Source organism: Spirosoma koreense (genome assembly GCF_054777875.1).
In genome coordinates, this window is sequence record NZ_BAAHAC010000022.1 from 1 (window position 1) to 115,343 (window position 115,343).

93 protein-coding genes (1 of these 93 running past the window's edge) are annotated in these 115,343 nt (G+C 52.5%); 47 read left to right on the plus strand and 46 right to left on the minus strand.

The genetic code is table 11. The features are described 5' to 3' along the window. Window positions 1–1,991 (minus strand): fibronectin type III domain-containing protein (locus ACYVC2_RS13615; RefSeq protein ID WP_461102982.1); only part of this gene is annotated, 1,991 nt, incomplete at its 3' end. Between the two features lie 156 nt (window positions 1,992–2,147). Further along, the gene (locus tag ACYVC2_RS13620; protein WP_461102983.1) at window positions 2,148–3,605 is read right to left on the minus strand and encodes a circularly permuted type 2 ATP-grasp protein; all 1,458 of its coding nucleotides are present in this window, start codon (window positions 3,603–3,605) and stop codon (window positions 2,148–2,150) included. Window positions 3,606–4,027: 422 nt separating this feature from the next. Here ACYVC2_RS13620 and ACYVC2_RS13625 point away from each other — a divergent pair, with 422 nt between their 5' ends. After that, a complete protein-coding gene (locus tag ACYVC2_RS13625; protein ID WP_461102984.1) occupies window positions 4,028–4,729 on the plus strand; it encodes a PepSY-like domain-containing protein in 702 nt (233 codons plus the stop codon). Between the two features lie 54 nt (window positions 4,730–4,783). Here the strand turns inward: ACYVC2_RS13625 and ACYVC2_RS13630 are convergent, their stop codons facing one another. Both ACYVC2_RS13630 and ACYVC2_RS13635 read right to left on the minus strand, forming a co-directional pair. After that, window positions 4,784–5,770, minus strand: a complete 987-nt coding sequence (locus tag ACYVC2_RS13630) for an aldo/keto reductase (protein WP_461102985.1) — start codon at window positions 5,768–5,770, stop codon at window positions 4,784–4,786. 48 nt (window positions 5,771–5,818) lie between these two features. Continuing rightward, complete coding sequence (locus ACYVC2_RS13635) at window positions 5,819–6,886, minus strand: Ldh family oxidoreductase (protein ID WP_461107125.1); 1,068 nt, start codon at window positions 6,884–6,886, stop codon at window positions 5,819–5,821. Window positions 6,887–7,144: 258 nt separating this feature from the next. Between ACYVC2_RS13635 and ACYVC2_RS13640 the strand changes: the two genes are divergently transcribed. From ACYVC2_RS13640 to ACYVC2_RS13655, 4 genes are all read left to right on the plus strand, one after another. Then, window positions 7,145–7,717 (plus strand): hypothetical protein, encoded by a 573-nt coding sequence (locus tag ACYVC2_RS13640; RefSeq protein WP_461102986.1) that lies wholly within the window; start codon window positions 7,145–7,147, stop codon window positions 7,715–7,717. A 148-nt stretch (window positions 7,718–7,865) separates the two neighbouring features. Continuing rightward, entirely contained in the window at window positions 7,866–9,842 is a 1,977-nt protein-coding gene (locus tag ACYVC2_RS13645; RefSeq protein WP_461102987.1) for an alpha-amylase family protein, read from the plus strand. Window positions 9,843–10,054: 212 nt separating this feature from the next. Next, window positions 10,055–10,216, plus strand: a complete 162-nt coding sequence (locus tag ACYVC2_RS13650) for a hypothetical protein (RefSeq protein ID WP_461102988.1) — start codon at window positions 10,055–10,057, stop codon at window positions 10,214–10,216. Window positions 10,217–10,343: 127 nt separating this feature from the next. Further along, window positions 10,344–11,366, plus strand: a complete 1,023-nt coding sequence (locus tag ACYVC2_RS13655) for an SPASM domain-containing protein (protein WP_461102989.1) — start codon at window positions 10,344–10,346, stop codon at window positions 11,364–11,366. A gap of 52 nt (window positions 11,367–11,418) precedes the next feature. On the opposite strand, the gene ACYVC2_RS13660 is transcribed toward ACYVC2_RS13655, so the two are convergent. From ACYVC2_RS13660 to ACYVC2_RS13675, 4 genes are all read right to left on the minus strand, one after another. After that, window positions 11,419–14,316 (minus strand): PQQ-dependent sugar dehydrogenase, encoded by a 2,898-nt coding sequence (locus ACYVC2_RS13660; protein WP_461102990.1) that lies wholly within the window; start codon window positions 14,314–14,316, stop codon window positions 11,419–11,421. A gap of 21 nt (window positions 14,317–14,337) precedes the next feature. Continuing rightward, window positions 14,338–15,333: a sugar phosphate isomerase/epimerase family protein gene (locus ACYVC2_RS13665; protein ID WP_461102991.1), complete on the minus strand. Its 996-nt coding sequence runs from the start codon at window positions 15,331–15,333 to the stop codon at window positions 14,338–14,340. 54 nt (window positions 15,334–15,387) lie between these two features. Next, window positions 15,388–15,984 carry a YceI family protein gene (locus tag ACYVC2_RS13670; RefSeq protein ID WP_461102992.1) on the minus strand — a complete coding sequence of 199 codons (597 nt, stop codon included), beginning with the start codon at window positions 15,982–15,984 and terminating at the stop codon, window positions 15,388–15,390. A gap of 176 nt (window positions 15,985–16,160) precedes the next feature. Beyond that, complete coding sequence (locus tag ACYVC2_RS13675; RefSeq protein WP_461102993.1) at window positions 16,161–18,782, minus strand: TonB-dependent receptor; 2,622 nt, start codon at window positions 18,780–18,782, stop codon at window positions 16,161–16,163. Window positions 18,783–19,036: 254 nt separating this feature from the next. Here ACYVC2_RS13675 and ACYVC2_RS13680 point away from each other — a divergent pair, with 254 nt between their 5' ends. The 5 genes from ACYVC2_RS13680 to kdpA all read left to right on the plus strand — a co-directional run bounded on the left by ACYVC2_RS13680 (window position 19,037) and on the right by kdpA (window position 24,623). After that, window positions 19,037–20,104, plus strand: a complete 1,068-nt coding sequence (locus ACYVC2_RS13680) for a sensor histidine kinase (RefSeq protein ID WP_461102994.1) — start codon at window positions 19,037–19,039, stop codon at window positions 20,102–20,104. Continuing rightward, window positions 20,101–20,862, plus strand: a complete 762-nt coding sequence (locus ACYVC2_RS13685; RefSeq protein WP_461102995.1) for a LytR/AlgR family response regulator transcription factor — start codon at window positions 20,101–20,103, stop codon at window positions 20,860–20,862. Before ACYVC2_RS13680 ends, ACYVC2_RS13685 begins: the two co-directional genes overlap by 4 nt. Before the next feature lie 306 nt (window positions 20,863–21,168). Then, window positions 21,169–22,515, plus strand: coding sequence for a sigma-54-dependent transcriptional regulator (locus ACYVC2_RS13690; protein WP_461102996.1), 1,347 nt, complete (start codon window positions 21,169–21,171; stop codon window positions 22,513–22,515). A gap of 301 nt (window positions 22,516–22,816) precedes the next feature. Continuing rightward, a complete protein-coding gene (locus ACYVC2_RS13695; protein WP_461107127.1) occupies window positions 22,817–22,897 on the plus strand; it encodes a potassium-transporting ATPase subunit F in 81 nt (26 codons plus the stop codon). A gap of 13 nt (window positions 22,898–22,910) precedes the next feature. Further along, window positions 22,911–24,623 carry a potassium-transporting ATPase subunit KdpA gene (gene kdpA, locus ACYVC2_RS13700; RefSeq protein WP_461102997.1) on the plus strand — a complete coding sequence of 571 codons (1,713 nt, stop codon included), beginning with the start codon at window positions 22,911–22,913 and terminating at the stop codon, window positions 24,621–24,623. Window positions 24,624–24,651: 28 nt separating this feature from the next. On the opposite strand, the gene ACYVC2_RS13705 is transcribed toward kdpA, so the two are convergent. Then, the gene (locus tag ACYVC2_RS13705; protein WP_461102998.1) at window positions 24,652–24,948 is read right to left on the minus strand and encodes a hypothetical protein; all 297 of its coding nucleotides are present in this window, start codon (window positions 24,946–24,948) and stop codon (window positions 24,652–24,654) included. 33 nt (window positions 24,949–24,981) lie between these two features. Here ACYVC2_RS13705 and kdpB point away from each other — a divergent pair, with 33 nt between their 5' ends. The 10 genes from kdpB to lepB all read left to right on the plus strand — a co-directional run bounded on the left by kdpB (window position 24,982) and on the right by lepB (window position 37,048). Beyond that, entirely contained in the window at window positions 24,982–27,117 is a 2,136-nt protein-coding gene (kdpB, locus tag ACYVC2_RS13710) for a potassium-transporting ATPase subunit KdpB (protein ID WP_461102999.1), read from the plus strand. A gap of 83 nt (window positions 27,118–27,200) precedes the next feature. After that, window positions 27,201–27,761: a K(+)-transporting ATPase subunit C gene (locus tag ACYVC2_RS13715; RefSeq protein WP_461103000.1), complete on the plus strand. Its 561-nt coding sequence runs from the start codon at window positions 27,201–27,203 to the stop codon at window positions 27,759–27,761. Window positions 27,762–27,857: 96 nt separating this feature from the next. Continuing rightward, window positions 27,858–29,000 carry a porin gene (locus tag ACYVC2_RS13720; protein ID WP_461103001.1) on the plus strand — a complete coding sequence of 381 codons (1,143 nt, stop codon included), beginning with the start codon at window positions 27,858–27,860 and terminating at the stop codon, window positions 28,998–29,000. Window positions 29,001–29,012: 12 nt separating this feature from the next. After that, entirely contained in the window at window positions 29,013–30,143 is a 1,131-nt protein-coding gene (locus tag ACYVC2_RS13725) for a sensor protein KdpD (RefSeq protein WP_461103002.1), read from the plus strand. A gap of 2 nt (window positions 30,144–30,145) precedes the next feature. Beyond that, window positions 30,146–31,951 (plus strand): sensor histidine kinase, encoded by a 1,806-nt coding sequence (locus ACYVC2_RS13730; RefSeq protein ID WP_461103003.1) that lies wholly within the window; start codon window positions 30,146–30,148, stop codon window positions 31,949–31,951. A 336-nt stretch (window positions 31,952–32,287) separates the two neighbouring features. Next, on the plus strand, window positions 32,288–33,070 hold the full coding sequence (locus ACYVC2_RS13735; RefSeq protein ID WP_461103004.1) for a ParA family protein: 783 nt from the start codon (window positions 32,288–32,290) through the stop codon (window positions 33,068–33,070). A 62-nt stretch (window positions 33,071–33,132) separates the two neighbouring features. Then, a complete protein-coding gene (locus ACYVC2_RS13740) occupies window positions 33,133–34,053 on the plus strand; it encodes a ParB/RepB/Spo0J family partition protein (protein WP_461103005.1) in 921 nt (306 codons plus the stop codon). 68 nt (window positions 34,054–34,121) lie between these two features. Further along, complete coding sequence (locus ACYVC2_RS13745; RefSeq protein ID WP_461107129.1) at window positions 34,122–34,934, plus strand: DUF5683 domain-containing protein; 813 nt, start codon at window positions 34,122–34,124, stop codon at window positions 34,932–34,934. Window positions 34,935–35,011: 77 nt separating this feature from the next. Next, on the plus strand, window positions 35,012–35,752 hold the full coding sequence (gene dapB, locus ACYVC2_RS13750; RefSeq protein ID WP_461103006.1) for a 4-hydroxy-tetrahydrodipicolinate reductase: 741 nt from the start codon (window positions 35,012–35,014) through the stop codon (window positions 35,750–35,752). Window positions 35,753–35,875: 123 nt separating this feature from the next. After that, on the plus strand, window positions 35,876–37,048 hold the full coding sequence (lepB, locus tag ACYVC2_RS13755; protein ID WP_461103008.1) for a signal peptidase I: 1,173 nt from the start codon (window positions 35,876–35,878) through the stop codon (window positions 37,046–37,048). Between the two features lie 81 nt (window positions 37,049–37,129). Here the strand turns inward: lepB and ung are convergent, their stop codons facing one another. After that, complete coding sequence (ung, locus tag ACYVC2_RS13760; RefSeq protein WP_461103009.1) at window positions 37,130–37,795, minus strand: uracil-DNA glycosylase; 666 nt, start codon at window positions 37,793–37,795, stop codon at window positions 37,130–37,132. 145 nt (window positions 37,796–37,940) lie between these two features. Between ung and apaG the strand changes: the two genes are divergently transcribed. From apaG to ACYVC2_RS13775, 3 genes are all read left to right on the plus strand, one after another. Beyond that, on the plus strand, window positions 37,941–38,327 hold the full coding sequence (apaG, locus tag ACYVC2_RS13765) for a Co2+/Mg2+ efflux protein ApaG (RefSeq protein WP_461103010.1): 387 nt from the start codon (window positions 37,941–37,943) through the stop codon (window positions 38,325–38,327). 80 nt (window positions 38,328–38,407) lie between these two features. After that, window positions 38,408–39,187 carry an O-methyltransferase gene (locus tag ACYVC2_RS13770; RefSeq protein WP_461103011.1) on the plus strand — a complete coding sequence of 260 codons (780 nt, stop codon included), beginning with the start codon at window positions 38,408–38,410 and terminating at the stop codon, window positions 39,185–39,187. A 57-nt stretch (window positions 39,188–39,244) separates the two neighbouring features. Then, window positions 39,245–40,612 carry a monooxygenase gene (locus tag ACYVC2_RS13775; RefSeq protein ID WP_461103012.1) on the plus strand — a complete coding sequence of 456 codons (1,368 nt, stop codon included), beginning with the start codon at window positions 39,245–39,247 and terminating at the stop codon, window positions 40,610–40,612. Between the two features lie 32 nt (window positions 40,613–40,644). Here the strand turns inward: ACYVC2_RS13775 and ACYVC2_RS13780 are convergent, their stop codons facing one another. From ACYVC2_RS13780 to ACYVC2_RS13795, 4 genes are all read right to left on the minus strand, one after another. Then, the gene (locus ACYVC2_RS13780; RefSeq protein ID WP_461103013.1) at window positions 40,645–41,436 is read right to left on the minus strand and encodes an MBL fold metallo-hydrolase; all 792 of its coding nucleotides are present in this window, start codon (window positions 41,434–41,436) and stop codon (window positions 40,645–40,647) included. A 137-nt stretch (window positions 41,437–41,573) separates the two neighbouring features. Continuing rightward, window positions 41,574–43,943, minus strand: coding sequence for an ABC transporter permease (locus ACYVC2_RS13785; RefSeq protein ID WP_461103014.1), 2,370 nt, complete (start codon window positions 43,941–43,943; stop codon window positions 41,574–41,576). 68 nt (window positions 43,944–44,011) lie between these two features. After that, complete coding sequence (locus ACYVC2_RS13790; RefSeq protein WP_461103015.1) at window positions 44,012–46,393, minus strand: ABC transporter permease; 2,382 nt, start codon at window positions 46,391–46,393, stop codon at window positions 44,012–44,014. A gap of 212 nt (window positions 46,394–46,605) precedes the next feature. Next, window positions 46,606–48,774 carry a DEAD/DEAH box helicase gene (locus ACYVC2_RS13795; protein WP_461103016.1) on the minus strand — a complete coding sequence of 723 codons (2,169 nt, stop codon included), beginning with the start codon at window positions 48,772–48,774 and terminating at the stop codon, window positions 46,606–46,608. Between the two features lie 470 nt (window positions 48,775–49,244). Between ACYVC2_RS13795 and ACYVC2_RS13800 the strand changes: the two genes are divergently transcribed. Continuing rightward, on the plus strand, window positions 49,245–49,472 hold the full coding sequence (locus tag ACYVC2_RS13800) for a DUF2905 domain-containing protein (protein WP_461103017.1): 228 nt from the start codon (window positions 49,245–49,247) through the stop codon (window positions 49,470–49,472). Here ACYVC2_RS13800 and ACYVC2_RS13805 read toward each other — a convergent pair. The 3 genes from ACYVC2_RS13805 to ACYVC2_RS13815 all read right to left on the minus strand — a co-directional run bounded on the left by ACYVC2_RS13805 (window position 49,444) and on the right by ACYVC2_RS13815 (window position 52,593). Beyond that, window positions 49,444–51,012: a hypothetical protein gene (locus tag ACYVC2_RS13805; RefSeq protein WP_461103018.1), complete on the minus strand. Its 1,569-nt coding sequence runs from the start codon at window positions 51,010–51,012 to the stop codon at window positions 49,444–49,446. The two genes, ACYVC2_RS13800 and ACYVC2_RS13805, sit on opposite strands and share 29 nt — an antisense overlap. A gap of 85 nt (window positions 51,013–51,097) precedes the next feature. After that, the gene (locus ACYVC2_RS13810; protein WP_461103019.1) at window positions 51,098–51,904 is read right to left on the minus strand and encodes a sugar phosphate isomerase/epimerase family protein; all 807 of its coding nucleotides are present in this window, start codon (window positions 51,902–51,904) and stop codon (window positions 51,098–51,100) included. Window positions 51,905–51,978: 74 nt separating this feature from the next. Beyond that, window positions 51,979–52,593, minus strand: a complete 615-nt coding sequence (locus ACYVC2_RS13815) for a hypothetical protein (RefSeq protein WP_461103020.1) — start codon at window positions 52,591–52,593, stop codon at window positions 51,979–51,981. A gap of 166 nt (window positions 52,594–52,759) precedes the next feature. On the opposite strand from ACYVC2_RS13815, the gene fbaA reads away from it, so the two are divergent. The 3 genes from fbaA (at window position 52,760) to ACYVC2_RS13830 (ending at window position 58,820) form a co-directional block, all read left to right on the plus strand. Continuing rightward, complete coding sequence (fbaA, locus tag ACYVC2_RS13820; protein WP_461103021.1) at window positions 52,760–53,839, plus strand: class II fructose-bisphosphate aldolase; 1,080 nt, start codon at window positions 52,760–52,762, stop codon at window positions 53,837–53,839. 564 nt (window positions 53,840–54,403) lie between these two features. After that, window positions 54,404–57,718 carry an efflux RND transporter permease subunit gene (locus tag ACYVC2_RS13825; protein ID WP_461103022.1) on the plus strand — a complete coding sequence of 1,105 codons (3,315 nt, stop codon included), beginning with the start codon at window positions 54,404–54,406 and terminating at the stop codon, window positions 57,716–57,718. Then, complete coding sequence (locus ACYVC2_RS13830) at window positions 57,699–58,820, plus strand: efflux RND transporter periplasmic adaptor subunit (RefSeq protein WP_461103023.1); 1,122 nt, start codon at window positions 57,699–57,701, stop codon at window positions 58,818–58,820. Before ACYVC2_RS13825 ends, ACYVC2_RS13830 begins: the two co-directional genes overlap by 20 nt. A gap of 25 nt (window positions 58,821–58,845) precedes the next feature. Here the strand turns inward: ACYVC2_RS13830 and ACYVC2_RS13835 are convergent, their stop codons facing one another. Next, window positions 58,846–60,243 carry a M24 family metallopeptidase gene (locus ACYVC2_RS13835; RefSeq protein WP_461103024.1) on the minus strand — a complete coding sequence of 466 codons (1,398 nt, stop codon included), beginning with the start codon at window positions 60,241–60,243 and terminating at the stop codon, window positions 58,846–58,848. 313 nt (window positions 60,244–60,556) lie between these two features. On the opposite strand from ACYVC2_RS13835, the gene ACYVC2_RS13840 reads away from it, so the two are divergent. Continuing rightward, entirely contained in the window at window positions 60,557–62,284 is a 1,728-nt protein-coding gene (locus ACYVC2_RS13840; protein WP_461103025.1) for a S41 family peptidase, read from the plus strand. Between the two features lie 54 nt (window positions 62,285–62,338). On the opposite strand, the gene ACYVC2_RS13845 is transcribed toward ACYVC2_RS13840, so the two are convergent. Further along, window positions 62,339–62,788 (minus strand): hypothetical protein, encoded by a 450-nt coding sequence (locus ACYVC2_RS13845; RefSeq protein WP_461103026.1) that lies wholly within the window; start codon window positions 62,786–62,788, stop codon window positions 62,339–62,341. Between the two features lie 189 nt (window positions 62,789–62,977). On the opposite strand from ACYVC2_RS13845, the gene accD reads away from it, so the two are divergent. Both accD and ACYVC2_RS13855 read left to right on the plus strand, forming a co-directional pair. After that, a complete protein-coding gene (accD, locus tag ACYVC2_RS13850) occupies window positions 62,978–63,820 on the plus strand; it encodes an acetyl-CoA carboxylase, carboxyltransferase subunit beta (RefSeq protein ID WP_461103027.1) in 843 nt (280 codons plus the stop codon). A 77-nt stretch (window positions 63,821–63,897) separates the two neighbouring features. Further along, on the plus strand, window positions 63,898–64,875 hold the full coding sequence (locus ACYVC2_RS13855) for a radical SAM protein (RefSeq protein ID WP_461103028.1): 978 nt from the start codon (window positions 63,898–63,900) through the stop codon (window positions 64,873–64,875). Here ACYVC2_RS13855 and ACYVC2_RS13860 read toward each other — a convergent pair whose 3' ends face one another. Continuing rightward, a complete protein-coding gene (locus ACYVC2_RS13860; protein ID WP_461103029.1) occupies window positions 64,876–65,991 on the minus strand; it encodes a T9SS type A sorting domain-containing protein in 1,116 nt (371 codons plus the stop codon). A 110-nt stretch (window positions 65,992–66,101) separates the two neighbouring features. On the opposite strand from ACYVC2_RS13860, the gene ACYVC2_RS13865 reads away from it, so the two are divergent. After that, on the plus strand, window positions 66,102–66,920 hold the full coding sequence (locus ACYVC2_RS13865; protein WP_461103031.1) for an enoyl-CoA hydratase/isomerase family protein: 819 nt from the start codon (window positions 66,102–66,104) through the stop codon (window positions 66,918–66,920). On the opposite strand, the gene ACYVC2_RS13870 is transcribed toward ACYVC2_RS13865, so the two are convergent. From ACYVC2_RS13870 to ACYVC2_RS13905, 8 genes are all read right to left on the minus strand, one after another. Beyond that, window positions 66,921–67,385, minus strand: coding sequence for a nuclear transport factor 2 family protein (locus ACYVC2_RS13870; protein ID WP_461103032.1), 465 nt, complete (start codon window positions 67,383–67,385; stop codon window positions 66,921–66,923). It abuts the gene before it with no gap. Further along, window positions 67,382–67,600 (minus strand): PLDc N-terminal domain-containing protein, encoded by a 219-nt coding sequence (locus ACYVC2_RS13875; protein WP_461103033.1) that lies wholly within the window; start codon window positions 67,598–67,600, stop codon window positions 67,382–67,384. Before ACYVC2_RS13875 ends, ACYVC2_RS13870 begins: the two co-directional genes overlap by 4 nt. A gap of 69 nt (window positions 67,601–67,669) precedes the next feature. Further along, window positions 67,670–69,010: a xylose isomerase gene (gene xylA, locus ACYVC2_RS13880; protein WP_461103034.1), complete on the minus strand. Its 1,341-nt coding sequence runs from the start codon at window positions 69,008–69,010 to the stop codon at window positions 67,670–67,672. A gap of 69 nt (window positions 69,011–69,079) precedes the next feature. Further along, window positions 69,080–69,550: a hypothetical protein gene (locus tag ACYVC2_RS13885; protein ID WP_461103035.1), complete on the minus strand. Its 471-nt coding sequence runs from the start codon at window positions 69,548–69,550 to the stop codon at window positions 69,080–69,082. 12 nt (window positions 69,551–69,562) lie between these two features. Continuing rightward, complete coding sequence (locus ACYVC2_RS13890; RefSeq protein ID WP_461103037.1) at window positions 69,563–70,303, minus strand: hypothetical protein; 741 nt, start codon at window positions 70,301–70,303, stop codon at window positions 69,563–69,565. A gap of 47 nt (window positions 70,304–70,350) precedes the next feature. Then, window positions 70,351–70,719, minus strand: a complete 369-nt coding sequence (locus ACYVC2_RS13895; RefSeq protein ID WP_461103038.1) for a DUF5615 family PIN-like protein — start codon at window positions 70,717–70,719, stop codon at window positions 70,351–70,353. 3 nt (window positions 70,720–70,722) lie between these two features. Beyond that, on the minus strand, window positions 70,723–70,968 hold the full coding sequence (locus ACYVC2_RS13900) for a DUF433 domain-containing protein (protein ID WP_461103039.1): 246 nt from the start codon (window positions 70,966–70,968) through the stop codon (window positions 70,723–70,725). A 19-nt stretch (window positions 70,969–70,987) separates the two neighbouring features. Beyond that, a complete protein-coding gene (locus ACYVC2_RS13905) occupies window positions 70,988–72,481 on the minus strand; it encodes a xylulokinase (RefSeq protein WP_461103040.1) in 1,494 nt (497 codons plus the stop codon). Window positions 72,482–72,594: 113 nt separating this feature from the next. Here ACYVC2_RS13905 and ACYVC2_RS13910 point away from each other — a divergent pair, with 113 nt between their 5' ends. The 5 genes from ACYVC2_RS13910 (at window position 72,595) to ACYVC2_RS13930 (ending at window position 81,359) form a co-directional block, all read left to right on the plus strand. Then, on the plus strand, window positions 72,595–74,976 hold the full coding sequence (locus ACYVC2_RS13910; protein WP_461103041.1) for an alpha-L-rhamnosidase-related protein: 2,382 nt from the start codon (window positions 72,595–72,597) through the stop codon (window positions 74,974–74,976). A gap of 252 nt (window positions 74,977–75,228) precedes the next feature. Next, window positions 75,229–77,934 carry a DUF5686 and carboxypeptidase regulatory-like domain-containing protein gene (locus tag ACYVC2_RS13915; protein ID WP_461103042.1) on the plus strand — a complete coding sequence of 902 codons (2,706 nt, stop codon included), beginning with the start codon at window positions 75,229–75,231 and terminating at the stop codon, window positions 77,932–77,934. Window positions 77,935–78,029: 95 nt separating this feature from the next. Continuing rightward, window positions 78,030–78,533, plus strand: a complete 504-nt coding sequence (locus tag ACYVC2_RS13920; RefSeq protein ID WP_461103043.1) for an MOSC domain-containing protein — start codon at window positions 78,030–78,032, stop codon at window positions 78,531–78,533. Between the two features lie 253 nt (window positions 78,534–78,786). After that, window positions 78,787–80,520, plus strand: coding sequence for a sensor histidine kinase (locus ACYVC2_RS13925; protein WP_461103044.1), 1,734 nt, complete (start codon window positions 78,787–78,789; stop codon window positions 80,518–80,520). A gap of 95 nt (window positions 80,521–80,615) precedes the next feature. Then, window positions 80,616–81,359, plus strand: coding sequence for a LytR/AlgR family response regulator transcription factor (locus tag ACYVC2_RS13930; protein WP_461103045.1), 744 nt, complete (start codon window positions 80,616–80,618; stop codon window positions 81,357–81,359). A gap of 60 nt (window positions 81,360–81,419) precedes the next feature. Here ACYVC2_RS13930 and ACYVC2_RS13935 read toward each other — a convergent pair whose 3' ends face one another. The 8 genes from ACYVC2_RS13935 to ACYVC2_RS13970 form a co-directional block, all read right to left on the minus strand. After that, the gene (locus ACYVC2_RS13935) at window positions 81,420–82,202 is read right to left on the minus strand and encodes a peptidase associated/transthyretin-like domain-containing protein (RefSeq protein ID WP_461103046.1); all 783 of its coding nucleotides are present in this window, start codon (window positions 82,200–82,202) and stop codon (window positions 81,420–81,422) included. A gap of 52 nt (window positions 82,203–82,254) precedes the next feature. Next, window positions 82,255–82,917: an HAD family hydrolase gene (locus tag ACYVC2_RS13940; protein ID WP_461103048.1), complete on the minus strand. Its 663-nt coding sequence runs from the start codon at window positions 82,915–82,917 to the stop codon at window positions 82,255–82,257. 108 nt (window positions 82,918–83,025) lie between these two features. Further along, complete coding sequence (locus ACYVC2_RS13945) at window positions 83,026–85,458, minus strand: endonuclease MutS2 (RefSeq protein ID WP_461103049.1); 2,433 nt, start codon at window positions 85,456–85,458, stop codon at window positions 83,026–83,028. A 170-nt stretch (window positions 85,459–85,628) separates the two neighbouring features. Continuing rightward, window positions 85,629–86,168: a hypothetical protein gene (locus ACYVC2_RS13950; protein WP_461103050.1), complete on the minus strand. Its 540-nt coding sequence runs from the start codon at window positions 86,166–86,168 to the stop codon at window positions 85,629–85,631. A 21-nt stretch (window positions 86,169–86,189) separates the two neighbouring features. Continuing rightward, window positions 86,190–87,395: an AGE family epimerase/isomerase gene (locus ACYVC2_RS13955; RefSeq protein WP_461103052.1), complete on the minus strand. Its 1,206-nt coding sequence runs from the start codon at window positions 87,393–87,395 to the stop codon at window positions 86,190–86,192. 91 nt (window positions 87,396–87,486) lie between these two features. After that, window positions 87,487–87,747, minus strand: coding sequence for a hypothetical protein (locus ACYVC2_RS13960; RefSeq protein WP_461103053.1), 261 nt, complete (start codon window positions 87,745–87,747; stop codon window positions 87,487–87,489). Window positions 87,748–87,867: 120 nt separating this feature from the next. Then, window positions 87,868–89,628 (minus strand): RagB/SusD family nutrient uptake outer membrane protein, encoded by a 1,761-nt coding sequence (locus ACYVC2_RS13965; protein WP_461103054.1) that lies wholly within the window; start codon window positions 89,626–89,628, stop codon window positions 87,868–87,870. Between the two features lie 93 nt (window positions 89,629–89,721). Then, the gene (locus ACYVC2_RS13970) at window positions 89,722–93,015 is read right to left on the minus strand and encodes a SusC/RagA family TonB-linked outer membrane protein (RefSeq protein WP_461103055.1); all 3,294 of its coding nucleotides are present in this window, start codon (window positions 93,013–93,015) and stop codon (window positions 89,722–89,724) included. Window positions 93,016–93,305: 290 nt separating this feature from the next. Here ACYVC2_RS13970 and ACYVC2_RS13975 point away from each other — a divergent pair, with 290 nt between their 5' ends. Beyond that, on the plus strand, window positions 93,306–94,964 hold the full coding sequence (locus ACYVC2_RS13975) for an NFACT RNA binding domain-containing protein (RefSeq protein ID WP_461103056.1): 1,659 nt from the start codon (window positions 93,306–93,308) through the stop codon (window positions 94,962–94,964). Window positions 94,965–94,977: 13 nt separating this feature from the next. Here ACYVC2_RS13975 and ACYVC2_RS13980 read toward each other — a convergent pair whose 3' ends face one another. From ACYVC2_RS13980 to ACYVC2_RS14010, 7 genes are all read right to left on the minus strand, one after another. Then, a complete protein-coding gene (locus tag ACYVC2_RS13980; protein ID WP_461103057.1) occupies window positions 94,978–96,966 on the minus strand; it encodes a M1 family aminopeptidase in 1,989 nt (662 codons plus the stop codon). A gap of 69 nt (window positions 96,967–97,035) precedes the next feature. Further along, a complete protein-coding gene (locus ACYVC2_RS13985; RefSeq protein ID WP_461103059.1) occupies window positions 97,036–97,689 on the minus strand; it encodes a DUF4230 domain-containing protein in 654 nt (217 codons plus the stop codon). A gap of 236 nt (window positions 97,690–97,925) precedes the next feature. Continuing rightward, on the minus strand, window positions 97,926–99,536 hold the full coding sequence (gene rny, locus ACYVC2_RS13990; RefSeq protein ID WP_461103060.1) for a ribonuclease Y: 1,611 nt from the start codon (window positions 99,534–99,536) through the stop codon (window positions 97,926–97,928). A 101-nt stretch (window positions 99,537–99,637) separates the two neighbouring features. Continuing rightward, complete coding sequence (locus ACYVC2_RS13995; protein WP_461103061.1) at window positions 99,638–99,925, minus strand: cell division protein ZapA; 288 nt, start codon at window positions 99,923–99,925, stop codon at window positions 99,638–99,640. A 48-nt stretch (window positions 99,926–99,973) separates the two neighbouring features. After that, the gene (locus ACYVC2_RS14000) at window positions 99,974–100,312 is read right to left on the minus strand and encodes a hypothetical protein (RefSeq protein ID WP_461103063.1); all 339 of its coding nucleotides are present in this window, start codon (window positions 100,310–100,312) and stop codon (window positions 99,974–99,976) included. Window positions 100,313–100,360: 48 nt separating this feature from the next. Next, on the minus strand, window positions 100,361–102,793 hold the full coding sequence (pheT, locus tag ACYVC2_RS14005; RefSeq protein ID WP_461103064.1) for a phenylalanine--tRNA ligase subunit beta: 2,433 nt from the start codon (window positions 102,791–102,793) through the stop codon (window positions 100,361–100,363). A 93-nt stretch (window positions 102,794–102,886) separates the two neighbouring features. Further along, the gene (locus tag ACYVC2_RS14010) at window positions 102,887–103,522 is read right to left on the minus strand and encodes a DUF1684 domain-containing protein (RefSeq protein WP_461103065.1); all 636 of its coding nucleotides are present in this window, start codon (window positions 103,520–103,522) and stop codon (window positions 102,887–102,889) included. A gap of 270 nt (window positions 103,523–103,792) precedes the next feature. Between ACYVC2_RS14010 and ACYVC2_RS14015 the strand changes: the two genes are divergently transcribed. From ACYVC2_RS14015 to ACYVC2_RS14050, 8 genes are all read left to right on the plus strand, one after another. Next, entirely contained in the window at window positions 103,793–104,197 is a 405-nt protein-coding gene (locus tag ACYVC2_RS14015; protein ID WP_461103067.1) for a sugar 3,4-ketoisomerase, read from the plus strand. Continuing rightward, window positions 104,194–105,285 (plus strand): DegT/DnrJ/EryC1/StrS family aminotransferase, encoded by a 1,092-nt coding sequence (locus tag ACYVC2_RS14020; RefSeq protein WP_461103068.1) that lies wholly within the window; start codon window positions 104,194–104,196, stop codon window positions 105,283–105,285. Before ACYVC2_RS14015 ends, ACYVC2_RS14020 begins: the two co-directional genes overlap by 4 nt. A gap of 56 nt (window positions 105,286–105,341) precedes the next feature. Next, a complete protein-coding gene (locus ACYVC2_RS14025) occupies window positions 105,342–106,262 on the plus strand; it encodes a glycosyltransferase family 2 protein (RefSeq protein ID WP_461103069.1) in 921 nt (306 codons plus the stop codon). 53 nt (window positions 106,263–106,315) lie between these two features. Next, window positions 106,316–107,080 carry a class I SAM-dependent DNA methyltransferase gene (locus ACYVC2_RS14030; RefSeq protein WP_461103071.1) on the plus strand — a complete coding sequence of 255 codons (765 nt, stop codon included), beginning with the start codon at window positions 106,316–106,318 and terminating at the stop codon, window positions 107,078–107,080. Between the two features lie 38 nt (window positions 107,081–107,118). After that, window positions 107,119–107,727, plus strand: coding sequence for a riboflavin synthase (locus tag ACYVC2_RS14035; RefSeq protein ID WP_461103072.1), 609 nt, complete (start codon window positions 107,119–107,121; stop codon window positions 107,725–107,727). Window positions 107,728–107,837: 110 nt separating this feature from the next. Next, the gene (locus ACYVC2_RS14040; RefSeq protein WP_461103073.1) at window positions 107,838–108,611 is read left to right on the plus strand and encodes a PASTA domain-containing protein; all 774 of its coding nucleotides are present in this window, start codon (window positions 107,838–107,840) and stop codon (window positions 108,609–108,611) included. Between the two features lie 21 nt (window positions 108,612–108,632). Further along, window positions 108,633–110,489 carry a T9SS type A sorting domain-containing protein gene (locus tag ACYVC2_RS14045; RefSeq protein WP_461103074.1) on the plus strand — a complete coding sequence of 619 codons (1,857 nt, stop codon included), beginning with the start codon at window positions 108,633–108,635 and terminating at the stop codon, window positions 110,487–110,489. Window positions 110,490–110,561: 72 nt separating this feature from the next. After that, window positions 110,562–110,855 carry a rhodanese-like domain-containing protein gene (locus ACYVC2_RS14050; RefSeq protein ID WP_461103076.1) on the plus strand — a complete coding sequence of 98 codons (294 nt, stop codon included), beginning with the start codon at window positions 110,562–110,564 and terminating at the stop codon, window positions 110,853–110,855. 45 nt (window positions 110,856–110,900) lie between these two features. Here ACYVC2_RS14050 and miaA read toward each other — a convergent pair whose 3' ends face one another. After that, window positions 110,901–111,809 carry a tRNA (adenosine(37)-N6)-dimethylallyltransferase MiaA gene (gene miaA, locus ACYVC2_RS14055; RefSeq protein WP_461103077.1) on the minus strand — a complete coding sequence of 303 codons (909 nt, stop codon included), beginning with the start codon at window positions 111,807–111,809 and terminating at the stop codon, window positions 110,901–110,903. Between the two features lie 321 nt (window positions 111,810–112,130). Between miaA and ACYVC2_RS14060 the strand changes: the two genes are divergently transcribed. Next, the gene (locus ACYVC2_RS14060; RefSeq protein WP_461103078.1) at window positions 112,131–112,496 is read left to right on the plus strand and encodes a winged helix-turn-helix transcriptional regulator; all 366 of its coding nucleotides are present in this window, start codon (window positions 112,131–112,133) and stop codon (window positions 112,494–112,496) included. A 26-nt stretch (window positions 112,497–112,522) separates the two neighbouring features. Here ACYVC2_RS14060 and ACYVC2_RS14065 read toward each other — a convergent pair whose 3' ends face one another. Both ACYVC2_RS14065 and ACYVC2_RS14070 read right to left on the minus strand, forming a co-directional pair. Continuing rightward, a complete protein-coding gene (locus ACYVC2_RS14065; RefSeq protein ID WP_461103079.1) occupies window positions 112,523–113,341 on the minus strand; it encodes an outer membrane beta-barrel protein in 819 nt (272 codons plus the stop codon). 9 nt (window positions 113,342–113,350) lie between these two features. Beyond that, the gene (locus ACYVC2_RS14070; protein WP_461103080.1) at window positions 113,351–114,709 is read right to left on the minus strand and encodes an SGNH/GDSL hydrolase family protein; all 1,359 of its coding nucleotides are present in this window, start codon (window positions 114,707–114,709) and stop codon (window positions 113,351–113,353) included. Between the two features lie 222 nt (window positions 114,710–114,931). Between ACYVC2_RS14070 and lysM the strand changes: the two genes are divergently transcribed. Further along, a protein-coding gene (lysM, locus tag ACYVC2_RS14075) for a peptidoglycan-binding protein LysM (RefSeq protein ID WP_461103081.1) crosses the window boundary here: on the plus strand, window positions 114,932–115,343 show its 5' portion. The gene runs 53 nt beyond the window's last position; 412 of the gene's 465 nt are visible here — the first part of the coding sequence; it begins with the start codon at window positions 114,932–114,934; its stop codon lies off the right edge, out of view.

The window sequence follows — 115,343 nt, forward strand, 5'->3', positions numbered from 1 at the left end:
TAGATGTCGTGGGTCTGGTTGTCGTTGGACCAGGGGGTGTTGGCCTGCCAGCTCAGGGTGATCTGTCGGTTGGCGGGGCTGGCCGACAGCCGCACCGAGCTGGCTGGATCAGTCACATCGGATCGGGTGAGCTGGCCGTTGCTGGCCGTGTAATAGAACTCCAGTCGATAGCGGTAAGCGCTGTCCTGGGTGTTGAGCCGTCGGTCAATGTAAACCGTGTCGGCCACGCCGGGCTGAATGTTGGTATTGATCGTAGCGATCGGCACGTAGTTAGTGCCGGCCAAGCCACTGGCCCGTTGCAGTCGGTACTGGTAAGGTCCGCCCAGGTCGGCGGGGTTGAGGCCGATGGGCCGGGTCCAGCGGACGGTGATGCGGCCGTTGGTGGAGCTGGTGGAGTCGACCGTAACCTGAGTCATGACCGGAGCCAGCAGCGGCAGTTCCAGACAAGCCTGGTCGGAGGAAACACTTTCCCCGCCATTGAAGCCACCGTTAATATCCGGGTAAACGGCAACCATCACGTACGAATAGCTCACTCCCCGCCGTAAGCTGCTGGTATCGGTATAAGTCGTGGCTGTGATGGGTACCTGAGCAATTTTGGTATAGCCTGCCGGTGCACCCGTGACACACTTATCAATTGTAAAAGGCTGGCAACCTTCTTTCCGATAGATGTCTAACCGGGTGGTATTACTACCCAAGGTTGGTCCGCAGGTATAGGGTGTCCAGGTCAGCTGAATAGCCCGACCGTTGGCGGTTACGGTTGGACGTGCGGTCAATCCTTTAACCGACGGTCCAACCAGGCGGATGCGGAATGTCTGGAAGGAGACAAGCGAAGGGGTTGGTTTGGGCGGTACATCGGTGACCTTGAAGGTGACATCATAGGGGGCCTCCCGCAACTGATTGCAGTTGGTCTGCCACCGGAACGTCGCCGTCGCCGGCTGGGCCTGGGTCACCCCACCGTTCACCAGCTGCGCATACGCCGGCTGGATCAACTCCCCCGGTGCCAGGGCCGTGCCGTCGGGCCCCACGTTGAACACACCCCCGTAGCCACTGATGATCACCCGGTTGCCATCGGGGTCGGTGGCCGTCACAGGCTGGTTGATCAGGGTGCCCGCTTCCACGCACAGGTCAGGAATGGGGTTGATCAGCGGCCGCTTGTTGGGACTGTCAGTGACGATGATCTGCATGTCTCGGGTGATCTCGCCGATGAGTACGCCATTACGCCACTCTTCAACGATGAAAGCGAAGTTGTACTGGCCTTCCTGACCGGGGGCATCCCAGCAGAGCTCACCAGTGATGGGGTTGATCGAGAAGGAGGGTGCGCCCCCCGCTTCGCTGGCGGTGCTGAAGCGAGTCGGGTCCTGATAGGCTGGAATCGCCCGCCCGGTACAGCCTGCATCCGTCAGGCTGGTAGCGGGCACGCTAAGGCGGAAAGCCAGGCTGTCGCCGTCGGCGTCGAAGGCGGCCGGGTTGTGGCAGAACTTCTGGCCCACGCGCCCCGAGTCCAGGGGTGGGTTGAGCATCACTGGGGTGGAGTTCAGCCCCAGGTTGGGACTAATCAGGATCGTTGACGAGACGAAGAACCGAATCTGATCGGAATTAGCGGCTGGTGGCAGGTTCTGCGTATCCTTATTCCGGTTCGGAACGGTTATTCCGATCGTGTAGGTAGCCGGTCCGGGATAGGTATGAGTAATCTTGTAAATATTGATGGAAGAAGTTCGGCCATTAATGTACGTACGAGGCTCCTGGCGTTTCACCACGGCGGTCGTCCCATCGCCGAAACACATGGTGTATTCGGTTGCCTGGTCGGCGGCCTGTTTACCTTTTACTTCGTCGAAGTAAGCCGTAAAGGTTATTTCATAGGTAAGTGATGTCTGGGAGATTCGTTTGGTGGTGATTTCCCCGGCCCGTACGTGGGTAGCCTGGCTCAGCTGAGGCCACAGCACGGCCCCTAAAAAAAGGCACCATAGCCCAATTATGTAAACCAACCGCATAGAAATTTCGTCTTTACATTTACAACGATTTCCGGGGGAAAAAGTGTATTCAGAAAGTAGATAGTCTGTTCGTAGATAGTCGTTGGCGACTAATGCAAAGTAATTACATTAAATCCGCAACTAACAACTATTTACGAACAGACTACCTACTTTTAGTTAGTATAAGACCCAGGTATCTTTGCCGCCCCCGCCCTGCGAGGAATTGACCACGAGCGAACCCTTCCGTAGGGCCACACGCGTCAAACCACCGGGAATGACATTCACCCCATCCCCATAGAGGATATACGGCCGCAGATCGACGTGACGTCCTTCCGCATGATCGCCCACAAGGCAGGGTACCCGGGAAAGCGAAATCGTTGGCTGCGCAATGTAATTCCGGGGGTTTTCCAGAATTTTCCGGCGGAATAGTTCGTGGTCTTCCGCCGTAGCTTTCGGGCCGATCAGCATGCCGTAGCCCCCCGCTTCGTTGGCTTCTTTCACGACAAGTTGCTCGATATTTTCCAGTACGTACCGACAATCTTCTTCCTCGCGGCAGATATACGTCCGCACGTTGGGGATAATGGCTTCTTCGTTGAGGTAATATTGAATGATGCGCGGAACGTAGGCGTAAATGACTTTATCATCGGCGACGCCGGTACCGGGTGCGTTGGCCAGTGCCACACGGCCTTTTTTGTATACGTCGAAAATGCCCGGTACACCGATCAGCGAGTCCGGATTAAAAGCCTGCGGGTCGAGGAAGGTGTCGTCGATACGCCGGTAAATTACATCCACGATCTGAAACCCTTTGGTGGTGCGCATCTTGACGTACCCCCCTGAAACAACCAGGTCGCGCGCTTCGACCAGCTCGACGCCCATTTGCTGCGCCAGGTACGAATGCTCGAAATACGCGGAGTTGTAAATGCCCGGTGTCAATACAACGACCGTTGGGTTAGGGCGGTCGGCAATAAACTGGAGCATCTGAAGCAGCCTCGTCGGATAGTCCGACACGGGCCGAACGCCTGTTTGCGCCAGCACTTCCGGAAATGTCTGCTTGATCAGTTCGCGGTTTTCGAGCATGTACGATACGCCCGAAGGACAGCGGAGGTTGTCTTCCAGCACCATAAACTGCCCATCTTCGCCCCGAATCAGGTCGGTTCCGGTAATGTGGCACCAGATGCCTTTCGGCGGACGAACCCCCAGGCAGGGCGTCAGAAACGATTTACTGGATTCGATCAGGTCCCGTGGTACGACTCCGTCGTTCAGAATGTTCTGTTCGTTGTAAACATCGTCGAGGAACATATTCAGGGCTCTGATCCGCTGAATCAGGCCCAGTTCAAGCCGGTTCCATTCCGCCGATTCGATCACCCGCGGAATGATGTCGATGGGCATAATGCGCTCAGTGCCTTCACCTTCCGAATAAACGTTGAAGGTGATTCCCATGCTCATCAGCGCTCGTTCGACAGCATGTTGCCGCCCTACAAGTTCCTCGCGGGTAAGCTGCTCGACCCGTTGCCGGAATGGCGAGTAACCCGCTCTGACCTGGGTTCCATCGGCGAACATCTCATCGAAAAAATTGTCAGTTTGATAACCCTCAAATGAGAAATTAACTGGAGGCTGACCCTGTGACTGAGTCATTCCGTTGAGCGTTTGAGACTGAAATTTTCTGGAACTCTGTTTTTTCATGCAACAATGTATTTACACTAAAGAAGATAACCAAATATAATATTGATCAGGAAGTTATTGCACAAATAAAGCACTGTAAAATTATATTATATACGGCTGCGGTTGACTGATTGATCGAAGTCACCAAATGTAGTATAAAAATACCATGTGGCACAGGCGTACGTGAACATTGGCCGTGGCGCGGCAGTCATTCATTTTAATGTGACGTAGCACTGACAGGGCTCTATTCGTCGGTTTGGCCGTTTTCATTTCTTTTTTCGGCGGGTTGCAACGGTATTTATACTCATCACGTACGGTGGATTAGACTGGCGGAACGCGGCTGGTCGGTACTTATTTTCTTGTTTTATATTTTTAACAAACCACTGATGCGCTTTATGAAACCATTGCTTGTGTTCAGTTGCATGGCCGCCTTGTTGGTAGGCCTGAATGCCTGTAACAAAAATGCGGTCGATCCAGCATCGACCGATGGGTCGGCCCGGAACAGCTCGGTGACGAGCCAGACAGCCACTGGACCGAAAAGCCTGACGACGGTAGATGTATCGAGTCTGCCAGCTACCGTAACCACCTACATCAGCACGAACTATGCCGGTGCTACGATCAAGGAAGCGAAGAAAGATATGGCGGGGAATTTTGTTGTCGTCATTAGCCTGAACCACGCCGTTAAACTGCTGCTGTTTAAAGTCGACGGAACCTTCCTCAAAGAAGCTGATGGAAGACCCAAACATGGCCCCGGCGATTCGACCCACCATGCCCCTGGCGACACGGCTCACCATCACCGACCCATGCCCGGCGATACGGCTCACCATCCCCGACCTGCGCCCGGCGATACGACGCATCGGCCAAAACCTGGTCAGGGTGGCCCCGGCCTGGGACTGACTGATGTAGCGGTGTCGAGTCTGCCCGCTACCATCACGTCATACATCAGCACCAATTACGCTGGCGCTACAATCGAGCGGGCTGGTCAGGAGAAGAAAACCAGCGACTACGTCGTCGTGATCAAGACCTCGGATAGTAAGCATGTCCTGCTGCTGTTCGGTTCAGACGGTACATTTAAGAAGGCACTAACGGGCAAATAAGGCTTCTGCCGTATTGATTCAACGAAAAGACCCGACATCCGTCGGGTCTTTTCGTTACCATAAATAATGAACTGGGTTTTTGATCCGCTCGTCATAGATGCGCCTGACGGTAGCCAGCTGGTCAGGCGAAGGGGCGGGCCGATCCAGCGCCTGTAAGTTCGAGGCAAGGTGAGCCGGTTTCGATGCGCCGGGAATGATGCAACTGACAGCGTCGAATGTCAGAATCCAGCGTAAAGCATCGGGGGCCAGGTTGGTATCACCCGGATAAACGGCTTTTAACTCATCGACGGCCGCTAAACCCGTTGCATAATCGACGCCCGAGAAGGTTTCACCTTTATCGAAGGCTGCGCCCTCCCGATTAAAGTTCCGGTGATCATTAGCCGAAAAAGATGTATCTGCGGTATACGTACCGGTCAGCAAGCCACTGGCCAGCGGTACCCGGACAATGACCCCAATGTTGCGCCGACGGGCTTCCGCGAAAAACAACTCGGCCGGGCGTTGCCGGAACATGTTGAAAATGATCTGTACGGTAGTCACGTTCGGAAATTCGATGGCTTTCAGCCCTTCTTCCACTTTCTCGACACTGACGCCCAAATGCTGAATCTTTCCTTCGTCTTTCAGCCGGTCGAAGAGCTCAAATATTTCCGGACGATAATACACGTCTGTCGGCGGGCAGTGCAACTGAATCAGATCGAGGGTTTCGAGCCCCATATTCTGTAAGCTATCTTCCACGAACCGGCGCAGCACGTCGGGCTGATAGGCTTCGTTAGTATGCGGGCTGAGCCGTCGGCCGCACTTGGTGGCCACATAAATCCGTTCCGAGCGCGAGCGGACCAGTCGCCCAACGGCTTTTTCGCTCGCGCCATCACCGTACACATCAGCGGTATCGATGAAGTTAATACCGGCGTCTACGGCTTCGTTCAGAATACGGTCGGCATTGTCGTGGCTGAACGGCTCGCCCCACTTGCCGCCCACCTGCCAGGTGCCTAAGCTGATTTCTGAGATGGTAAAGCCGGTTTTACCCAATTGTCGGTAGTTCATTTGTGTTGATTAGTAGCGTTTTTGAAAAGTTTTTCCAGGTACTCCGGATCACAAGGGTATGTTGAAGCGCGCTCCCAATTCCTCCAGGCTTTTGATGACCGGTTCAACCACCGGAATGCCATTGGCGAGCCGGTCGGCTTCCATCATGCGCTCCGGATCGCCCGGAATCAGCACCTGCTTCCCGTCGACGGCTTTTGCCTGCCGGAACCGCTGAATCCAGGTGTCCATATGGGTTTTGAACTCCTCGGCGGGCCGGAAGGCATCGATGCGCATCGCCCCGAAGAAGTGCCCCGTGCCGATCCCCACGCCTTCGTTGGCCTGCATAAAACCGGCCGTTGCAAACGGCGGAACCCAGGGCCCATAATTAGCGCCGGACAAAACCCCCGAAAAGATATCGACAACGGCACCCAGCCCGTAGCCTTTGTGCGAACCGTGCTCGCGGTCGGTACCAAGCGGAAGCAGAGCACCCCCGTTGCGGATGGCGTTGGCATCGGTGGTGGGTTGTCCATCGGCATCCTGCGCCCAGCCAACCGGAATGTCCTGGCCTTTTCGTTGCAAAATTTCAAGTTTTCCGTAGGCAACGGCGGTTGAGGCAAAATCGGCCAGAAACGTTGGCTCCGTAGCGGCCGGAATGGCCACGGCAATGGGGTTGGTTCCGAGTAGTTTGTCGAGCGAAAAAGTGGGGGCCACGAGCGGAGCTGCATGCGTCATGGCCTGCCCAATCATGTCCTGTTCGGCCGCCAGCAGCGCATGGTATCCTGCAATGCCGAAGTGATTGGAATTGCGCACCGCTACCCAGCCCGTACCGGCCAGCCGGGCTTTCTCGATGGCTACCTGCATCGCCCAGGGCCCGACGACCAGCCCCAAACCCCGGTCGCCATCGATGACGGCCGTCGATGGGGTTTCGTGAACAACCCGGATGTGCGGCTGTGGATTGAGTCGGCCTACGTCGTACAAACGAACATAACCCGGCAGCCGGGCTACCCCGTGCGAATCGATGCCCCGCAGGTCGGCGCTGACGAGCACATCGGCGGCTAAACGAGCATCGGTGTCAGAGCAGCCGATGGCAATAAATAGTTGTTCGGTGAAGGTCCGGAGTCGGTTGGCAGTAATCATAAGGGCAAAGGTAGCCAGGGCGCTCGGAAATAAGTACCAACCAGACCGCTGCGTTTGGGGTCCTGTTCTGGTGAAAAGCGCCTGGCCGTTGGCTTTGTACTTAACCACAATTTTTTGACGCGTCATCCAAAACCGTGGTCAGGCACGAAGCCAACGGTTTATTCTGTTAAAAGTTCGATAAAAGTTGATGTTGGCCGATACGTGTTCGAACAAAGACCACCGTTTCGGATTTATAGCAACAATTAACCCACCACCCGTATGTTTCTATTTCGTCTGTTGTTGCCCTGCGTATTATTGACTTCCATTGCCTGTGCGCAACCGCAGGATACCCTCACCACCGAACAACTGCTACAGCGCAAAGGCACCGCTTATGCTGCCCTGTTACGACCGTCCCGTTATCTGGCCCTCGACGTAAACCACGCACTGGGGGGCTTCCGACGCTATCGATTTTTTGTCGGGGATGAGATGCATTTCAAAGCCCGCGGGGAAAAATATCGTGAAGAGTTATACGACGTGACCGACAGTACGTTTAGCGTACTGATGGCTAACGAAGTGATGAATCGTGACGAACCCGTTACCTTTCGGCTCGACGAAATCCAGAAAGTTTACCTGCACCGACGTATTCCGTTCATAACGGCCGCCGGTACTTTGTTTCCCATTGCCGGTGGGGTTTATCTACTGGCCGATGTCGTAAACAACAAAGGATTTTACAGCAACACATTACCCGTGGTAGGAACCCTCATCGGCAGCGGGGCTTTATTCCACGTGCTAAGTAATCCACACATACGGATCAATGGCAATCACCGGCTAAAAGTATTACGGACCTATTGAGGCCAACCTAACTGACCTGAACAAATGCGTTTGTTACCTGGTTTTCTCACCCCACCGAAAAAGGGTATTCGATGAACGTGCGCCATGGCCACTGGGTGGCCACCGCGTAGCATGTTTGATTGCGTAAAAATGGATTTACATTTGTCTTATGTCGAATTCTATCGCCGATCTGCAAGCCAGCTGGTATCAACAGCACAAGACGTATACAGATGTCTATCAGGCTGGCAGGCAGTCCTTTATTTCTACTCTGCTTCCGCAGACGGCCGTCAATCTCACGGTGTATCAAACCCTGGAAATACTGCATAAGCGGCTCGGAAACGAGACACTTCGGCGAGCCCTGAATCCAGCCGATACCGTCGAGAGTCCGGCCCGAATTTACCCGGATGGTTCATGGCTGAAGCGGAGTAAAATGGTTGGGGTAAATGTCCGGACCATCGGTTCTTTCTGGAATGTGGTCAATTACGCGCTCACTTTACCGGCGCTGCACGACAGCATCCACATCCTGCCTATCTGGGAGCCGGGTGTGGTCGGTAGTCTGTACGGAATGGTCAGCTGGCAGATCAATCCCGAATTTTTCGACGTTGACCTGGCCCGCTACGTGCCTGACCTCAATTCGGTTGAAAAACAGCTGAAGGTTGTTATCAACCTGCTCCACGCTATGGGCCGCACGGTTGGCATGGATGTAATTCCGCATACGGATCGTTTTTCGGAAATGGTATTAGCCTGCCCCAGTTTGTTCGAATGGGTGCAGCGTGATGAAAAAACAGGAAATCCGACGAAGCTGGCTCACCACTCGAGCTTTGTATACCGGTATGTGGAAGAGGCTATCTGGCAGTTTTTAAAATTCCGCGGTGCGGCCGACGGCACGCCGTTGACCTTCGCTAAAGATGTGTTCTTCTCGACCGAACTGTCGATTCTGACCGATGATCAGCGGTTGCGGATTTTGTTCGGCTACCCGCACGACTATGGTGGACGGCTCAACCGGCGGATCGCGCTCATTCGGCATCTGACTGCTCAGGGGTTCGAAACCCTGCCTATGACCATGGGTCCGCCCTACCGGGGGTTGCATATCGACCCGACCGATTATACGATCGACGATTTTGGGCAGATCTGGTATCAGTATGCATTCGACCAGCCCGAGCAGATGTCGCGGGTATTTGGACCGTTGGCCCGGTATCGGTTTTACGAATCGAAGCTGAACAATAAGAACTGGGAACTGGACTTTAACCGACCCAATCGACCCGCCTGGGAGTACATCTGCCATAAGGTCGGCGAGAGCCAGCGGACGTATAATTTCGATTTTATGCGGGGCGATATGGCTCACGTACAGATGCGTCCGCAGGGCGTGCCGAGTCAGATCGATGCGTTTTATGATCCCCTTCGGGCGATAAAAAAATACGTACAGACTAACGGAGTACCCCATTATGGGTTTTTCGCCGAAACGTTTCTGGCCCCACCCGATACCATGGGCTATGGCAATGAACCCGATCACCTGGAAGCCATAGAAGCCGATTCGACCCTGGGTGATTTACAGTCGCTGGTGGTTGGGTCGGACGAATTCAGGCGTCAGTTCTCGGCGTATTACACTTATCTTAAAACCCGTCGGTTTGCGCCCAATTTCACTGTGATGACGGCCGATAAGGATGATCCACGCTTCGACGAATTCTACCGCACGGGCAATCTGTTCCGCTACTTTACCGCGCTGTTTCTGACGGATATGCCCAGTTATGTTGGACTCGGGTTCGAAGTCCGTAATCTTCATGAAGCGCGCGGGCAGAATGAAGAATATACCAAGCTGTATGTGTTCCGGATCGAAGATGACCGTCAGCCCGACAAGGTAACGCACGGGCCGTTTGTCTGGGGCCAGAACGCGGTGCAGTTTGCCGCTATTAACCGGATGCGATCCTTTGCCGATGACATCTGGCCGGACATTGCCGGGAAGCCAACTGAGTGGCTAGCCGGCCCGGATGCCGCTAAGGACTACCTGGTTTGGACACACGTTGAGCCGACAGGTTATGTGTTTGCGGCTTCGATGAATGGCGCTTTACCCAAAACGTTGCCGGAAGTAAAAGCCGGAGAGGTAGTTTTTGAGGAGGAAGGCTGCCGGGTATATAAACAGCAATGACTGGCTTGCGGACTCTTCTGACAAAGATCAATCGCTAATTTATTTCGAAACGGCTCTGACATTGCGGAAAAGCCTGACTATCAGTGTGGAAATTGCTGCGATATTTTGTCTTTCCACAAAAAACAAAGAACTTACATCTGTAATTATGGCAGACCGATGCGTGCTGCTATCCTATCTAAAATAATTTTCCAAACCATTTAAATCGTTATTTTATGGCAACGAATCCTCTTTATAAAGGACAGCAGGCCGTTGAGGTCAAGCTTCCATCAGAAGAATCAATCGGCGAACACCCCTCCGAAGCGGACCAGCTGATAGACATCAATGAGCAGCCCAGCTCCGCTGGAGAAAGCAACGAGGGGCGGGCAACTGAGTAACTGACCGTTCAGCGAATGACAAATACCGCCCGGCGTCGGGCGGTATTTGTGTTTGTCGTCAGTATAGTTTCGGGCTTTGTGCGAGCAGAGTGCAGGTAGTCAGGCCCTAAGTTGTACCTTTGCGCTCATGAATCGCAACCTCGTCGATGGCCTTAATTTTGCTTCGAAACTGACGCCCAAACGCGTTGCCAATGCGTTGAAGGTTTTGTCGAGTTATTACGTGGCGAAGCAGACGGGCCGCCCGGCGCAGCGGGGCCTGCCGATGTCGATCTCCTTCGAACCCACCACCTCCTGCAATCTGCGCTGTCCTGAATGTCCGAGCGGGCTGCGCTCCTTTACCCGCCCGACTGGCATGCTCGGCGAAGATCTTTACAAACGCACCATCGACGAGCTGCACGAAACGCTGCTGTACCTGATCTTTTATTTTCAGGGTGAGCCGTATCTGCATCCACAGTTTCTGGATCTGGTGCGGTACGCTACCGACCGAAATATCTACACCGCTACCAGCACCAACGCGCATTACCTGACCGATGCCAACGCCCGCAAAACCGTCGAGTCGGGTCTCGATCGGCTGATTATTTCCATCGACGGGACCACGCAGGAAGTGTATCAGCAGTATCGGGTGGGAGGGAAGCTGGAAAAAGTACTGGAAGGAACCAAAAACATTCTTCGCTGGAAAAAAGAACTGAAATCGCGGACGCCCCACGTGGTGTTTCAGTTTCTGGTCGTGAAACCCAATGAGCACCAGATTGCGGAGGTCAGAAAATTGGCGCATGAATTAGGCGTCGATGAAGTGGGCCTGAAAACCGCGCAGATCTACGACTACGAAAACGGCTCCGACCTGATTCCCACGCTGGATCAGTACAGCCGCTATGCCCCCCAGACGGACGGGACTTACCGCATCAAAAATGGCTTTGGTGATCATTGCTGGAAGATGTGGCATTCCTGCGTCATTACCTGGGATGGGCTCGTCGTGCCGTGCTGCTTCGACAAAGATGCACACCACCGGCTTGGCGATTTACAGACCCAGTCGTTCGCCGATCTCTGGCACGGAACCGCTTATCAGGATTTCCGACAGACGCTGCTGCGCTCCCGTTCTGAAATAGAGATGTGCCGCAACTGCACGGAAGGCACGAAAGTGTGGGCCTGATTAAATCTGCCGCCAGCAACCGAAACGGTTACCAGCGGCAGAGGCCTGATCGTTACTCCTTTTCTTTTTCCTTGACCTTGTCCATAAACTTGATGCCCGACAGGGTCATCAGGGGCTGGATGGCCTGCGCTTTATCGTTTTTGAAGACGAAATAAACATCATGGACGCCTTCTGTCGGTTTCAGATTCATGTAGACCGGCGGGCGGGCGAATGGATTCCGGGGCGCTGCCGGTTTAGCACCAGCTGCTGCGGCACCGCCAGCCGCCTGGGCGCCCGTAGCGGTGGTTGAGGTCGGCTTCGAGCCCGATTCCATCTGTGCCATGAGTTTGGCCATATCCACTTCGGGAGCCAGCTCGACTACGGTCTCGCCAATGACGGGACCAGTCGGTGACCCAAGATGCATCTCGATGGTTCCGCCCGAACTGCCTTCCCGACGCTGGGCCGAGGCCGTGAGTTCGAGCTGTTTGATGCCCGTCAGGTCCAGTTGCCGGAAACCGATGTAGGCTTTGTTGTATGGAATTACGTTCTCGCCTTTGCCCATCCCTTTCGCTTTGATGTCAGCGCCCTGCACAAACTGAGCCGACGAAGCATCCAGATTCGGACTGCGCAGAACCAGCAACTGCTCGGACGTTTGGGCCGGTACCGGCTTGGCTCCAACGGTGGCACCCCGGTCGGTATAAGCGGCCCGGATCAGTACTGCTCCTTTGCCGTTATCGCCCTGGGGCACGTTGACCGTGTGCGTTCCTTCCAGCGGCAGGCTGCTCAGGGTCTTATCGTTGATGTGCAGGATGTACTGCACCAGCGTGCCGGCATCGGCCACGGACATTGCCGGGTGGCCGGGCATCGCTACGTCGCCCCAGACGCCCACGCCCCCCTGCCGAATTTTAGCCACGAGTCGATCGGGTGCCCCGGCGTCACCGTTGTACTTAGTCGCAATAGCTGTGAAGGCCGGACCGACGGATTTAGTATTAAGCTGGTGACAGACTTTGCAGTCGCTCTGGTTGATAATGGCCTGCGCTACCGCGTATTGGGTCGAGGCATCGACACTCCGCTGAGCTTGTATGACTTCGGCGTAATCGAACCCTTCCGACGTATAGTCGATGCTCATGGCTACCCGCGCCGGACTGATTTTCTTACTGGCTAAACTGCCATCTTCCTGATCCTCTACCTGAACTGCATAGCGAATGGGCTGATCCGGGAAAAAGAACGTCCGGTTGCTGGCCAGATCGACTTTCACGACCGGCGGAGCGTTACCTGCTATAATTTTCACCGATTGCGCGTTCGAAGCTCCGTGCGAGTCCGTAACGGTCAACGTGGCGGTATATACGCCTGCTTTATCGAACGTAACGGCTGGGTTTGCCGTCGAGAAAACCCGTGGGGTAGCGCCAGGTGCTGTTACTTTCCATTGGTAAGTCAGTTTATCGCCGTCGTTGTCCTTGCTGCCATCCGAGAGCAGCGTAAGTTGCAGTGGAACCGTCCCGCCCTGCTTGCTGGCCGCAGCCTGCACGATCGGTTTGCGGTTGCCCCCGTTGTACTCGATCCGAACCAATTTGGCGTTATCGCTCTTGCGAAACCAGTTGCTACCGTATTCAAGCACGTACAAATCACCGTCGGGGCCGAATTTCATGTCGATCGGTTCGACAGGATGATAACCCGGTAGTACCCGCTCCATCGACTTATAATTTCCCTCGGCGTCCATGCTGATGGCCATGATCCAGCCGCGTGAGAAATCGGTAGCCAGCCATTTGCCCTCGTAATAAGCTGGCCAGGGGCGTTTGGCATTTTTGAAGTCAGCCTGGCGATAAACCGGGCCACCCGTTGCCGATCGGGAGCCGGTTCCGACCAGCGGGAACTCCTCCGAAACGGCATACGGATAGTATATGAACGGAGCTGCGACGGGTGGTAATTCGGTCAGGCCCGTGTTATTCGGCGAGTTGTTGACCGGATGCGCCGGATCTTTCTTGTCCAGCGGCTTCTGACTGGCGTAGTCATAGACCGGAAAAGGCTGGTTGTTGCCAACGAACCACGGCCAGCCAAAATTCCCCGGTTTGCGTCCCTGATTTAGTTCGTCATAGCCGCGTGGGCCAATCTCCGAATCCTTCGTAGCGTCCGGGCCTACCTCTCCCCAGTACAGGTAACCGGTCTGGCTATCGATGGAAATGCGCCAGGCATTCCGGTGGCCCATCGAATAGATTTCAGGCCGGGTTTTTGCGCGGTCCGACGGGTCGGTTCCTTTCGGAAATAAATTTCCCTCCGGAATGGTGTAGGTGCCGTTGGCTTCGGGATGGATGCGCAGAATCTTACCACGCAGATCGTTGGTGTTGCCCGCATGACCCTGATCGTCCCAACTGCTGCGTCCGGGCCGTTCGTCGGTTTGGGCCGCCTGCTGGTTTCCGGTATTGTTGCCAACCGTCAGATATAAGTTTCCGGTCCGGTCCCAGGTCATGCCACCGCCGGTGTGGCAGCAGACTTCGCGTTGCGTGGGTATCTCCAGCATTACTTTTTCCGACTGAAGCTTATTATCGCGCAGTTCCCAGCGCGTCAGCATGTGCTTTTTCTCGGTGGGGTGTGCGTAGTATAGATACAGCCAGTGGTTCTGATCGAACTTGGGGTCGAGCGACAGGCCCATCAGCCCTTCTTCGGCTTCCGAAACCCGGCCTTCCGCTGATGTGTACTTCGTATTGACCGGGATGGTGGCCACCAGATCGACAGTTTTGGTCTGGGGATCGTATTTTTTCAGCGTCCCTTTCCGCTCGATAATGAAAGCAGTTCCGTCTTTCAGGACCTCGAACACCATCGGCTCGTCGAGATCTTCAGCCACCACGACGGGCGTGAAGCGGGTTTCGTCCGGCTTAGTCGGGCCATCCTGCGTAATAAAGGACGCCAGGCCAAGCAAAAGAATAGCGTTCAGACCCAGCGAAAGCGGTCTGGTTAAAGACGGATACCACATAAGAGGGGCGGGGTTATGGCCTTAGGCGATGATTTTCTTCAGGTTGTTGTAACTCGTCGTGATACTCTCTACCGGATTGGCCGCCATATCCTGCTCGACGAAAAAGTATTTTAAACCAGCCGTTTTGGCCGCGGCAAAGATTCGTTTGAAATCAACCATCCCGTTGCCAACTTCGGTGATGGTGGTCTTGTCGGACTTAATGTCTTTGATGTGCCAGAGTGGAAACCGGCCCGGCTGCTCGTTGAATAGAGCCACCGGATCTTTACCGGCTTTGGTCGCCCAGGCCAGGTCCAGCTCCATCTTGACCAGGTCTTTATCGGTCTGTGACAGGATCAGTTCATAGGGTGTTTTGCCGCCTTCCACCGGGTCGAATTCGGTGGCGTGGTTGTGGTAAGCGAACCCGATTTTGGCTTTTTTGCAGGCTTCCCCCGTTTTCTGAAACACCTCGATCGATTTTTTGATTTCATCGATCGTACTGACGGGCGTGCTGGCACAAACCAGATACGAGAGATTCGCTTCGGCAGCCTCATCGACCAACTGCTGGTAATTGTCGCGCAGGCTCAGCATGGGCGGCATCTTCGAAAAATCCATCGCTGGTCGCTGAGCGCCCCCTGCCGGTGTCTGCCCCCCTGCTGGAGGAGCACCCGCACCGGGGCTGGGGGTACCCGTCGGCGGATTTGCCGGACGCGGCCGAAACGGAGCGCCCATGGCGTGGTGTGCCCGCCAGGTCATGCCCAGACCCGTAACCAGCGATTTGAAGTCTTTTGCCGAGTAGCCGTAGTAGCCACCACGGGTGCTGAAGGCCGACTCTACCTCGTTATACCCTGCGGCCGCCACTTTCTCCAGCGTGCCTTTTGGGTCTTCGTTCATCGATCGGAAGAGTGTAAATAGCTGAAGGCCAATTGGGTAGCCCGGTGCGCTCGTGAATAAGTGCTGAGCATTACTGAAGTGGGGTAGGGCCAGCCCACTGAGGGCGATAGCACCTGCATCGCGGATAAAGCGTCTTCTTGACGTCATGTTGGTAAGGAATAAAAAAGCCGTAGACCGGAATTGGCCTACGGCGCTGAGATACTATTTCTTTTCGGCTGTCGCTTCGGCCTGCTTGGTAAACTCGCCCATGGCCTTGAGTTCGACATCTTCGCTGACGACGGCTACTGGTATCGTGCCAACGCCAAAATCAGACCGTTTCAGGCTACCGGTCATTTTGAAGCCAACTTTTTCCTGCTTTCCGCGTGGACTGTCACTCGTGATGGGACCATTCATCACCACGTCCAGCGTAATGGGCTTCGTAACCCCGTGCATGGTCAGGTCGCCGGTGAGCTTGTATTTCTTGTCGGCCGCTTTCTGAAACGACTTGCTTTTGAACGTCAGCGTCGGGTACTTGGCGGCATCGAAAAACTTTTCGCTCTTCAGGTCGCCGTCGCGCCGTTCGTTGCCGGTTTCGATGCTGTTGACGTCCGTCGAAAACTCAAACACGGCATCCGACAGGTCAGGTTTGGCGGCTGTAATTTTGGCGTCGAAGGCTTTGAAATAGCCGTCTACTTCCGACAGCATCATATGGGTAACGGTAAAGCCGACTTTGGAGTGTGCTTTGTCGACGGCCCAGGTCTGGGCGTAGCCTGTCGAAAACGTAAGTAGCGAGGCAACAAGGAATACAATTGATTTCATGGGATTAGGAAAGTTAATTGACTGAATGATTAAACCAGACTAACACAATGCGTGCTTGTAGATTACGAATATATGAATTTGCGAACAAATAATTGATGGTTAATCGATTGGCAAATTCACTACCCGCAATCGACAGCACGGCGCAATTTATAGAGTGGGTAATCCAATTCGTTAGGTTAGCGCGGGCGTCCACCGCCTGGAGCGCTCTGTTGCTGCTGACCGCCCCCTTCGCCACCCCCTTCACCGCCTTTCACATCGTCGTTGTTGACCGAGCGCCCTTTCCGGCGGTTCTCCTCGAAGGTCATTTTCCCGATGCGGTAGGTAAAGGTCACTTTCACGTTGGCGTTGTAAAGATTAGTTACGCTCACCTGCGACAGCAGTGGAGAGTTCAGGTTGGTTCGCATTTTAACGCCATTGGTCGCGAAGTTTTCGGCGGCCAGACCGATGCTGCCCCGTTTGTTGGCCAGGTCTTTCCGAAGGCCCAGCGAGTACATGTAGAAACTGCCCATCGTGCCCTGCAATTGCGGGTTTGGTCCGCGCCAGAAGCTGAAGACCTGTGCGCTCCAGCCTTTATTGAGCTGCAACTGGCTCATCAGACGACCGCCGATGCTAACCCCCGAATTGCTGATGGTAATCGATTTGCCATCGGCCCCCGGTGTTTCGCCCTGCATGTACATGTAGTAACCGTCGATGCCGCCGTTGACGCTCCACTTAGGCGTCAGGTTCGTGTTGAAGAAAATATTGGTACCGTAGGTGCGCTGAATACCGATGTTCTGGTAAGTGGTAATCAATCCGCCCGCCAGCGTATCAGACGGAATCCGAATCTGCGTGATCGCGTTGTTGGTCAGCCTTCCGAAGACGGAAGCGTTCAGGTAGGTTTTACTGATGGTCGAACTCAGGCTCAGTTCGAAGTTATCCGTCAGTTCGGGGCTCAGGGTCGGGTTTCCGATCTGAATCATCTGCGGGTTGGCCGCGTTGGGGTTCGGGTTCAGTTGTTGCAGCCCCGGTCGCTGAATCCGGCGGTTGTAAGCGGCTTTCACGGTCGATCCACCTTTCAGGCTTTTCGATACGTTGATGCTGGGCACCAGGTTGCTGTAGCTCGGGATGTTAAGGGGCGTACTCGCTTTTTCATCCGTCGACTGCTTCGCCATAATACTCGTGTATTCGTAGCGCGTACCCACTTTGAAGGTAAACTTGCTGGGCGTCACGTAGGTGTATGAGATATAGCCCGCACCGATGTTCTGATCGTAGGCCAGCGTACCCGACGGATTAGTCGGATCGACTCTCAACTCACCCGAATTGCCACCGACCAGGTACTGATAGCGGCTGTCGACGGTCCGCATGATGGCTTTCCCACCGAATTCCAGCAATTGGTTCTTTTTGAGCGGGGTCTGATAATCCGACTGAATCGTAAACTCCTGGTTGGTGTTGTTATTGATGTTCTGCTGTCGAGCTGTTAAGTTACCTCCGCTGTTGAGAATATCGGCGAAGAAGTTGTTGGTGAGGCCCGTTCGGCTGTACTGAGTTGAAATGGACCATTCCTGCTGCGGCTTGAATGTCCGGATGTAATCCAGATTCATGTCTACTGAGTTCGACAGGTCTTTCCGGTTTACGTCGCGGTTGGTCATGCTGAGTAGCGAGTCGCCGATCGAAGCGCTGGTCAGCTGGGTCTGTTGCTGCACAAAATTGCGCGTGCCGAAGCGTACGTTGGCCGACAGCGACTGGTTTTTGGCCAGATCGTAGTCGAAGCCCAGCGTGTATTGACCAAACACGGGTTTGTCGAAGGCCGTGCCTTGTTGATGCGTCTGCTGGTACTGCGAACCAACCAGCGTAGTTTGATCCAGTGTCGAGGAAGCCCGGTTGTACATGGCACGGCCGAACCCACCGAGCGTGATGCCCAGTTTACCCTGCCGGTACGAGCCATTCAGCCCCAGGTTCGACGCCCTCAGGCCAACCCCCGCGTCGACGTTCAGGGTAAGCCCGTGCAGGGTATTCTTTTTCGTGACAATATTGATGATCCCGGCGGCTCCTTCGGCATCGTATTTGGCCGATGGACTGGTAATCACCTCTACCGACTTGATCATGTCGGCGGGCAACTGCTTCAGGGCGTCGGCCACGCTGGCAGCCACAATCGTGGAGGGCTTGTTATTGATCAGCACCCGGATGTTCTGGCTACCGCGCAGGCTTACGTTGCCGTCCAGATCGACCGAAAGCATCGGCACCCGCTTCAGCACATCCGACGCATCGCCCCCTTTGGCGGTCATGTCTTTATCAGCGTTGAAAACCAGCCGGTCTACTTTCTCTTCGATGACGGCGGCCTGACCGGTGACGACGACTTCGCCCAACGTACGCACATCGGGGGCCAGCCGGACCGAGCCCATATTAATTTCGGTGCCTTTCGCAATCGTGAACGCCTTGGAATCCAGATTTTTGTAGCCGATGAATGAATACTGAAGTCGGTAATCGCCCGGAGCCAGCTTGGCCATCGAGAAATTTCCCTTCGCATCCGACGTTGTACCGTCGATAGGTTTGTTGGTTTTGGTATTGATCAGCGCTACCGTTGCAAATTCGACCGGCTTCCCCGACAGCGAATCGAGCAGCAAACCGGTTATTTTACCGTTGCCCTTTGGGGTATCGTCGGCCACCCCGGTAAACTCTTCTTTTTTGCGTCGGGTATCCTGGCCAAACCCACCCGGTCCGCCACCCGGCGGGCCAAATTGAGCAAAGGTTGACTGGATTTCGGAAAACCCACTCCAGCATCCAAGGGTTAATAACAACAGTAAAAAGTGCTTGCGCATCGTCAGGCTGATTATGAATTAATGAGACAAAACAATCATTCATTTATTACGCGTAAAAATCCAATAGACCGAAACGCCAGAAACGTCGGCAGATCGCCGGTTTCAACCGATGAACAGGTTATCAACTGTGAAATATGCAAACCTAGACCGTTCGTCGGCTGAAACGGTCCAACCATCGGGAAAGGCTGGTTATCTGACGATTAAGCGGGCTGTGCTTGCCTTTTTACGCTAAACTTGTAGCTTTCCAGACGATCATGGCTTCTACTTTTCTTCCCCGTCGCTACGTTCCCCTGCTCATTCATGTGCTGGGCTGGTTTTTGCTGGGTTACCTGCTCTTTTTCTACCAGCCCATCAATTCGGAGATCGTGCTTCCGCGCGTGTTCTGGATTCGGCAGGTGCTCTTCTTCGGGCTAATGGTGGGTGTTTTCTACCTGAATTCGCTGTGGCTGGTGCCCCGGTTGTTGCTGCGCGACCAGGTAAGCCAGTATGTGATGGCTATAGTAGGTGTCATCTGTGCGGTACTGGCGGTAGTGTGGGCCATCGAGTTCAGTTTTGACTTACCTACTCTGATGCACCGGGCTTTTCATCCCGACGGCAGCGGAAAGCCTAAATTTTACGGTTGGGTTCAGCCGACGTTATTTACAATCATGCTGGTGCTGGCCATCAGCACCAGCATCTCGATGTTACAACGATGGCAGGATGAGGCTACCTTTCGGACGGCGCTGGAGCAGGCCAAAACAACTTCTGAGCTTTCGTTTCTGAAGGCCCAGATCAATCCGCACTTTTTCTTCAATACCCTGAATAACATTTACGCCCTGACGCTCATCGATGTCGAAACGGCCCGCGAAGCCCTGCATCGGCTCTCGCGCATGATGCGGTATGTGCTCTACGAAACCCAGTCCGGTACAACACTGCTGAGCAAGGAAATGGCGTTTTTAAGTGATTACATTCAACTGATGCAACTCCGGCTAACCGATAAAGTGACCGTTACGCTCGATACACCCGCGCCCCTGAGCGACCAGCCCATTGCGCCGATGCTTTTCCTGCCGTTTGTCGAAAATGCCTTCAAACACGGCGTCAGCACACTCGACCCGAGCTGGATTCAGGTTAGCGTTCAGCAGCAGGGCCACCGGTTGCAGCTGGACGTTCGCAATACCCTGTTCAGCCAGAAATCGACTTCGCTCGAAGCGGGAAATGGGATCGGCCTGACCAACACGCGCCGACGGCTGGATCTGCTGTATCCGGGTCAGTATACCCTGCACATCGACGAGCACAATCCGGCGGGCCAGTACCACGTGCAATTAATCCTGACCATGCCATGACCCTAAACTGTATCGCTGTTGATGACGAACCGCTGGCGCTGGGGCTGGTTTGCGCATTTATTGAAAAAACGCCTTTTCTGCGGTTGGCGGGCCGATTCAGCAGTGCGGTCGAAGCCCTGCAATTTCTCTTGCACGAGCCAGTCGATGTCGTATTTCTGGATATCCAGATGCCCGATCTGACTGGTCTTGAACTGGCGCGGGTGCTGGAGCGGAGTAACCGGGGAGCCACCCAGATCCGGATTATATTCACGACGGCGTTTGATCAGTTTGCGCTCGATGGCTTTCGGGTCGATGCGCTGGATTACCTGCTAAAGCCGTTCAACTACGAAGAATTTCTGCGTGCGGCTAGCAAGGCCCGCCATTATTTTGAGCTGGTCCAGCGGCCGGAAACCGCGCCGGTTGCGCTTCCTGCGGCCGCTTCTGTCGAAACGGCAGATAACTATCTGTTTCTGAAGGTCGAATATCAGCTTGTGCGGGTTGCCTATAGCGACATTCTGTACATCGAAGGCCTGAAAGACTACGTGAAAGTATACCGGCAGAGCGAACCGGCCAGGCCATTACTGTCTCTGACAAGTCTGAAAACACTCGAAGAAAAGTTGCCACCCCGGCAGTTTATGCGGGTGCATCGATCTTTTATCATCGCCCTCGACCGAATCAATGCTATTACCCGAAATACGGTACAAATCGGCGATACGACCATTCCGGTCAGCGATCAGTATAAAGATGTGTTTAGTGAGTTTATCAGCCGCTGGCTCTGACCTGAGCATTAATTCTGCCACTGGCATGGGCTCAGACGACAGACCGTTCTATTTTCTAATCAACTTCTAATTTAATCTTCTTTTAATCTTAACTAGCTTTGCTTTCGAGTTCGGTTAGGAGTCGCAATGTGCATATCGGTACGGTCTTATTATACCGTACCGATATCCTTACCTCGGCCGTCGGTTCTTGACCCGCTAATAGGACTGGCGCATCCTGAAAATTACAGTCAGTCTTCTCCGCACAAAACCTTGTTCAGGTGTTTCCAGTATGTTTGTTTTACCAAACCAATACTGCTCGCCTGCCTCATGCCTGCTTCAATCCTGATTATCGATGATGAGCCCAAACTGCGTCAGTTGCTGGCCCGGATTCTTGAGCTGGAAGGATATACCGTTTTACAGGCCGAAAATGCCCGCACCGGCCTGAAGGTGCTCGAACGCGAAGAAGTCCATCTGGTCATCAGCGATGTAAAACTGCCCGACAAAAATGGCATCGACCTCTCGGCCCAGATCAAACAACTATATCCATCGACTGAAATAATTGTGCTGACGGCTTACGGTACGATTTCGGACGGTGTAATGGCCATTAAAAACGGTGCGTTCGACTACATCACCAAAGGCGACGATAACGACCGGATCATTCCGCTGGTCAGTCGGGCAATCGAGAAAGCAACGCTTCAGTTCAGAATCAAACAGCTGGAGCAGCAGGTTAGCCGCCGGTACGGATTCGACAGCATTATCGGTCATTCGAAAGCCATTCGGCAGGCTATTGATCTGGCCCGCAAAGTAGCCGTAACCGACACCACCGTTCTGCTGACGGGCGAAACTGGAACTGGTAAGGAAGTCTTTGCGCAGGCGATTCACCAGGCCAGTTCGCGCCGGAGCGCTCCATTTGTGGCGATAAACTGCGGAGCGCTGGGGAAAGATATTCTGGAAAGCGAACTGTTCGGGCATCGGGCGGGCGCATTCACCGGCGCCAGCCGCGATCAGAAAGGGTTGTTTGCCGAAGCCGACAAAGGCACCATTTTTCTGGACGAAATTGGCGAGATGCCGCTCGATTTGCAGGCAAAACTCCTGCGGGTGCTCGAAACGCACGAGTTTCTGCGCGTGGGCGATACCAAACCCACAAAAACCGATGTTCGGGTCATTGCCGCCACGAATCGTAACCTAAAGGAAGAAACCGAAGCTGGGCCCACCGGCCCGGCCCGCTTCCGGCTGGATCTGTACTACCGCCTGTCGGTATTTCAGATCGAACTGCCGCCCCTCCGCGACCGGCGGGACGACATCCCCCACTTTGCCGAACAGTTTGCCCGGCAGGAAGCCGCCCGGGTCGGAAAGCGGTCGGTACAACTCAGTCCGGACTTTATTCAAAAACTTCAGCAGCATCCGTGGAAAGGAAACATCCGTGAGTTGAAGAACGTGATCGAGCGGGCGGTTATCCTGGCGGACAGCGAAGAGCTGACGCCCGACTTATTGCCCTACGAAATGCAGGAAGGATTGGGATCATCGGATGCGCTGGATTTAGCCAGCGTCGAGCGGCAGCACATCCGGCGAATGCTGCGGCATACCAACGGGAATAAAACTGAAGCGGCCCGGCTGTTGGACATTGGCTTGACAACCTTGTACCGCAAACTGGCCGAATATGAACTGGAATAATTCCGGACGCTGAACTTGCCAATTTGAAAAACCGACCCTACCATTTTGGTAGGGTCGGTTTTTTGTTATAGGTGCCGAAAGTCGACCATGCGAAGATAGGCTTCTGATTGTCAATAGTTTACTTTGGTAGTTTGAGTTTAAGGCTCTTGCTGGAACAATTGTTGGCATTATACTGCCAGCTAACCTATTTAATCAACTTGTCTCATGAGTACCATCTTATTTCTCTTCGTTTCGGCCCTGCTCTGCTTCGCTATTTTTTACAAAGCCATCGAATGGTTCGAGAAAATCTAACGCCTGAATCATGATCACTCTCGTTTTTATCATCGCCTTGCTGGTCTTCGCCTACATGCTGTATGTGCTGATTAGACCCGAAAAATTTTAATCCACTGATTCTTATGACTACTGAATGGATGGGCGTAATAGCCACGTATGTACTGACGGTGCTGCTGGCTATTCCGCTGGGCAAATACATCGCCCGTGTCTTCAAAGGTGAACCCAACGCCTTTGACTTTATGAAGCCTCTGGAGCGGCTCATCTACCGGCTTGGGGGTGTTTCGGAAACGGAAGATCTCAACTGGAAATCGAACCTGGTGGCTTTGCTGACGATAAACCTGATCTGGTTTATCCTGGCGTTTGGGCTGCTGCTGTTCCAGGGAAGCTTACCGCTTAACCCCGACGGCAACCCATCGCAAACGCCCGACCTGGCGTTCAACTCGGCCATTTCGTTTCTGGTCAACTGCGATTTGCAACACTACTCCGGCGAGTCGGGCGCTACGTACCTGACGCAGCTAGCCGTCATGATGTTCCTGATGTTCGTATCGGCCGCCACCGGTATGGCGGCTGCGGTGCTTCTGTTCCGCTCGTTTTTGCCACAAAGCAGCGAAACGGTCGGGAATTTTTACGTGCTCTTCACCCGCTCCATCACACGGATACTACTGCCGGGTTCGCTGGTGCTGGCGCTGATTCTGGCGTTTAACGGAACGCCCGCTTCGTTCGACGGAAAAGATACGATCGTTACCCTGCAGGGCGATACCGTAGGGGTTTCGCGCGGACCGGCAGCCGCTATGATTGCTATCAAACACCTGGGTACCAACGGGGGTGGCTGGTTCGGTGCCAATTCGGCGCACCCGCTCGAAAACCCCAGTTACCTGACCAACATGCTTGAAATGATAGCCCAGGTCGTTCTGCCGATTGCCATGATTTTTGCCCTAGGCTATTTTATTAACCGCAAACGATTTGCCTGGATGATCTACACCGTCATGACGGTGGGCGTGCTGCTTCTGCTCATTCCGACCGTCACCAGCGAATTGCACGGTAGTCCGGCCATTGCACACATGGGCATCGCTCAGCCGACCGGTGCGATGGAGGGGAAGGAGGTGCGCTTCGGGTCCTTAGCATCGGCCTACTGGAGCATTATCACGACGGTTATTTCGACCGGCTCAGTCAACTCCATGCACGACTCGTCGATGGCTCTGTCCGGCGCGATGGAACTGCTGGGCATGATGGTCAATGCATTTTACGGTGGTGTCGGCGCGGGTCTGCTCAATTTCTACTACTTCCTGATCATTGCCGTATTCATTTCCGGACTGATGGTTGGGCGTACACCGGAACTGTTCGGGCGGAAAGTCGAGGCCCGCGAGATCAAAATTGCTTCGCTGGTCGCGCTGCTGAGTGCCTTGCTGGTCAAAGGAGGAACGGCGCTGGCGGCCTGGGTTTTTATTCACTACGGCAACGCCGACTGGGCGGTCAAGCCGTCGGCCTGGCTCAACAATCCGGCTTTCCACGGCTTTTCGGAGATGCTTTACGAAATGACGTCCGCCAATGCCAACAACGGATCGGGTTTCGAGGGACTGGGCGACAACAACCTGTTCTGGAACATTTCGACAGGCTTCGTGCTGATTTTTGGCCGGTTCATTCCCATCATTGGCCCGGTGGCCATCGCGGGTTTGCTGGCTCGTAAGAAATACGTGCCTGAATCGTCTGGTACCCTGCCCGTCGATACGCCAACGTTTGGTCTCATGATCTTCGCGGTCATCCTCATTCTAACGGCCTTATCCTTTTTCCCGGCTCTGGCCCTGGGACCCTTTGCGGAATATTTCAGTCAGTAGGGACTACCAAATTCAGAAAAGCTGTGCATCATGAAATTAATCGCGCCAGGCGTTTCTCAACGGCCCGGACTACTTCGAGTTCTGCGCGCCAGTCCATGATATCATCTTCTCGTTCAAAAAGCCCAAACTGCGTTAAGGTATGAAATTGCTTATCAAAATCCGTGTACGAAAGTCCGTACTTCGCTTCGAGCCGCTCAATCACGTTTAGACTGGTTTTAAGCTCCTGCAATAATTCTTCCCGCGCTTTTCGAACAGCGTAATCGGCCATTGAAGCATAGCCCATTTCCTGAAAAGTGCTTTCTAAGGATGCCTGTTCAACCGTCATAATCCAATTACTTTTTTATCAAAGATACCAAAAATGGCAAAGCAATCATCAACCTCTCTGTTTCAGCGTGACTTGGTTGGGGCCGCGGTTCGGGAGTCGTTTACAAAACTGAATCCAGCCATTCTGATCAAAAATCCGGTCATGTTTACCGTTGAAGTCGGTACGCTGATCATGGTCCTGGTAACCGGATATATCGCTTTCACGGGCGATACAACCCAGGGGTCCCTGGGGTACAATATCGTTGTCACCCTGATTCTGCTGCTCACCGTCCTGTTCGCCAACTTTGCCGAAGCCATTGCCGAAGCGCGGGGTAAGGCGCAGGCCGAGTCGCTCCGGAAAACCCGGCAGGAGACACCCGCCAAGGTCATTCGTCCGGTCGGGAATTATAAACTCGACGAAATTCAAACCATTTCGTCGGCGCAACTGAAAAAAGGCGACGTGTTCGTCTGCGAGCCGGGCGATATCATTCCGTCCGACGGCGAGATTATTGAAGGGTTAGCGACCATCGACGAGTCGGCCATTACGGGCGAATCGGCACCGGTCATTCGCGAAGCGGGCGGAGATAAATCGTCGGTAACGGGTGGAACGAAGGTTCTGTCGGACCGCATCAAAGTGGTCGTTACGACGCAACCCGGCGAGTCGTTTCTGGACAAAATGATTGCGCTGGTTGAGGGAGCATCCCGACAGAAAACTCCGAATGAAATCGCTCTGACAATCCTGCTGGCGGGTTTTACGCTCATTTTCATCATCGTCTGCGTAGCACTCAAACCCTTCGCCGACTATGCCAACACGCCGATCACCATCGCAGCCCTGATCTCGTTGTTCGTCTGCCTGATTCCCACAACCATTGGGGGGTTGCTCTCCGCAATCGGTATCGCCGGGATGGACCGGGCGCTTCGGGCCAACGTCATTGCCAAGTCGGGCCGGGCGGTCGAAACCGCGGGCGACGTCGATACATTGCTGCTGGATAAAACCGGTACGATCACTATTGGAAACCGGAAAGCGACCAATTTCTATGCCGCGCCGGGAATTAAATCGGCCGACATGATCCGGGCGTCGGCTCTGAGTTCGCTGGCCGACGAAACCCCGGAGGGTAAGTCGATTGTCGAACTGGCAACTAAAATGAATAATGTACAATGGACAATGCATAATGACCAGTTTCATTTTCAACTGGAAGGCAGTCAGCCCACCCTTCATTATCCATTATCCACTATTCATTTTGTAAAGTTTACCGCCGAAACGCGCTCGTCGGGCATCGACCTGCCGCTGAATGGGCAAGTTAAACCGGGGGAATCGCTACGGATTCGGAAGGGCGCTGTCGATTCGATCCGGGCGATCGTCGAACAGGCGGGCAATCCGTTTCCAACCGAGACGGATGCGAAAGCGAAAGAGATTGCGGCCAATGGCGGAACACCGCTGGTCGTGACCGAAAACGAGCAGGTGCGGGGGGTGATCGAGCTACAGGATATCATTAAACCCGGTATTTCGGAGCGCTTCGACCGGCTGCGGAAAATGGGCGTGAAAACCGTGATGGTAACGGGCGATAACCCGTTGACGGCTAAGTTTATTGCGGGCAAAGCGGGCGTCGATGATTTCATTGCCGAAGCCAAACCCGAAGACAAGATGAATTACATCCGGCGTGAGCAGACGGGCGGTAAACTGGTTGCCATGATGGGCGACGGTACGAACGATGCGCCTGCGCTGGCGCAGGCCGATGTAGGGGTCGCCATGAACTCAGGTACACAGGCCGCCAAGGAAGCCGGTAACATGGTCGATCTGGACAACGACCCGACCAAGCTGATTGAGGTGGTGGAAATCGGGAAGCAATTGCTCATCACCCGCGGTACCCTGACCACCTTCAGCATTGCCAACGACGTTGCTAAATATTTCGCTATCGTACCGGCCCTGTTTGTCGTCAGTATTCCGGCTCTGCAAAGCCTCAACCTGATGCGGCTGCACAGTCCGGAGTCGGCTATTCTATCCGCCGTGATTTTCAATGCAATCATTATCCCGCTCCTAATTCCGCTGGCGCTGCGGGGCGTCGAATATAAGCCGATTGGCGCCAGTGCCTTGCTCCGCCGGAATCTGTTCATCTACGGCTTTGGTGGGCTCGTCGCACCCTTTGTCGGCATTAAACTGATCGACCTCCTGGTTGGCTTATTCGTGTAATACCGGGCTTCCAACCCGGCTGCATCGCCCCAGTTCACAAGAATAATTTAAAACAGCCGAGCATGAGGCTCGGCGCTACAATCATGAAAACACACATTGGCCCCGCTATTCGACTGACTATCGTCATGCTGGTTTTATTAGTCATTATGTATCCGCTCGTTGTGGCTGGCATTGCCCGGCTGGCACCCGGCGGGGGCAAAGGCGAAACCGTTATCGTAAACGGAAAAGTGGTCGGGTACAAACTGATTGGCCAGGCATTCACCCAAGATCGTTATTTTAACGGTCGGCCATCGGCCGTCGATTATAATGCGGCCGGGTCGGCGGGCTCGAACAAAGGACCGACGAACACCGATTATCTGAAAACCGTACAGGCGCGGATCGATACGTTTCTGGTGCACAACCCTAGGGTTCGGAAAGAAGACATTCCGGTTGAGTTGGTAACGGCCTCGGGCTCGGGTTTAGACCCCGATCTGTCGCCAGCGGGGGCTAAAATTCAGATTGGTCGTATTGCCAAAGCCCGAAACCAAAGCGCCGATCGCCTGAACCAGTTGGTCGATGCGCACACCCAGGGCCCCTGGCTGGGTCTGTTCGGTCCAGCAAAAGTGAATGTTCTGGAATTGAATATGGCCCTGGATAAGCTGTAGTGCTCACGACAACGAGCAGGTTTGGCAGCGCGCTTTTAGCAAAGCTTCGTGCTAAAAAGCAAAGCGGGAGAAGTAAATAAGTACAACAAAATAGTCATGAAAATTAACCTTCCTATAAAACTAACTGCCCTGTGGCTGGCTACTTCCGTTCCATTAATAGCTCAAACGGTAGATTCACTTAGTACCAGGCCAACGATTGCTCCGACGGGCCTGGTACTATCCGGTTACGTAGAAGCGTATTATGCCCTCGATTTTACGGCCCCGAAAACGACGCAGGAGCGGCCGGGATTTCTCTATAATCACAAACGAAACCGGGAAGTAAACATCAATCTGGCTTTTCTGAAAGCTGCTTATGCCGGTGAACGTGTCCGGGCCAATCTGGCAATTCAGGCGGGTACGTATGCCCAGTACAACTACGCAGCCGAGCAGGAACTGCTGAAGCACGTGCTCGAAGCGAATGTGGGAGTCAGGCTCAGTAAAACCCATGATCTGTGGCTCGACGCGGGAATTTTCTCGTCGCACATTGGTTTCGAAAGTGCGGTTTCGAAAGATTGCTGGACACTCACCCGGAGTATACTGGCCGAAAATTCGCCCTATTATCTGGCGGGTGCCAAGCTGACTTACAACACTCCGAATGGCAAATGGACGCTGCTGGGGTCGGCGCTGAACGGCTGGCAGCGCATCGCCAAACTGCCGGGCTACAGCGGGCCATCGCTGAGTACGCAGGTGCAATTTAAACCGACGCCGAATCTAATCCTGAACTGGAGTACGTTCCTTGGCTCCGACCGGCCCGATTCGCTGAAGCAGGGGCGTTTCTTCAATAACCTGTACGCGATCATCAATCCGGCCGGTAAAGTGGGCGTAATTCTGGGTTTCGATATCGGTGCCGACCGCAAACCCGTCGTGAACAGCCACAGCGATCAGCGGGTGGGTAGTGGTTCTTATGTCTGGTACTCGCCCGTGGTCATTGCCCGGCTGGCCACGAGCGACAAGAGTTTCGTGGCTGCCCGTGTCGAATACTACGATGATAAAAACGGGGTGATCATTGGAACGGGAACCACAAACGGGTTTCAAACCGTCGGGTATTCGTTGAATTACGATTATGCAATCGTGACCAATGCGCTCTTTCGGATTGAAGGGAAACTATACGACAGCAAGGACGCTATTTTTGTGGCTGGCAATGGAGCCTCTTCCCGAACCAACGTTTCCCTGACGACCAGTTTAGCCATCAGTTTCTGACCGTTCTGACCGATGCAACCTGAGGACCGCGACCAATCTGCCGAACAGTTTCTGCGACTTATCCAGGAGTCGCGCCGGGGGAAGTTTAAGATCTATATTGGCATGAGCGCGGGCGTGGGGAAATCGTACCGGATGTTGCAGGAAGCTCACCGGCTGTTGCAGAATGGCATCGATGTGACGATCGGATTCATTGAAACCCATAATCGCGCCGAAACTCAGGCCCTCGTAGATGGACTGCCCGTGCTGCCGCGCCGGAAGCTGTTTTACAAAGGACGGGAGCTGGAGGAAATGGACGTGCAACGGATCATCAACCGACACCCCGAACTGGTAATCGTCGATGAGTTGGCGCATACGAACATTCCGGGTTCGAAAAACGAGAAGCGCTGGCAGGATGTGCTGGAGATTCTGGACGCGGGCGTCAACGTCATCAGTGCCGTCAATATCCAGCATATTGAAAGCCTGTACGACGAAGTACACGAGATTACGGGAGTCGATGTGACTGAGCGCGTGCCAGACCGGGTGCTACACCTGGCCGATGAGGTCGTCAATATCGATTTGACCGCCGACGAACTGATAACCCGGCTGAAAGAAGGGAAAATCTACGAGCAGGCGAAAGTGGCGATGGCGCTGCAGAATTTTTTTCAGTCCGAAAAAATTCTGCAGCTACGTGAGCTGGCCCTGCGCGAAGTAGCGACGGCCGTCGAGCGGAAAATTGAAACGACCGTTCCGGTAACAGTGCAGATGAAGCCAGAGCGGTTTCTGGCCAGTATCAGTGCCAACGCCGAAACGGCCCGCCGGGTTATCCGCAAGACGGCCCGCCTGGCTGCGTATTACAAATCGCGCTGGTATGTGCTTTATGTGCAAACGCCCGCCGAAGCGCCCGACCGCATTCGGCTCGATGTGCAGCGGCACCTGATCAACAACCTGAAACTAGCCACCGAACTGGGTGCCGAAGTGATTCAGGTAAAAGGAACCAGTATTTTTAAGAGCATCGTGGACGAAGCCGAGAAACGAAACATCACGACCATCTGTATCGGAAAGCCGCACTTTACGCTGCTGGAAGTGATTTTGCGGACCAACGCGTTCAATCAATTACTGACCAAACTGTCTGAATCGGACACCGACCTGATTATCCTTTCGTAGTCATGACGCTCAAAACCAAAATCACCCTATCCCTGGTTTTTCTGTTCAGTATTCTGCTGCTGCTGGGCGGAATGAGCGCTTATTACCTCAACCGTCTGTCGGACGATTCGCAGGCGATCCTGAAGGATAACTACATTTCTCTGGAGATGGCCAGCAACATGCAGAAAGCGCTGGCCTCGATAAATTATCGGAGCAGACCCGACCACGACGCGCTGACCGACTTCGACGAAAACCTGCGGAAAGAAGAACACAACCTTACCGAAGTAGGGGAGCGGGAAGCCGTAACGGCTCTGCGCCGGGAGTTTAACCGGTTGCGGAGCGGAACCGCCGACTCACTGACAATCAGCCGGATTCGGCAGCACCTGTTGACGGTCGATGATCTGAACCGGCAGGCAATTATGCGGAAAAGCGACACGGCAAAAGATACGGCAAAAGATGCGCTGCTTTGGCTGGCTTTCGTCGGGACCTTCTGCTTCCTGATCGTGTTTTCGTTCGTAGTCAATATTCCCAGCTACATTGCCAATCCGGTTCGCGAGCTAACCCTGGGTATCAAACAGATTGCCAGCCGGAATTTCGAAGAACGGCTGCATGTCCGATCAAGCGATGAGTTTGGCGAACTGGCCCGCTCCTTCAACTCGATGGCGCAAAAGCTGGATGAGTACGAACACTCGAATCTGGCGCGGGTGCTGTTTGCCAAAAAACGGATCGATACGCTGATCCAGATCATGAACGACGCGATTATCGGTCTGGACGAAAAGCGGTTCATTCTGTTCGTTAACCCGGTTGCCAGCCGCCTGCTGGGGGTCGAAGCTGCGCAGCTGGTGGGTAAATATGCCCCCGACATTGCATCCACCAATGACCTGATGCGTACGCTGATTCAGGAAATCATGCTCGAGACCGTCGAGGACGCCAATTTGGCTTCGGTGCATACGAACGGTAAGGAAACTACGGGGACGTTACTCAAGATTTACGACCCGGCTCCGCTGGGAGTGGGGTCGAAAGGGAAAGAAAGTTATTTTACCAAGCAGATTCAGTCCGTAGACGTAACACCCACCGGCGAACAACAGGCCGTTCAGGCCGGGTACGTAATTGTTCTGCAGAACGTGACCTCCTATAAAGAACTGGATCTGGCAAAAACCAATTTTATTGCGACCGTCTCGCACGAATTGAAAACGCCCATATCGGCCATTAAAATGAGCCTGACGCTGCTGCTCGACAAGCGGGTTGGCGCGTTGAATGAAGAACAGCAGCAACTCGTCGGCAGCGTGCGCGACAATGCCGAGCGACTGCTGAAAATTACGGGCGAACTAACCAACATGGCTCAGGTCGAATCGGGGCAAATTCAACTGCAGGTTCACGCTGTTTCGGCCAATGAGCTTATTCAGATCGCTACCAGTGCTTTGCGTACGCCGGCTGGGCAGAAGCAGATTCGCTTCCAGGTAAGCTTGCCGGAAGTAGTACCGCTCGTCAAAGCCGATCTGGACAAAGCGTCCTGGGTGCTGATCAATTTTTTGTCCAACGCCGTCCGGCACAGCCCCGACAATACCTCCATCGATATAAGCGTTCAGCCAGTCGGCACTCAAGTCGAATTTACCGTTCGGGATTACGGCCCCGGTCTGCAGCCTGAACACCGGGAGCGCGTTTTCGATCGGTATTTTCGGGCTCCTGGCCCAACTGGTCAACCCAGCGGTACAGGTCTGGGACTGGCTATCTCCAAGGAATTCATTCAGTCGATGGGGGGCGAAATCGGTACGCACGATGATGTAGCGCCGGGTGCCGCTTTTTATTTCAGGCTGGCAATTGCCTGACCTGTGCCGCCGATTTTAGTTTGCTTTGGGAGCGTGTCATAACAAACCGATTATACGGACCCATCTGCATACCTGACAAAACATGGCGGCCAGCGCTTCCGCATTAGGTGAAAACGCTGGCCGCCATGTTTACTGTTTCCTGAAGGCTAGGGGGTGAGACTCACCTACTTTCGAGCACACCTGGCCAGTCATAAACGAAAAACTAATGATTCTTTTATCATTCGGGTAAATCCTCCATTATGGTTCGGTGACTATTTTTTTGTGAAACATTCCGTGGAACATTACTTGGATTCGTGAAAACTATCCGGCATATTTGAGACTGCAACGCACAGACCCATGGGTAAAGTCATTGCTATCGCCAACCAAAAGGGGGGCGTCGGTAAAACTACGACAACGATTAATCTGGCCGCCAGTCTGGCCGCCCTTGAATTTCAGACGCTCATTGTTGACGCTGATCCGCAGGCGAATTCCACGTCAGGGTTAGGCTACAATCCGAAAGAAATTGAGAACAGCATTTACGAATGTATGGTGGAGGGCGTACGTCCGCACGATGCAATTATCCAGACGGATTTTCCGAACCTGGATTTACTGCCTTCGCATATCGATCTGGTAGGGGCTGAAATTGAGATGATCAACCTCCAGAATCGGGAGGACAAAATGAAGGACACACTCGACAGCCTGCGCGACGAGTACGACTTCATTATCATCGACTGCTCGCCCTCGCTTGGCCTGATTACCATCAACAGCCTGACCGCTGCCGATTCGGTGATTATTCCGGTACAGTGCGAATATTTTGCGCTGGAAGGGCTCGGTAAGCTGCTCAATACCATCAAGATCATTCAGTCGCGGCTCAACACGCACCTGGCTATCGAGGGTATTTTACTAACCATGTATGACCTTCGGGTTCGCCTGTCGAACCAGGTCGTTGGGGAAGTGACCAGTCATTTTCAGCAGATGGTCTTTAACACGATCATTCCGCGCAACATCCGATTAAGCGAATCGCCCAGCTTTGGTGTGCCCGCGCTGGCGCAGGACGCTGATAGCAAAGGGGCCGTCAGCTACCTGAATCTGGCCCGCGAAATTCTGATTAAGAATGGCATGATGCCGCATGAAGTTTAAGTAATGCGGGTGGAAACCCGTAATTTCTACCAACATAGCGGGTTTCCACCCGCATTACAGGTATGGACAACGCAAACACCAAAGCACCGAATAAGAAGATGATAGGATTGGGCCGCGGCTTAGGTGCCTTGTTGCATGATAGCGAATCGGTCAATCGCCAGTCAAAACCATCGCCTTTCGAGTCTATCAGCACGATGACCGAAATTGGCCTGGCCCTGATTGAAACCAACCCGTTTCAGCCACGGACCCGCTTCGACGAAGAAGCGCTTCAGGAACTGGCGGATTCCATTCGGACGCAGGGAATCATCCAGCCTATTACGGTTCGTCAGCTCGGCAAAGATCGCTATCAGCTTATTGCTGGTGAACGTCGTTTGCAGGCGTCGAAAATAGCGGGGTTGACGCACATCCCGGCGTATGTCCGTACGGCCAACGACCAGCAGATGCTGGAAATGGCCCTGATCGAGAACATTCAGCGCGAAAACCTGAATGCCATCGAAATTGCCCTTAGCTACCAGCGGCTCATCACCGAATGCAGCCTGAAGCAGGAAGAACTGGGCGAACGTGTCGGCAAAAACCGTACGACGGTCAATAACTACATCCGACTTTTGAAGCTGCCACCGGTCATTCAGGCTTCGCTGCGCGACAACAAAATTTCGATGGGACATGCCCGGGCTATCATCAACATCGAAAACCCGGATACGCAAATCCGGTTGTTCACGAAAGCTGTCGACGAAGAGTGGTCGGTACGCAAAGTTGAAGAAGCCGTTCGGAACCTGTCCGACGAAACGCACGAATCGGCCACCACCCGGCGGGTAACCTTACCCAAGCAGGAAATGCGCAGCCTGCAGTTTAAGCTGTCGTCGTTATTCGGAACACGCGTTTCGATAAAAGCTGACGAAAAGCACAAGGGTGAAATTAAAATACCGTTTACCTCGCAGGAAGAGTTGACCAAGATTCTGGAGGTGCTGAACTCCCAGGCATAACCGTGTTAAATTACCTTAAAAAGGTGAACGAACGGGCGAAATGGGCGCATCTCGGACGTTGTCTGTGCATGCAACCGCTTTCTGTCTTAGTCATCGCTGCCCTGCTGTTTCTGGCCCCTGTCCGATTGCTCTTTGCCCAGCGCCCGGCCATTGTGCCCGCCCCAACGCCCGCAGCCATCGATTCGACCAGGCAGCGAAGTGCGGCTGCCGATACTATTCCTCCAGCCGTACAGCGAAACGGCATTCGGGTAGGTACGTCTGTACTGACGCCCGATACCGAAACCACGCTGGACCAACCAGATACCGTTCGGGTGACGGCCCGGCAGGAAACCCAGATTCATAAAATAATCCCCCGGCAGGCGACCCTGCGATCGCTGATGGTGCCCGGTATGGGTCAGGCCTACAACCGGCAGTATTATAAAATTCCGTTTATTTATGCCGGTTTTGGTGTGATGGGCTACTTGTTCGTCAAATACCGGGGCCTCGCCAGTCAGGCAGAAGAAGGGTATCGTCGGTTGCTGTACGGCGATAAAATTGCTGGCACAAATACAGTTAGTTTAGATGACAGTTATCCTGGTAACCTGACCGGCTATATCATAACCCCATCGGTAAAACCCGATTATGTTCTCATCGATGGGTATCAGGTGTATCAGGTGGCGACGGCGAAAAATGCGTACGATACCTACCGGCGCTATCGAGATCTGAATATTTTGCTATCGGCGGCCTTGTGGGCACTGAATATTGTCGAGGCCAACGTAGCAGCCCACCTGAAGACCTTTGATTTAACGGACGACATTTCAATGCGCGTCGAGCCCAGCGTTCTGCCCATGCCAGGAACGGGTATGGCGCCGGGCGTCCGGGTAGCCTTTACGTTTAAATGAATAATGTAAAGTGGAAAATGTAAAATGGCGCTGATACTGTTATTCATTTTACATTATTCATTATCCATTAATGACTTATGAATATTCTTCTTTTTGGCTACGGTAAAATGGGGAAGACCATCGAGCAAATTGCGCTCGACCGGGGCCATCAGATTGCGGGGCGCATCGACGCCGACAATTACGCCGATGTAACCAACCTCGAAACGGGTGACGTCGATGTGGTCATCGAATTCAGCTCTCCTGAGTCCGCTGTACAAAACATCACATACTGCTTAGAACGCGGCTGGCCAGTTATCTGCGGGACTACAGGATGGCTCAGCCACCGGGGTGAAATTGAAACCTTATGCCGCGATCGGAAAGGCGCTTTTTTCTACGCGTCGAATTACAGCATTGGGGTCAATCTGTTTTTTCGATTAAACAAAGTACTGGCCAGATTCATGCGGGACTATCCATCGTATCAGGTGTCGATGACTGAAATTCATCATACTGAAAAGAAGGATGCGCCCAGTGGCACCGCCATAACACTCGCCGAAGGGGTTATGCAACACCTGCCAATGAAGCATCGCTGGGTAAGCCGGGAGGCCGATTCTGCCCGTATCGACTCGACCGACGCGGTCGAAATCGAATCGTTGCGGGAAGGGACCGTGCCAGGAACACATACCGTTCGCTACGACTCGGAAGTAGACCGAATCGAGATTAAACACGTAGCACACAGCCGCCAGGGATTTGCGCTGGGAGCCGTAGTCGCTGCCGAATGGATCGTAGGGCGGGAAGGGGTATTCGGCATGGACGACCTGCTGGGAAATGATAAATTATAACCGATGCATGATAAGCGTTTGCGCAAACCAGCGTATTTTCGTTTCATATTTATTATCTCTACCGGTACTGAACCCTAATTTATACCGCACGGGCGGCTCCGTCATAATTCATCACTAGTAAACATGTCTGAAGTAAAAATCAGGACTGAAGCCAAACCGGCTAAAGCAAAAAAATCGGCTCTCCGCGAGTGGTTCGATTCGGTATTATTCGCGGTCGTGGCCGCTACGCTCATCCGGTGGCTGTTTATGGAAGCGTTTACGATTCCAACCCCGTCGATGGAAAACAGCCTGATGGTCGGCGATTTTCTGTTCGTCAGCAAGCTGCATTACGGAACCCGGACACCCCGGACGCCCTTGCAGGTTCCGTTGACACACCAGAAAATCTGGGGTACCAATATTCCTTCCTACAGCACCGCCATTCAACTGCCATCGTATCGGCTACCGGGATTTACGCACGTTAAAAACGGCGACGTCGTCGTTTTTAACGTGCCGCCCAAATACCTGAACGACAACATCGATTACCCGGTCGATCTGAAGACCAATTACATCAAGCGGTGCATTGGCATTCCGGGCGATGTGCTGGAGGTTCGGCAGCGGGAGGTGATCGTCAATGGCAAGCCGTTTCCCAAGCCGCCCCGCTCCGAGCAGAAGTATTTCATCAAAACAAGCGAGGTGCTGGATGCCAGTTTCTTCCGTCGATACGACATTGTCAACGACTACCGCGATCCCAGCCAGCCCACCGAAAACTGGAAACCGCTGGAGCAGTACAACGACTCGACCAAAGCGTCGGCGATGGTTGGCTATATGGTGAACACGACGGAAGAAGTCATTGCCAAATTCAAAACGTTTGACTGGGTGAAAAGCATCGAGCCTATGGCCGACAAACCGGGCGAAGCTGATCCACGCGTTTATGGTGCGCCGACTCTCAAGTGGAACCACGATAATTTCGGTCCGCTTACCGTTCCGAAGAAAGGAGCCACTATTCAACTGAATCCGCAAACGATCGCGCTGTACGGACCCGTCATCGAGCTTTACGAAGGCAACGAGAAGGTAGAAGTAACGCCGGCAACGATCAAAATAGGCGGGCAGCCCATTACCTCGTACACCTTCAAACAGGATTACTATTTTATGATGGGCGACAACCGCGATAACTCGCTCGACTCGCGCTTCTGGGGGTTTGTTCCGGAAGATCACATCGTTGGGAAAGCCGTGTTCGTCTGGATGTCGCTCGACCCCAATCCAGCCAACGCCTGGAATAAAATTCGCTGGAACCGCCTGTTTCGGACGATCGACTAAGTGATAAAGGCCATGGGGGTAAGGGTAGAGGGTTCGTTCCATAATCGAGCCTCTATCCTTACCCCCATGGCCTTTGCCATGTTACCACTCAATCGGGGGTAACCCTTTACTTTCCAGATAGGCATTGGCCTGGCTGAAATGCTTATTGCCAAACCAGCCGCCCCACTGTGCGGCCATGGGCGAAGGGTGTTTGGCTTTCAGAATCAAATGCTTTTTGCCGTCGATTATGGCTCCCTTTTTTTGGGCATAAGCGCCCCAGAGCATAAAGACGATATGCTTTTTCTCCTCTGATATCAGCTTAACGACTGCATCCGTAAAGGTTTCCCACCCTTTGCCCTGATGCGACCCCGCCTGACCAGCCCGAACCGTCAGGGTTGCGTTCAGGAGCATCACCCCCTGGCGCGCCCAGCGTTCGAGGTTTCCGGATTTAGGAACGGGTTTGCCTAAGTCGTCCTGAATCTCTTTGAAGATATTGACCAGCGAAGGCGGCTTTGTGATTCCGTCGGCTACCGAGAAAGCCAGTCCATTTGCCTGACCTTCGCCATGATAAGGATCCTGCCCAAGAATAACGACCCGCGTGTCGTCGAAAGCACATTGATTAAAGGCGTTGAAAATCAGGCGCCCGGGCGGAAAAACTCGCTGTGTGCTGTATTCCTGGCGTAGAAACTGGGCCAGTTCTTTAAAATAAGGTTTGTCAAATTCAGATTGCAGGCGGGTTTGCCACGATTCGGCAATAGATACATTCATGGATAAGGAACTGATAAAGATGATTCGGGATTATAGGCCTACAAACGCCGGAAACCGCTCCTTGAAAATTTTTTAGAAGCGGGTCTTGCGTAACAAAACTAATCAACTTAATTTTCGTTGTAAGGTTGCAAACGGTACTAAATTTATGGTTTCGTCAGTCACAGAAGGCGTGAAAGTTAGCGTAAAAACGGAGTATCAGTCGGATTACTCCAGCCCGCTGCAAGCACATTATGTGTTTACCTACCGCATCACGATCGAGAATGCCAGCGACTATACCATTCAGTTGCTCCGGCGCCATTGGTTGATCTACGACTCGAACGGCACCGTGCGTGAGGTTGAGGGCGAAGGCGTCGTCGGGCTTCAGCCCGTACTCGAACCGGGCGAAGTGCATGAATACGTTTCGGGTTGCAACCTGCGGTCCAGCATCGGAAAAATGGCCGGTACCTACCTTGTCGAGCGGATTATCGATGGCAAGCAGGTTCGGGTGACGATTCCGGAGTTTACCATGATCGTACCGTATAAATTGAATTAATGAATAATGAAAAATGTATAATGGCGAATGATTGACCTGTCTGACATTCGGTATACATTTCTCGGGAACCAGCCTGCATTTTGATTGCCGCTTATTTTCGGTATTTAAGTCGCGCCCGCGACGAGCATTCGCTTCACTCTCCTTTTCTTTTTTCGTTATACACCCAGGTTATCCGGGTAAAAAACGGTTCCGGGGGTCAGTTCAGAGCTGTTCAGACCTTGCGAAAAGAACTCCGACGAAGCCAACAGGCGGTTCAGGTAACGGATCTGGGCGCTGGCTCTAAAATCAATGCTTCCCGACAGCGTACGGTCGGCGATATTGCGCGCCATTCTCAGAAGCCCGCCCGTTTCGGCCGGTTATTGTTCCGGCTTATTCAACGCTTTCAGGCCAAAACAGTCGTCGATTTAGGCACGTCGCTGGGTATGACGACGGCTTATCTGGCCGAAGCGACCAAATCCCACCATGGGCAGGTCCTGACATTCGAAGGCTGCCCGGAAACCGCAGCCATTGCCCGGCAGAACTTCGACCGGCTGCAACTGGAAAACATCCGGATCGTTACCGGAAATCTCGATGAAACGCTGGCTCCCTCGATTGCGTCGTATGACTCGCTGGATTTTGTTTTTTTCGATGCAAACCATCGCTATGAGCCAACCGTACGCTATTTCGAGACCTGCCTGACCAGGGTTCATAACGATACGGTCTTCGTCTTCGACGATATCCACTGGTCGGAGGAGATGGAACAGGCGTGGGCCTATATCCAGGCGCATCCTGCGGTTACTGTTACGATCGACCTGTTTTGGGTCGGGCTGGTCTTCTTCCGTCAGGAGCAGCCTGAGCAGCACTTCATTCTCCGATTCTGACGAAAAGATGGGGAAATAACGTTATCTTTCGTACGCTTTTTTTTCAAACAGCCGCGCATGAACGTCCTGATATTTACCCGGTTAGTGCTGAGTTTTGCGATTTTTGCCTTACTGATGAACCTGGTTTCCTGCATGGGCTCGAATAACGAATCCCCCTCGCCCACCGGAACCGCTACGTTTGATCTGATTCAGCAAAAAATATTTACGCCCTCCTGCGCGGTATCGGGTTGTCATGCGTCGGAAAAAGACGCGACGTTTGCGCAGCACGGTCTGGTGCTGGCTGCGGGTGTGGCGTATCAGAACCTGGTGAACGTCACCCCCAGAAATAGTGCGGCTATATCTGACGGCATCAAACGAGTTACGCCGTATTCCTATCTGGAAAGTCTGCTTTATTACAAGCTGAACAATTCGGTTAGCCACCATACCGGACAGTCGTACGGAAACCCGATGCCGTTAGGCGGTCAATTGCTGCCCGCCGGCCAGATCGAGTTCGTCCGGCGGTGGATTGAGGCTGGCGCGCAGCAAACAGGCAAGACTGTACCGGACACAACCCTGATCAACGACAAGACCACCACGACGATAGCCTACGAACCACTGCCTACTCCAGCGGCTGGTACAGGGTATCAGATGGAAGTGCCTGTGTTCGATATCCAGCCCAACTTCGAGCGGGAGCTGTTTACCCGGAAACTGGTCGGAAACTCGCAGGACGTGTACGTGAACCGGTACGAAACCAAGATGCGGAGCGGGAGCCACCATTTTGTGGCCTACGATTTCAGGAGCCAGTCGTTATTGCCGAACCTGAACGATATTCGCGATCTGCGCAACTCAGACAATTCCCTTAACCTGGCAACGGCGGTTACCATGTCTAACCACGTCTATCTGGCTGGTTCCCAGGCGCCCTACCAGGATTATACGTTTCCCGAAGGAGCCGCATTGTTGATTCCGGCGGGGGCCTCGCTGGATTTGAACTCACACTTCGTTAACAAAACCACGTCGGTCATGAAGGGCGAAGCACAGATCAACCTGTATACCATCGATAAGTCGAAGGTGAAGATTGTAGTGCAGACGCTGGATTTGAGTAACACGAGCTTAACCATTCCGGCCGGTCAGCGGGTGACCCTGACCAAGTCGTTTACCTTTGCCAGGCCCCGTACGATCCTGACATTGACCTCCCACATGCATAAGCTGGGGGAGAAATTCGTCATTAAAATCAGTGGAGGGAGCCGCAATGGCGAAGTGGTCTATACGTCTACGGATTGGGAGCACCCTGACATCATTACCCTAAAAACGCCACTGGTGCTTCAGAAAGGAGAGGGGCTTATCTCCGAAATAACCTACAACAATACCACCGGCAAAACAGTCAACTTTGGCCTGACGAGCGACGACGAGATGGGAATTATTTTCGGCTACTACTACGAGCAGTAGGCTCAGGGGCAAAACGTGAGCAGAAACCAGCGTTATATGGCTTGCAGCTGTTCGTTTGTGGCACGGATCATAAAAACAGGCGTTTCGGCAAAGCGGGAGGCTACAATAACTTTCGTATTGCCCATGTGCGGCCTAAATAAATCGTGGGCTACTACCGGCGAATTATTGTCTTTCGATAAGTGCGACAGCAGCACGTGACTCATGAACGAAGGCTTATGCGTCCGGAAGAGTTCCAGCGCCTGTTGGTTCGAGAGGTGACCCTTACCACCACGAATTCGTCGCTTCAGCACGTACGGATACCGGCCATTCTCCAGCATATCCTCGTCGTAATTGGCTTCCAGAAAGGCCGCGTGGCATTGCCGAAAATGATGAATGACGTGCTCGCAGGGGGCTCCGATGTCAGTAAATACGCCCACGTTGGTATCGCCGTAGGTAATCAGAAAGCTATGCGGATCGGAAGCGTCGTGCAGCTTCGGAAAAGCTGTAACGCTAAGATCGCCAATCAATACGGGTTCGTAGCCTCGCAGCGGACGAAGGGGGAAGTCGCGCAACGGTAGTCTTGTATTTTGTAAGGTTCCTGGGGTGATAAAGACGGGCAACTGATATTTTTTGGCCAGCTGTGGAATCCCGACGATATGGTCGGAATGCTCATGGGAGACGAAAATGGCTTTTACATTCCGGAGCGAGAGACCCAGCCGCAGCATACGCGTTTCGGTCTGGCGGCAGGAAAGACCCGCGTCGATCAATACTGCTTCGTGCTCATTGCCCACGTAATAGCAGTTGCCGTTGCTGCCCGAATTCAGGGAGGTAATAAACAAAGACATAGTATACAAAGAAACGGCTTTTTCCGGGATATATTGGCATAGGGGGAAGGGTAAAGGGGTAAGGGGTAAGGGCAGAGGGATGATTTCCTTACCCCTTTACCCTTCCCCCTATGCCCCATGCCCTTCCCCCTCTGCCACTACTCCGTTCGGAGGCTTTTCACGGGATTCATCAGCGCGGCTTTGATACTCTGGAAACTAACCGTGAACAGGGCGATCAGCACGGCCACGATCAGCGCTACACAAAAATGCCACCAGGCCAGATCGATGCGGTAAGCGTATTTTTCGAGCCAGCCACTCAGAAAATACCAGCCCAGCGGAAAGGCGATGAGAGCTGCCAGCAACACCAGTTGAATAAACTCTTTCGAAAGCATACCCACCAGATTGGTAACGCTGGCCCCCAGCACCTTCCGGATACCGATCTCTTTGGTGCGCTGTTCGGCGGTAAAGGCGGCTAAGCCAAACAAGCCCAGACAGCTGATGAAAATGGCCAGAAAGGCGAAGTAGCTGGATAATTTGCTGACCGTATTTTCGGCTTTGTACAGGTTTGCGAATTCCTGATCGGTAAAATTATACTTGAACGGGAAGCGGGGATTAAACTTTTTAAAGACCTCTTCCATACTCGCTACGGCCTGTTTGGTCTGCCCGGCCTGCGTTCGTACCAGAATCGACCCCCAGTTGTTGGTCGTATCGCTGATGCCACGCTGCAAATGCAGAATCAGGGGTTCGATGGCGTTGTGAAGCGAGTTATAGTGGAAGTCTTTCATCAGGCCGATGATCTTCCCTTTTTTGTTCCACATGGTCATTTCCTTGCCGACCGGATCTTTATAGCCCATTTTCCGGGCTGAGGCTTCGTTGATCAGATAATTGCTCGTATCGGTACTGAATTCGGGCGAAAAATCGCGACCGTCGAGCAGCCTGATTCCCATCGTTTTGATATAATCGTATGAGATGGCGTTCTGGCTGAAAAGCATGAGCTGGGTCGTGTCCTTGCCAGGCCACTTTACTCCCTGAGTCGAGCTGCCCACTTCGAGTGGGTCGGACTGGGCGCAGGTGACCGACCTGATGCCCGGCTTCTTTTCCAGTTCCTGCCGGAATGCCTGAAAGTTTTTCTGTAAATCGCCTTCCAGGGGCAGATAAAGCAAATTCTCACGCTGATAACCGAGATTTTTGGTTTGAATAAACTGAATCTGTCGGTATACGACAATCGTGCCCAGAATCAGCATGATCGATAAACCGAACTGTAATACCACCAATCCTTTGCGAAAAAAGGTAGCGCTTGCTTTAAACCGTAGCCCCCCTTTGAGAATAACAATCGGGTCGAGCGACGACATGAACAGCGCCGGATAACTTCCCGACACCAGTCCGGTGAGAGTGGCCAGAGCCACCAATAAAAGCAGGAAGGTAGGATTGGAAAAGTCGAGGGAAAGGTGCTTGTCGGTCAGCGAATTGAAGACCGGCAGAATGAGTAGAACAATCAGCACCGAAAACACCAGCGATAATAGCGTAATCAGCATCGACTCACCGAGAAACTGCCCCATCAGGCTGTTTCGGTAAGCGCCCACCACTTTGCGGACCCCTACTTCCCTGGCCCGTTTGACGGAACGGGCCGTGGCCAGATTCATGAAGTTGATGCAGGCAATGGCCAGAATAAAAATGGCGACGATGGAGAAAATCCGCACGTACTCGATCCGGCCGCCGTTCTGTTTGCCCGCATCCCAGTTCGAGTAGAGGTACGATTCGCCGTAGTTCTGCAGAAAAAGCTCGACGTTGCTGTCTTTGTTCTTGGTTTTGACGTAATTTTTGATTTTGGCATTGACCTTATCGACGGACACGTTCGGAGCCAGCAGCACATAGCAGCGCGGTCCATTGTTACTCCATTCTTTTGCCCACTTATTGGCTTTTTGCCAGCGGTCGTAGTTCATCAGGAAGTCGAACTTCAGCGAAGAAGCCTCCGGAATGTCGGCCAGAATACCTGTAACCATCACGTCGTCTTTATTGTCGATCCGGACGGTTTTGCCGATTGGATTCTGCCCCTTGAAGTACTTATCGGCCAGTTTCTGCGAAATAACCAGCCCGTCGGGTCGTTTGAGCGCCGTGCGAGGATCGCCTTCCCTGAGCGGAAACGAGAACATCGTCAGAAAATCGCCCTGCACGTACCGACCCTTCTCTTTCTCAAAGGTGTTGCCGACCGTAAACAGCGGCCGCTCCTCCCACAGCATCTGGCTGGCCATCTGAATCTCAGGAAAATCTTTAACGATATTTTCGGCCAAAACACCCGGCGTCGAGGCAAACGTGTTGACAACGCCTGTGTAGTGCTGGTTTTCCATCACCCGATACAGGCGACTGTCGTTCGAATGGAACCGGTCCATCCGCAGCTCGTCCTGAACCCAGACCATGATCGAAAGACTACAGGCCATGCCCAGCGCCAGGCCCAGGATGTTGATGAAGGAGAACGTTTTGTTTTTCCAGATGTTTCTCCAGGCAATTTTGAAGTAGTTGCGTAGCATAAGTGGGTAGGGGTAAGGGCAGAGGGCATGGGGGGGGAGTTTGCCATTTGCCCCACGCCCTCTGCTGGTTATTCTGAACGAAGGGATTTGACTGGGTTGGTTAAAGCGGCCCGAATGGCCTGGTAGCTCACGGTCAGTAAGGTAATCGTCGTAGCGCCCAGGCCGGACAGGATGAAAATAGTCCAGGAAATGCTGGTTCGGTATTCGTATTGCTGAAGCCAGTCGTCCAGGAAGTACCAGGCGATGGGTGCCGCGATTAAAAAAGAAATCAAAACCAGCCGTACGAAGTCTTTAGAGAGCAGGCCCCATAAACTCAGCACCGATGCACCTAATACTTTCCGAACCCCGATTTCTTTGATCCGCTGTTCGGCGATAAACGAGGCTAATCCAAACAAACCCAGGCAACTAATGAAAATGGCGAGTACCGCAAAAATCCGGGCCAGTTTGCCGACACGCTCTTCGGTCCTGAATTTCGCATCGTATTCCTCGTCGGTGAATTTAAAATCGAACGGATTGTCGGGGTCAAATTTTTTAAAGACCGCTCCTACTTTTTTGAGTGCATCTTCGACCGGTACGTTGGGCGTTAGCTTGACGTTGATCACGTTGGCCCAGCCGTTTCGTACCAGAAAAATGGTCGGTTTAACTGGCGTATACGGTGACTCCATCACCATGTTTTTCACGACACCGACCACCTGCATGGGTTTGCCATTGTAGTGAATGGTTTTACCGACAATATTTTTCAGCCCCGTCAGCGTAACAGCCGCTTCGTTGAGAATAAATGAGGACGTATCGGTCGAATACTCCCGGGAGAAATCGCGGCCTTCCTGGATTTTCCAGCCGATGGTTTTGCCGAACTCGCGGGTGCAGGCCACGATGCCAAACAGGGGCAACGACTTGGGGTCTTTGCCTTCCCACTCGAACCCGATCTGATTCGACCAGACGCCCGTTGTGGGGCTGGATGACTCGCTCATTTCGTAGACCACGCCTGTTTTTAACAATTCTTCCCGCAACGGCTCGTATTTGCCTGTATCGGACAAAGCCGGTCCCATCGAGACTTGCAGTAAGCCCGACCGGTCATAGCCGACCGGTCGGTTTTTGGCGTGCTGAATTTGCTGGAAAACAATGATGGTGCCAATGATGAGCGTAATGGAAACCGTAAACTGGACCACGACCAGTACTTTCCGCGGAACGGCGGCCCAACGGCCCAGCTTGAACGTACCCTTCAATACGCTCAACGGATTGAACGAAGACAGATACAAGGCGGGATAACTACCCGACAAAAAGCCCGTCAGTAGCGAAAAACTCAGCAGCATAAGCCAGAAAACCGGATTGCCGAACGGAATACTGACCTGCTTACCCGACAAGTCGTTGAAGGAAGATAAAGCAATCAGGACTATCAGAAACGCAATGATCAGCGCAAAGAAAACCACCAGCATCGACTCGCTCAGAAACTGGGTAATCAGTTGCTGACGGAGCGAACCGACGGCTTTGCGGATGCCTACTTCTTTAGCGCGTTTTTCGGAGCGAGCCGTACTGAGGTTCATGAAATTGATGCAGGCCAGCAATAGCACAAACACACCGATCAGACCGAACAGCCAGACGAACTGAATGCCGCCACCGACGTTTTTGCCGTTCTTAAAGTCGGAGTATAAATGCCATTGACTCATCGGGTGCAGGAAATACTCTGGCTTTTCGCTCACAGCCGCGTGCTTTTTCTCGACATCCCGGATTTTGGTCGAAACTGTGTTCATATCCGACCGGTCGGCGATCTGGGCAAAGCACTGAAATGAGTGATTCCCCCATTGTTGTAGTGATTCTTTTACCCACGGCTGGTCGGCCAGGTAGGCGCTCCAGGGCAGGTAGAAATTCACCTGATAGAATTCAGAATTAAAAGGGAGATCTTCAAATACACCCGTCACCTTTATACTATGTTTCCCATCCAGCTTAATGATTTTGTTGAGGGGATCGCTTTCGCCGAACAGCGCTTTGGCCGTCGAAGCCGACATCAGAATGGACGCAGGTTCTTTAAGCACCTGGGCGTAGTTGCCTTTCAACAGGTTGAGCGAAAGCATCTGAGGCAGTTCGGCTTCGGCATACATGCCCTCCTTATTGATTTTCTTATCGCCATTGACCAGTAAATGGCCGTAATTCCACGAAGCCAGTGCTACCGCTTTAAAGTCGGTCGTGTAGTTGTTTTTTATTTCAGTAGCCGAGGGCAGCGAAACCGCCCGGCTGCTACCCGGCGTACCGTTGAAGGTTTGATTGATGTACAACTGTGCCAGCCGGTCGTAATTCCGGTGGAATTTGTTGTACGACACCTCGTCGTATATCCAGAGGCCAATCAGCATAGCCACAGCCATGCCGACAGCCAGTCCGAAAATGTTGATGAAGGAGTATACCTTGTTTTTCGACAGATTACGCAGGGCGATGGTGAAGTAGTTTCGTAGCATAAGGGGGTATGGGCTTCGGGTAGGGGGTAAGGGCATGGGGCGAAGGGTAGACTACCTCATGCCCTTACCCCCTCTGCGATTCACCCCGCAAAGACACGATACTGGCTAAGATGTTGCATCTGTGGGAGACCAATCGGTAAAAACAAAACCGCCGGAGCGTTTTGGCGCTCCGGCGGTTTATAAATTGGATATTTTATATCGAGGCTCAGCGATTACCGGGCTACTTCGACATTGACCCGGCGACCTTTGATGGTGTTGCCTTCCATGACATCGACAACCCGGTTGGCGACATCTTTCGGTACATCGACGTAGGAGAACTTGTCGAAGATATCGATGCTACCGATGCTGCTGCCCGGAATGTTCGCTTCACCGGCAATCGCACCTACAATATCGCCCGGACGCACGTAGTCCCGACGACCAATGCTAACCATCAGACGGGTCATATTGGCTTCGCGTTCACGGGGTGCCCGCTTATCGTCGCGATCGAAATAGCCGTTACGGCCTCCTCCTTCGCGTGGTCCCGACGACCGGTCGTTGCGGTCAAAGCGGGGTCGATCGCCGTAGCCACCCCGATCACCTGCGTCGTTGCGGGCGAAGCGGGAATTGCCCCGGTCGGGTCCGTCATTACGGCCAAAGCGGCTTTCGCCCCGTCCGTCACGGTCGGCAAAACGGCCACCCCGACGGTCATCGCGGTCGCCAAAGCGGGAGTTGCCCCGGTCACGATCACCCAAGCGGCTTTCGCGCCGACGGTCGTCTTCCAGCCCCAGGTTCTGATCGGCAAATTCGTTTTTCTCGATACCCATGCTGCGTTTCACCAGTGCAGCCACAATCTGCTCGGTCGAGAAACCGGCATGATGCAGTTGGGTCAGCAGATCTTCGTACAGATTCAGATCCTGGCTTTCCTTGATCGTTTGCTGCAGTTGCTCGATGAAACGGGCTTTGCGAAGGCCTACGATGTCTTCAAACGACGGAATGACGCCTTTCTCAACCCGAACTTTCGTATAATTCTGGATTTCGCGGAAGCGGTACTTCTCATCGCGACCGACCAGCGAGAACGCCCGGCCCGACTTACCCGCGCGGCCTGTCCGGCCAATACGGTGTACGTAATATTCTTCGTCGAGGGGAATGTCGAAGTTGATCACCGCGTCGACATCGTCGACGTCGATACCCCGAGCGGCTACGTCGGTAGCTACCAGAATGCTGGTGGTGCCCGCCCGGAACTTGCTCATCACGTTGTTGCGTTGTGCCTGCCGCAGATCGCCGTGCAACCCTTCAGCCTGATAGCCCCGGATTTGCAGGTCCTCAACGATTTCGTCTACTTTCCGCTTCGTATTACAGAACACCAGCAGCAGTTTCAGGTCGTAGGTGTCGATCAGTCGACACATCACCTCCACTTTCGCTTTAGGTTTCACTTCAAAATAAACCTGTTCGATGTTGGTATTGGTCAGCTCTTTCTTGACCACTTTCACCAGCACGGGATCCTGCAGAAATTTTTGCGTGATCTGCATAATCGGCTTCGACATGGTGGCCGAGAACAGAATCGTCTGGCGCTCTTCGGGCATGTCTTCCAGAATGCTTTCGATGTCTTCGCGGAAGCCCATATCGAGCATTTCGTCGGCTTCGTCAAGGATCATCATCTTGACATTATCGAGTTTGAGCGTGTTGCGCTCCATGTGGTCCATGACCCGGCCTGGTGTACCGATTACGATGTGCACTCCGCTTTTGAGCGAACGGATCTGCCGCTCGATGGAGTCACCGCCGTAGATGGCTTCGATCCGAATGCCGCGCTTATATTTGGCCAGCTTCCGGATTTCGTCGGCTACCTGCAGGGCCAGTTCCCGCGTGGGGCACAGAATAAGCGTCTGCACCGAACGCTCTTGAACGTCGATCAGTTCGAGCGCAGGAATACCAAAGGCGGCAGTCTTACCCGTACCGGTTTGTGCCTGTCCGATCACATCGCGGCCTGCGAGAATTGGCGGAATGGCTTCGGCCTGAATCGGCGAAGGGCTAATGAAACCCATGTCCGTTACGGCCATCAACGATTCCTGCGAAATAGCTAAACTAGAAAACAGCACCTGGTTCGGGTCGGCTTTCGGCACGGTCTCGACAGCAGGCTCGGGCTGGGTAGTTTCGTTCGTTACGGCAGGTTCATCGGCTACGATGATAACTTTGTCGGCAATGCCTTCGGCTACCGTTTCAACAGACGAATCTTCCGGAATAACTTCCGTCGCTGCCGGAGCGGTTTTTGCTTTTTTGGTTTTGGGCTGTTTGGGTTCGGAGTCGATAGCTACGGGAGCTGCACTGGCAGCCATTTCCAGGGCTACTTTTTCAATGTCCAGAAGATCATCCTGATCGACGGCTTTGGTTGTTTTCGTTTTCATTAACTTAGGAATGATTAAATACATTAAATCATCCAAGCGAAGACGAGTATATGCCGGTGAACGGCGCGATAATGCGGAGAATTGCCCAAACGAACGAAGCTGCCCAACGACCCCACCAAGACCCTTTGCGCACTGGCGACCTGGTCCTGCCCTCATAACCGAGGGGAAAAGACAACGACCGGCTGTAATGACCGGTACGACCGATTGACGATTAGCCCACGCGCAAATGCTTCACTCATGAAGCGTCCACCCAGAAACCCATCCGTACATCCGTACCTGGCTCTGTCAGACCTAACTCAGCGTGTAAAAAGGAGAGAAACAGAGACGCGACGGATGTCGCTTGTAAAATCTGGTGCAAAATTAAGAAGAAAATGCCGAAAAAGCAAGCAACGGCTTATTCCTTTGTATTTATTTTATATCTACCGGCTTGCCTGCCCTTTTTTCGTTACTTTCGAAACGATCGTCGAGCCATGAATCCATCTACGGGTAAATACATCATCCTCATCGGCGCAGCCCTGATGCTCATCGGGGCCGTCGTGTATTTCTTCGGCGATAAGCTTACCTGGCTGGGCAGACTACCGGGCGATATCCGTATCGAAGGAAAAAACGGCGGTGGTTTTTACTTCCCCATCGTCACCTGCCTTGTCGTCAGCCTGCTCCTAAACCTGATTATCGTTTTGATCCGTCGCTTTTTCTGATCGTAGCGCTGGTTGAGGCAGCAGACGCGTCGTCTTCGCTATAGGTTAATTTGTTCAGATAAAACACTTCCCGCTGGCTGGCGTAGTTTCGCGTCGGTGAGATCTTCTGAAATCCGAAGGCCAGAAAATGGCGATCGTACCAGGCCATGAGATTGTCGCGTGAGGAGAAGTTTATTTTCTCATTCTCGGTGCTGGTCTGTAGTTTGAATTTGGCGGTTTCTTTTAGGATCTTATTACCCTGAATGACTTCGGTAGTGATCTCGCCATCGTTCGGATACGCCAGCACCATTCGATCTCCCTGCTGCGATACCTGGACCATTTCGGTTAATTCCTTGCTTAGTAATTCTTTGATCGGGAAGCAATTGTCCCACAATAGTTTGCCTTGTTTGTCGAAGCCGCAGATAAACGCATGGGTATACCGAAACCCTTCATAGCGATCGCCCCCGCGCACATACCCTCCGTAGGCCAGCGTACTGCCGCGGTACTGCGGATAGTACACCTCCGCCACGAGCGTAAAGCCCTCGGGGGTCGGTTGCAGGTCGTGAACCAGCAGGCGATAATGAAACCGGTAATCTTTGCCTTCTTCCTTCTTGCGCAGGGCACGAGCCAGCAGCTTCTGCTGCCGGTGCGGTTTCATGTAGTTGAAAAAATTCTGAAGCTGCGAGAATTCAATATACTGAATGGATTGGGTTGCGGTGTCGGCCGCAGCCGCGCTGCTGCCACCGTGGTGAAGCCGCGTCACATAAATTCCCTGTGAGTAAGGAGTACAATCGGTAGAATAGTTGCCTACCAGCAGTGATTCGGATTCGTTGATAGGCAGCAGTTTTCCCGAGATCAGGCTATTCTGGGTGCCGTCGAAATCGACCGTGCGGAGTAACTTACTGTCGTAATTGTAACTTCTGAGCGAGTAGTTACAGTGCCGCCGAAGCGAGTGTACCAGTACGTTGACTTCCTGCCGGGCTTCATCTACCTCCAGCCCATTTAGTTCCAGCCGGTTGACGTACAGGCCAGGCAATACTTTGGCCGAATGATCGAAGAACGAGAAAGCCATCACCACCGGACGCCCGTGGCGATACCCGCCAACGTAGGCCTGACTGCCCATAACCTTAAAATGCTGCACCTCGAACTGATCGACCAGATCGCCCTCGAACGTTTCGATAACGCCATCGTCCAGATGAAGCCGGAGAAACTGAAAGACGCCCGAATCGTAGTCGCGGAAAAGATGATAGGCGTACTGCTCGGTTTCGTAGGTTAGTACCGACTTGAATCGGAGGTCCTGTTTAAACTCGGTATACCAGAGTTGTTTCAGATTGACGTCGTACTTCTGAAAGCTGAACTTTAGGGGCGTATTGTCGTACGTGCTCCCCGTCCGGATGGTGACCAGCACCCCGCGTTCTGTCAGGGGGGTTACGTCGAAGGCTTCGGCTTCATTGGGGTTAGAAGGAATCTCCAGCCGCAGCGAATGGGCTAGCTGCGACCAGGCCGGGGGCAGCGCAACACTTGTCAGCAGTAGACACAGTAAAATTCGGGCACGAAGCATGTTGTCAGGATAACGTTGTACAAACTAATGTACGAAGAATCTGGCACAAATGCTAGCGTTTTGGTGAGGCACGGTCGGAAGCGGATTAACCGCGCCACCGTTGTTTCAGATAATCTTTCATAAACACGTTTATATCCCACTGGCTGGCAACGGGCTGCTGCGTAAAGGGGAGTGTCGGCAGGTAACCGGCCGGGCCGAATTCGCAGGTGACGGTCAGCAAGGGTGCATTGGCCTTCTGGAGCCGGGCGCGGATGGCATCCCACCATTTGGCGTGAGTTTCCAGGGCATCTTTCCACTCAGGTGCCCGTGGATCGTTTACCTGGGGGCCTTCGGGATGCCCAACGCGGCAGTGGATATGATCGCTGGCAGCAATGGCCCGGCTGACATTCCCGGCCTGATCGGCCAGGTATGATTCCGCCACATTGACCCAGTGGGAATAATCGGCCGTCAGGCGCAGTTCTGGGTGTTTGAGCAGATAAAGCTGGATGGCCGGAGCGCTGTACGAAAAGCGCCCGCGGTGGGTTTCGTGTAAAATCCGGACGCCCGTTTGCTGCTGAACCTCGGCCGCAATCTGGATCAGTTCCGCATTTTGCTCGAACGTAAAATAGTCGTGCCCAGTATGAGCGTTGATAAACAGCGGCTTGTAGACGGCTATATCGAGCAGGTCGTCGCGGTATTTTTTCTTGTGGTCCGCAAAATTCGAACCACCCCCGAAGGCCATCAGGATCAGCTCCAGACCGTTGTCGTGCATGATCTGGACGGCTTCATTGCGTTTGTCCGGACCGGCAGCTATCTCCATGCCGTCATAACCTGCCTTTTTGACCCGTTGGGCGGCTTCCGTATAAGACAGATTCTCCAGGCCCCACATCGGGCAGAAAAAAATCGTTTTCAACAGTTTGGCGAGCTTAGTTTATCCACTCAAAGTTGGCAGAAAAAACCGTTTCAAAAAACCGCTCAGAAGATTGCTCAGGAAATCCAGAGGAGACTCGATTCGACAATGGTCCAGCCGGCCGTTCTGCGCTCCAGAAAGTAAACTTCACCACTTCCACAAAGCCCTCCGCAAACGGCCGATCGGCAGCAGATAGCCTTCTTGCCATCGGCCGAATAGACTACGGATGAGAAACTTAGCAGCGAACTAAACCCCGGAAAATCAGTTCGTAATCCGTCTAGCCCGCGCCCTGGCGCCGAAGGGCCGAAATAATAAGTCCATTGTTCGTCGGTCAGGATTTGGGTGCGAAAACAAGCGGATGGGATGCCGCCCGTTAAGGAAAGAGTGCTGAAACGACTCGAATCGAGCGTTGTAAGGAACTGTTGCCAGTCGGGGTTGGTCGTGAGCTGGCTCAGCTGCCTATCCTGAAGAACGACTTTCCAGTCGTCGATAAATGGTTTGACAGTTTTACTGGCGATAACCATCGTTGCCTTCTGACTGCTCTGTCCCGAACAATTCTGATCGATGAGGGCAGCGTAAACGCTATAGTCTTCTTCTTTACCCTGAGGCACTTTTGGCGTCGGGAGCGGCTCTGCTGAGCGACAGGCCGACCACAGAAGGACCACCACCCAGCTCAGACGTATTGTTTTCATGACAGACATTGTTTTACGTACAGGAGTCGTTTTTCGGGCAAAGCGTTGAGAACGATTAGTATTTTTTTCACAATATCCCGAACTTTACCCATTGAAATCAAATAGGTTAACCGGTCCGTCTTTCGGTAAACTATTTCTTGAACGAATCCAAAAATAATCCCTAATCATGAGCGAAATAGCCACCCGTTTTGTTCCCGGCGTTGTGACCGGCGAAGGCGTTACCGAACTTTTCCGTCACGCGAACGAAAATGACTATGCCCTGCCCGCTGTTAACGTTGTCGGGACAGACTCCGTGAATGCTGTCTTAGAAACGGCAAAAGCAGTTAACTCTCCGGTTATCATCCAGTTCTCGAACGGCGGTGGTATCTTCTACGCGGGTAAAAGCCTGCCCAACGATAAGCAGCAGGCGGCTATTGCCGGTTCTATCTCGGGCGCGCTGCATGTACACAATATCGCCGAACTCTACGGTGTACCTGTGATCCTGCATACCGACCACTGCGCCAAAAAACTGCTGCCCTGGATCGATGGGCTGCTGGCCGCCGGTGAAAAACATTTCGATCAGACGGGAAAACCTCTCTTCTCCTCACATATGCTCGATCTGTCGGAAGAGCCGATCGAAGAAAACATCGAAACCTGCGCGAAATACTTTGAGCGAATGGCTAAAATTGGCATGACGCTCGAAATTGAACTGGGGGTAACGGGTGGCGAAGAAGATGGCGTCGACAACTCCGACGTCGACGATTCGAAGCTGTATACACAGCCTTCGGAAGTAGCTTATGCGTACGAAGAACTGAGCAAAATTTCGCCCAACTTTACCATTGCTGCTGCGTTCGGTAATGTGCACGGCGTATATAAGCCGGGCAACGTGAAATTACAGCCCATTATCCTGAACAATTCGCAGGAGTATATCCAGGAAAAATACAACACTGGTTCGCTGCCCGTAAATTTCGTTTTTCACGGTGGTTCGGGATCGAGTCGGGAAGAAATTCGCGAAGCCATTCGGTACGGCGCGGTGAAAATGAACCTCGATACGGATATGCAGTGGGCAATGTGGGAAGGTATCCTGAAATACTACAAATCGAAAGAAGGATACCTGCAGTCGCAGCTGGGTAGCCCCGAGGGGCCGGATTCGCCCAACAAAAAATACTACGACCCACGTGTTTGGCTGCGTAAGGGTGAAGAAAGCATGGTACAACGACTAAAAATTGCCTTCGAAGACCTGAACTGCATCAATCGGCTGGCGTAACCAGTTATCGTATAATTGAATCAGATGTAGTGAGGCCAACCATCCTCACTACATCACATCTGTACAAGTGCCGGATTAAATTATCCGGCACTTTATTTTGTATGAATTTCAACTTGCATTTTTTGAAAAAGTCAAAAAATGTTGCCGTGTATTAAACACTTCACTGGTTATAAAACAGAAAATTTCTGGGTACTTTTCCCAACTATTTATTGCCGGGTTCACTTTCATTTCGCCAGAATAAACCCTGAATTTCCTGCTGATTCATAACTTATTTTCGAGCGTTGGAGACCATCTGAACAGGTAGGTGTTTTTACTTAGATCGCCTTAATCGGCAGTTTGCTACAGCCGGCAGACACCCTGTAAAGCCCTCTGTACGAGTTCAATGCGCCGTGTGAAATTCCCGCACAAATTCATTAACTTTCAGATGGATATGCTGGCGTATGTGATGTATTGCTGAAAAAGTTGGGTTTTATCCGATTGCCGTTCGCTGGAGGTAGCAGCGTATACAAAATGCTGCCTGGTCGAACGAACAACGTTATCGATTTAAGATGATCTTAATTTAATATGAACTTAATCCGTTCTGCGCTACGCAAGCCTATTACAATTCTGGTGGTTGTAGCCAGTTTATTTTACTTCGGTATCGGCGCCGTTCGTACGATCAAGATTGACATATTTCCGAACCTGAACCTGCCGGTAATTTATATCTCGCAGCCATTTGGCGGGTATACCCCCAACCAGATGGAATCGTTCTTCGGCAAACAGTACGTCAATCTGCTGCTGTACGTTTCGGGGGTCAAAAGCATCGAAACCAAAAACATTCAGGGCATCACGCTCCTGAAGCTTAGTTTCTACGAGGGAACGAACATGGCGCAGGCGGCCGCCGAGGTGTCGGCCTACTCAAACCGCGCTCAGGCGACGTTTCCGCCCGGTTCGCAACCCCCGTTTATTTTGCGATTCGATGCGTCTACGTTGCCTGTCGGTCAGCTGGTACTGAGTAGCCCCAAACGGACCAATAACGAATTGCAGGATTTGGCGAACGTATACATTCGCTCCGGGTTTACGTCGATTCCGGGGCTGGTATCACCCGCGCCGTTCGGCGGAAACTCCCGCTCGATTGTCATTAAAGCCGATCCTGAACTGCTGCGCGCCCATAACCTGACTCCCGATCAGCTGGTGGCAGCCCTGCGCATCAACAACCAGGCCACCCCGGCCGGAAACGTACGCGTAGGTGACTTCAACTATTTCACGCCCGCCAACACGACGATTCTGAATATTTCGGATTTCGGAAATATTCCGCTGTATACCGGAACGGTTCAGAACTTGTATCTGAAAGATGTCGCGACGATCGAAGACGGGGCCGATATTACCCAGGGCTACGTGCTGGTAAACGGGAAGCGTTCGGTGTATCTGCCTATCACCAAATCGGCGGATGCGTCGACCTGGGAGGTTGTGCAAAACCTAAAAGCCGCCCTCCCGCGGTTTCAGGCTCTTCTGCCCGAAGACGTCACCCTGACTTACACCTTCGACCAGTCGGTATACGTCATCAACGCAGTGAAAAGCCTGATGACCGAAGGAGCCATCGGTGCAATCCTGACGGGGCTGATGGTGTTGCTCTTTCTGGGTGACGTGCGGGGGGCACTGATCGTAATCATTACCATTCCGACCTGTATTATTTCGGGGGTGTTGTTTCTTTCGCTGTTCGGGCAGACGATCAACATTATGACTTTGAGCGGTCTTTCACTGGCCATCGGGATTCTGGTCGACGAAAGTACGGTGACCATTGAGAACATTCACCAGCATATGGACATGGGCAAACCCAAAGCCCTGGCGATCTGGGATGCCTGTAAAGAGATTGCCTTTTCGAAACTGCTGATTCTGTTCTGTATCCTGGCCGTTTTCGCTCCCGCCTTTACCATGAAAGGTATTCCGGGTGCGCTGTTTCTGCCACTTGCGCTGGCCATTGGCTTTTCGATGGTAACCTCCTACCTGATGGCGCAGACGCTGGTGCCGGTACTGGCCAACTGGATGATGAAAGAACACCACCCGGTCAGCAACGGAAAAGCCACGAAGCACGAGAATCTGAACGGCAATCTGATCCATGTTAACGGAAATGGGACTGCGGGTAAAAACGGTAAATCGACGACCGACGACATCCTCCAGCAAAAGCAAACACAGGCGCACCAGATCGACCTCGATCACGACGGAAAGGTCGGTTATTTCGAGCGGGTACGCGTCCGGTTCGTTCGGTTCATCGGTCGGATTCTGCCCTACCGGAAACCGATCGTACTGATTTATGTGGTGGGTTCACTCGCCATTGTGGCGCTCCTGATTACTTCGATCGGGCGCGACGTTTTGCCCAAGGTGACCGGCGGCCAGTTTCAGGTTCGGCTGCGGAATCCGGATGGGACGCGGCTGGAAAAAACCGAAGCGACCATGCTCAAGACCATCGATGTGCTGAATGGGCTGGTCGGAAAAGAGAACGTCGAAATAACCTCGGCGATGGTGGGGATGCACGGCGCGCAGTTTTCGACGAGCCCGATCTACCTGTTTATGGCCGGCCCCCAGGAAGGTGTGTTGCAGGTAAGCCTGAAAGAAGACTACGACGTCGATCTGGATGAACTGAAGGATAAGTTTAGAGCCAGCATGAAAAAGACGTTGCCCAAAGTGAAGCTCTCGTTCGAACCGATTGAATTGACCGACAAGATCCTAAGCCAGGGTTCGCCAACCCCAATCGAGGTAAAACTGTCTGGAAAGAACAAAAAACAAAACGAGGAATACGCCAATAAGGTCATTGCCAGGTTGAATAAGATACCGTATCTGCGGGACGTCCAGATTGGTCAGGCGACCAAGTATCCAACGATCAATGTAAACATCGACCGGACGCGGGCGGCTCAGTTAGGAACGGATATTTCGGCCATTTCTCGGTCGCTGATTGCCGCTACGTCGTCGTCGCGGTATACGGAGAAAAGCGTATGGATCGACCCGAAATCGAGCCAGAGTTACAGCGTTCAGGTGCAGGTGCCGGAGAACCAGATGACCAGCGTAAACGACCTGGGCGAAATTCCGGTTTTGCCGAACTCAAACCGGCCGGTGCTGAGCGACGTCGCCAGCCTGCAAACCGGCACGACATACGGTGAGAATGATAACATCGGCGCTATTCCCGTACTCTCCGTAACGGCCAACCTGAACGACATCGATCTGGGAACCGCGGCCCGGGATGTGCAGAAAGCTATCGACTCGCTGGGCGAACTCCCCCGCGGATTGACAGTAAAGATGCAGGGCCTGACTCAGGTGCTGATCGATACGCTCGATAGTCTGCAGAACGGGCTGTTGACCGCCATTGTCGTTATTTTCCTGATGCTGGCCGCTAATTTCCAGTCCTTCAAGGTATCGCTGGTCGTGCTGTGTACCGTACCAGCCGTACTGCTCGGCTCCCTGGTTTTGCTGATGCTGACCGGCTCGACTCTGAACCTGCAATCGTACATGGGCATGATCATGTCGGTAGGGGTTTCGATTTCGAACGCCGTACTGATGGTAACCAACGCCGAAGAACTGCGCCTGCGGAACGGAAATGCCTTGCTGGCAGCTCGTGAGGCTGCTTCGCTACGGATGCGGCCAATTCTGATGACCAGCGTAGCCATGGTGGTCGGAATGATTCCGATGGCTTCCGGGCTGGGCGAAGGGGGCTCGCAGGCGGCTCCGCTAGGGCGCGCCGTCATCGGCGGACTGATTGCTTCCACGTTTGCGGCTCTATTTATTTTACCCCTGGCCTTTGCCTGGGTACAGAACAAAACAACCACAGAATCGGTATCGCTCGATCCCGAAGATAAAGACAGTAAATATTACATTCCCTCCTCGTATGAAACGGCTAATTCATAAACCGGTGCGTAGTCTGCTTGCCGTTGCGGGTAGTCTGCTGCTGGCTAGTCTGTTAACCAATTGTCACTCGCCCGAAAGTAAAGCAGAAGCCAGCGAAACTGAAACCGCCAGTGCACCGGCGGCCATTGAAAAGTTTGCCCTGAAAAAAGGGAAGTTAGCTTCGTCGCTGCAGGTACCCGGCGAACTGGTTGCCTTTCGCGACGTAGACATTTACGCCAAAGTGAGCGGCTATATAAAAACGCTGAAAGTAGATGTGGGGTCTGAAGTGCGGCAGGGACAACTGCTGGCTTTAGCCGAAGCTCCTGAACTGAATGCTCAGCTGACCTCGGCCGAGTCGAGACTGAAAGCGCAGGAAGCACTGTCGATTGCCAGTAAAGCCAACTATGAGCGCATTCTGGAAGCCAGCAAGTTCTCGGGCGCGGTTTCTAAAAACGACGTCGATCAGGCACTGGCCAAACGTAACGCCGACCTGGCTCAACTCGACGCGGCTAAGTCGGCGTACCGGGAAGTGGCCGATCTGAAAAAATACCTGGAAATCCGCGCACCGTTCGATGGTATCATCAGCGCCCGGAACGCCAGCACAGGGGCTTATATTGGCCCCGCGGGTAAAGGCTCTGAGTTTCCGCTGTTTGTGCTGACCGAACAGAAGCGACTACGGCTGGTAATTGCGGTTCCCGAAGCCTATACGGGCTACGTCGATCAGAACGACGAAGTAAGCTTTACGGTAAAAACGTTTCCGGATAAAAAATTTACCGGACAGGTAAAACGTCTGTCGGGAGCGCTGGATAAACGCCTGCGGTCGGAGCGGGTTGAGGTCGACGTGGTCAATAACAATAAGAAATTACTGCCGGGTATGGTTGCCGAAGTAAACCTGCCTCTGCCGACCAAAGCCAGCACGTTTGTCGTTCCTAAATCGGCCATCGTCAATTCAACCACCGGCGTTTTTGTAATCCGGGTCAACAACCAGAAAGCCGAATGGGTGCCGGTCAAAAAAGGCCTGGAAGCCAATGAGAAAGCGGAAATATTCGGTAACCTCAACGAAGGTGATCAACTCATTACGTCGGCTACCGAAGAAATTCGCGACGGTTCGTCCATAAAATAAAGTAGAGACGCAACGGATTGCGTCTCTACTTTACGTACCCCAACTTCCTGGGAATAGTGTAAATCTCAGTTTGCCGACCGTCGATGTAGCGAAACGTCTGGCCGTCGAAAAAGCCGTCTTCTTCGAGCATGATGCGCACCACTTTTTTCCATTCTGGAATCTCAACCGCAGCATTCAACTCGATGGAATAAGCGGTATTAGCCAGTAACGGGTAATCGCCCGGGCCGGGAACGCCTTTCTGCTGATCCCATAAGCCGATGGTCGGGCCGGCTGCGTGGCCGTGAACGCCGATCGGGTGCGAATAAATGGTTCCGTTGATTCCTTCTTTCTTAGACTGATCGAGGGCTGCCAGCAGCATCTGGTTTCCGGTTTTTCCTGCTTTAAATTGTTCGGTCAGGATCTCCTGTAAGCGATTGCCCTGTTTGAATGCCGCTTTGATAGATTCCGGAACGTCGGTCTCGCCGGGGCGTAGTACGTAGGCATGCTGCTGCTGGTCGGTATTCAGACGCAGATAGGTAATGCCAAAATCGACGTGGAGCAAATCGCCGGGCATGATCACCTGTTTGTCCGGCTGTTTGGAAAAGGTACGCAGGTGGTTGAAGTCAGTATTGTCACGGCGCTGAACGTCGACGGTCGGGTGAAACCAGGTATCCAGCCCCAGGTTCGTGATCCGCTGCCTGAACCACCAGACGACATCGTCCGTCGTCGTTACGCCGGGCTGAATGACCTGCTCCGAAAAACCCTCCTGAATAATCTGGTGAGAGAGCCGGCAGATCATCGGGTAGATCGCCATTTCTTTCTCGGTGCGGGTTTCGAGCCAGCCAACCGCTATTTTCTCCGCCGACACGAGCCGCTTCTGATACTCAGCTGGTAATTTCTTCAGGAATTCTTCATGCTCCGAAAACGAAAGCCCATCGGCATGGCCGTAGTTGGTCGACATGTTTAGCCCGATTTTCTTCGGTTTTCGGTCTTCGATCACTTTGGCCAACGCTTCCCACTGGTTAGGTCGAACGTCGATATCCCAGGCACCCTTGAGCAGGTTACCAACGTCGTAGCGGGCAATAGCCAGTTTTTCAACGCCTTTTTCGCCACCCTGCGAATCCACCGCACCGGCGGACTGGCCGGGATCATAAAACACTATAATCGTCCGGCGTCGGGCGGAGAGCCAGGTGCTGGGCAGCATCGTCCGCAAAACGGGATCTTCGTTGTATTCGCGGGAGATGATCACCCACATATCGATGCCTTCCCGACGCATAAGCTGGGGAAGCAGGTTTGTAAAACGGTCGTCCAGGATGTCGTCGATCACCCGCGCCCGTTCACGCTCGGGCAGGATGCTGGATGGGGAAGGAGTCTGGCCAACAGCGGTTAGAACGAGCGCGTTTGTAATGAATAAAGTGATGAGGAAGTATAACAATTTCGGCATAGAACGCAGGCTGATTCAGTTCGAAGCAAGATACACAAAGACCGGGCCTTTTCATAAGCTGGAAAAACGGCTGATCTGGATTAAAAAAGAGTGAAAATGTCGTCGCTCAGACACCGATAGCCAAACTCTCGGGAGCGGTTCAATCCGCGCTCTGAGCGAGTTACGTATATACTTTAACGAAAGCGGAGCGGTTATAAGAATTCGGGTCGTACCTTTTAGTATTTTTTTAACATTCTATAACCTTTACGCTAAACATTTCGCTAACTTCCAAACGTTATGGAAGTAGATATAGAACGAGTTAAGGGACAATCGAATGGACGATACTAACAACGCTATGAATACACCGGCGGGTCAGGAAAGGGACGGACAAACTCCGCCGATTCAGAATGACAAAGCCACGGTTCGATTACCCATGTTGCTGGGCATTACGCTGGCGGGAGGTATGCTCATCGGCGCCACATTTTTCGGGGGTACTAAAAGCCTCAATACCATCGGTCGCGGCTATACCAAGTACCGGGAAATACTGCAACTGATCGAAAACAACTACGTCGATACGGTGAACACCGACGATCTGGTCGATTACTCGATCACGAAAATGCTCGAAAAGCTCGATCCGCACACGGCCTACATGAATCCGCAGGATGCCGTAGCCGCTCGTTCGCAACTGGAAGGCGGTTTCGATGGCATTGGGGTTGAGTTCAATATTTACAAAGATACCGTATATGTCGTAACACCGCTGGCGGGGGGACCGTCGGAAACGGCCGGTATCCTGAGTGGCGACAAAATCATCAAAGTAGACGAAACTCCGCTGGTCGGTGGAAAGATTGAGAACAGCGCCGTCTTCAAGGCGTTGCGGGGTAAGCGCGGAACAGACGTGAAGTTGACCATTTTGCGAAAAGGCGACAAGCAACCAAAAGAGTTTACCATCACCCGGGATCGCATTCCGACGTATTCGGTCGACGCGGCTTACATGATCGACGCAAAAACGGGGTATATCAAAATCAACCGGTTCTCCGAAACGACCTATGACGAATTCAAAACCGCCATGGCTTCGCTCAAGGCGAAAGGAATGACCCAGTTGATGATGGACCTGCGGAATAATCCGGGCGGTTACATGGACCGGGCGACTAACATTGCCGATGAGTTTATTTCGGGAAACAAACTGCTGGTGTACACCAACGGCAAAGACAGTCGGTACGATCGTAAAACTTACGCCCACATTGCCGGGCAGTTTGAAGAAGGGCCGCTGGTTGTGCTGGTGGATGAAGGAAGTGCATCGGCCTCGGAGATTGTATCGGGCGCGTTGCAGGACCACGACCGGGCGTTGATTGCGGGTCGGCGTTCGTTTGGGAAAGGGCTGGTGCAGATGCCCGTAACGCTTTCCGACGGTTCGGAACTGCGGCTGACGATATCCCGCTATTATACACCCAGTGGCCGGAGCATTCAGAAACCTTACGTGCCGGGTCAGGAAGGCGATTACGAGAAAGACCTCGAACTGCGCTCGAAACGGGGGGAATATTACATTGCCGATTCGATCAAAAACGATCCGAAACTGAAGTTTAAAACCGACGGTGGGCGCGTGGTTTACGGTGGTGGCGGCATTACGCCCGACTACTTCATTCCGCGGGATTCAACCTGGCAGACGGCGTATCTGATTCAGTTATATGGGAAAAACATCATCCGCGAATTTGCGATGGATTATACCAACGAAAATCGGAAGAAGCTGGAAAAGATGCCATTCGAGGAGTTTGACCGGTCGGTGGTTATCGGCGATGATCAGATGAATCTGCTGGTGAAAGAAGCGACGTCGGAAGGAATTAAGTTTAACGAGAAGGAATACAACCGCTCGAAAACCTATATCCGCAACCAGATCAAAGCGTTGGTAGCACGGGCGATCTACCAGAAAAACAACAAAGCCGGGCAGAATAACGAGTTTTTCCGGGTTATCAGTCAAAGTGATGATACGTATCAGAAAGCCCTGAAACTTTTTGACCGGGCCGATAAGCTCGAACACGGGATGTTTACCTACAATCAGAAATAGAAGAATTTTAGTGCATGAAAAAGGCGATGAGAAATCTCATCGCCTTTTTCATGTTTAGGGCTTCGGTTTTTTCGAAAATTGATACGCAAAGCCCAGAAAAGACTGAAGGTTGCCGGTTTTGAAATCCTTTCGTGAGTAAGGAGCCAGCTCGAAGGCTACCCGCAGGTTCGGCATGAACAGGAGCGGTTTGATGCGTACGCCGACGTGCAGCGAATACCCTTCCAGAATATCGCGGTTGTCGATACTGTTCAGCGCATTGAAACGAACCCCTAAGCCCGTGTAATAATTTACCTGCGCCCGCCGGGCCACATTGACCATTGGGCACAATGTGGTGCTGAGTGAGCCAAAGAGCGTATTGGTCTGCAGGCGACCATCGAACCAAAAAGCGCGGTCGGTGTTGGAGCTGACCGTTAGAACGCTATTGAACGGATAATACGCCACCGAAGCCTGGCCGAAAACCGACAGCGTAAGCATGAAAAGAAAAGCAGTGAAGACATGTTTCATAAGCGCAAAACAACAACTTTATCGAGCATATTAAAAACGGAGAACTTATAAATCATAGGCTATGCATTTCGACGGGAATCGACTGGATGAAGAAAAACCGTTCTGCAGGCTCGAAAACCAGCCGTGTGGTTGGTCTTGTTTTCTTCGTACCTTTACAGTTCGTTTACACTGGCACTTATTCACGAAGAAATGTCTTGGTTCGTCCGAAAAGATAAGGGTATCCAGACCCCAACCGAAATGAAGCTGGAAGCTCCAGATGGGTTGTGGTATCTATGTCCGAACTGTAAAAAAGTTATGAACACGCGGGAGCACAAGCTCAATGCCTATACCTGCGTGCATTGCAATTATCACGAAAAAATAGGGTCAGAGGCTTATTTCTCGATCCTGTTTGATGAGAACACGTTTACTGAACTCGATGCCGACATGATGTCGGGCGACCCGCTGAAGTTTGTCGATACCAAGCCCTATCCGGATCGCATTAAAACGACCATTGCCAAAACGGGCCTGAAAGATGCCGTTCGGACCGCGTATGGTCCTATGAATGGTCTGACGGTCACCATGGCCGTTATGGACTTTAATTTTATTGGTGGCTCCATGGGCTCGGTGGTGGGTGAGAAGATTGCTCGCGCCATCGATCACGCGCTGACCCAGAAAACACCCTTTCTGATGATTTCACGCTCGGGTGGGGCGCGCATGATGGAAGCTGGTTTCTCGCTTATGCAGATGGCTAAAACATCGGCCAAACTGGCTCTGCTCGACAAAGCGAAGCTGCCCTACATTTCGTTGCTGACCGACCCCACGACGGGGGGAGTTACGGCTTCCTACGCTATGTTAGGTGATTTCAACATCGCGGAGCCCGAAGCCTTGATCGGCTTTGCCGGCCCGCGGGTTATCCGGGAAACCATTGGCAAAGACCTTCCCAAAGGTTTCCAGAGCGCCGAATTTGTTCTCGATCACGGCTTTCTGGACTTTATCGTCGACCGAAAAGACCTGAAAGACAAGGTGGTAAGTTTGTATAAAATGCTTCAATAGCAGATGGGATAGGGGGAAGGGCATGGGGTATTCCCTCCACTCTTTGCCCTTCCCCCTTTGCCCCATGCCCTCCCCCCATGCGTCTCGTCTCCCACCCGGTTCTGTGCAACTACTATATCACGTATCGCTGTAATGCGAGCTGTAGTTTTTGCGACATCTGGGAGCGGCCATCGCCTTACGTCACGCTGGAAAATGCCCGTCAGAATCTGCGGGACCTGAAACGATTAGGGGTCAGCGTCGTCGATTTTACCGGTGGCGAACCGCTTCTTCACCGGCAATTGCCCGAACTACTCGAGGAAGCCAAAAAACTCGGGCTCATCACGACCGTCACGACCAACGCCCTGCTTTATCCCAAACAGGCGGAACGCTTACGGGGTCTGGTCGATATGCTGCACTTTTCGCTCGACTCGCCGATTGCTGAGGAACACGACCGCTCACGCGGGGTGCGGTGTTTCGATAAAGTGATGGAGTCCATCGCCATCGCCCGGCAGCTCGGCGAACGACCGGATATTCTGTTCACAGTGTTTGACCACAATGTGCATCTAATTCGGCAGATGCACGAAGAAATCTGCCAGCCGAACGGGCTGGTCCTGATCCTGAATCCAGTATTTGACTACAACACGGTCGAAACCGGCGCCCGTTTTTCGGAACACGCGCTTCAACAGATGTCCTGGTGGGGAAAGCAGAAAAACGTCTACCTGAACGATGCGTTTATTCAGCTTCGGCGCGACGGCGGCAATCACGTCGATGATCCGGTGTGCCGGGCCGGTAGCACAACCATCGTTATTTCGCCCGAAAATAAAATCGTGCTGCCCTGCTATCACCTGGGTCTGAAAGAGTTTCCGATCGAGAACAACCTATATGAGGTTTACCGCTCTGAAGAAGTGCAGAAGCTGGTGGCACTGGAAGGTCGTCTGCCGGGTTGTGAAGGCTGCGCCATCAACTGCTACATGCAACCATCCTTTGCGGTCGAACTGAACAAATATTTCTGGCGGGCCCTGCCCAGTACCCTGAAATACAATTGGATCAAAGGCACCTGGAAGCAACTACTCTAACTACCGCTTCACAATTTTTCGTACCAATACCCGATCGCCGACGTTGGCTCGGAGCAGGTAAACACCCGCCGACAGGCTATCCATGCTGATAAACTGCTCATGTGTACGGGCTGGTTTGGTAAAGGCCAGTTCATGCAGTTTCCGGCCGTTCACATCCAGTAATTGAATGGTAGCCGTGGTTGGGTTACTGCTTTGAATAATTACTTGAAGGCCGTCGTCTACCGGGTTCGGAAAGGTCGTCAGACTCATATCCGGATCACCAGAATAAATAATTCCGGTAACGATGGCCCCTTCAATAGCCGGTTCGTAGGCAGGCATCGTAGTTGGCGTACCGGGTAAATCGTCGACGAACAGCGGAATCTCCTGCGTCGTCTGGCTGATCAAAATGCCATTTCGATATTCATCGATGGTGAGCGCTGCGCTATAAAGGCCAGGTTTAACCGGCGCATCCCAGACAAGTTCACCCGGGCGGTTATTCAGTTTAAATGTGCCCTGGTGCGTTATGTCGTTTGGGAACTGGTAGGATGAAAGCGCCAGCCGCTCGCAGACATCCGTTGCTTTAGCGGTAATCGGTCTGGCCAGACCATATACCAGACTATCGCCTTCGGCATCTGTCGCTTTCAACGAAAGCGTTACCCTCTGATTGATACCAATATGGAATCCGCTTTCCGGAACCCCCGGCATCGGTGTCTGATTGGCGGCTGTTGTATTTGTCGATATGGTCGTGTTCAGGACGAATAACTGGAAGCTTGCCTGATCTATATTCAGCACCTGCGTTCGATTGGTTATCCCTACCCTGATAGCGTACGTGCCTGCTCCGGTATACGTATGCGTTACTTTATACATATTCAGGCTGGTAGTCTTATTCAGTACCAGTAGCTGGCTCTGTCGGTTGGCAACGCCGGTTACACCGTCGCCGAAACAAACGGTTACGGAGTTTTGCTGTGAAGCAGCTGCCGTTCCATAGACATTGTCCAGGTAGAGCCCTATCGTTATGTCGTACGTTAGAAGTGAACCTGAAGCGGGTTTTACCTGGATATAGCCACCCAATAAATGGGAAGCCTCAACCGACTGAATGCCAGCCAGCAACAGCAGTAGGGTAGTAATCGTTTTCATAACGCAACGGGTAAGAAAAGCCGGGTTTGATCAGATAACTGGAAAAGCTGATCTAACCATATGCCGGCTGTCGAAGATTTTTTAAGTGGTATTTCCGTACCTTTCATCCTATGCTGTACACCGCCGAACAGACCGCTCAACTGCCCGCCCAGGGGTTTCAGTACCTACTCACGTCGCTGACTGACCACGTATTAACCGTTACGCTGAACCGCCCCGAAAAAAAGAATGCGCTGAACCCGCTTATGCTGAGGGAACTGGCCTTCGCCCTGACCTATGCGCAGTATGCCAAAGATGTTTGGCTGGTAGTTCTGGCAGCCGCTGGCGATACGTTCTGCGCGGGCATGGACCTGAAAAGTTTGTCGCAGGGGGAGCAGGAAGCCAGTGCGATTCCGGAGCCGACCGGCCCGATTCGGCTGGCCGACTTGCTGGCCGACCTGCATAAACCCTGCATTGCCCGGGTGCAGGGCGCTGTCTATGCCGGTGGTTTCTTACTGGTAGGAGGGAGTACGTACGTGATCGCTGCCGGTTCTGCCACGTTTAGTTTACCCGAAGTAAAGCGTGGGCTATTCCCGTTTCAGGTGCTGGGGGTGTTGCTCGAGCTCATGCCCGCCCGCACCGCACTCGACTTGTGCCTGCGCGCGCGAACGCTTTCTGCGTCCGACGCACAAACCGTTGGTCTCGTTACGGCTGTCGTAGAGGCAGATCAGTTGGATGCAGAAGTTCAGAAATTAGCGGAGGAGTTAAAGCAGTTTTCGCCGACGGCGTTGCAGTTCGGATTGCGGGCGTATCAGCAGTTAAAGAACGAAGCTCCGGAGGACCGGCAGGCTTATCTGTACGACCAATTTCAACGGCTTCAGCAGACGCCCGACGCAAAAGAGGGTATGGCCGCTTTCCTGGAAAAACGACCGCCGAAATGGTCAGGGCAGTAATTACGACTTGGGCAGATCCGGGCAGTTGTCTTTCCGGCGCGTATCGATGATGGTCTGAATTTTCCAGCTGCCGTTCATCTTCACAAGCGTAAACGCGTTGACACCGCAGTGGCTTTTCTTGTCCTGAAAATAGAAGACATACGGCGTCCAGGCCGTTGCCAGTTCGCCATCGATCTTGATTTCCATCCCCGACAGTCGCTCGTCCAGCGTTCCGGCTTTGGCCTTGCCGATCGAATTGATAAACATACTGATGGCTTCGTCGCGTACCGATACGTCTCCCTGTTTGTTGACAACCGTCTGAAGCCGGGCCGACGGTGTGAAGAGCGGCTTCAACAAGGTTGAATCCGCTTTTTGCATCCCGGCAAAAAGTTGGTTGACCGTGTTTTTTACGGCCGCTTCTTCCCCCGACTGAGCCAGTGCAGGAATGGATAAAAAAGACCCGATAAGTAACGACAGCAGTTTCATGGAATACGTTGGTTACGACCGATAGCAAAGTAGAGAATAGCGCCGATAATATTCAGGAAAACGATGATAATTACCCAAATCAATTTATCGTTCGGTCCTTGAAACTCACTGCGGACCACATCGATCAGCGCGATAAGGGGCAGTAAAAGAAAAGCGCCCGCAAACAGCAGCACGAAAATCAGCTCCTGCCCACCTATTCCGATAAACGTAGGCATGAGCCGATCGGGCTTAGTTTACAGGTTACGGGCCGAACGATGGTATGCAATCGGCCCGTAACCTGTAAACTAAATATACTGATTCAGAATCATTTCATATAATTCCTGCTTACCGCTTACCTGTTTCGGCTCACCGTTTTGCAGCGCATATTCACGCAGATCGTCAAGCGTTAGTTCGCCTTTTTCGAAGCGGGCGCCTTCGCCCGAATCGTAGCTGGCGTAGCGATCGGCCCGTAATTTTTTGTACGCCGATTTATTCAGAATGGCTTCGGCGGCAATGGCGGCCCGGGCGAAGGTATCCATTCCGCCGATGTGCGCAATGAAAATATCTTCCAGATCCGTCGAATTTCGGCGGGTTTTAGCATCGAAGTTGACGCCACCCGATTTCAGACCACCCGCTTCGAGAATCACCAGCATCGCTTCGGTCAGTTCGTAAACGTCTACCGGAAACTGATCCGTATCCCAGCCGTTTTGGTAATCGCCCCGGTTCGCGTCGATGCTTCCAAGCATGTTGTTGTCGGCCGCCACCTGCAATTCGTGCGCAAAGGTATGGTTGGCCAGGGTGGCATGGTTGGTTTCGATGTTCAGTTCGAAGTCATCCTGCAATCCGTAGCGATTCAGGAAGCCGACTACCGTAGCCGCGTCGAAGTCGTACTGGTGCTTGGTCGGCTCCATCGGCTTGGGCTCGATGTAAAAAGCGCCTTTGAAACCCTGTTTTCGGGCATAGTCGCGGCTAATTTGCAGGAATTTAGCCAGGTGTTCCTGCTCCCGTTTCATATTCGTGTTCAGTAGCGACATGTATCCCTCGCGACCTCCCCAGAAGGTATAACCGGAACCGCCCAGCTCGATGGTAGCGTCGATGGCGTTTTTCACCTGCCAGCCGCCGTGAGCCAATACATGAAAATCGGGGTTTGTGGAAGCACCGTTCATGTAGCGTTCGTGCGAAAACAGGTTGGCCGTGCCCCACAGTAACCGGACACCACTGGCAGCCTGTTTCTGTTTGGCGTAATCGACAATGGCCCGAAAGTTTTTCTCAAACTCGGCATTGGAATTTCCTTCCGGCGCTACGTCGACGTCGTGGAAGCAATAAAACTCCATGCCAATCTTGGTAATAAACTCGAAAGCCGCATCCATTTTGTCGTGGGCAGCTGCCAGCCGGTCGGAGTTGGCATCCCACGGAAAATGTTTGACACCGGGCCCAAACGGATCGGCACCGGTACCACAGAACGTGTGCCAGTAAGCCGTCGCAAACCGAAACAGATCCTTCATGGGTTTCCCCAGAATCGGCCGATTTGCATCATAGAATTTGAACGCCAGTGGGTTGTCGGACTCGCGGCCTTCATATTGAACCGGTTTTTCCAGGAAAGGAAAGTACGCTTTTTCGCCGAGGGTTAATTGGACAGTAGCCATAGACTTTGGAAGATAAGGAATCAAAAAAGCGCGTCGATAACTGTTTCTCCTTATGCAACCGGTCAGGTATTAAGCTGCGCCCTGACGAACCTTCGCTTTTCCCTGCTCCGACAAAGCTCCACTTTCCTGGCGGGTCATTTTTTTGACGTATTCGACCCGGCGAAACCGCAAGGCGCTCCAGTCGTCATCAATGGCAACCTGCCGAACGGGTTCGAAGCCCAGCTCACCCAGGCGAGTCCAGCCGGTGTCGCGATTAAAATCACACGTATATTTTTTCGAGGAGCCTTTCGGGTAAGCCAGCCACAGAATGCCATCACCCTGGAGTTTTTGGGCTAATGTCTGGCTGACCGCGTCTACGTCCGACTGCGTTTTGACAAACGCCATGACAAAACTACCGACCTGAATTTGCTCTGAATCGCTGACAATCGTTGCCGACGGCCTCATGTCGTCCAGAACAGGCAGGAACTCTTCAGGAGCGTTGAGCACTGCGATCTCGGGCTGCGCTTTGTAGTTGAGTTTCGTAAAAACGGGGTTTGCCATGCTGGAGAAGGTTTATTGAATGGGTAAGACAACGTAAAAGCTATCCGGCTTTTTGAACGGCACGGGTACCTGATACTGACCATTGAACTCGGAAAGCACCTGATCGCGTGGCAATTCTTTAACATCCGACGCCCAGAACTTGGTATCAATGTGAAACTCCGTTTTAAAATCCTTATCGGTAGAGAGCGTCAGATAATTCCGGAACGTCAGCGGAGACTGATCGGCGGAATAGGTATAAACTTTGACCGCAATCGGCTTTTTGCGATTGGACATATTCGAAGGTTCCTGCTCGGTGTTGAACGGTCCAGACTGACGAATAGAGCCGCTGGGCACCAGCACGAACTGCCGCTTTTCGAGCTTCGTCTGGGGCGGAATAAAACTAATCTTATCTTCTTTGGAAACACTACCGCTCAGGTTCTCGACGGTGTACCGGCTGTAACGCCCACCGGAGTAAGTGCCGGTCAACTGCACATCCGCTACGTCGTACCAGTAATCGAGTTTCTCCTGACCAACAATAAACGACGAGCGCTTCCAGTCGACATAAAGCGGTTGATTGAGTTTGTTTATCAGCGTAATGTGCATGAGCCCCCGTTCGCTGGCGAAGTCGTACCGAAGCGTCAGGGTGTCATTATCCATGACCAAGCCCTCGGTAGCGGGCCGGACGTTCGATCCGCGCAGGGTAACGACCTGAATCGTAGGTGAACAGCTTAGCAGAACTGCTGAGAAGAGCAGAAGAAAAGCCAGGGTTTTCATATCGTTTTTGAGGTAGTGGCCTGAAGAGTTGATGCGTGCATCGATCGCTATTGCCTCATGGGTAGTTCACGAATGCGAAATTTGTCTTTTTCAAAAATGATTAGTGCCCCATCCTGCAAGGGTTGACTGATAATAGACCAGTTATTTATCAGTAGTGTAAAGAAGAGTTCAGCGTTAATTTTATCTATTCGGAAAAGCACAACAGAAGGTTTGGCTGTGTTTGCAAAGGTGAGTAGCGTACCGAAGTCTGTATCATGAGTTAGAATGACTTCGTTGTTCAATAATGCTTCTTCAATAATCGAGTAGTCACTAGAAGTTGGGTGCATACAGAGTGGCACCCAGCGATAGGAATGACCGACTAACTCCAATCTCAATCCAAGTGATGGTGGGAGATTTACATCCAGCAAAAACTTCATCGGTCAGGCAGCTTTCTGGAGCGGAAAGAAGTTCTCGTGTAGCATTTCGGATGAAAATGATAGCGCTTCCAGAATATCCTCACGTTCCAGAAAGGGAAATTCATTAAGGAGTTCTTCGTAAGTCATTCCACTGCTTAGATAAGCAAGTAACGAGGTCACTGGGAAGCGCATATTTCTAATGCACGGCTTGCCTGTGCATATATCAGGGTCAATAGTGATGCGCGGGTAACGAGGATGGACGTATTTCATAACATAAAGTTATTATAAATCAGTCAATTTTGTTTCCAGATTCAAGGACCGACAGCCAGCGCCCGTAGGCTTCCCGATAGCCTTCCTGTGCCCGCATGTCGGGTTCGATCGTCTTGGTTACGTGCAGACCCATGAAGGCTTCCTGAGGAGTTTTATAGTACCCAAGTCCCAGACCAGCTCCGCGAGCGGCTCCCTGCGCTCCGTCGGTATTGTAGAGTTCGATCACCGCGCCTGTGAGGTTGGCCAGGGTATCACGAAAAAGGGGGCTGAGGAACATGTTGGCTTCGCCCGCCCGGATAGTTTGCAGGCCAACTCCCACGCTTTCCATAATCTGAATGCCGTAGTACAGCGCAAATACAATTCCTTCCTGGGCCGCGCGGATCATGTGCGGCAGTCCGTGCCGCGTCAGTTGCAGACCGTGGAACGACGCACCTAAATCCGCATTTTCGAGCATGCGTTCGGCACCGTTGCCGAAGGGCAGACACACCAAGCCATCAGCACCAACGGGAGCTTCGTGGGCCAGTCCGTTCATTTCGTCGTAGCCCACCGACCGGCGCAACACCTGATTGCGGAGCCAGCTGTTCAGAATGCCGGTGCCGTTTACGCACAGCAGAACCCCATAGCGTGGCGCTTCGGCCGTATGGCTGACGTGCAGGAACGTATTTACCCGCGATTTGGGGTCGTATTTCGCCTGGTCGCTTACGCCGTACACAACTCCCGACGTACCGGCCGTAGCGGCAATCTGGCCCGGCTCCAGTACGTTCAGCGACCAGGCATTGTTGGGCTGATCGCCCGCGCGGTACGTAACGGGCGTACCGGTTGCCAATCCCAGTTCGACCGCAGCCGAAGCTGTTAGCTCGCCCTGGGGCGCAAAGGTGGGTTTGATGGTCGGAATCAGCCCTGAGTCGAAGCCGAAATAGTCCAGCAGAAACTGCGCGGGCTGGTTTGCCTGAAAATCCCAGAAAGCACCTTCCGAAAGTCCCGAAGGAGTAGTAACGATAGAACCCGTCATCCGAGCCGCCAGGTAATCACCAGGCAGCATAAAGTGAGCGACCTGTGCGTAAATGTCGGGTTCGTTGGCTTTTACCCAGGCCAGCTTGGCCGCTGTGAAATTTCCCGGTGAGTTGAGCAGGTGCTGCAGGGTCCGTTGATGCCCCAGCGCGTCGAATGCCTGATTGCCATAGGGAACAGCCCGACTGTCGCACCAGATAATCGAGGGGCGCAATACGTTGAAATCCTTGTCAACCACGACCAGCCCGTGCATCTGGTACGAAATACCGATGGCTTTGACGTCCTCGGGCCGGATGGCCGCCTGCTGAATAACGGCTTTACTGGCCAGACAGGCGTTTTGCCACCAGATGTCAGGCTGTTGTTCGGCGAAGCCCGGTTGAGGGGCTTCAATCACCATTTCGGGTTGGGGGAAAAACGCTGACGCGACGGCCTTGCCACTGTCGGCATCCACTAAACAGGCTTTGACGGACGAACTGCCGAGGTCGAATCCAAGAAAATACATGCGGTTACTGAAGTTAGGAATTTCAATGCGAAAGTACGACGGGAAGAGGATAATCAGTAAGTGCAGTAAAATTGTCGCTTATTTTGTAGTCGGCATGACACGCCCCTGCTTTTATGAAATACGCCTGGCTCTTTTTGCTTTTATGCACAACAACGGTTTTTGCGCAGAACCAACCGATGGGTTCGGCCAACTGGACCGCTCAGTACTGGCCTGCCCGCTGGATTCTGCACCCAACGGCACCAGCCCGACAGTACGGCATCTACCATTTTCGGAAAACTATCGAGCTGGCTCAAAAGCCCGCCCGCTTTATTGTTCACGTGTCGGCAGACAACCGATACCGCTTGTTTGTCAACGGAAAAGCTGTGGCTTTGGGACCGGCTCGCAGCGACTTACAGAACTGGAATTACGAAACCCTCGATTTGGCTCCTTACCTACAGGCGGGCCGGAATGTGCTGGCCGCGCAGGTGTGGTACATGGGCGAAGGGGCTCCGTTTGCGCAAATGAGTTATCAGCTTGGGTTTCTTTTGCAGGGTGATGGCGAAGCCGAAAAAGTAGCGAATACCGATGCCAGCTGGAAGATTTACCAGAATCCGGCCTATTCGCCCATCAAAAACGATATTCCGAAACTCCGGACGTACATCGTAGCGGGCGATGGCGACCGGGTCGATGCGGCCAAATATCCGTGGGGCTGGGAACAGCCTAATTTCGACGATAAAACCTGGTTGAGTGCGAAGCCGCTTGGGTTTCCGACCAAACCCCGTGGGCTGGGTACCGATGGTAACTGGGGGCTGGTGCCGCGCACGATCCCGATGATGGAAGAAAATACGGTGCGGCTCGCTTCGGTTCGGCGGGTAGAAAATGGTAAAATGGATAACGCCTTTCTTCAGGGAAAAGCACCGGTAACCGTCCCGGCGAACACAAAAGCTGTTTTTCTGATCGACCAGAGCCACCTGACCAACGCCTATCCCGAACTGACCGTCAGCCGGGGTAAGGACGCCGTCATCACGCTCTCGTATGCCGAAGCGCTGATCGATGCGCAGGGAAAAAAAGGAAACCGTAATGAGATCGATGGGCGCACCATGCGTGGGTTCGATGACCAGTTTGTAGCCGATGGCAGTGCCCGACGTACGTTCCGGCCACTCTGGTTCCGGACATACCGGTATCTGCAACTGACGGTGGAAACCAAAGGAGAACCGCTGGTGCTGGACGATCTGGTTGGTCAGTTTACGGGCTATCCGTTCGAGCAGAAAGCCCGGTTTGCCACCAGCGACACGACTCTGAAATCTCTCTGGAATGTGGGCTGGCGTACGGCCCGGCTCTGCGCGGGCGAGACCTATTACGATTGCCCGTATTACGAACAGTTGCAGTACACAGGCGATACGCGCATACAATCTATGATTTCGCTTTACGTAACGGGCGACGACCGACTGATGCGCAAAGCCATCATGGACTACGACCACAGCCGGTTCAACGATGGGCTCACCCAAAGCCGCTATCCATCGGCAGATTTCCAGGTGATCCCGACGTTCTCACTCTTCTGGGTTTGCATGATACACGACTACTGGATGCATCGCCAGGACGACGCCTTTGTGAAATCGATGCTGCCCGGCATCCTGAGCGTACTGAACTGGCATGAGCAACGCCTGGCGAAAACGGGATTAAATGGACCGCTGGAATGGTGGAATTTTGTCGACTGGTCGCCGTGGAAAAATGCGAAGGATGAAATCGCGGGTGGCGTTCCGGCGGGTGCCCGAAAAGGCGGGTCGAGTATTCTGTCACTTCAGCAAGCCTATACGTTTTTCCGGGCGGGCGACCTGCTGGCGCACTACGGTCAGAACGAACGCGCCGAAAGTTACCGCGACCTGGCTCGCCGGATCAATAAAGCGGTCAATGCGCAATGCTGGGACGCCAGCCGCGGGCTGTTTGCCGACACGCCCGAGAAAAACTCGTTCAGTCAGCATGCCAATATTCTGGCCGTGCTAACCGACGCGGTACCGGCCGCACAGCAGGCGGCTCTGATGCAGAAAACCATGACCGATACCTCGCTGACCCAGGCAACGTTCTACTTCAAGTTTTATCTGTTCGAAGCGCTTAAAAAAACCGGTCTGGGTGATCAGTTCATTGCTCAGCTAAAACCCTGGCGCGACATGTTGGCTATTGGCCTGACCACTTTCGCCGAAAACCCCGAGCCCACTCGTTCCGACTGCCACGCCTGGAGTGCTTCTCCGCTCTACGAGTTTCTGTCTACTACCTGTGGCATCCGTACCGGCGAACCGGGTTTTCGAACCGTACGGATCGAGCCCTTTCTGGGCGACCTGACGACCGTGGATGGCAGCATGCCGCATCCGCTCGGCGAGATTGCGGTGCAGTTCCAGAAGTCAAAAACGGGCGGACTGACTGGTAATATAACCCTGCCTGCCAACCTGACCGGCACCCTACGCTGGAAAGGCAAAACGCTGCCGCTGAAAGCGGGTAAGCAGACGGTAAGCTTATAAGCCTCGGTTGGGTTTAGTCGTAGTTATGAGTTTTTAACAAATGCACAAGCAACGCTTAGCCGGGTTGCAGCATCTACCCAATTGACGCTTCTATAGAACCTGTTTAACCAAATAGCGTGGTTAAAAATGGTGTTGCCAATGGTGTTTTTAAATACTCAACAGGTTCATCGTAAACCCGCTATTTACGTATAAAAAGCGCAGAACCATTCGATTGCATCGTACATTCGGATGCAGAAGCTAAGCGACGGCCGCATGAAACGTACTATACCGATTTTCTTGATTTTGTTGACCTCATCGCTGGCAACGGCCCAGACGGGGTTGCGCGGTACGGTCAAAAATAAGCAGGGTGATGTCTTACCGTTTGCCGCTGTAATTGTAAAAGGAACGTCGAATGGCACGATCACGAACGCCGAAGGCCGTTACGAAACCGCGCTGGCTCCCGGAAAATATGAGATTGTCTTTCAATACCTGGGCTTCCAGACTATCCAGAAACCCGTAGAGATTACCACTGGTTTCAGCACGCTGGACGCCGTTCTGGAAGAGCAGGCCTACCGCCTGGCAGAAGTGCAGACCAAAGCCGGAAACGAAGATCCGGCCTATACGATCATGCGCCGGGCTATTGCCAAAAGTCGATTTCATGAATTACAGGTGCAACGGTTTAAAGCCCGGGTCTACACAAAATCGTCGTTTACAGTGCTCGACCTGCCCAACCTGGCTGAGATGGCTTTTCGAAAGCAGTTGAAAGAAGCAGAGCGTGACTTCAATTTTAAAGTAGGCGTTCCTGTACTGAACGAAACCGTGGCCGAAGTAACGTTCAATCAGCCAAATACCTTTCGGCAGCGCATCATTGCAAACCGTAACTCGCAGGGTGATTTTCTGAGCCCTAACCGATTCTATAACGCCAGTTTCTACAGTCCGACCGTAGCCGATGCCGTTTCGCCCCTGTCGCCTAAAGCGTTTGCTTACTACAAGTTTGAGTACAAGGGCACTTTTCAGGAGCCAGGGCCCGACGGGAAACCGGTCGAGGTGAGTAAAATTCAGGTAATTCCGCGTCAGTACGGCGAGGGCGTGTTTCGGGGAACGGTTTATATCCTGGAAAACACCTGGGCTATCCATAGCCTACAGCTCGAGACGGTGAATAACATTGGCGTGTCCATCAAAATTCGGCACACGTGCCGACCGATTCAGGGCGTCTGGATGCCGACGAATCAGCGGTACGACGCCAGCGGTTCGTATTTGGGCGTGAAGGCTACCGGTTATTACATCCGAAATCTGACCTTCAGCGAGTTTGTGGTGAATCCGGCGTTTGTGGAGGAGATCGAAGTGGCCGACGAGAAAAAAGGCCCGCCGACGCAAACCCTGTCCAAGAGCGATATTAAAGGCAAACAGCTCGATGATCTGGTAAAAAAGCAGAAAGAGTTTTCGACGAAAAACCTGCGCCAGCTGGTCAAAGAGTATGAAAAGCAGGAAAAACAGGCCCGTAAAAATCGGAAGGAAGACGTGACGGTTATCCGCGACGACTCGCTGGTGGTCGATTCGCTGGCCCGCCGACGTACGAACGTCTTCTGGGATTCGCTCCGGTCGGTGCCCCTGACGACGGCCGAGGTGAAAAGCTACCGAAAAGCCGATAGCCTGGGACTGGTGCGTGAAATAAAAGTGCCCGGTGATTCGACCGGTCGTGGACTGGGCAAGCGCGATAGCACCGCGAAGAAAAAATCGCCGAATAAATTTTCGCCGGGCCAGTTGCTGGGCGGACATACCTGGCGACTCAGCAAGCAAAGCTCGCTGGTTTATACGAGTCCTCTGTCAAGAATCGAATACAACACTGTCGAAGGGTACACGCTGGAAGGGGCGTTGAACCTACGCTACCGGCGAAAAACTGATTCGGTTAGTCGGTTTGTGCAGATTCCGCTGGGCGAATGGAACCTGGGCGGCACAGGCCGGTATCAGTTCGGACGAAAAGGGTTTGTGGGTTACGGGGAAGCGGGCTATCAATACAAAAATACCCGGGTGAAAGCCACGGCCGGCCGGTATCTGTACCAGTTTAATCCTGAGAATGCCATCAGTCCGTTTTTGAACTCGCTGACGACGTTGTTATTCGAGCAGAATTTTATCAAACTCTATCAGAAAGAGTTCGTTGATCTGGCCCTCAGCGCGTCGCCGTTCAATAGCCGGCTTACCATATCCGGAAATCTGGAATACGCCCGCCGGACTGAACTCGCCAACTACCGGGAGGATCTTAAGCCCTGGATCGACTGGCGGAATCGTACTTTTACGACTAACCGGCCCGACAACGCCGAAGTAGCGACGACGGCTTTTCCGACCCATAACGCCTTGGTTCTGAATCTGACCGCTTCGGCCCGGCTGGGGGCTACCCAGTACGTCATCCGCAACGGCCGACGCATTGCCCGGCGCGACAACGATGCTCCGCTGCTGACCCTTAATTACCGGAAAGGAATGGCCGACGTGGATTATGATTTTCTCCAGGCCACCATTAGCCATTCGTTCGAGACGGGCATACGGAGCCGATTAAATTACCAACTCAGCGCCGGGGCGTTTCTGACCGACCGAAAACTGTATTTCCCGGATTTTAAGCATTTTACGGGGAATGAGTTTTTCTTCCAGCAAGGCGACGTGGTGTCGAGTTTTCGGTTACTGCCCTATTATCAGTACAGCACGGGCCAGCGCTTTGCCGAAGCGCACGTACTGGCTGAGTTTCGCCAATTGCTCGTGACCCAATTGACGCTGGTACGGCTCATTGGACTGAAGGAGAACCTTTTCGTCCATTACCTGTACACACCAGCCTCGAAAAACTACACCGAAGTTGGGTATGGACTGGATGGCCTGATTCCGCAAATATTGCCTTTCTTCCGGGTCGAGGTCGTTTCGCAGTGGCAGCAGGGAACGTATCAGGGGCTGGGCTTCCGAATCGGAACAACGCTGAAGTTTGGCCGCTAACCGGGTCCCGGATTTTTGTGATTTTACCGATCGGTATGACTTTTTAGCGGTCAATCTGGTTATTGGATAGGATCACAAAACCACAGTCCGCTACCGTGCAGAATATAAAAGACCTTTTCGACGTCTTTCCGCGACCTGGCCGGGTCGAATGGATGGGCATCCGACCCGAACGGCACGAGCCGATGCAGGTGGTCGATGCAATCGCCCTTTCCGAAAAGAATGGGATCGCGGGCGACCATTATAACGGACGAAGCGGCAATCGCGACGTAACCCTGATTCAGGCCGAGCATTTGCCCGTCGTGGCGGCCCTGACGGGTCGGGAAAGCCTCGACCCTGCTCTACTCCGGCGAAATATTGTCGTGTCGGGCGTCAATCTGCTGGCCTTAAAAGATCATCATGTTCAGATTGGAGAAGTGGTGCTGCAAATCACCGGGCTGTGTCATCCTTGCTCCAAAATGGAAACGGCACTTGGTCCTGGTGGTTATAACGCCATGCGCGGTCACGGTGGGCTTACAGCCAGAGTTATCGAGGGCGGAACAATACGGGTAGGGGACGAAGTAACAGTCCGCAGCGGTCTGTCCGCACAGCTTACAACCTGAACCATAGCTGGTTTGAAAAAGTGTGGATAGAAGCGGAAAGCCAGAGAGCTTCAAGGGCTATCATAGCTGAGCGCATCTAACAAATATGCCTTCGTCTGTTTTAACTACCAACTGCGGTTTTGTTAACCCGCTCCTTTTTCTTTTAAACCATAACTTTTTTCTTCTGAGGTCTTTAGCCTGATAATTGGTCCGGTTTCAATACATTTGAGGAAAGGTTCTGTACCCGGCAAAATCACTCTGAAGCTCCTTTCCGATGCTCCGTTCTGTTCAGCTCTTTTGCGGTGCTTTGCTGGTTTGGCTGGCCGGTCAGGCAGTCAGTTCCGGGCAGGGATACCCAAGTCTGAACGTCAACCCTGAGCGGTTGCAACAAGCCCGGCAAACCGAGCAGCGCGCCCTTGCTGCCAACGACTCGCTCTTATTGGCCGAAGCCTGGTATCTGTACGGCAAAACCTACGTTTTTGCGGGAGATTACCGATCGTCGCAGAGTTATTTCCTCAACTCACTACAAATCCTCGAACCCCGAGGAGACTCGTTTGAGCTGAGCAGGCTTTATGTTCGGCTAAGCGAAAATGAAAGCAAGCAGGCGCATCTTAAGGAGTCGATAAATTACGCCAGGCTCGCGCTGAAGGTGGCCGAACGGATTCGGTCTAAATTGGCCTTGATGCGGGCATATGGTGCTTTGGGGGGCGTGTACGAGAACCTACGCGACCGTACATCGACGAAGGATCGGGTAAGGCGCGACACCATTCTGTACTTCTACAAACAGAGTGCGCAACTGGGCCTGGAGCTGAAAGACACGCTAGCCGTAGCAGAAGCCTTTCTACGGTTAGGCACCTTCCTGACAGCGCAGAAAGACCAACAGTCGGTCGCCTACCTCAAAAAAGCGTGGGCTTTGTTTGTCCGTAAAAACAAAGAGGGTAGTCAGTTATTTGCCATGCTGCATCTGGCTGGCGCCTACATCGCCCTGGATCAGTTTGGTGAAGCCTGGTCGATGCTTGATCGGTCCGAACGGTTTTGTGCCCTGAAGAAGCTGGATGAATACGATATGCGCCTGCTGATGGATAGTCAGTTTGTCCGCTATTTCGAGAAAACCGGCCAGTGGAAAAAAGCGTATGAGCGGCTCAAAAGCCTGAGCGAGCTGGAAAAGCGTCAGCTACTGTCTGATTATGACGGAACCGTGACCCGGCTGAATATCAAGTATGAAACCAGCAAAAAAGAAGCATTGCTGAAAGCACAGCAAAAATCGATAGCGCTCAACGACCAGAATTTGCTGCTGCAAAAGCGCTTTTCCATCGTCGCTTCCGTCTTATTTGCAATGGCTACTGGCATGAGCATCGTCTTTTTTCGGCTCTCCCGGAAAAACCAGCGCATCAGCCGCCGAAATGAGGAATTGGTTAAGGAGCAGAACCATCGCGTCAAAAACAACCTGCAGGTGGTTGCGAGTCTGCTTAGCCTGCAGGCTAAGCAACTGACAGATGGAGCCGCCAAAGAGGCTATCGTCGAAACCCGGCTCCGGGTCGAATCGATGGCTATTTTGCACAGGCGGCTTTATGACGGCAATCAGTTAGCCGAAGTAAATCTCGATGCCTTTATCCGGGAGCTGGTGCAAATGGTGCTGAAAAACTATGGCTACGCACATCTGCAGCCTCGCTTTACCCTGGACCCAATCCGTGTGTCAGCTGATAAAGCGGTTTCCGTTGGTTTGATCATCAATGAGTTAACGACGAATGCCTGCAAATACGCCTTCATCGACAACGAAAATCCGGTATTGGTTATCAGTTGTCTTCAAAAGAAAGATAAACTAGAACTCAGCGTAGCCGACAATGGGCCCGGATGGCCGACAACCCGTCCTGGACGTGAGCCATATGGTATGCAGAAAGGATCGTTTGGCATTCAGTTGATACAATCGCAGGTCGAACAGCTTTATGGAACCTATCGCTTTCAGTCAGCGAACGGGGTTGTGTTCACAATGGATTTTCCCGCCTAGGCCGGGAGTATATCGAACGTAGAGAGTTATATCTGGGCGCGTTGGGTTATGATAAACTTAATCCGAATGGTATCCACACCGAACCACTTTTTTGTATGATCCGCTCTCTAAAAATTCTGGTCGTAGAAGATAATCTACTGACAGCTATGGACATCCGGACGACGTTATGGGAAGCGGGTCATGAGGTGATAGCCATAGCGCGAACTTATCAACAGGCGCTGGCATCGGTAAAGCTGCACGCGCCCGACCTGGCTCTGATCGATATTCATCTGGCTGATTCGCCGGCTGATGGCATAACCATTGCCAAAGAACTGCTGAGTACCCGCCGGATGCCAATTATTTACCTGACCGCTCACTCGGAGCCCCAAACCTACCAAGCAGTTAAGGAAACTCAGCCGCTTGCTTACCTACTGAAACCTTTCCAGCCGGATGAACTGAAAGCGAAGGTCGAACTATCGTACTTATATTTTCAGACTTTGGCCAGCAGCAGTGCCGAGGTAGCGATAACCGGGCAGGTTTTTTTGCCCGTCGATAAGGGTTACGAGAAAATAGATGCAAACGATGTGGTTTATGTAGAGGCTGACGGCTCCTATGCCAGGGTATTTTTGACAGGACAGAAACTGCCGTATCAGATCAGCACCAATCTGAGCCATATGGCGCAGTATTTTCCCTGGCCTAATTTCCATCGGCTGTCGCGGTCGCTGCTGATCAACCTGAACTATATAAAGCGGCTGGAGGATAATTATTTGTTCATGACCGATAACCAGACGGTTTTACAGATTCCGGCGGCCGGTCGCAAGGAACTGATGAAAAAGCTCAGAATCGTCCGGACGAAATAAGGGGGTATAACTGAGTCGATTACTGATAAGCAGTAAGTTGCCGGATATACCAACGTGCTTCTATTGCCGCTGTTTGGGTTGAGATTGGCTGGGGTCGGGAGCAATCCGGCTGGGGCGGTTGAAACCTTCGCGGTAGCGGTTACGAAGCTGCTGAATGGTGTTGATCAGGTCGTAGTCTTCCGATTTCAACAGAAAGTCATCGTCCAGATCGCAGAAATCGAAAAAGCGGTCGATTTCATCTGCTTTCACGTTCGTCGACTGTTCTACCAGCAGCCGGAATCGTTCTAACGCCAGTGCGTGCCGCCGATCCTGCTGCATGATGTACCGAGCTTTGCGATCCGATTTAGGACGTTTCCCAAAAACCTCGTATAGGAGCGTAACGCCCGCACCGTCGGCCAGCCGGTCAAATGTTTGTTCGCCGGTTACTTTCTTGGAAGCTACCGGCTCGTCGAGCAACTGCTGTATCTCACGCTTTACTTCCTCGTAGCGCTTCCCCGTTACGGTCACCTCTGCCAGATCGACTACCCGATAGGGCATGGGCGGCAGCGCGCGGGCAATGATGGTTGGATTAGTCGATCCATCGTAGCGAATGCCAGTGCGGTTGTAAAGCTGGCTGGTCAGAATCAATGAATCGCCTGGCTGAACCGTCAGAAAAAAACGGCCAGTAGCGTTTGTGCGGGCGCGCTGGCGGGTTCGTTGATTGATGACCGTGGCCCGATCGACGGCTTGTCGGGTTGCCTGATCGACCACCGTTCCAATAACGTACTTACCCTGTGCCCGTGCGCTATCGGCCCGACCCAGCAGGCAGACAAGACAGACGAGCAGAAGGAGACGATAGGGCATAGGGTACAAGCGCGTTTTCGACAAAATTACGGATTGCCGTTGTTTAATTTTGTTAAAAAACTTTAATGAAATGGTTTAATCGGTCGAGAGTTATTTCCGTAAAATCTCTGACTACATCATCGACAAAGGGCCTTAACTCATCAGGGGCCTGGGTAGTCGCCATACCGACCACGTACGCACCCGACGCTTTGGCGGCCTGGATGCCCGTCATCGAATCTTCAAAAATAACGCTTTCGGTCGGCTCGCAGCCGAGCAGGTTCATGGCTTTCTGGTAGATTTCCGGGTCTGGTTTCGGGTGGTTGACCATGCTTTCATTCAACAGCACGTCGAAGTAAGCACGAAGCTGTAAGGTGTCGATGACAAAATCGAGGTTTTCGACCGGAGCCGACGTGGCGACGGCTGTGGCAATGCCTGCTTCTTTCAGCAATTTCAAAAAGTCGACCAAACCGGCAACGGGCTTGATAACCGGGCGATATAACTCGCGGAACAGAGCCTCTTTCTCATGACTGAGCCGCACTACCTCATCCGCCGTTAACGGCTGACCATCAAACAGATGCGCCACAATATCGGAGTTGTGCTTCCCGGAAACATGCTGAACGAATTCTTCGTCGCTCAGGGTTTTGCCGTTGCGCTGGTAATAATCGCGCCAGGCAAGATGGTGGTGCGGATTCGTATCCACAATCACACCGTCCATATCAAAAATAACTGCTTTCATGAGGTTGTAAGTAAGTCAGTAGTAGTCATTTATTGTCATGTGTCGTCAATGATCAGCCAACCTGACAATCAATGAAAACGTATGACTATAATGACTACCGAATGACAATTATTTCATTTTTACAATAGTAACGCCCGCCCCCCCGCGGTCGGCGTGTTCGTCTTCCATACGGCCGACTTGTTTATAGCCTCGCAGGTGGTTCCGCACGAGGGTCCGCAGAATCCCGTCGCCTTTGCCATGAACGATTCGCAATTCCGGATAGCCCAGCATCAGCGCATCGTCGACAAAGCGATCCACTTCGCCAAGGGCTTCTTCGCCCCGTTTCCCGCGGATATCGAGGTTGAAGCTGAAGTTCTGCATTTTCTCGTTCATGTCCAGACCCTGGGTTCGGGGGCGATCGTCGCGCACGTCCGTCGCTTCTTTGAATGTTTTCCGGCTAACTTTTTCCAGTCGGTTCAATTTGACGTTCGATTTCAGATCCCCAATTCGGATTTCGGCGTCTTTGCCGCGTATGGACATCACCTCGCCAATGGCGTTCTGGCCAGCGATGCGAACATAGCTCCCCACCATTATGGCCCCGCCTGCTTGCTCGAACTCCTCTTCGGTATGCCTGGACGTTTCGGCAACGAGCGGTTCAGGTTTTAGCTCTTTTTGGTCGAAGGTCTCCAGCGTCTGCCGAACCTGCCTGGTTATTTCGCGATCGGCTTTATGCTCTTTAATCTCCCGAATCGTATTTTCGATTCGCTGATTGGCTTCCTGCACCAGCGCTTTGGCTTTCTGTCTGGCGTCGTTGACAATCTTTTTCTGCTCGTTGTCCAGGCGGTCTTTGAGCGCCGTATACTCGGCGAGCTGCTGAGCCAACTTGCGCTGGTTGATGCTTATTTCGATGTTTTTTTCGGAAAAGACCCGCTTTTCGATATCCAGTTCTTTCAGCAACTTTTCGAAGCTGACCTGTTGATTGCCCAGCTTTGCCTTCGCCCGGTCGATAACGCCTTTAGGCAGGCCAATTTTCTGCGCGATTTCGAAAGCAAACGACGAACCCGGTTGCCCAATTTCGAGCTGGTAGAGTGGTTCGAGATGTTCCCCGTCGAAGCGCATGGCTCCGTTGATCAGGCCCGCCGTTTTGTCGGCCATCACTTTCAGATTGGTATAGTGCGTATTCACGACGCCATACGCGCCTGACTTGTTAAGGTCTTCCAGAATGGATTCGGCAATCGCTCCCCCCAGTCCCGGCTCGGTTCCGGTACCAAATTCATCGATCAGAAACAGCGTTCGCTTGTTGGCACCGATCAGAAACTGCTTCATGGCCGTCAGGTGCGACGAATACGTGCTGAGGTCATTTTCGAGCGACTGCTCATCGCCAATATCGATGAACAAATTCTGAAACACCCCCATTTCGGAGTAGTCGTCCATCGGCACCAGCAGCCCGCATTGCAGCATATACTGCAAGAGGCCGATGGTTTTCAGCGCAACGGACTTACCACCCGCATTCGGCCCCGAAATAATGAGAATACGGGCTTTCTCGTCGAGTCGGACGCTGAGCGGAACCACCGTTTTCATCTCGCCCGAGGCACTGGCCTTTCTGAACGACAGGTAGAGCAGTGGGTGGCGGGCATTGATCCAGTTGACAAAAGGCCGTTCCTGAAGCTTGGGCATGTCGGCATTCAACTGAATGGCAAGCTTGGCTTTAGCCCGGATAAAATCGATCTGCGCCAGAAAATTAACGGCCCTTTTCAGCTCGTCTACATGCGGTCGAAGCTGATCGGTAAGCGCGAGCAGGATGCGGTAAATTTCCCGGCGCTCTTCGTACTCCAGCTCCCGGATTTCGTTGTTAGCGTCGAAAACTTCGGCAGGCTCCATAAATACCGTCTGCCCTGTTTGCGACTCGTCGTGAATGAAGCCTTTGATTTTGCGTTTGTGTTCGGCTGCTATCGGAATCACGAGCCGACCGCCCCGCACGGTCAGCGACAGGTCGTCCGGAATCCAGCCATTCTGCCGGGCCTGGCGCAAAATGCTGTCCAGCCGTTTACGCAGGTTGGCCTGTTCGCCGATGATCCGCCGGCGGATGCTGGCCAGTTCGGGCGAAGCCGAGTCGCGGACGTTGCCCCGGTCGTCGATGACACGTTCCAGCGATTCGGTCACTTTTTTCTCGACGGCCACCGGACCGGCCAATTCCCGCAGAAACGGAAAGCTTTTATCCTCGTCGCGTTTAACCAGAAACCGCAGGCATTCCTGGACGGTCCGTAAGGCCAGTTTAAGATCGAAAAGCTCGGCCTCGGTCAGGGCGAGCCCTTCTACGCGGACCCGGTTGAGGTGCGGCCGGACATCGATGTAATTACTATTCGGAAAATCGGGTTCGTACTGAACGATCTGCTTGAATTCGGTTGTTTGCCGAAGGAGTTTATCGATCAGTTGGACATTGTCGGTAAAGCGAATTTTCTCGACATAGTCCTGCCCCAGCGGACTGACACAAGCTTCTTTGAGCCGCTCCCGGATTGTATCAAAACCTAATTTGTTTTCTAAGGTATTGGGGTAAAGCATTCAGCAATGGGTGATGTGTGATTGCTGATTTATGATTGCCACGAAAATAGTAATTCCTTTAGCCATAAATCATCTGATTAGATAACAGATGGCAGGGGTTGTGGGTTCGTGGCCCTACTGTATTCAGCTAAGCGACCGCAGATTGTTTCTTCAACTGTATAAAGCGGAAGCTATTGAGGAACCTTGACATTGATGAAACCGGTATATGTTTTCGATTCCGTATAGATCGGGACGCCGAGTAGTGTCCAGTCAAGCAAGCCGTCAACGGCATACATAAACTTACCCGTTTGTGGCTTACTGTCGACAATAATCCTAGTTGGTGTCCAGACATGACCGCTGGCAAAACCTGCTTTGGTCGACGTCGCTTCGATAGGTACCCATCTTACCGATGCTTTTTCCCGGCCGTACAAAACCACCAGATCGATCTCTGACAACAGTGTTTTATCGATTGTAGCCGGCGCAAATTTCAGGGTCGTATCCACGGCGTTATGTCTGGAGTTGAATTCCCATTTCTTTACTGAGTTTGTCGAATTATAGCCAGTGGTGCGGTTTCTGCCCGAATTTCCGACAAAAGCCAATAGGCCAACCACAAAAACGAGTGACGCCAAACGCCCAATGTTTTCACGAATGAATTTTGTGGCCCGAAAGCAAAGGCTGACAAAGAAAAGAAATAGTCCGAGGTTCAGGAGCGCCCAGAGTACGTATAGCATGACTGAATACGGTTGTTATTGTTAGCGTAGATGTTCCAGGCGTTCGAGCATTTCCAGGCAGGAGCGACTGTTATGATACGGGCATTTCCACATGCTGATTTTGTCGTTGCCCAGTACCTTATGGTCGAGCGTAACGCCACTATACCACTCACCATTTTTAAGATCGAGCAGGTATTTTTTTATAAACTCCCAACTGCTGACGGCTTTGTCGAGAAATGGTTTCTCGTGGGTCAACTGATACGCATTCATGAAACCGACCATGGCTTCGGCCAGCACCCACCACGAGCGTTCGCTGTTTAAGTGGCCGTCGGGTTCAAGCTCGTAGTTCATGCCGCCGTCGCTGGGATCGAAGCCAGTCGCGGCCGCTCGCGCCATCTTTATGGCTACATCCCGAACGGTTTTCTGCAAGGATTTATCGGTCGGGTTCTTTGCTGCCAGCACATCGGCGGCTTCGGGCAAAAGCCACGACGCTTCGATATCGTGCCCGTACGAGATCGCTGTCCGCCGAACCTTCCAGTCATTGTCCATGAAGAGATTCATGCGATAGGTTTTCGGATCGATGATGTGGTCCAGAAACATACGAAGCATACCCCGCATTTGTGTAGCCACAGATGGATCGGGCCAAACTCGGTATAAGCTCGTGAAGGCCTCCAGAATGTGGAGGTGGGTGTTCATCGTCTTGCTTTCCTGATTGTCGTATTTGCTGATGATGTAATCCGTTGCGGGCGACCAGTCGCGAGCGAGGGCCTCTACGAATCCACCTTTTTTCGGATCATAAGCATGCTTTACCATCTGGCCAAATTGTTCTTTAGCCAAGGTTAGGGCAGGGGCGGAATGAGTCATCAGCGCGTATTCGCTCAGACCATAGAGTGCGAAAGCCTGGCCGTACAGGTGCTTGAGCGGATATTTTGGCTGGCCTGTTGCCTCGACGGACCAGTAAACGCCACCATATTGCGGATCGATGAAATACGTTTGAATGTATCGAAATGCCTGATCGGCGATGGGGCGGTAATCTTCATGCTGTGTGTGGCGGAGCGCTGCCGAAAACGACCACAGGATACGAGCGTTCAGCACGATGCCTTTGTCGGCTTTTGGATCAGGAACGTTCTGGTAGTTGACCCGGCCGTAAAAACCGCCATGCTCCGGGTCGGGTGCGTAGCGTTGCCAGTAAGCCAGTATGTCTTTATGTTCCTGCCGCAGCTCGGCCCGGAGTTGGTTGAGGTCCATAAACGGAATGATGAATTATAAATGATCAATCAGGAGGCCCGTGCGCTTCGTCATGTATCAGTCATAATTCATCATTCGGAAAAATCTACTCTTATTTGCGGCTACCATTCCGACTGCTGCTATGCCCGGAGTGCCCATGGCCACCCCGTTCTTCGGCAAGTTCTTCAGTGCTCATGCCCTGTGTCGTATGGTCATCTTCCTCGCCCTGCTTGCTCTTGTTGGCATTGGTCATTACACGCTCGCCGTTCGGACGATCCTTGCCCGTATCGTGGGCTTGCTGATTGCGGGTTCGGTCATGATTTGCCTGTAAATCCTTCGAACCCGGCTGGTCTGTGGTTTTGTGGTTAGCCATAACGTTGTTGTGTTTTGTTGTTAGTGTAAAACGCTGCCGACTTTATATTGTTTGCTCATAAAAAAAGACCTGCTCTGTATCAGAGCAGGTCTTTTTTCTACCAATCAAGTGTACCGAAAATTAATAATTCGGGTTTTGTGTCAGGATTTTCTTACCGCTTCCATCCGTAGCCTGGTAGTCAATCTGCGTTTGCGGAATGGGTAGGTATTCATCGCGGCCAGCGGTGAATTTAGCGCTGTTGTAGCCTACCGACAGCTTCGGTGTTTCGTAAGCCAGGAAGGCATTCAGCACAGGAGCCGCTACACCCCAGCGAACCAGGTCGAAGAAACGGTGCCCTTCACCCGACAGTTCCAGTTTACGTTCGAACCGAATGGCATCAGTAGCCGTTGCCTTATCGGTCCAGGGTGTCGTATAGGTATTGATAACGTAGTTGGCAGCATTGGCACCAGCCGACGTTTTAACCCAGTAGGCCGAGTTGGCAGCCCGCTTCCGAACCATATTGACGTAGTCCTGAGCTTTGGACAGACTACCGACTTCAACTTCACATTCAGCCGCCATCAGCAACACGTCAGCGAAGCGGATGAAGTTGTAGTTAATGGCCGAATAACCATCCGTCCACGAGCTACCATCGGTCAGGGTTTTATCCTGCGACTTGTAGAAAACGAATTTCTTCGGCGAATAAGGACCTGCGAAAGATTGGTCACGAATCCAGTCCTGACCTGGATGCACTGCCCAGTCCAGATAAGGAATGCCACGACGGCCTATCGACCAGTCCAGACGAGGATCGACCGGACCCGCATCAGGCGTAAACGCATCACCAGAAGCAAGGCCCTGATCGTTTTTCAATTGATTCGATCCGGAGTTGTAAGAGCCATCGAGCAGCGGCAAGCCATTTGCATTGACCCGGAACGAGTTAGCCAGCTCAAAGCTAGGTGCGAAGAAGCCGCAGCAGCCTGCAGGACCATTTGAACCCGTGTTGTACGGGAAGTTCAGGTTCAGGTTTGGGTTTGCATTGTCCGAGCTACCCGCGTTGGCTGCCGCCTGATCTGCGAAGATCGATTCGGAGTTTGTTTCCTTAGCCGCATTGAAAATATCCGTGTAGTTATCTACCAGTGCATACTTCGTACCGCTTGAGGTTGTACCGCTGGCAATCACCTGATCGAACTGGGTTTTTGCATCGGCATACTTTTTCTGATATAGGTAGGTTTTACCCAGATAAGCCGTAGCTGCCCACTTGTTGGCCCGGCCAACAGCCCCCTGTGTAGCAGGAAGGTTGTCCTGAGCATATTTGAAATCCGCTTCGATTTTTGGCCAGATGTCAACGTTGTTGGGCACTTTATCGATACCAGCCTGATAATCTACTGTCTCGTCTACGTACGGAACCATGTTGAACAACCGTTTCAGCAGGAAGTAATAGTGGCCCCGCAGAAACCGCGCTTCACCCGAAATCCGCTGCTTATCGGCTGCGGTTACGTCGGCCGCGGCCGTTGGGAGCGCGCGGAGAACCGCGTTTGTCCGGCTTACTCCTTCATACAGTGCCCGCCATTTCTGATTGATCTCCCCATTGGTAGCAATCATTTGCGGATAATTCTGGAAAGGCGTCAGCGCGTTAAAGTCACCCGAGTTAGACCCTTTGTTGGCATCACCTCCCGAAATACTACCGCGCGTCCAGTCGAGCGAAGAAGCAGCCTGATCATAACCACGACCGTTTAGTTCGGAGTAGGCACCGATCAGCAGGGCTTCGATACCTGCCTTGGAAGTCAGCTGGCTGCTGAATAAGGCAGCCGTTGCGGGGACTTCCAGGAATTTGTCATTACAGGCGAACGTAACCATTGAGAGCATCAGAGTGGCTACCGTTCCCTTTATAATAGGATTTTTCATAGTGCTAATTTGCCTGAGAAATTAGATGATTTTGGATCTTGAATCACCTGTCCGATCAAGTGAAGCGGACAGGTGATTCAATGCCGACATGAATTAGAAGCCAAAGCTTAAGCCAACGTTGTAAGCACGAGTGATTGGGTAGTTACCCACATCGATACCGAAGTTGGTATCAGCCGAACCACCAACCGCTGGGTCCAGACCTGAGTATTTCGTAATCGTGAACAGGTTTGTAGCCGTCAGCGATAACCGTAAACGGCTCATGTTGACCTTGTTCAACAATGTGGCGGGAAGCGTATAACCCAGGGTTAGGTACTGCATCCGACCATACGAACCGTTTTCTACGTAGTACGAGTTAGCCTGCGTGTTGGTGCTGAAGTTAGACGCACTTTCGAAAATGGGGATAGTCGTGTTCGTATGCGTTGGCAGCCACGAATCTTTCACCCGAGCGCTGACCGCAGCTCCCGTGAAAGACGGGTAGAAGTCCGTAAACCAGCGTTGGTTGTTGAAAATCTTGTTACCAAAGGTTCCGTAGATGTTCGTCGACAGGTCGAAGCCTTTGTAGCGCAGTGTCAGCGTAAGGCTACCCGTAAACTTCGGAATGGGGCTACCCAGGAATACCCGGTCAGCATCGGTAATCTTACCATCGCCATCGGTATCCTGATATCGGAAACGACCTGGAGCAGCACCGTCCTGTTTAGCCGCAGCGTCGACTTCGGCCTGGCTGTTAAACAGACTAACTACTTTATAGCCAAAGAACGATGAAAGAGGCTGACCAGGCTGGTTACGAACAACGTTCGTGCTCAAACGGGTACCACCAGCGGTAACATACGGAACGCTGGGGTCCAGGGCTACGATTTTGTTCTGCAGGTAGCTACCGATACCAGTTACTTCGTAGCTCAGGCCACTACCGCCAAGGTTGCCGCGGGTAGAGAGCAACAGGTCGATACCCTGGTTGTTCATACGGGCAACGTTGGTATAGGGAGCCGTTGCACGGTCACCGACAACGCCCGGCAGGCTAAGCTGGAATAGCAGGTCTTTGGTGTCTTTCTTCCAGAAATCGAGCACAACCTCCAGCTTGTTGTTGAAGAACGATCCGTCGATCCCGATGTTAGAGGTAATGCTGCTTTCCCATTTGGCCGCTGCGTTACCAATCTGGCTGCGGAAGAACCCAGCTGCAACGGCGTTGTTTGTACCGCTGATGTCGTAGCCGTTAGCCGCACTGGTCGTATACAAGCCATACTGGTTGGTAGCGCCCAGGAAGTTGGAGTTACCCATGATCCCGTAACCACCGCGGATTTTCAGATCCGATATCCAGGGCAGGTTCTTCATAAAGTTCTCACTCGAAATCCGCCAGGCACCCGATACAGCCGGGAATACGCCGTAGCGATTGCTGGCGGCAAACTGCGATGAACCGTCCCGACGAATAACACCCGTCACAATATACTTATCGTTGAAAGTATAGCGAGCCTGCGCAAACAGCGAATAGAATTTGTTTCCTAATCCGTTGTAGCTATTGACCTGACGCGTCGAACCCGGCGTGGTCGTTGCGATGGTTACGTAGTTTGGATCGGTTGTAAAAGGGTTCTGACCTGAGCCTGCAATGTTCCGTCCTGCACCTGTGTTCAGGGCTTCGATACCGCCCAGTGCAAAGATGTCATGTACGCCGAACTTCTGCTTATAGGTAGCCGTGTTGGTAAACGTCCAGGCTAACCCATAGCCAGCGCCTTCGCTGTAGGTATAGGTCGTGTTGTTCTCCGAGTTTTCGTATTGCACCCGCCCGTAGCTGTTGTAATAGTTACTAAAATACACGCCACCGATGCTGCTCCGGAGCGTTACTGCCGGAATGAGATCGTATTCGAGATAGGCATTACCAAAACCGTAGATGTTGAAGTTACCGTTGTTGGCGGCTGCCTGACGGTTAGCTACCGGGTTACTTGGGTTATTAAAGCCCTTGGCTGCCGTACCCGCATACCCACCGAACGAGTTATAAATTGGAATGATCGGAGCCATACGGAAGGCTAACAGCACGTCGTTTTCGTCGGAAGACGAGCTTGAGTTGTTGTTGGTGCCGTTACCAAGCTGGCTACCTACGCCCCCAAGAACACCGACGTTGCGGATATAAGCAATCTGGAAGTTTTCACCAAAGCGCAGTTTCTTGGTAATGTCGAAATCCGTATTGGCCCGGAGTGTATAACGCGAGAAGTTGTTGTAGTTAACGATACCGGCCTGGTTTTGCATCCCTAAGCTGACATAGAAGCGGCTGTAGTCTGTACCACCCGAGAAGCCTAGGGTATGGCGCGTAAGCGGAGCTACGCGGGTAATAGCTTTGTACCAGTCCGTCCCTGCTTTGTTAGCCGCAATAACGTTGTAAATAGCGCCGTTGGCCGGGTTCACGTTATAGTTTTTCGCTTCTGCGGTCAGATCAACCTGCGAAGCCGTCAGACCCGTTCGGGTGCCTACCAGCAGATAATCGGGCAGAACTGGGGTTTGGCCCGATCCATACTGACCGTTGGCGATACCTGTAAAGCTGTCGGGTCCAACAGTTTTGCCAGCCTGGAAGATGTCATTTTTGCGGGCCTGCCAGGTCCAGTCAGCCTGCTCCTGCGGATTCAGAACCGATGGTCCATGACCTGGATCGGTTACACCGTACAGGCCATCGTAGCTAACGCTCAGTTTCTGAGCACGGCGCTGGCCGTGTTTCGTCGTGATGACAATCACCCCGGAAGCAGCCCGCGCTCCATAAATAGAAGCCGAAGCCGCATCTTTCAGGACGGTCGTGGTTTCGATATCATCAGGCGAAATGTACTGGATGTTTTGCGTCGGTACGCCGTCCACAACATACAGCGGCTGGTTACCACCGAATGAGCCAAAGCCCCGTACGCGGATCTGGCTACTCGTACCGGGCTGCCCATTCGTAATGACGGTTAACCCAGCTACGCGACCCTGCAACTGCTGCTCGACGTTGGCCGAAGGAACAACTTTCAACTGCGCTGGTTTTACGGTCGACACGGCTCCCGTTACATCCCGACGGTTTTCGGTAGAGTACCCCGTTACGACGACCTCACTCAGGGCCGTCGCGTCGTCTTCGAGCGTTACATCAACGGATGTACGGTTACCGACGGTAATTTCCTGCGTTTTGAAACCGATGGCCGAAATAACCAGAACGGGGTTGTCGCCCCGTACGCTTAAGCCGAAGTTACCATTGGCATCCGAAGAAGTACCTGTTTGTGTACCTTTTAATACGACGTTGGCCCCTGGAACCGGACCATCTGCACCCGTAATTTTACCCGTCACCCGACGGTCCTGAGCTGAAGCGTTTAGCCCCCACAGCAATAGTACTGTACTCAGGAATGCAGTCTGCAGATACCTGTAGAACGATGCTTTCATGAAGATTAGGTTGGTTTTTAAATTGGTAAAACGCATCAATATTAGATTAGTTAAATTATATTTCAAAGTAAAATCATGATAAAAAAAACAGATCTACATGGTTAAAACCGCATTAAATATTAGGAAAATTATATGTCTTTTGTTGGAATATCTCTGATTATCAATTTGTTAAACCGATTGCATAAGAATTTAACAAAAATTAATTATATTTTTTGTTGGTATTTTTTTGATTAAATTTATGAGTAATAGCTTTATGGCCTAAGTAATTACCACCGTACTTTTACGGCATCATGCACACGAATTATTACTTCTTACGGCAGCTCGCACCGGCCCTTCAGTCGGCTTTGGTAAGTAAGAATACCCCCCCTGAAAGCTATACGGATTCGGCCAGTTCCAGGCTTCGATTTATGGAATGTTACAGCCAGGATCGGGATGAAGTTGTGCTTATATTTGCGCAGGCAAGGGGAAAAACCAATTATTACCGGCCCTTCTTTATTAAGGCAACGCTTAAGCCCGACTTCTCCGGATTGCTCTTCCCAACGACTGTCCAGCGGGCGCGAAACAACAGTGTCGACTTGTTCCAATCGGTCGTTGGCATGGCGGGCGAGGAGCGGGCCGTGGTAGGGGTTCGCTCTTTCCTGAACGAACGCTGTCTGGCGATCCTGCTGGAAGATGATTTCTCGTTATTGTTCAAATTTTTCGGAAATCGTCCAAACCTTCTGGCCTTCCAGGGTAACCAGGTTATCGATGTATTTAACCAGCAATTATTAACCGACAAAGAGCTTTTATTCAATGCATTCGATCGGCCGATCGATCAGTCGTATGAAGCGTTTGAGCGGGCCGGTTCTGATTACCGAAAATTGTTTCCAACCTTCGGTAAACTGGTGAATGGATGGCTTGACGAGCAGTTCAGCGCCACTAAAGCAATCGACGGCCCGGAAAAATGGGCTGTCATTCAGGAAACGCTACGACAACTGGAACAGCCGCGTTATTATTTGACCCGGCTGTCGCACAAGCCAACGCTTAGCTTACTTCCCGTCGGCGAAATCCAGCGGGAGATCGACGAGCCGATGGAAGCGGCTAATCGCTTTTATACCAGCTACAATGGGCTCAGTACCTTCGAGCATGAAAAGGCCGATTTGTTACGGCTGCTCGAGAAACGGCGAAAACGAGCCGAAATGCAGGTAGAAGCGTCTATGCAACGACTTATTTCCAGAGAGGAAGGAGCTAGTAACGAGGAGATAGGCCATATACTGATGGCTAACCTGCACGACATTCCGCAGAGCCTTAGCCTGAAATCGCCCGAACGGTTAACGCTATACGATTTCTATCGTGATCAGCCTATCACGTTGAAACTCAAGCCTGATCTTAGTCCCCAGAAGAACGCCGAGAACTTTTACCGAAAAGCCAAAAACGAAAAAATCGAAGAACAGTATTTAGCCGACCAGATCGAAGCCCGTGATGCAGAGCGGGTCCGCCTTCTTCAACATAAAGCGGATATCGAGACGATTCAGACGCTGAAAGAACTACGCCGGTATGTGAAACAGCACAGCCTGCTTCAGGATACGAACTCGGGCAAAGCAGGAGAGGCAGGACCGATGTTTAAAGAAGTAATCGTCGATTCGTTTCGAATTCTGATTGGGCGGAACGCCAAAAACAACGATCTGCTGACGCAGAAATACGCTTATAAAGACGATCTCTGGCTCCATGCGCGTGATGTTTCAGGGTCACATGTGGTAATAAAATACCAGGCCGGTAAATCTTTTCCCAGGAATGTCATTGAGCGAGCCGCCGAACTGGCTGCTTGGTACTCAAAACGTCGGCACGACAGCTTGTGCTCAGTGACAGTAACCCCCAAAAAATACGTTCGAAAACCGAAAGGGCTGGCTGAAGGGCAAGTGTTGGTCGATAAAGAAGATGTCGTGCTGGTCGTTCCCAAAGGCGAATAACCGGTTGTTATTCTTATCGCAACACTACGGCCCGGCTCTGCTGACCATCCGGTGTTTCGATGGTTAGGATATAACGCCCCGCAGCCAATCCGTGTACGGTCAATAGCCTGCTATGGGAGCCTGGCACGAGATTCGTTTCGCTAACCGTTCGAACTCGCTGGCCGAGAACGTTGATCAGCGACAGGGCAACGGTTGTGGTTCTGGATAGCGTAAAATCGACTGTCAGGGTTTCAGCGGTTGGGTTAGGGTATACACGAAGCGCATCCAGGGTCGGCTCCGGCTGGAGAGCTAACACGACCGCTGGTTCAATGGCTTTTAAAATCCAGTTATTGGGGTCGATTACCACATCCGATACGGGTCCCCGGCTCGGAAGCGTAAAGGATTGATCCGGCTGGTCATTCAACACCGTCACAGTTGTATCGCCTACTACCGACTGCACCCGAATCTGGACAGGCATAGTAAACGAAGCAGGAGCCGTGGCGGTCGTATTGCGCTGTTGCAGACGTACCGTGACGGTTGTTGGGGAGGTTGCGGCCGTTACCGTGACACGATAGGTTGGATACCCTTCGCCGTAAATCCACTGCCTGAAAAAATAATCCAGGTTCTGACCTGATACCTGTTGGGTTACCGTCTGAAAATCGTCGGTTGCTGCGGTCCGGTAGGCTAGCGCCGGGGAAGCCACGTAGGTGCGCAGGATTCGGAAAAACGTACTGTCACCGACAATACCGCGAAGCATGTGGAGTACCACCGCACCTTTAGCGTAAGTGCGGCTATAACTGAAGATGCTATTGAAGTTGCTAATGTCCTGCACGTAGATAGAACCACGGGCATTGCGGGCGCCGGCCATGAAACTGATGATGGCCTGCTGGTAACCTGTGGGGGGGCGGACCGATTCGGCGTAAAGAGCTTCGGCGTAGGAAGCGAATCCTTCGTTCAGCCAGATATTTTTCCAGTCGCGGCAAGTGATTTTATCACCGAACCATTGGTGCGCCAGTTCATGAGCAATCACCGTTGGCGACAGGGCAGCCGCTTCCATCGAACTGATTGTTTGGTGTTCCATACCGCCGTTGCCCTGGCCAAACTGAGCGTGCCCGTATTTTTCCCGAAGAAATGGGTAGGGACCGAAGCGATCCGTAAACAACTGAAGCATTTTTGGGGTCTCATCCAGACTGGCCCGTACTGTGGGTAACACTTCGGGATAAATGTAGTGCGTTACTGGCAGGGTCTGATTGCCGTAATAGAAAGGTGTATCGTACTGAGCATAGTTCGAGAGAGCTATCGAAATTAAATACTGAGCAATCGGATAGCTGTTCTTCCAGAAATACGTTCGGGTACCATCTGGATTGGTCGTTATACGGACAAGCCTGCCGTTGGAGACTGAAACAAACTGAGCGGATGCCGTAATGCGTACCGACGATGAATCAGCTTTGTCAGCCGGAGTGTCCCGGCACGGAAACCAGTCAGGCGCCCCGTAGGGTTCGCTCAGGGTCCAGATGGCTGGGTCTGTCGTATTCTCGTGTCGGCTAAACCGAAAGCTACCCAGGTCGCGGCTGGAAGGAACGCCCTGGTAAAAGACGGTTAGTGTCAGTGCCTGGCCCTGGGTTAACGGCTGTGCGGGGGTAATCGTCAGCCGGTTTTGTTCGTGCCGAAAGCGAAGGGGCTGATTGCCCACTTTTACCGAATCTACCCGCAGTCCTTCGCCAGCAGTAGCGGTGGTTGAAGTCAGATCCAGAAAAAAGCTACTCAGATTCGCCGTAGTGCTTATGAGCGAAATGGTTGCGGCTGCTTGCAGATAGTTGGGTAAATAGGTGATCTGCAGATCGAGTCCGTAATAAGTCACATCGATCGATGCGTCGCCAGGGTAGGCTACCCTGGCTTTGGGGTTGGCGGCCAGCCGCTCGAAATAGCGCATTTTGGCCAACTGACAGAACTGCCCGCCAGCGGGTTCCACCTGGGCCTGAACCAGCAGTGGAAAACAAAACAGAAAAAGCAGGAAGCGCATTTTAGGGAAGTTGCCTACAGTACGGTTTCGATCGCTATCGTAAAATCAAACGGCTGAATAATGGAAAAGTTATTCACCGGAGGGCAAAGCGGGGCGTCCATTCGTTTGGTTTTCGGCCTGCTCTTTCAGGGCTTCCAACTGGCGTTGTTCGGCTTCGGGCAGTTGGAGCTGCCACCCCATCGAACTGGCCAGCTGGTACATCATATACTGAATCTGGTTGTTGGCGATTTTGGGCAAATCACTCTGCAACGCCCGCTCGTTCATGGCCTGCTTTGCTTCATCCAGAATTTGAGTATAGTCTGCTCCGCTGAAGTGATTTAAAATACCGGCCTGAATGTCATAAAACTTATAGTCGGTATCGATCGATAAGACCTCTGGTTGCGGAAAAGCTTCGATGACCAGCTTTTTCTCCCCGTCGGCCGGAATCCGGAAGCGGACTTTAGCGAAGTCGAAACCGACCAATACCTTCGACTTGGCAATGACCATCGCTTTTTTCGGGTCATTCAGAACATACAGAATTTTTTTCTGATCCTGGTAATTGTAAATCTCTGAGAAATAACCTTCGGCCATCACTACCTTGAAGACTTTCTCGATCCGCTCCAGCAACAATACCGAATCCTGCCGAACTTCGGTTATGCCGGTTCGCTGGCGTAAAGCATTGGCCAATGCCACCCCGCCACCCGCACCGACCAGTAATAACAAGGTAATTGTCAAAAAATCCATAGGGAGTGCATTAGGCTGTTTGAGTCCACAAAGTGATATCCACTGCTTTTATTGACCCGAAAAACGAAGCAGAGTAACACCGGGTAGCGAGGTAGTTTTTATCAGGCCGCCGTGTTCCATACACAGATCATTTTATAGACGAACCGTTGATCACCTTTACCTGTTTACCAGCGGCTTCCATAAAAGAAGCGCGATGTTGGTTAACATCGCGCTTCTGCTCAAAGAATCTATTCGACTTATTTTGCGTAAGCGACGGCCCGCATCTCCCGAATCACAGTCACTTTGATTTGACCGGGGTATTGCATTTCTTTCTCGATCTTCTGTGAAATCTCGTAAGAAAGTACACCGGCCCGCTCGTCGGAAACATGGTCCGCATCGACCATAATCCGTAGTTCACGGCCGGCCTGGATAGCGTAACACTTGGTGACACCCGGAAAGCTTCCTGCCAGTTCTTCGAGGTCTTTCAGCCGCTTGATATACGATTCCATCATCTCGCGTCGGGCCCCCGGCCGCGACCCTGACACCGCGTCACAAACCTGTACGATGGGCGAGATCATACTGGTCATTTCAATTTCATCGTGGTGAGCGCCGATAGCGTTGATGACTTCGGGGTTCTCTTTATATTTTTTGGCCAGTTCCATGCCCAGAATAGCATGGGGAAGCTCGGCTTCTTCGGGCCATACTTTGCCAATGTCGTGGAGCAGACCCGCCCGCTTGGCCAGTTTGGCATTCAGCCCCAGTTCAGCCGCCATCGTGGCGCAGAGCTTCGCCACTTCGCGCGAGTGCTGGAGCAGGTTCTGCCCATAACTCGAACGAAAACGCATCCGACCAACCATTTTGATCAGTTCGGGGTGAAGGCCGTGAATGCCCAGGTCGATAACCGTACGCTCGCCGATCTCGACGATCTCGTCTTCGATATTTTTCCGGGTTTTGGCAACAATCTCCTCGATTCGGGCCGGGTGGATACGGCCGTCCTGCACGAGCCGGTGCAACGACAGCCGGGCAATTTCGCGCCGGACCGGGTCGAAACCCGAAATGATAATGGCTTCGGGCGTGTCATCGACGATAATTTCGACTCCGGTAGCGGCTTCCAGCGCGCGGATGTTGCGCCCTTCCCGGCCAATGACTTTCCCTTTGACGTCGTCAGATTCGATGTTGAAGACCGACACGCAGTTCTCGATCGCGTGCTCGGTTGCCGTACGCTGAATGGTTTCGATCACCACCTTTTTGGCTTCTTTGGTAGCCGTCAGTTTGGCTTCTTCGACGATGTTTTTAATATAGGAGGATGCGCGTGTTTCGGCTTCGGCCTTAAGGTTTTCAATGAGCTGTTCGCGGGCCTGATCGGCGGAAAGACCGGCAATCTTTTCGAGCTGCGCCACCTGGTCGGCCATCATCCGATCGGCTTCCTGCTGCCGCCGGTCAACATCTTCACGCCGTTTGTTGAGCGCATCGATCTGTTGGTTGAGGCTGTTTTTCTGCTGGCCAATCTCGTTACGGAGCTGATTGAGTTCATTTTCGCGAGTGCGCTGCTGATCGGCCTGCTGATTCAGTTGCTGTTCGCGCTGCTTGAGTTTACCTTCGTTCTGGAGAAGTAGATTTCGTTTCTGGTTGGTCGTTTCTTCAAACTCAGCTTTTAACTTCAGGTATTTTTCTTTGGCCTCCAGCATCCGGTCTTTCTTGATCGTTTCGGCCTGGAGTTCCGCATTTTTTAAAATAGCAGCGGCTTTTTCTTCCGCTTCTTTTTCGTGCTTTGCACGAACGCCGGCCATCATCTGCCGGCCAATTAGTATGCCGATTCCACCGCCCACAAGGGTTGTCAGAATCGCTAACCAAACTGGAATGTCCATTGGACTATATCGTTAGGGTTGAACAAATAAACCATCAACCTGTCGCGATACGAGTGCCTGAACGCAAACTCGAGAATATACGGGCCCTGCCCGCCGGTTGGTTACGTTGTAACGACCGGCGTAGTGGCCTGGTCTAACTGAGTGATTTTGTCAAATACCAATTGTTGTAATCGCTGCATTTGTTGTTCGCCTTTGATCCGATTGATCAAACAGTCGAAGGCCACCATCGCCAGGGCATCCCGCGTATCTTTAAAGCCTTCTCCCCGGTATTGTTTTATTTGGTCCTGAATCTGCCTGGCAACATCGCGCACCAATGCTTCAGCGTCCGGCTCTACAAACATTTTGTAGTGTCGGTCAGCAATTTTTACGCGAATCAGCAGTTCTTCCATAGCTGCAGTTGGCACCAGTAAAGCCTAAGCTCCGGCACCCATTTAGGTTTATGACAAACTACTCAAGTGAGCAATACACCGTTCTAGTTCCCGGATGTACTCGTCGAGTTGTTGTTTTAAATCGGCATTCGTATCTGTATCAGACGGGTTGTCTTTTACAATTATACCAACATCTTTCGAGATTGGTGTACTTTTTTCCGAATTAACATGTTTTTCCCGAAGTTCGTTATAGGCCGCTTGTTTTTTTTGAAGCCGGGTCCGTAAGGTCGTGTTGGCTTTCTCCAGCACCTTCACCCGGTTTTGTGCCGCATCGTATACGCTTTTAAGCTGCTTGATTTTGTATTCAAGCCGCTCAAGTAAGGCAATAATCTGATGTTCGCTAACCACAGTCGTTAATCAGTGAATTACTCCTTTGCGTACCTACACATCGGGGGTTTATTTTCGGATTACAGCGCCCAGCTCCTGCTCGAAAGCTGCCATAAGCCGCTGCATGGTTTTGTCAATGGTAACGTCGGTAAGTGTCTGAGCCGAATCCTGCAGCATAAAGCTGACCGAATACGCTTTTTTATCATTCCCCAGATTCTCGCCTTCGTAAACGTCGAACACGTTGATCGTTCGTAATAACTTCCGTTCTGTCTGACGGGCCAGCCGATTGATCTGCTCGAATGTAATACGCTTGTCGAGTACCAGTGAGAGATCGCGTCTGACTTCCGGAAAGCGCGAAACTTCTTCGTAACGGGTTTTGCCTGTCGCCAGTTTCAGAAGCGCCTGCCAATCGAAGTCGGCGTAAAAAACCGGTTGCTTCAGGTCGACTACTTTCGCCAGTCGGGGCTGAATCAAGCCTAAGCTTACCAGCGGTTTTTTATTGACGAGGTAGGTCAGCCCGTATTGAAACAGGGTAGTGTCGGCAGGTTGTGTATCGAACGATTTGATCCGGAACAGATTCAGAATGCGCTGAACCGCTGTAGCCAGGTCATGGTAAGCCACCGACCGGCCTTTCTGAAGCCAGCTTTCAGCTTCCTGATTACCGACCATTGCCAGACTTAATCGCATGCGTTCCGTATAGCGGGTTGACCCATCTTCAAGTTTTACTTTATGATAAACTTTACCGAACTCAAAGAATTTTAGCTCTTTCTGCCGACGGTTTGTGTTATAAACCAACGTTTCGAGGGCCGAGAAGAGCAATGACTGTCGCATCACCGATAGCTCTTCGCTGAGCGGGTTCAGCAGGACTACGTCTTCTCCGGGTAGTGTCGGGCGGATGGCGTCGTGATAAGCCGGTCGCGTCAGCGACAGGGTTAGAATTTCGTAGAAGCCATTGGCCGCCATAAGCTGCCCCACGCGACTTTGCCACTGGTCGGGATCGGTTTTTGGAAACTCCGACAACGAGTCGGCGGTAAGCGTAACCGACAGTGGTACGTTATCCAGCCCATAAATCCGTAGAATCTCTTCAATGACGTCGGCCTCGCGGGTTACGTCTACCCGATAGGGAGGGACAATCGCTATGAAGTCATGATCGTCCGAAGCTGGCTCAACCTGAATGTCTAGCGACGCCAGAATTCGCTGAATTTCTGCGTGGTCAATCTGAATACCGATCAGCCGATCGATGTTGCGGTAACGCATAGGCACCCGGAACGGCTCGACAGGGACTGGGTAAATATCGGTAACATCTGAACTAACTATCCCCCCGGCAACTTCCCCAAGGAGTAGAGCGGCTCGTTTCAGGGCAAACAGAGGCATGTTGGGATCGGTACCCCGCTCGAATCGGAACGAAGCGTCGGTCTTCAGTCCATGATGCTGTGCCGTTTTTCGAACGGAGGTCGCTGAGAAATAAGCCGATTCCAGAAAAATGCGGGTCGTTGTGGCCGATACACCCGAATACTGGCCGCCGAACACCCCCGCGATGCACATTGGTTTTTCGGCGTCGCAGATCATCAGATCGGTTGCGGTAAGCCTGCGCTCGACACCATCCAGGGTAGTGAAGGGCGTTCCTTCCGGCAGAGTTTTCACGAGGACCTGTCCGCCGGCGATTTTATCGGCATCGAATGCGTGCAGCGGCTGGCCCAGATCATGGCAAACAAAATTGGTGATGTCGACAACGTTGTTGATCGGTTTCAGACCGATGCTCAGCAGCCGCTGTTTCAGCCAGTCGGGCGACTCGCCAACGGTCAGCCCGCTAATTGTCAGGCCCGTGTAGCGGGGGCACGCTTCAGTCGCTTCAACCCGGACGTCCAGGGTAAGGTCGGTGCTGTGTACCGCAAATGCATCAACCGATGGCAGCCGCAGCGGACGCTTGAGCGCAGCTTTCAGATCGCGGGCGGTGCCGAAATGCGAAGCTGCGTCGATCCGGTTCGGGGTTAAGCCAATGGCAATCTGGTAGTCGGCTTCGAGGTTGAAATAGCGGGCGGCTGGGGTTCCGTTGGGCAGTTGGGTGTCCAGGATCATAATCCCGGCATGCGATGTTCCCAGTCCAATTTCGTCTTCGGCGCAAATCATCCCTTCCGAGGCCGCTCCCCGAATCTTAGCTTTCTTGATCTGAAAGGGCTCCCCCGAGCTGGGGTGCAGGGTAGCGCCTACCAGCGCTACGACAACCTTTTGCCCAGCGGCCACATTGGGCGCTCCGCAAACAATAGAAAGTGGCTGGTCGGTACCGACGTCCACTGTGGTCAGGCTTAATTTATCGGCGTCGGGGTGTTTGGTGCAGGTCAGCACTTCGCCGATAACTACACCTTCCAGCCCACCGGGAATGGCCTCAATTTTTTCAACTCCTTCTACTTCCAGCCCGGTAGAGGTCAGAATCTTGCCGACTTCTTCGGGCAACTCGGGTAAATCAATAAACTCCTGTAACCATTTATAGGAAACTTCCATACGGCGTCCTGGCAAATAAATGGTGCAAAGGTAGGCAGAAAGCCGGAAAGTAAGGACGACAAACGCAAATGCTTCGCCTTGATTTTTACTGACCTAATGGTAGCGTTCGCCGGCCTTTACCGCCACCGGAAGGGTATTTTCGGCGGGTGGGATGGGGCAGGCATAGGTTGGATTATACGCACAGTATGGATTATAGGCCGTGTTGAAATCCACGACAGCATGATTGTCGGTCAGCTTTTTTGGATCGAGTTCGATGTAGCGGCCCCCACCATACGTTTCCTTGCCAGACGTAGCATCGCGAAATAAAATGGAATAGGTATTCTGCTGTTTCACGACCAACAAGCGGCAGGCCTGTCCATTCAGGCTGAAAACCGCGTGCGCAAACTTATCATATACTTCTTCGCTGCCATCGCTCATCCGGACCACGAGTTTCTGGGTCTTATCGGCAAATGGCTCCAGGCGGGCTACCACCCGGTATGCCGGATCAGGCTGGTAATAGTTCAGCCCTCTAAACCTTTTTTTATCCAGGATGGGCGAACTGGCATCCGTCTGTAAATAATTATTTTTCTGTTTCCGGTCTGCATCCAATTGCTGGCGATAGGTTTCCGGCGAAATGGATTCGTCCAGGCCACCGGCTGAGGTGATATTGTTGCCGTCGAAGAAGGTGTAATACAATACGATCAGCGCCAGTAGAAACAGGCCCGTCAGAAAAAATTTATTCTTGATCATGACTGAAACAGGCAGGTTGACCAGGCAATTATCCGCCTTTCTGAAAGAAGGATCAATGATAAGAAAGTATACGCAAAAGGCAAAGCGTCGGTTGGTTGGAGCCAACGACTTCACTCGCTGGCCAGAAAAGTGTTTTTACCCGACTATTGTGTTAGTTTAGTATTAAGTCTGTTCGTTTTTAGGCGGATACACTGCTGACTTTTAACGGATTTTAATAAATTTAAGGGTAAAAAAAACCGTCTCTGCAAAACAGTTAACTTCAAATTGCGAATGGCCCAACTTTACGAACTAAAAACCTTTACTTCTAACACTGGGAATCTGACGGTCTTCGAGCATATTATTCCTGGGGTCATTCAGCGCGTTTTTTATATTTATGAAGCGGGGAAGGGGACACGTGCGGGTCACCGCCATCATAAAGCCTGGAATGCTCTGATATGTCTGAACGGCAGTTGCCGCGTCTATAGCAACAACGGCGTCGAGGAAACTACGTTCCAACTGACTAATCCACGCCAATGCCTCGTCTTGCAACCCGAAGACTGGCATACTATGGACGATTTTTCGGAGGACGCCATCCTACTGGTCGTTTCGAATGAGCTTTACGATAAAGACGATTATATCTATGAGCCTTATCCGCCGAAACAGTCTGAAGCGTCAGTAATGGTTGCGTCGGCATGATTCCTTTTCTGGATCTGAAACGCATCAATGACCCATACGCGGTAACGCTTCAGCAGGCAATCGACCGGGTACTGGCGTCGGGATGGTACATTCTGGGTCGTGAAGTCGAGGCTTTCGAAAAACAGTTTGCTACGTTCTGCCAGACTAAACACTGCATCGGTGTTGGCAATGGCCTTGATGCGCTCACGCTTGTGCTGAAAGCCTGGGATTTTCCGGCGGGCAGCGAGGTGATCGTCGCGGCAAATGCCTATATCGCATCGGTACTGAGCATCAGCCACGCCAACCTGACACCCGTTCTGGTCGAACCCGATCCACAAACGTACCTGCTTGCTCCTGCAAACATAGAGGGGGCCATTACGGCCCGGACGAAGGCTATTCTGCCCGTTCATCTGTACGGGCGGTGTTGCGAGATGGACCCTATCGATGAGCTGGCGCAACGGTATGGCTTGCGCGTGCTTGAAGATGCCGCCCAGGCGCATGGGGCTCAGTATAAAAGCAGGCGGGCCGGTAATCTGGGCGATGCCGCTGGCTGGAGCTTTTATCCCAGCAAAAACCTGGGCGCCCTGGGCGATGCCGGCGCTATTACGACAAACGACGATGCACTGGCAGAGCAGTTACGAGCCTTGCGCAATTACGGTTCCAGTCAGAAATACGTGAATGAGTACCTGGGCCATAATAGCCGACTGGATGAAATGCAGGCTGCGATTCTATCCGCTAAGTTACCAGCGCTCAACACTGATAATAGTCGCAGACGCACGATCGCCCGGCGTTATTTAACGGAAATTCACCATCCAGTTGTGCATTTGCCGCCTTCGGATCAGTTGGAACAGGACGTATGGCACTTATTTGTGGTTCGGCATCCCCGGCGAGATGCTTTCAGGAGTTACCTCCGTGAGCGCGGTATCGGAACCGATGTGCATTATCCGATTCCACCCCACCGTCAGAAAGCGTATGCATCAATGGCAGAACTGTCGTTTCCGATTGCGGAGCAACTGCACCAAGAAGTGGTTAGCCTGCCGCTCAATCCGGCTCTGACAGATGAAGAAGTAACACATATTGTTGAGACGATTAATGTAATGCCTGACTAACTCAAGTCATTCGCTGAGAGCGGTGCTTCTCCGTTTTCACTGAATCTTCCTCCTGCATGAATCTATCTGTCGTTATTCCGGTCTATAACAGCGAGCGAACCATAGGCCCACTGATCGAGCGTTTACAGACTTGTCTGGCCGGTCTGTCGTTTGAAGTGGTGTTGGTGAATGATGGCAGCGCTGATCGGTCGGAGCAGGTTTGCGAGCAACTGGAAGCTAGCTATCCAAATGTGCGGTTTATTTCGCTTCGTCGGAATTTCGGTGAGTTCAATGCGGTGCTGTGCGGGTTAAATTATGCCCGCGGTGACTACGTGGCGATCATCGACGACGATTTCCAGAATCCACCGGAAGCCATTCTTACCCTTGTCGAGACGGCAGAAGCCGGGCGGTTCGAGGTAGTTTACAGCCGCTATGCGCAGAAGCAGCACCACTGGTTTCGTAATCTGGGCAGCTGGCTGGTCAATATGCTGACGACCTATTCGATTGGTAAACCGCGTGATCTTTACTTATCAAGCTTCAAGCTTATTCGACGCGACGTTGTCGATGAAATCGTTCGCTATCGCGGTCCATATCCTTATATCGACGGGCTTATTTTTCGAGTTACCCGTAACGTAGGTAGCGTGACCGTGCCGCACGCAGCGCGTGCCGACGGGCGTTCGAGCTATACGGTTGGCAAGCTTATCGCTCTGTTTGTCAATGTATTTGTTGGCTATTCGCTCTGGCCAATACGGCTTTTTACGGTATTTGGGGCAGTTTTATTTAGCCTGAGTTTGTTGAGCGGATTTCTCCTGTTGGCGGGTTGGCTGAGTGGGGTTTTCCGGGTTCCTGGATGGGGTATCGTACTCTGGGCTATCGGCATGGGCCTGGCAGTGCAACTCCTGTTTTTGGGGGTCTTGGGCGAATACCTTGGTAAATTATTCATGGCCTACAGCGGCTTACCGCCGTATGTAGAAAAAAGAGTGTCTAGTGGTCAGTAGGTAGTGGCTCGTCAATCCGCTGATCGCTACCTACTGACCACCACCAACTACCTATGATCGGTCTGTCGGAAGAATACGAAAAAATGTTTCGGCTGGAAGGGCAATTGTGGTGGTATCGCCATTTGCACGAACGGGTCGAGATCGCCCTGCGGAAGCACTTCGGTAACCGACGGGATATCAGCATCCTGGATGCGGGCTGCGGTACGGGCGGCATGCTGGACTACCTGCGTCGTCGGGAGTATACCAACCTACGCGGGCTGGACGGTTCGACCGATGCGGTATCGTTCTGTCAGGAGCGCCGTCTTCCGGTCACATACCTCAATTTAAAGGACCTGGCTACGTTCGAACCCGCCGTTCAGTACGATGCAATAATTTGCAACGACGTGTTCTGTTATTTTACCGATACCGATCTGCCTTTGCTGCTGTCGGCGCTGGCCCACCGACTGAAACCAGCCGGAATTTTACTGAGTAACAACAATGCGTTCGATGTATTTCAGGGGCAGCACGATATTGCCGTCGGGATCATTCGCCGGTTCGTGTTAGCCGATTTCGAACGGCTCATGCCCCCTGCCCGCTTGCAGATCATTCAGGCAACTTATTGGAGTTTTCTATTGTCTCCCCTGATCCTTGGTATACGTCAGTGGCAGCGTTTGCAGTTGAAATTCGGCTGGAGAAAGCCCGAAGAGGCTCAGTCGGATGTGTATCTGCCTGCCGACTGGCTCAATGAAACCCTCTATCGCATCGTTACGGCCGAACAAAAAATTCTGCGCCGAACCCCCTTTGGCAGTTCGCTGTTTATGGTAGTCGATGGGCGTTAGGCTTACTAACCACGATCAATTAACCCCTATTGACTACCATGTTTACCGGTATCATTGAACACACAGGCCACGTGGCCGCTATTACAGCTGAAGGCACTAACCTGACCTTCAGCATTGAGTCGTCTATGGCTCCCGAACTGAAAATTGACCAGAGCGTCAGCCATAACGGTGTATGCCTGACCGTTACCAGCGTTGCAGATGGGAGTTATACCGTTACTGCCGTCGATGAAACTCTCAAAAAAACGAATCTGGGGCAACTGCAGGTCGGCCATACGGTCAACCTCGAACGGTGTATGCCCGCTACCGGTCGGTTCGACGGGCATATCGTACAGGGGCATGTCGACCAGACTGGTATCTGTACCAACGTTCAGGATATGAACGGCAGCTGGCTGTTCGATTTTCAGTATGCCGTTGAGCCGGACGGAAATCCCGAAAGTCAGAATATAACCGTAGAAAAAGGGTCGATTTGTATCAATGGTGTGAGTTTAACCGTTTTTAATTCGCAGCCGGACAGCTTTCGGGTAACGATCATTCCGTACACCTACGAACACACGAATTTTCGCAGCCTGAAAGCGGGCGATGTAGTTAATCTGGAGTTCGATATTCTGGGTAAGTATATCAAAAAAATGCTGGCAGCTTATCGGTAGCCGTCCGCAAACCACTAATTTTACCCGATCGATGCCGGGAAGTGTCCTATACGCATAGGATCCGGACGAGTGAATGCCCACACAGATTCTGATGAATTTATTGCGAACGAATGACTAAAATCAGCACCCGCTCCCTTTCTGACCTGCTGATTCAAATTGGCATTATCCTGGCCTTGCTGGCGGCCTTATTCCTGGCGTTTTTCTTTGTTTATCTGCCCTTTACGACCAACCACGGCCAGACCATTACCGTGCCCGACCTGGAGAAACTGAGTCTGGATGAAATGCAGAACTTACTGGAAGACCGGAATCTACGCTACGAAATCGACTGTACCTATGTGGCGGGCCATCAGCCGCTAACGGTTTACCAGCAATACCCAAGGGCCAACTCGAAAGTAAAGGAAGGGCGTAAAATCTATGTGACGGTTATTCGGCGCATGCCGCCGTTGGTGGCCATGCCACAACTGGTCAATCTCACCTCCCGGAGTGCCGAACTGAATCTTATCTCGCTGGGCCTGGAGATTGGCACACGGACGTACGTGCCCGATGTGGCCAAAAACGCCGTTATTCATCAGTTATATAACGGGAAGGAAATTGCGCCGGGAACTACCATACCCAAAGGCGCAAAAATCGATCTCGAAATTGGCGATGGGTTAGGCACTACGCTGTTTGAAGTTCCGAATGTTGTTGGGCTGGCCCTGGATGAAGCCGAAGCCGCCATTCGCGGATCTAACCTGAAGGTGGGCACAAAAATTTCCGTCACCGATCCTGAGAAAGAAGTGGGCACTGTGGTTCGGCAACACCCCGAGGCTCGTTCCGGCGAACGTATTCGGGTTGGCGAAACCATGGATTTGTGGGTTGTGGGGCCAATTGAACCTGATCAGTAATCGTTTTCGGCACGCTATCCCATGAGAACAGCTTTACTAACTCATTCGTCCATACGTTCTTTTGCCAAACGGGTTCTGGTGGCCTGCTTACTGCTGTCGAGCGGGCTGACGTTTGCCCAAACGACGCTGAATTTGCCGTTCTTCGACGATTTTTCGACGGCGTCGGGGCGGCCGGGTCTCGACCAGCCCGACCCCACCCGCTGGCAACCGGGCAGTGGAGTGTACATCAACAATACCCTGGCGATCAACCCGCCGACGGTCAATGTTGCCTCCTTCGATGGGTTGAAGGCTAACGGGCTGCCGTATGTACAGAACAATCCGCTGTCGCAGGACTATACGGATACGCTCACCTCTTTACCTATCAATCTGGCTGGCCTGACAGCCGCCGATTCGGTTTACATTAGTTTTTATTGGCAGGCCAGGGGGCTGGGCGAATTGCCCGATGCGGGTGACACATTGAGCCGGCAGGCCGCCGATTCGCTGACGCTTCAGTTTCTGGATCGTACGGGCAACTGGAAAACAGCCTGGGCCGTAGCCGGTGGCGTGGTCAACAATAATTTTTTTCAGGTTTTCGTGCCCGTGCGGGATGCTAATTATTTCCATGCTGGATTTGCTTTCCGTTTTCGCTCGTTCGGGCGGGGCTCGGGGCCATTCGATGTCTGGCATGTCGATTACATCTACCTGAATCGGGGGCGGACCGTTAATGACCGGTTTGTGAAAGACGTGGCCATGCGCCAGGCATTGAGCCCGTTTTTTAAGCGGTATACGGCTATGCCCCTGACGCAGTACCTGGCTAACCCGGCTGCCGAAACCGCCGATTCCATCACGACAGATATTAACAACCTGTTCAATAATTTCAATTTTACTACCTACCATTTTACGGTGCGGGATGAACTGACGGGCCGTCTGATTCAGGATGATCCACAGACAAGTTCGCTGCTGATTCCGGCACTTAGTTCACAACGAAAGTCAATTAAACCAACGCCCGCAACTGGCTTCGGATCGGCAACGAAAGCGACCCTACGGTATAAAGTTGACCTGCTCACCACCGACGACCAGAATCCGTCTATCCCTGGCGTGAATCTTCGCCGAAACGATACCCTCTCGGCGGTGGCTATCCTGGATAATTACTACGCCTATGACGACGGTACCTGGGAGTACGCGCAACAAATCAGGCAGAACGAACAGATTGCGACGCGGTTTATCGCCAATAAACCCGATGCTATTCTGGGAGTCAGGGCCTGCATTGTTCCGTTCACAACGAATCAGACGGGGCAGTCATTTGTCGTCAATGTGTACAGTAGCAGCAACGGGCGGCCTGGCAGCGTAATTTATCGGCAGTCGTTTTCAATGCAGTATCCTGCTTACCGCAACGGATTCGTCGATTATACGTTCAGCAGAACCGTTGCCATTCGAGATACTTTCTTCATTGGCTATCAGCAGGTCAGTAGTGTCGACACGACGCTGTTGCGGTTAGGCTTCGATAAGAACAGCCCATTTGGCGCGCAGATTTTCTATAACGCTGGTACACACTGGGATCAGAATCTTTCGTCGCCATCGCTGAATTTGCAGGGCGCGTTCATGCTGCGACCCGTAATGGGTGGTAAACCAGACACGGTAATCACGGCAGCGCCCGAACCCGAACCGTTGGCTCCGTTACAGGTTTATCCGAATCCGACGGCTGGCCTGGTCCGCTGGGACGAGCCTCGGCTGAGCCGGCTGCAGGTACTAACCAGCAGCGGACGAATATTGCTCACGTATGAACCTGTGCGGGGGCAACAAACGTTAGATGTAAGTCATCTGCCCAATGGGTTCTATTTGATCCGGCTCTGGGCCGACCAGCGGACGATGGTGCAAAAGATTATTATTCAACATTAACCTGACGCCGATAGTGATCAGTCATTCGTGACTGCGAACTATCGACTGCCGACTAACCACGATCAACTATTTATGGACATTACCGTACAGGAACTGAAAGAGCGACTTGACAAAGGCGAGAAACTGAACCTTTTCGATGTTCGCGAACCCAACGAATATGAGGACGACAACATCGGTGGTACCCTGATTCCACTGGGGGATTTACAATACCGTCTGGATGAACTCGACGGCTTACAGGACGAAGAAGTAATTGTGCACTGCCGGTCGGGTAAGCGCAGCGGTATGGCGCAGCAGATTCTGGAAGAAAATGGCTTCAACAACGTTCGCAACGTACTTGGCGGTATGCTGGCCTACCGCGCTCAATAAAAGTATGATGTATGTTATATGAAATATGGCCAGTGATCCCATACGTCATACGTCATACATCATACATCTCAGGATTTCTTCTTCCTGATCCGGCCTGAACCACTGGTAGTCGCCCTGGTTTCGAAACCAAGTAAGCTGGCGTTTGGCATAACGGCGGGAGTTCCGTTTGAGCAGACGCGTCATTTCATTATAATCGTACGTACCATCCAGGTACGGAAAAACTTCCTGATAGCCAACCGTTTGCAGCGGTGAAAGATGTCGATACGGGCGCAGTGAACGCACCTCATCGAGTAAGCCCGCAGCCAGCATAGTGTCCATGCGAGTCTCGATTCGGGCGTAGAGTTCATCGCGTGGGCGTTCCAGGGCGATCAGAACGGGCTCAAACGGTCGTTCGGTGGTTTGCTGTCGTCGGAACGACGAATACGGCTGGCCCGTGGCCAGGCACACTTCCAGCGCCCGCGTCACCCGAATGGGGTTTTGCAGATCGGCGGTCTGGGCATATACCGGGTCTAGCTGGCACAGCTCGTCGACAAGCGGTGCTAATCCTTCCTGTTGCCAACGAACCAACAAGTGCTCCCGCAAGGCAGGCTCGACCGGTGGAATGTCGTCCAGACCAAAGCAAACCGCGTTGATATACAAACCTGTTCCACCTGCCAAAATCACTACTTCTTTGGTCAGAAATAACTCGTCCAGCAAGGCCAGACATTCTCGCTCGTACCGCCCGGCATTGACGGGGTCGGTAATCGAATGGGAATCGATGAAGTGATGCCGAACACCGTCCATATCAGCAGGCGATGGCTTGGCTGTACCGATGGTAAGTTCGCGATACAACTGTCTGGAATCGGCCGAAACCACATCCGTCTGAAGCCGCTTAGCCAACTGCACGCACAAGGCCGTTTTGCCAACCGCGGTTGGACCCGCTACAACAAGTAATTTTTTCACCTGATCAGTCATAGTTCTTAGGCAATCGGCGCCACCTCATAACCTTGCCTGACGACACTGCGTTGGCTAGTCGATCGCCCCGGCTAATTCGTACGGTTAGCAAATTAGGGAAGACTGTCGGCAAATTCAGGCTTTCTGCTTGCCGGTCTTGGGTGTCCATGCTTCTGCCTGTAGTATACGTTTCAGACTTGCTTATCGTTGAATTCTCGTTAAAAATGATGGAAAAAGTTTTCCATTAGTTGGGATTGGCTATTAACCTTTATATTTGTTCGTGCTAATGTAAGTGCCTTTAAATCAGGATGATACTTACCGGGAGGTTAGTACACCGAACCTATGACTTCAAAAGTTAATACACGCAATTCTGCCGATGACCAGCAACTGATTCTTCAGAAAACGCTGTCGATCATCTGTGGTAAATGGCGGCTGTACATTATTTATCAGATAGGAACCGAGGTGCGCCGATACGGTGAACTCCGGCGGATGATTCCGAAAATAAGTGAGAAAGTCCTGATCCAGGAACTGAAGGCCCTGATTTTGTTGGGGGTTATCGAGAAAAGAACCTATAGTGAAGTTCCGCTTCGAGTCGAATACAAACTGACGGCTAAAGGGCGGCAGGCGCTTCCTATCCTGCTAAAGGTTACGGCTATCGGCAAGGTGTTTCTGGCATCGGATGAAAAAACAGCGAATAAGGAGGAATGAATCCATCCTCCCTTCGCCCCAATCCTTTAAAAAACTTTAAATCCGAGAGAAACCGTAGCAATACCCAGGAAACCGGTTATCTGCGTGTTTTTGTAAATACCGCCCACGGGCACAGCGTATCGCAGATCGACATCCAGAAAATCGATGGGTGTATACCCGACTCCTACTTCCAGCGCATACGTAAAATCTTTTACTTCCAGATACTGGGCAACGTATTTGTTGCGTAGATCGGTTGTACCGGTAGTAGCCGGAATGCTTGTCTGCGGAAAACCAACTGTGGTATTGGCATTAATCTGACCACTCGTGGTTCGGGTTACTTCGGCTTTCTGCACGAAAATGAAGTTTGGACCAACATATCCCCGGAGTCTGCCATCCATCCAGCGTTTCCCGATCAAAATAGGCACGTCGACCGATTGCAGCACCGACTCGGAAACAATGTTCAGCGTGGCGTTCAGCAAACCCGGCTGCACACTAACAGGCAGCGCGTTGGCCAGATCCTGGTTAGCATTGACATCAATCGTAGCGCCGGTTTTCTGCTTGAGCACGTACCGGTTATAAGTAGCTTCGGCCTGAAGGAAAAAATGACTGAAGTTTTTTCGTACCCACAGACCGCCCGTGTAGCCAGCGCCAATACCGTTACTTTTATTCTCGACCGCTGGAATCTGAACGTTACCGACCGTCTGAGCCGGAATATTCGTGTAGCCGTGGGTGAAGGTTCCGCCCCCTTTGATGCCAAATTCAAACGATTTCAGGTCGGCCGATGAACCCGTTGTGTTGATCTGTGCCAGAGCAGACGACGCGCTGCCTAGTAGTAGAGCCCCTACTAACAAGTGAGTAAATTTCATAGCTGGATGTTATTGTTGTAGGAGCACGCGACGATAAGAGGCCGGATTGACCTGCGGAATCGTTGCGCTGTATTTGGCATTAATTCCTTTAATAATTTCATTGGCCATCAGCGCATATCCGGCCGGGGTCAGGTGAATGCCATCGAGACTGAAAGCCCCTCCCTGAATAAAAGCAGATGTGTAGGTAAGGCCATTCTGCTTGACGCCACCGGCGGTTGCCAATTGGCTCAGAATTGGGTTGGGGTCGACATAAGCCAGTCCTTTGGCATCCGCCTGCGCTTTCATCACAGTATTGAAGGCTGTGATGCGGGCATTCATAGTGGCTTGTTCGCCCGCGTCCAGTACAAACTGGGTAGGCAACGGATTGGTAGCGTCGATGCCATACCGACCGACTTTGGTGCCTACGTCTGTCCGGCCAAACTTGGTTAGCTCGGTCTGGTTGGCAAGTGAGAGTAGAAACAGATCGTTGGCCGTTGAGGCCCGAACACCCTGCGCTGCATCAGATGCCTGAATAGCCAGGGCCGGTAGGGTAGGCGAGCCGGGTGCCAGCAACTTCACAACCTGGTTGATAACTCCAAGCGTAACGAGCCGGAAATAAGGAGCACCCGTAACGTTCGGAACGCCGATCACGACGCCTTTGCGCCCACCTTCGGTTAATTTATTGATGATGGCCGTGTAATTGGTGGTGAATAAATCCGTAGCGGTCAGTGGCGTAACCCCACCCGTGGTGGCAAAAGCGAGTACGTCGTTGTTGCCCAGCCAGCACGAGAAGAACGTAGCACCGGTGAGATTGTCGCTTACGTACTTGAAATACGTTGTCGTTGGATCGTCGACAAGCCGTTCGAAATAAGGGTTTCCTTGCGTGGAGCCATAACCTGGCGACAAAATATCACCCATCTTGATGCCAGGCACGCCCAGGTTCTGATTGGTACCCGTAAATTTAGTATACAACACCGATCCGTTCGCATTCGTCGTCCGGACCGCACCCGGTGCTACCTGTTTGATGGCTGAAATAAGCGTGATCGGGTTGGTCGTATCGGGCACCTGAACCAGTTTCATATAACCCGACCCAGCCGCCTGCGCTTCCGTGAATAAGGGCTGAACAAAATCGCCACCACCTACGGTCTTAAACTGACCCGCCAGAATGTTCGGGTAGGCGTTCAACTGACTGTCGCGATAAAGGCCTCCATCGGCGAAGCCCGCGGTCAGCGAATTTCCAACAGCTACGTATTTCGTAAAATCGGCACTTCCCTTACTGGGGGTTCCACTACTCCCTGTAATGGGGTCAATATCATTGTTAGCGCAGGCCAGTAGCCCAACCGTAGTGGTCAGAATCAGGCCCCACCTGAGTTTGTTGTGAAAGCGCATTCGATGGTAAAAAGTTAATAGTAAAATAAATAGATAATTTTGTAAAAAAAGAACGCAAAAATACGCCATTTTATGTGACCAACCGGCTACTTTTCCGTAAAACTTACAGCAGTACGCCGGGGGCCATCAAAACAATCGCCTAACGAACAGGTTGTTTCAATAAAACTGAGCGGTTTACCTGCCAGCCGTTTAATCAATGTTCCATTAAAACAAAGTTAACCAATGGGTCTTTTATCATTTTTCAAAGGAGTAGGGGAAAAAATCTTTCACAACGATGCACCAGCCGCTCCCGCTGAAGCAGAAAAAGTTGAACCGGTACGGGCTCAGGCGCTGCTCGATCACGTAAAGCAATTGGGTCTTGCTTATAACAGCCTGACCATAAAAACAAAAGGCGACACGGTTACGATTACGGGCTCGGTGAAATCGCAGGAAGACGCTGAGAAGATCGCCCTGGCCGTTGGTAACGTAGAAGGCGTGTCGGCTGTCGATAATCAATTACAGGTTGATACACCCGCGCCCGAGGGCAAATATTATACGGTCAAATCGGGGGACTCACTGTCGAAAATCGCGAAAGAAGTCTACGGTGACCCCATGAAATACGGAATTATTTTCGAAGCTAACAAGCCTATGCTGA

Bases quoted from the DNA above. Each gene is read 5' to 3' on its own strand.
- ACYVC2_RS14045 (WP_461103074.1), top strand. From the start codon at position 108,633: ATGAGAACAGCTTTACTAACTCATTCGTCCATACGTTCTTTTGCCAAA.
- ACYVC2_RS13665 (WP_461102991.1), bottom strand. From the start codon at position 15,333: ATGACGTCAAGAAGACGCTTTATCCGCGATGCAGGTGCTATCGCCCTC.
- kdpB (WP_461102999.1), top strand. From the start codon at position 24,982: ATGGCAAAGCAATCATCAACCTCTCTGTTTCAGCGTGACTTGGTTGGG.
- ACYVC2_RS13635 (WP_461107125.1), bottom strand. From the start codon at position 6,886: ATGATTACTGCCAACCGACTCCGGACCTTCACCGAACAACTATTTATT.
- ACYVC2_RS13785 (WP_461103014.1), bottom strand. From the start codon at position 43,943: ATGCTACGCAACTACTTCAAAATTGCCTGGAGAAACATCTGGAAAAAC.
- ACYVC2_RS13940 (WP_461103048.1), bottom strand. From the start codon at position 82,917: ATGAAAGCAGTTATTTTTGATATGGACGGTGTGATTGTGGATACGAAT.
- ACYVC2_RS13930 (WP_461103045.1), top strand. From the start codon at position 80,616: ATGATCCGCTCTCTAAAAATTCTGGTCGTAGAAGATAATCTACTGACA.
- ACYVC2_RS13910 (WP_461103041.1), top strand. From the start codon at position 72,595: ATGAAATACGCCTGGCTCTTTTTGCTTTTATGCACAACAACGGTTTTT.
- ACYVC2_RS13845 (WP_461103026.1), bottom strand. From the start codon at position 62,788: ATGAAACATGTCTTCACTGCTTTTCTTTTCATGCTTACGCTGTCGGTT.
- ACYVC2_RS13660 (WP_461102990.1), bottom strand. From the start codon at position 14,316: ATGTGGTATCCGTCTTTAACCAGACCGCTTTCGCTGGGTCTGAACGCT.
- ACYVC2_RS14030 (WP_461103071.1), top strand. From the start codon at position 106,316: ATGATCGGTCTGTCGGAAGAATACGAAAAAATGTTTCGGCTGGAAGGG.
- ACYVC2_RS13825 (WP_461103022.1), top strand. From the start codon at position 54,404: ATGAACTTAATCCGTTCTGCGCTACGCAAGCCTATTACAATTCTGGTG.
- kdpA (WP_461102997.1), top strand. From the start codon at position 22,911: ATGACTACTGAATGGATGGGCGTAATAGCCACGTATGTACTGACGGTG.
- ACYVC2_RS13735 (WP_461103004.1), top strand. From the start codon at position 32,288: ATGGGTAAAGTCATTGCTATCGCCAACCAAAAGGGGGGCGTCGGTAAA.
- ACYVC2_RS13715 (WP_461103000.1), top strand. From the start codon at position 27,201: ATGAAAACACACATTGGCCCCGCTATTCGACTGACTATCGTCATGCTG.
- ACYVC2_RS13855 (WP_461103028.1), top strand. From the start codon at position 63,898: ATGCGTCTCGTCTCCCACCCGGTTCTGTGCAACTACTATATCACGTAT.
- ACYVC2_RS13935 (WP_461103046.1), bottom strand. From the start codon at position 82,202: ATGCCCTATCGTCTCCTTCTGCTCGTCTGTCTTGTCTGCCTGCTGGGT.
- ACYVC2_RS13780 (WP_461103013.1), bottom strand. From the start codon at position 41,436: ATGTCTTTGTTTATTACCTCCCTGAATTCGGGCAGCAACGGCAACTGC.
- ACYVC2_RS13740 (WP_461103005.1), top strand. From the start codon at position 33,133: ATGGACAACGCAAACACCAAAGCACCGAATAAGAAGATGATAGGATTG.
- ACYVC2_RS14040 (WP_461103073.1), top strand. From the start codon at position 107,838: ATGACTAAAATCAGCACCCGCTCCCTTTCTGACCTGCTGATTCAAATT.
- ACYVC2_RS13995 (WP_461103061.1), bottom strand. From the start codon at position 99,925: ATGGAAGAACTGCTGATTCGCGTAAAAATTGCTGACCGACACTACAAA.
- ACYVC2_RS13775 (WP_461103012.1), top strand. From the start codon at position 39,245: ATGAACGTCCTGATATTTACCCGGTTAGTGCTGAGTTTTGCGATTTTT.
- rny (WP_461103060.1), bottom strand. From the start codon at position 99,536: ATGGACATTCCAGTTTGGTTAGCGATTCTGACAACCCTTGTGGGCGGT.
- ACYVC2_RS13870 (WP_461103032.1), bottom strand. From the start codon at position 67,385: ATGAAACTGCTGTCGTTACTTATCGGGTCTTTTTTATCCATTCCTGCA.
- ACYVC2_RS13620 (WP_461102983.1), bottom strand. From the start codon at position 3,605: ATGACTCAGTCACAGGGTCAGCCTCCAGTTAATTTCTCATTTGAGGGT.
- ACYVC2_RS13840 (WP_461103025.1), top strand. From the start codon at position 60,557: ATGGACGATACTAACAACGCTATGAATACACCGGCGGGTCAGGAAAGG.
- ACYVC2_RS13830 (WP_461103023.1), top strand. From the start codon at position 57,699: ATGAAACGGCTAATTCATAAACCGGTGCGTAGTCTGCTTGCCGTTGCG.
- ACYVC2_RS13805 (WP_461103018.1), bottom strand. From the start codon at position 51,012: ATGCTTCGTGCCCGAATTTTACTGTGTCTACTGCTGACAAGTGTTGCG.
- ACYVC2_RS13625 (WP_461102984.1), top strand. From the start codon at position 4,028: ATGAAACCATTGCTTGTGTTCAGTTGCATGGCCGCCTTGTTGGTAGGC.
- ACYVC2_RS13980 (WP_461103057.1), bottom strand. From the start codon at position 96,966: ATGCGCTTCCTGCTTTTTCTGTTTTGTTTTCCACTGCTGGTTCAGGCC.
- ACYVC2_RS13885 (WP_461103035.1), bottom strand. From the start codon at position 69,550: ATGGCAAACCCCGTTTTTACGAAACTCAACTACAAAGCGCAGCCCGAG.
- ACYVC2_RS13630 (WP_461102985.1), bottom strand. From the start codon at position 5,770: ATGAACTACCGACAATTGGGTAAAACCGGCTTTACCATCTCAGAAATC.
- ACYVC2_RS13835 (WP_461103024.1), bottom strand. From the start codon at position 60,243: ATGCCGAAATTGTTATACTTCCTCATCACTTTATTCATTACAAACGCG.
- ACYVC2_RS13680 (WP_461102994.1), top strand. From the start codon at position 19,037: ATGGCTTCTACTTTTCTTCCCCGTCGCTACGTTCCCCTGCTCATTCAT.
- dapB (WP_461103006.1), top strand. From the start codon at position 35,012: ATGAATATTCTTCTTTTTGGCTACGGTAAAATGGGGAAGACCATCGAG.
- ACYVC2_RS13900 (WP_461103039.1), bottom strand. From the start codon at position 70,968: ATGAAATACGTCCATCCTCGTTACCCGCGCATCACTATTGACCCTGAT.
- ACYVC2_RS14015 (WP_461103067.1), top strand. From the start codon at position 103,793: ATGGCCCAACTTTACGAACTAAAAACCTTTACTTCTAACACTGGGAAT.
- ACYVC2_RS13865 (WP_461103031.1), top strand. From the start codon at position 66,102: ATGCTGTACACCGCCGAACAGACCGCTCAACTGCCCGCCCAGGGGTTT.
- ACYVC2_RS13875 (WP_461103033.1), bottom strand. From the start codon at position 67,600: ATGCCTACGTTTATCGGAATAGGTGGGCAGGAGCTGATTTTCGTGCTG.
- ACYVC2_RS13915 (WP_461103042.1), top strand. From the start codon at position 75,229: ATGAAACGTACTATACCGATTTTCTTGATTTTGTTGACCTCATCGCTG.
- ACYVC2_RS13815 (WP_461103020.1), bottom strand. From the start codon at position 52,593: ATGAAAACAATACGTCTGAGCTGGGTGGTGGTCCTTCTGTGGTCGGCC.
- pheT (WP_461103064.1), bottom strand. From the start codon at position 102,793: ATGGAAGTTTCCTATAAATGGTTACAGGAGTTTATTGATTTACCCGAG.
- ACYVC2_RS13675 (WP_461102993.1), bottom strand. From the start codon at position 18,782: ATGCGCAAGCACTTTTTACTGTTGTTATTAACCCTTGGATGCTGGAGT.
- ACYVC2_RS13860 (WP_461103029.1), bottom strand. From the start codon at position 65,991: ATGAAAACGATTACTACCCTACTGCTGTTGCTGGCTGGCATTCAGTCG.
- ACYVC2_RS13925 (WP_461103044.1), top strand. From the start codon at position 78,787: ATGCTCCGTTCTGTTCAGCTCTTTTGCGGTGCTTTGCTGGTTTGGCTG.
- ACYVC2_RS13890 (WP_461103037.1), bottom strand. From the start codon at position 70,303: ATGAAAACCCTGGCTTTTCTTCTGCTCTTCTCAGCAGTTCTGCTAAGC.
- ACYVC2_RS13970 (WP_461103055.1), bottom strand. From the start codon at position 93,015: ATGAAAGCATCGTTCTACAGGTATCTGCAGACTGCATTCCTGAGTACA.
- ACYVC2_RS14025 (WP_461103069.1), top strand. From the start codon at position 105,342: ATGAATCTATCTGTCGTTATTCCGGTCTATAACAGCGAGCGAACCATA.
- ACYVC2_RS13695 (WP_461107127.1), top strand. From the start codon at position 22,817: ATGATCACTCTCGTTTTTATCATCGCCTTGCTGGTCTTCGCCTACATG.
- ACYVC2_RS13965 (WP_461103054.1), bottom strand. From the start codon at position 89,628: ATGAAAAATCCTATTATAAAGGGAACGGTAGCCACTCTGATGCTCTCA.
- ACYVC2_RS13985 (WP_461103059.1), bottom strand. From the start codon at position 97,689: ATGGATTTTTTGACAATTACCTTGTTATTACTGGTCGGTGCGGGTGGC.
- ACYVC2_RS13895 (WP_461103038.1), bottom strand. From the start codon at position 70,719: ATGAAGTTTTTGCTGGATGTAAATCTCCCACCATCACTTGGATTGAGA.
- ACYVC2_RS13705 (WP_461102998.1), bottom strand. From the start codon at position 24,948: ATGACGGTTGAACAGGCATCCTTAGAAAGCACTTTTCAGGAAATGGGC.
- ACYVC2_RS13800 (WP_461103017.1), top strand. From the start codon at position 49,245: ATGAATCCATCTACGGGTAAATACATCATCCTCATCGGCGCAGCCCTG.
- ACYVC2_RS14035 (WP_461103072.1), top strand. From the start codon at position 107,119: ATGTTTACCGGTATCATTGAACACACAGGCCACGTGGCCGCTATTACA.
- ACYVC2_RS13955 (WP_461103052.1), bottom strand. From the start codon at position 87,395: ATGGACCTCAACCAACTCCGGGCCGAGCTGCGGCAGGAACATAAAGAC.
- ACYVC2_RS13745 (WP_461107129.1), top strand. From the start codon at position 34,122: ATGCAACCGCTTTCTGTCTTAGTCATCGCTGCCCTGCTGTTTCTGGCC.
- miaA (WP_461103077.1), bottom strand. From the start codon at position 111,809: ATGACTGATCAGGTGAAAAAATTACTTGTTGTAGCGGGTCCAACCGCG.
- ung (WP_461103009.1), bottom strand. From the start codon at position 37,795: ATGAATGTATCTATTGCCGAATCGTGGCAAACCCGCCTGCAATCTGAA.
- ACYVC2_RS14010 (WP_461103065.1), bottom strand. From the start codon at position 103,522: ATGATCAAGAATAAATTTTTTCTGACGGGCCTGTTTCTACTGGCGCTG.
- ACYVC2_RS13950 (WP_461103050.1), bottom strand. From the start codon at position 86,168: ATGCTATACGTACTCTGGGCGCTCCTGAACCTCGGACTATTTCTTTTC.
- ACYVC2_RS13640 (WP_461102986.1), top strand. From the start codon at position 7,145: ATGTTTCTATTTCGTCTGTTGTTGCCCTGCGTATTATTGACTTCCATT.
- ACYVC2_RS14060 (WP_461103078.1), top strand. From the start codon at position 112,131: ATGACTTCAAAAGTTAATACACGCAATTCTGCCGATGACCAGCAACTG.
- ACYVC2_RS13960 (WP_461103053.1), bottom strand. From the start codon at position 87,747: ATGGCTAACCACAAAACCACAGACCAGCCGGGTTCGAAGGATTTACAG.
- accD (WP_461103027.1), top strand. From the start codon at position 62,978: ATGTCTTGGTTCGTCCGAAAAGATAAGGGTATCCAGACCCCAACCGAA.
- xylA (WP_461103034.1), bottom strand. From the start codon at position 69,010: ATGGCTACTGTCCAATTAACCCTCGGCGAAAAAGCGTACTTTCCTTTC.
- ACYVC2_RS13720 (WP_461103001.1), top strand. From the start codon at position 27,858: ATGAAAATTAACCTTCCTATAAAACTAACTGCCCTGTGGCTGGCTACT.
- ACYVC2_RS14065 (WP_461103079.1), bottom strand. From the start codon at position 113,341: ATGAAATTTACTCACTTGTTAGTAGGGGCTCTACTACTAGGCAGCGCG.
- ACYVC2_RS14070 (WP_461103080.1), bottom strand. From the start codon at position 114,709: ATGCGCTTTCACAACAAACTCAGGTGGGGCCTGATTCTGACCACTACG.
- ACYVC2_RS13655 (WP_461102989.1), top strand. From the start codon at position 10,344: ATGAATCGCAACCTCGTCGATGGCCTTAATTTTGCTTCGAAACTGACG.
- ACYVC2_RS13945 (WP_461103049.1), bottom strand. From the start codon at position 85,458: ATGCTTTACCCCAATACCTTAGAAAACAAATTAGGTTTTGATACAATC.
- ACYVC2_RS13650 (WP_461102988.1), top strand. From the start codon at position 10,055: ATGGCAACGAATCCTCTTTATAAAGGACAGCAGGCCGTTGAGGTCAAG.
- ACYVC2_RS13670 (WP_461102992.1), bottom strand. From the start codon at position 15,984: ATGAAATCAATTGTATTCCTTGTTGCCTCGCTACTTACGTTTTCGACA.
- fbaA (WP_461103021.1), top strand. From the start codon at position 52,760: ATGAGCGAAATAGCCACCCGTTTTGTTCCCGGCGTTGTGACCGGCGAA.
- ACYVC2_RS13690 (WP_461102996.1), top strand. From the start codon at position 21,169: ATGCCTGCTTCAATCCTGATTATCGATGATGAGCCCAAACTGCGTCAG.
- lepB (WP_461103008.1), top strand. From the start codon at position 35,876: ATGTCTGAAGTAAAAATCAGGACTGAAGCCAAACCGGCTAAAGCAAAA.
- ACYVC2_RS13905 (WP_461103040.1), bottom strand. From the start codon at position 72,481: ATGTATTTTCTTGGATTCGACCTCGGCAGTTCGTCCGTCAAAGCCTGT.
- apaG (WP_461103010.1), top strand. From the start codon at position 37,941: ATGGTTTCGTCAGTCACAGAAGGCGTGAAAGTTAGCGTAAAAACGGAG.
- ACYVC2_RS13645 (WP_461102987.1), top strand. From the start codon at position 7,866: ATGTCGAATTCTATCGCCGATCTGCAAGCCAGCTGGTATCAACAGCAC.
- ACYVC2_RS13730 (WP_461103003.1), top strand. From the start codon at position 30,146: ATGACGCTCAAAACCAAAATCACCCTATCCCTGGTTTTTCTGTTCAGT.
- ACYVC2_RS13975 (WP_461103056.1), top strand. From the start codon at position 93,306: ATGCACACGAATTATTACTTCTTACGGCAGCTCGCACCGGCCCTTCAG.
- ACYVC2_RS13725 (WP_461103002.1), top strand. From the start codon at position 29,013: ATGCAACCTGAGGACCGCGACCAATCTGCCGAACAGTTTCTGCGACTT.
- ACYVC2_RS13685 (WP_461102995.1), top strand. From the start codon at position 20,101: ATGACCCTAAACTGTATCGCTGTTGATGACGAACCGCTGGCGCTGGGG.
- ACYVC2_RS13795 (WP_461103016.1), bottom strand. From the start codon at position 48,774: ATGAAAACGAAAACAACCAAAGCCGTCGATCAGGATGATCTTCTGGAC.
- ACYVC2_RS14050 (WP_461103076.1), top strand. From the start codon at position 110,562: ATGGACATTACCGTACAGGAACTGAAAGAGCGACTTGACAAAGGCGAG.
- ACYVC2_RS13790 (WP_461103015.1), bottom strand. From the start codon at position 46,393: ATGCTACGAAACTACTTCACCATCGCCCTGCGTAATCTGTCGAAAAAC.
- ACYVC2_RS14020 (WP_461103068.1), top strand. From the start codon at position 104,194: ATGATTCCTTTTCTGGATCTGAAACGCATCAATGACCCATACGCGGTA.